Below are 115,343 nucleotides of genomic sequence, written 5' to 3' on the forward strand. Positions count from 1 at the left end.
TATCGTCATCGACGCGACAGGGCAGCTTTTTGGGCAGTTCAAACTTGCCAGAATCAACCAGTACGTCTTCTACTTTACGAATAATGCGGCTGGCAGAAGACTCATGAATACCAAAGTCCATACTGATGTGGTATAGCGTTTAAAACCAGCGTCACTTTGTTTGAGTAGCTTATCTATGTTTGGCATGATTCCTAGCCAGTTGTGAGTGTATTAGTTATTTTAAAACACTCTGCTACTTTTGCAAGAGGTCTAATAGACTACATAGCGACATTATCTATAAAAGTGCCTCATTTATAAACCACTTTCGCCTAATGTTTATTCATCATAAGATGAATATTATTCACTATTAGCATCTTTGATTGTTTAAAGTGATGGACATGCTATTTATCATTTTTTTGTTCGCTATAGTCGATTCAATTCAAAAAGAATACAGTACTGCTGGGATAAATTTTGCGAAGCCTCTGGAGTGCGAAGCGCACAGCAAGCGAGAGAAATTTATACCAGCATAATGCTATTCTGAACGTAACTCTTTTATATTGAACTTACTATAGTGATATTCTTTATCATCATAATTGTTATTATAGGGCGGATTTTCCCCGTTGTTCATTATGCCATTCATAAAACCATGAGGTCTGTTTTGTTTATTAAGCGTCGTCTGAGTACCACTGCCGTGCCATCGATATCGATGTCATTGATGAAATTACCGTTGATTGTGATGACACTACTTGTCGCTATGGCATTCAGTGTCCTCTCACAGTCTAGTGCGCTGGCCGCTGAAGCGAGCATACTGGGTGTGAGTGGTACTAAAGCTGAGAAAGGGGATAGCACATCAATACCTGACTCATTTGGTCGTGATACGCCTCGGGATACAGTGCAAGGGTTTATTGCGGCATTGGGTGAAAATGATTATTTGCTGGCGAGTAATTATTTAAATCTATCCAAAGCTGATAATCCCACAACCATTGTACGACAGTTCAAGCAAGCACTCGATGCAGGTGGTCGTTTTCAGACAGATTTGCAGATTGATAATACCCCTGAAGGCAATTTAACCGATCAGCTACCGCCAAGCCAAGAAAATGTCGGTGTCATCAAAGTCAGTGATACAAGTATTCCTTTACTACTTGAAAGAGTAGTGACGAAGGAAGGCGAGCAATACTGGCAGTTTTCTACCGAGACACTCAGCTCAATACCAGAGGCGATAGAGAACTATGAGCCGACTTTAGTTTCTCGTTATACTATTGCTTCGTTAGAGGGCAAAAAGCTTTTTGATTATCAGTTGGCTGATTTGGTTGCAGCTTTGATGATAACGATCAGTAGTTTTTTGTTCACCTACATCGCAGTATGGCTACTGTATCATTTATTGGCAATCACTTACCCTCGTCTCCGCGATGTGCCGCTACCATTGCCAGATAAAGTTATATTGCCATTAGCGGTAGTGATTATGGCGCTGATTTTATCTGAGGTGATGGTTTATGCGGGGGTGTCAGTGACCCTGCGCGAGCCGGTCAACCGTTTTGCTGAGATTGCTTCGTGGGTCGCGATAACGTGGTTATTGTTACGTATTATCGATGCATTATTTACCCGTGCAGTCAACTTAAGTTATAAGAAAAACCATACTGAACGGGTCTCGATTTTGGGGCTACTACGTAAAGTCGTCAAAGCGCTGTTATTGATATTTGCAGTCATCGTCACTTTCGGTAACTTGGGTTTTGACTTAACGACGGGTATTGCGGCATTAGGGGTTGGTGGTTTAGCCTTAGCATTAGGTGCGCAAAAGACCATTGAAAACTTAGTCGGCAGTGTGGTGGTAGTGGCAGATTCCCCCGTACGTATCGGTGACTATTGTAAATTTGGTACTTATGAGGGCACCGTCATCGATATTGGTATTCGCTCATCGCGCGTGCGTACCTTGACTCGTACTATCGTCACGGTACCTAACGGTGATTTTTCATCAATGCAAATTGAAAACTTTACCTCACGTGACATGTTCCGCTTTTTACATCAGCTATATATCAAGCGTACCGCTGATATTAATGTTGTGTTTAAAATGGTAAATCACTTAGATAAGTTTTTGGATGAGCATGAATTGACCAATCAAGAATGGAATCAAGTCAATATCTTAGAGTTGCGTCAAGATTGTTATATTATTCAGCTACAAGCCTATATCAATGCCACTGGTATTATTGAGTTCTATGAAAAGCAAGACGTGTTATTCGTTGATCTGTTAATGCAAGTTAGGCAATATGATGTAGAGCATGCCTTGCCAACACAGCAGCTGATTGTCAAGCAACCAGAGCTTCAGGCTCAATTAGAAAATGAAAATGAAGGTGAAAGTGAGACGGTTGACAAGAAAGCTGACAAGAAAATTGCTACTGATAATAAGCCAGAAGTTGTTCATTTAAACAAAGATAGCGATGTTTTTGATACGGAAAATGATAACAAGCAACCAGAGCCTGAACCAAAACAGAAGCCAAAAGAGCATTTATTAGACAATAGATATAAAGCTATCCATAAAAGTAGCGGTCATGCGTTGGCCAGATTAAAGTTTAAACAGGTGAAAAATAGCTTTAGATTTCCAAGAGCGAAAAAGTAAGGCGGTAAATTGCCACCAAAGCATTTAGGTGTTGTATGAAAATTTAAAAAGATATTCATGGTCACGGTACTCATAATGACGCCATTGTTGACTATCAGAGAATACTTTAATGACAATAAACCAACTAGATGCCTGAAAGTATAGTTGATCCACTTTTAAAAGAGTACAGCACTACTGAGGTTAATTATTCGCAGCCTCTGTCTGCGTAGGCACAGCAAGCAAGAAAAATTAACCCCAGTAGTGATTGATAATATTTATATTCTTTTATTTAGGACTGACTATAGTTATGGAGTACACAGGTGATTTTTTAATCTAAAAAAAGGACTGCGTCAATGCAGTCCTTTTTTGATTTAGAAAAAAACCTATTCGCCATCCGTCTTGGATTTTTTGAGCAGTACCAATACAGCACCATTGCCGCCATCTTTTGGCGGGGCTGAGCAAAACGCCAACACTTCTGGCAATTGACGTAACCAACCGTTGACGCAGGTTTTTAGTATCGCTTCACTGCCTTTACCGTGGATAATTTTTACTGATGTTTCATTGTTTTGCTTTGCTTGGCTGAGTAGTTGGGTCATTGCCACGCGGGCTTCTTCGATAGTGCAGCCATGAATATCTACGGCGTCATACCAACGCAATTTACCTTGTTTTAGCTGGGCAAAAATTTTGTTTTGTAGGGTAGGGTTCTTATAAGATAAATAGGCTTCGCCTGCAACAGGGTTCAATAAAGCCTGCATATCTGATAAGCCTGCGCCCAAGCCACTTGCTTCACCACCTTGCGCCGCTGCCCGTTTAGACAGTGTCGCTGCATCAGGCTTTTTGGCTTTTGCTGCATTGGCAGGTGAGCGAAGGTTTTTATCGTCGAGCTGATTGACGCCATGCATCGCTTGCATAAACAATACTTTATCATCATCGATATGTTCACTGTCCATCTGCTTGACCGTTTTTTTGACTTGCTTTTGGGTCAATAGAGAAACAGGCTCAGTCGGTTTACTATTGTCGCCATCAGGTGATGTGGTATCACGACCTTTACTCAATTGACCTTTGAGCTCTTTGAGTTGGTCTTGCATTTCTTTTGAAAATAGAGAGTTTGACATAATAATTAATGTATCGTTGGTTAGTGAATAGATGATTAATTGAATGAGTACTAAAGACAATCAAGGCGGTGATTACTGTCATGCTGGCTTTGTCTAAACCGTCTCACTTACTTTACGCCTGTGCTGCGACGCTCGCAAGTAAGGATTGTAATGCTTGTCCGGGATGTTCGGTCTTCATAAATTGCTCACCGATCAAAAAGTGCCGAATATTATGGTTTAGCATCATTCGGATATCATCACTGCTATGGATGCCACTTTCGGTTACGATAAGCGGTCGAGGCAAGCTGTCATTAAGATTGGCAGAAAATGCATCATCGATGGCAAGTTCGCGTAATAGGGCGTTCTTTAAATCAAGTGTCGTCTGCAAATCCACATCAAAGGTATTTAAATCGCGATTATTGATACCGTAGATATTATGTTCTGACTGTGGCAATTGTAGTGCTCGCTCAAGCTCTTCTGCCGTATGCACTTCTATCAAGACATCCATACCAAGCTCGATGCTTAGTGCGTGCAGCTCTTGTACCTGTGTATCATCTAGGCATGCCATAATTAGCAATATACAATCGGCGCCCATTAAATAAGATTGATAAATCTGATAGACATCAATCATAAAATCTTTACGTAATATCGGTAAGCTGCAAGCGTCGCGTGCTTGGATTAAATAACGGTCATCACCTTGAAAATAATCACGATCAGTCAATACAGACAAACAGTTGGCGCCGGCTTGCTCATATTGCGTAGCAAATAAGGCCGGCGCAAAGTTGTGATTGATAATACCTTTAGAAGGGGAGGCTTTTTTTATCTCAGCAATGATGCCAATATCAGCGGCGCGCAGGGCACTAGCAAAACCGCGCCGAGGTTGCTTATCCGCTGCGACTTTCGCTCGTAAGTCTTCAAGGGATAACAGCTTACGAGCAGCAGTAACTTCTTCATGTTTGGTGGCAACGATACGCTGTAATACTGAAGGAATATCTGAGCGGACTGTCGTGTTAATAGTCATAGCGGTATCCGGATATGGTTAAATATAAATAAACAATGATAGCGTAAACTGCGTACGAGTAAACTTAATCTGTCATCGTAAAACAACAATTTAGCCATTAAGGCTAACTCTGGGCTGCTAGCTGCTGCGTATAGTGCGCCAAAGACTCAAGTTTTACCAAAGCATCCCCATTTTGGATGATTTTTTGTGCTCGGCTTACGCCATTTGGGTAGTTGCTGGCAAGTCCTGCAGTATATATCGCAGCACCTGCGTTCAATGCAATCATATCACGCGCTTTGAGCACTGCGCGGTCATGTGTCTCTACGCCTGACAAAGCAGCACGTATTAGCTCAAGGCTTTGTGCTGGTGAGTCAACATCAAGCCCAATAAGAGTTTGTGATTCAATACCCGCATCTTCTGGCATCATGTCGTAGACGGAGATTTCACCATCTTTTAATTCAGCCACCGTTGTCGAGGTTGCAAGGCTGATTTCATCCAAACCATCTTTTGCACCGACGACCATCACATGTCGCGCACCAAGATTTTTCATTACTTTGGCGATCGGCTCACATAACTGCGCGGTAAAGACACCAATCACCAAATTGGGCGTACCAGCAGGGTTGGTGAGTGGACCCAAAATATTAAAAATCGTTCTAGATTTTAGCTCACGTCGTACCGGATTGGCATAACGCATGGCACTATGGTGGTTTGGCGCAAATAAGAAACCAATGCCTTGCTCTTCGATACAGGCTTGTGCTTGCTCAGGTGTCAGCGATAGACTGATACCGGCTTGCTCAAGTAAATCTGAGCTACCAGACTTGCTTGAAACACCACGGTTACCATGTTTGGCAACTTGCGCACCGGCTGCTGCTGCTACTAACGCTGCTGCTGTAGAGACATTAAATAAGTTGGCACCATCGCCTCCTGTACCAACGATATCGACCATATAGCGACAGTTTTTTGGGGTGATATTGGACGCCAATGCACGCATGGCACTTGCTGAAGCGGTAATTTCATCGATTGATTCACCTTTCATCCGCAGACCGGTCAAGATAGCGCCCATCATGGCATCGCTACATCTGCCTTGCATGATGATTAGCATCACTTGATACATCTCATCAAAGGTCAGATCAATATGCTGAAAAATCCTACCTAATGCGGTGGTCAGTAGCTCATGGATACTGTCATCTGATAGCTGATGAATGTCTTCTGGCGTACGTGTCATATCTGAAAGTACAGTCTGCAAAGGAGCAGTGGTCATCATATTCTCACTTATTATTGTTTTAAATTTTTGTATGATTTTGGCAGTTAGCCTAACTGTGGCAAATCATTGATGTCTATCACCGCCAAATGATGCGCTTGCAAAAAATTATTAAGCAGCTGATAGCCGGCCTCACTTAAAATAGATTCAGGATGAAACTGCACCCCTTCAATAGCAAAGTCGCGGTGACGAATACCCATGATTTCCTCCATACTACCATCGCTATGTTGTGTCCAAGCAGTGACCTCAAAGCCATCCGGCAAGCTTGATTTGTCAATGACCAGTGAATGATAGCGGGTAAACTGTGCAGGATTGGGTAAATTTACAAACACGCCTTGTCCATTATGGTAAATGGCGGATAAGCGTCCGTGCATCACTTCACATGCTTTAACTATGTTACCGCCAAACGCCTGCCCAATAGCTTGATGACCCAAGCAGATACCCAATATCGGTATCATACCTTTAAAAGTATCAATCAATTCAAGTGAGATGCCAGCGCTGTCAGGGGTGCAAGGACCAGGACCGATAACGATGGCGTCAGGCGCAAGCGCTTCTATTTGCTCGATGGTAATTTCATCATTACGACAGACGGTGATGTGCTGCTGCAATTCACCGAAGTACTGTACAATATTGTACGTAAAGCTGTCGTAATTATCGATCATCAGAATCATTAGGGCGTCAACTTGTTGAGATGCTTGCTTGTCATGTTTATTCGTATGTTTTTAAAAGGGTGTGTTGCTGTTAAAATTGACAGTTTTTATGACATCGTTATCTTAACACTATTTTGCAGTCTATCAAATGCGGCGCATCTATACGCTAAGTTGTAATACATGAAGCATTTTAGTCATCGATAAAAGATGACAGCATATAGTCAATCTTAAATAAAATGAGATATAATTAAAATATCTCAAAAACGCTACAGTACTGCTGGTATAAATTTTTTGCAGCCTCTGTCTGCGTAGGCACAGCAAGCAAGAAAAATGAATATCAGCAGTACTTGATGTATCGATATTACTTTTCTCTGACTATATATTTTAAACGGCCTGTCCCATAAGCTACATTTTGCGCTATTAAAGTGCATCTGCACACAATAATACCCTATATATCGCACTGATATGGTGCTGTAACTGTCGTATTAAGTGTGTGTATTTTGCAATCAAGGACGGCATTCAAAGTTTTCTGACTTTAAAAGTATGAAATTTATCACATTAAGTAATTGTAATTATTATTGATAATTTAAATATTTCACTGTTGGCGGTGCTGATATTGGGATAAATTGGCATAGTATTTGCTGCCATATAGTGTCTTATACTATATGAGTGTCTTGCGCTGTCCAGTGGTATAATATATTTATGAATAAGCGTCTGAAGAGTGCAACATTGTTAGCGAGATATTGCTAAAATAGCAATTGCATTTGTCTGATTGATAAAAATGTGTCATTAATAATAAAGATGGATACTGACTGTTAGTATGAATAACGAGTAAACATCGTCATCTTTAACCTCAGTATGGTTCAGCATTATAAAGCCACTACCATAATTTCAGTACCATGATAATCACAAGGGAAACTATTTATGTCGAATAAACTACTTGATCTGATCAAATCATCCAATGCCAAATGGGTCGATTTCCGCTTTACTGATACCCGTGGTAAAGAGCAACATATGAGCTTTCCAGCTCATAGTGTCGATGAAGAATCGATGGAAGATGGCAAAATGTTTGATGGCTCATCGATTGCTGGTTGGAAAGGGATTGAAGCATCAGACATGATTTTGCGTCCTGATCCTGATACGGCGTTTATCGACCCGTTCTTTGATGCGGTTACGGTTGTCGTAACTTGTGACATCATTGAGCCATCAACCCTACAAGGTTATGACCGTGACCCGCGCTCTATCGCCCGCCGCGCTGAAGAGTATTTAAAGTCTACTGGTATTGGTGACACGGCCTATTTTGGTCCTGAGCCTGAATTCTTTGTATTTGATGAAGTAAAATGGTCTGTGGGCATGTCTGGTGTCAGTCATGAAATCGTCGCTGAAGAAGCCGCTTGGTCAAGCGGCAAAGACTATGAATGGGGCAATATGGGTCATCGCCCACGTGTCAAAGGCGGTTATGTACCAGTACCACCTGTTGATAGCTCACAAGATATGCGTACCGTCATGTGCGATCGCATCGAAGATATGATTGGTGAAGGCTGTATCGAAGTCCATCATCATGAAGTTGCGCCTTGTCAGTTAGAGATTGGTGTTGCCTTCAATACACTCGTACGCAAAGCAGATGAAGTACAAAAACTAAAATATGCCGTACATAACGTGGCACATCAGTTCGGCAAAACCGCAACCTTTATGCCAAAGCCTATCGTTGGTGATAATGGTTCTGGTATGCACGTGCATATTTCAATCTCAAAAGATGGCGTCAATACTTTCTCTGGCGATGAATATGCAGGCTTGTCTGAAACGGCATTGTATTTTGTTGGTGGTATCATTAAACACGCTCGTGCGCTTAATGCGATTACCAATCCATCGACCAACAGCTACAAGCGCCTTGTGCCTCATTATGAAGCGCCTATCAAGCTTGCATACTCAGCATCTAACCGCTCAGCATCTATCCGTGTTCCACACGTCAGTAGCCCAAAAGCGGTACGTATTGAAGCGAGATTCCCTGATCCAGCAGCCAACCCATACCTAGCGTTTGCAGCACTGTTGATGGCGGGTCTTGACGGTATTCAGAACAAAATGCATCCAGGTGAAGCTGCTGACAAAAACTTGTATGACTTGCCGCCAGAAGAAGAGGCATTGATTCCAACAGTTGCTGAAAACTTAGAAGTGGCACTACAAGCCTTAAAAGATGATCATGAATTCTTATTGAAAGGCGATGTATTTACCAAAGATATGTTAGAGGCTTATATTGCTCTAAAACAAGAAGAAGTACAGCGCGTTAATATCACGGTACATCCAGTTGAGTTTGACTTGTATTACAGCTGCTAATTTATTGTTAAACATTTAAAAGTTCAATAAAAAACCAGTTAAGTGAACCTTAGCTGGTTTTTTTGCACTTGAATGATTGTATTGACTTAACTGACAAAATTTCTGTGCAGACGATACTGCTTTAATATGAAAAGTACCGCATAATATAGTCAGGGAAAAGCAATATCGATACATCAAGTACTGCTGATATTAATTTTTCTTGCTTGCTGTGCCTACGCAGACAGAGGCTGCAAAAAATTTATACCAGCAGCACTGTAGCGTTTTTGAGATATTTTAACTATAGTTTCATCTGTGTATCAATAAAAATACTTATTAGGCTGACTGACTATGACTTCATTATTAAAAAATAACCTTTTGAATAAAAGTATGAATATAAGCCTGCTAACAGGACTTGTAATGATTATAACCAGTCTCTACGCGCCGATAACGAATGCTGCACCTATTTATAAAGTCATTGATGAAAAAACGGGTCAAGTCACCTTTACTGATCGTCCGCAGAACTATGAGCATAAAGCGGGCACGCAAATTAGTGAAACGTCTGTTATGACGAATACTCACTCTACGTCCAATAGTGCTAATAATAGCACCGCAGTAAATAGCAATCCTGCGCCTCCTCAGCAAATGCTCACCAGTAATGCCACACCACCAGCGCTAGAAAATGCATCGAGCACTATCCAATCATCACGCGTCAGTTATCAATTAACGATGATTGAGCCAAGTGAAGAACGTGCTTATCGTCGTCCGGCGCAAAGTATCGTTATTACTCTGCAAATCAAACCTGCATTACAAGCAGGCGATAGCGTGAGTATTACGCTTGATGGTAATGAGGTAGCTCAGGGATTGAATGCTTCGATTTCTACCGTTGATATTTTGCCAGGTTCTCATGTTATCAATGCGGTGGTCAAAAACGCGAAAGGGCAGGCATTAAAGCAAATCTCACGAACTGTTTATGTGATTCAAAATACGCAGACGCTACAAAATAATAAGAAAATCGCTCAGCAGCTTTTGGCTTATCAGCGCTTGCCTTGGCATCAAAAGGTGTTATTGAAATTGCGCCAAGATGGTAAACAACCCAACATGCAAACCTTTAATAAACCACAAGCTGATAAACCAATGACCCTTGAGCAACCAGCTATTAAGTAGTCTATGATACATAATGTTGAAAAAATAAAGGCAATCACTGACATCAGCGATTGCCTTTATTTATAACGATATTTTTCTATAGGATTGACTGAAGCTTATTTGGTTAACTCAATCGTACCATTGGCAGTGACTGAGATGGTGCTGTTACCAGATTCAAAATTTTGGCTAGGTACCGACGCATCAGCCGCTTCAGATTTCATACTCATCGCATTGTACATCGGGCGCGGATAGTTGCTGCCTATATTTAGATTGACATTGACGACACGATAGCTGCGCGCATCCCACGCACGAGTCATATTTTTAGCTTGCTGCTGAAAGGCGCGTGAAGCATCGGTCATCAGTTTTTGCTCTAGCGCATTCTTTTTGATATCTGAGACACCAAAGCTGAGATTTTCCATGACCAAGTTTTCTTGCAAATCGGCAATCAGTTGACTGGTTGCGGTAAAATCGGTACTTTTTAGGTCTATATTTGCCTGTCCTGTCCAGCCGATAATTTTATTGTTTTTATCATAACGTGGATAAGTACGTTGTTGACCCGTGCTTACCGTGACAGTCGGATAGCGTTTAGCGATTTTCAATGCATTATTAATCGAAGTGTTTAGGGTGATTGCCAAAGCTTTTGCATCGGTTGCCTGCGCTTTTTTGTATAAGCTGGCAGTGACCTCATCGTTTTGAACCTCTTCTTTTACTTCTGCCTGAAAAGTAAGCTGATCATAGCCGGTTGGCGCTGCATGGGCACTCCCCATCATCGCCGTCAATAAAAACGCCGTACCAGTGGTGATAGCGACCTTGCTAGTTAGGATGTTGTCCATCATATTCTCCTGAATAATATAAATAGAGTTGAAGCCGTTAATTGAAAAACCATAAAGACGCATTTTATTTATTTGGCACTACTTATGGCACTATTTATGGCACTTAACTGTCTTATCTAAAATAACAAAATTTGAATGTGTTGATGTGATAATTTTGTCATTTAAGTTACGGGCGGGATCAAAAGGTTTTTATCTTATAAAGCAATCTGTTTGACGATTGGGGTTGTAATAAGCAGAAATTCTTGTATAATCTGCAACTGGTGGCTCCGTTGGTAGCCTCGCAACATTGTTCTATGAATCCCGCCAGGACCGGAAGGTAGCAACGGTAATAGTTATGATGTGTGCCGAGGATGTGCTGATGGAGTCGCTTTTTTTTGCCTAAAATTTGATAGCGGTTTTTGTAAATCGCTGAAAATGCTCGTTTGAGATATTAAGTCCTTCATTGTAAAGGGCTTTTTTTTACCTAGCTTTTGTCTTATTCTAAAGTTTAAGTAAGCGATATAAGTTAAAATATAATGCAGTAATTTTTATGAATAATAAGATTAAGACTAAATATTTATTCAGCTGATACTGGTTTTGCACTCTTTGAGACCAGCATTTAGCACGAGTATAATTATTTATCGAGACAGCAAGGTAGTCGTCAAATAGATTATAATGGTTACTGGCAAGGACTGAGCACATTGCATACGGTGATGTTACACGATACGATAGTCAGTCAAGATGAAAATGATGGCTTAATGCTATTTCCATTATTATTTTTAGCACTGTTGCGGGTATCACAAAACAGTAAACCCATTTAAGATAAGTAGGATAGTAGAGTCGCATGAGTGATATTCAAGACCCGCTGGTTCTATTGCAGCAGCGTATGCAGCAGCGTCAGATTTTAGCGATGATGGGTATCAAGCAATGGGTGCAGCCAAGTTCTGAGACCATTAACATCACAGATATTGCGGCGCCTACTACAAATCCTCACGGCATCACTCAGTCTATTTCTTCTGCGGCTAGCCCTAAACAACCAAACACTGAGCAGCCAAACACTGAGCAGGCAAGCATTAACGTTGCGAGCATTGAGTCTCCAGAGTCTATAGCAAGCTTGCATAACGGTAGCTATGATTATCATGATGCTGCCATGCATGTTAATGACGTCCAAGATGCGAGCTCAAATGCATTCAATGAACAAAGTCCAGTTACTTATAGTTTTGATAGCAACACTCCTGATGCCGCTATCAGCTTGCTCGTCGATACAGTGGTACAGCAAACGGTTGCACCAATTGAGCAGATGTATTCTAGCGACAGCTATCATGGGAATCCGCTTCATGACAGTACCCTTAAAGTAGCGCCGTTCGACTTGCAAGGTGGTCGCTACGGTAACTGGGTAATATTGGTTGATATCCAATCCCTCAATAATGACAGCCAAAAGCTATGGCAAAATATCACGCAGGCGCTTTCAATCTCTTGTGAGACGACCTCATTCCCTATCTGTGAGGGTATGGATATTGCTGAGCTTGCCAATGCCAGCTTTGCTGGATACATCTTTAAAATTGGTCGAAGTGAAGAGATACGAGTTGCGTCATTAACACCATTGCCTGAAGGCCTTGAGCATCCTACTCTGACTACTGTGCCCACGCTAGATGAGATGCTTGCTGATAGCAGCTTAAAGCGCAGGCTTTGGGAGATGCTCTCTAGCTCGGCTGATTAACAACAAAGGTTTTGATCGTTTTTTATAAGTAATACAGTCGTTAGCAACTCAAATAAAAAATGTCAGAAATATTTTAATGATTAAGTTTTCAATCCCAACTAACAACTAACAACTAACAACTAACAACTAACAACTAACAACGATGATTTCATCATATTTAGGATAATGATTATGACGACTACAGCTGCTCCTAACCGTACCCCTAACTTTTCAGCGGGTCCTGCTACGATACCGACCGCTGTATTATCACGTGCTCAAGAAGAGCTGCTCGACTGGCAAGGACGCGGCGTATCGGTGATGGAAATCAGCCATCGTAGTAAAGAGTACATCGCGATTACTGATAAAGCTGAAGCCAAACTGCGCTCGTTGATGGATATTCCAGACAATTATAAAGTGTTGTTTTTGCAAGGCGGCGCCAGCTTACAGTTTTCAGCCATTCCATTAAATCTGTTAAATGGTGGACGCGGTGACTATCTCACTACTGGCGCTTGGTCAGGTAAAGCGATCAAAGAGGCAGAGCGTTATGCCAAGCTTGGTCTTGGTGAAGTTAATCTGGTTGCCACAGGCAAAGACAGTAATTTCACTGACGTGCCAGCCCAAAGTGACTGGAATGTGAGCGAAGATGCGGCGTATTTTCACTACTGCGCCAATGAGACCATTCATGGTTTGCAAGTATTTGAGCCACCAAAAGTAGATGCACCTATTATTGTCGATATGTCTTCTTGCATCTTGTCGCAGCCGATTGATGTGTCTAAGTTTGGGATGATTTACGCCGGTGCGCAAAAAAACATCGGTCCAGCAGGTTTAGTGATTGTCATTATTCGTGAAGACTTGTTAGGGCAGGCAAGTGAGTGGTGCCCGCTACTCATGAACTATGAGCACCAAGCCGAAAAAGAGTCTATGTCAAACACGCCAGCGACATATTCTTGGTACTTGGCAGGGCTGGTCTTTGATTGGTTAGAAGAGCAGGGCGGCGTTGCTGCGATTGGTAAAATCAATCAACAAAAAGCGGATTTGCTCTATAAAACGATTGATGACAGCAGTTTTTATAATAATCCAGTTGCCCTTAAATATCGCTCTATCATGAATGTGCCGTTTACTTTGGCTGATAGTAGCCTTGATAAGGTGTTTTTAGAAGAGTCAGAAGCAGCAGGCTTACTGCATTTAAAAGGTCACCGTGATGTGGGCGGTATGCGTGCCAGTATTTACAATGCGGTGTCGTTAGAATGGGTGCAGCTGTTGGTCGACTTTATGATAGCGTTTGAAAAAAAGTACGCTTAAGTCAGTACCGTTTTTGGAAAAAAGACGCAACTTTTATAAGCTGCGTCTTTTTTTTATGAACATTAATACTCGTTTTGGGTGAATAATGCGTCATGTAGCATTCTTAACGCTGCAAATCATTAGGTTAAAAAATCTAAGTTTGTTATGATAAAATTTTGCGGTACTGACGGTTATCAATTATATTGCAGCACTTAAGTAAATTCTCATCATATCCATTGGGCTAACACAGGGGTTTGTTATAACTTTATTATGATAAACAATACCATGCTAAAAACCGTCCTATTAGTGGCACTGGTGAGCTGGATACCAGTCAGTATCGCGGTGCCGATTACCACGACAGCACTTGGTCATAATAGTCCTACTGAGTATATTGACGCGCCCTTTATGCCCTACGCCAATCCAAAGGCGCCGACAGGTGGCACGTTATCGCTTGATGCGCGAGGCACCTTTAATGCGGCCAATAAATGGATGACCACTGGTGTGGCAATGGCCGGCACCGACTATCTATATGATACCTTGATGACTGGCTCATTAAATGAAGCCTTTACCATGTATCCGCAGCTGGCAAGTAAAGTCACTTATGACCCTGATGACACCCGTTGGATTATTTATCATATCAATCCTGCCGCGCGCTTTTGGGATGGCACGCCGGTGACCAGTAGTGACGTCAAAGCCACTTATGAGGCAATATTAAATAAAGGACCGATGTATATTCGCAGCTATTTGGGTGACATCAAAGACATTCAAATTATTGATAAGCAACGCGTGAAGTTTGTCTTTGCCTCTGATGACAATAAAGAGATTTTATTGACAGTCGGGCAGTTTCCTATCTTCGCTAAGTCTTCTATCGATGCTGATTTTGAAAAAATTAGCTTAACGCCATTGATGGGTAGTGGTCCTTATAAGCTTGGACGCGTTGATGCCGGTCGTTCAGTCAGCTACGTGCGTGACCCCAATTATTGGGGTCGTGATTTGATGGTGAATCGCGGTCGTTATAATTTTGATATGATCAAATTCGTCTATTATCAAAGTGATGAAATTGCCTTTGAAGGGTTTAAATCTGGTCAATATCGCTTTCGCCCTGAAAATAAAGCCTCTAATTGGGCAACGGGTTATAATTTCCCTGCTGTCAAAGCCGGTCTTATTAATAAAGAAACCATAAGTAGTGAAAATCCAGTGCCGATGCAAGCGTTGGTCATGAATATGCGCCGGCCGATCTTTCAAGATATTCGCGTTCGTCAAGCACTCAGTAAGGCTTACGACTTTGAATGGATGAATAAAACCTTATTTCATGGGCAGTATGAGCGCTTGCAAAGTTTTTTTCATGGCTCAGAGCTTGCTGCGACTGACAAACCATCTACTGAAGAGATGAAAGTGCTGACACCTTTATTATCTAAGCTTGAGCCAATTCAACGTCAAGCCGTATTAATGGAGTGGCAATTGCCAACCAGCGACGGTAGTGGTTTTAACCGTGAAGGCTTGTTAGAGGCGCGGCAGCTGTTGTTAGATGCTGGGTTCTATTATAACGATATGAAATTATACCAGCCTGATGGCAAGCTTGCTCGGATTGAGATGTTAATGACAGGCGAAACCATGGGTCGAGTGCTACTGCCTTATATTCGTAATTTAAAGCGGCTAGGGTTTGATGTGACCTTGCGTCAAGTCGATGGACCACAATATTATGAGCGTGTGCGTCGTTTTGACTATGATATGGTTGTCGATGTATTCGCTCAAAGTTTATCACCAGGTGCTGAACAAGCGGCATTTTGGGGCAGTGCAGCTGCTGATGAGCCAGGCAATAATAATACGATTGGTATTAAAAACCCCGTGATAGACAGGGTCATAGAGCAGCTAGGTAATGCGAAAAATCGCGACGAGATTGTTTTATATACTCAGGTATTAGATCGTTTATTACGTGCCGGTCATTATGTCGTACCGCTATATGGCAAGTCTGCTACCAATGTCGCCTACTGGAATCAATACCGGCATACTGAAAAACTGCCGGCTAATGCCATTGGTATTGATTATTGGTGGACAGATAAAGCCGCAGAAGTACGCGTTAACCAGTATTTAAAACAATAAGTGATAGTAATGTTCGATCTAATAAATTTAGCAATAAAAACAACGACTGGTAAGGATTTAATATGAGTATTCATATTCACCCGATTAAAGCATTTAATGACAATTATATTTGGACATTAATTAATGACAGTAACAAACAGGCGATCGTCATTGACCCAGGTCAAGCGGCACCAGTCGTTGCTTATTTAGAAGAAAATGGCTTAGAGCTGACGTCTATCTGGACGACTCATCATCATCATGACCATATCGGCGGCGTCGCAGAGTTACAAGAGTCTTATCCGATGACGCATTTGGTCGCGCATACTGAACATAACGTCGATGAAGATCAAGCAATTAAAGATGGCAGTACAGTAAGCGCGTGGGGCTGCTCGGCACAAGTATGGGATGTGTCTGGTCATACTGCCAGTCACATGGCTTATATATTAGATATCGATGGGCGTAAGCATTGCTTCTGTGGCGATACCTTATTTAGTGCCGGTTGCGGACGGGTGTTTACTGGGACGATTGAGCAGTTGCATGACAGCTTTAAGCGTCTGAATGGACTGCCAGCTGACACGCTGCTATATCCTGCACACGAATACACTGCCAGTAATCTGCGCTTTGGTCTGTCCATCGAACCTGCCAATGAAGCGATGCAGCAAGCATTGGCGCAAGCAGAAGACAAAACCGCACAAGGTATTCCGACGTTACCCGTCACCTTAGAGCATGAGCGCGCGATAAATGTATTTTTACGGACGCAAGAGCCGAGCGTGATTGCAGGCGTGAAGTCTAACGTGACTATCGATGATGATAAGTCGTTGACCGTATTTGCGGCGCTACGTGAGCTTAAAAATAACTTTTAAATGCTATAGTTAATCCACTTTTAAAAGGGTACAGAACTACTGTGGTTGATTATTCACAGCCTCTGTCTGCATTGGCACAGCAAGCAAGAAAAATTAACCACAGTAGTGATTGATAACATTTGTATCTCTTTTATTTAGGACCGACTATAACGTATGTGCTGGTAAATAGTAGCTGATCATTTTCTCTGTTGTTATGTTCTTTATCTTAGGAAGCCGCCATTATGGGTCGTTATATCTTAAAAAGGTTGTTATTGATATTACCGACGCTATTTTTGATATTGCTGGCGAATTTTGTCATTGTACAAGCAGCGCCCGGTGGTCCTGTTGAGCAGCAACTCGCCATGATTGAGCAAGGTGCAAAAGACAATGCCTTGGGCGGTAATATTGGCGCGGGTAGTGCCGGTAATAATAGTACCTATCAAGGCACGCGTGGCCTATCAGAAGAGATGGTGGCGGCGATTAATGCGCAATACGGCTTTGATAAATCGGCACCTGAGCGCTTTTGGCTGATGCTCAAGAACTATGCACAGTTAGACTTTGGTGAATCGTTTTTTAAAGGTCAGTCGGTCACTGATTTGATTATAGAAAAGCTTCCAGTGTCCATCTCGCTTGGGCTATGGAGTACGCTGCTGATTTATATGATAGCGATTCCACTTGGGGTCTATAAAGCCATGCATCACGGCTCGGGGATTGATAAAGTCACAGCCATGCTGCTTGCTATCGGCCATGCAATCCCTGTATTCGTGTTTGCTGTCATATTATTGGTGTTTTTTGCAGGTGGCAGCTACTGGAATATTTTTCCACTGCAAGGGTTGACCTCAGAGAACTTCGATCAATTAAGCGCACTGGGTAAAGTTAAAGATTATTTTTGGCATCTGGCACTGCCACTATTGGCAAGCACCGTTGGTGGTTTTGCTGGGTTGACGTATCTGACCAAGTTCAGCTTTTTAGAAGAGCTCGGTAAGCAATACGTGCTTACCGCTCGCGCCAAAGGATTGGGTGAGCGTCAAGTGCTATACGGACACGTGTTTCGTAATGCGATGCTGATTATCATCGCCGGTATTCCAGCGGCAATCGTTGGGATTTTCTTTGCTGGAAACTTTCTTATTGAGATTATCTTTAAGCTTGATGGTTTGGGATTATTAGGTTTCGAAGCCATTCAGCAGCGTGATTATCCCGTGATATTTGGCACGCTGTTTATTTTTACCTTGGTGGGACTGTTATTACAATTAATCAGTGATTTAAGTTATCACTTAATTGATCCGCGTATTGATTTTGAGGGGCGCTAATGTCAAGTCATTCATTACCTTCAACGCCCTTAAACACATCTGCTATTTCGATAGAAAAAAAACGTCGCCTAAATCCTATCTGGCAGGCGCGGCTTAATCGCTTTCGTCAAAATCGTCTTGGCGTCATATCGCTGTTTGTTTTTGCGCTGATATTTGTTATTTGTATGGCAGCCAATGTGATTGCCAATGACAAGCCGCTGCTGGTGCAGTATCAAGGGGATTATTACTTTCCAGTATTAAAGGCTTATCCCGAAACGACTTTTGGCGGTGTGTTCGAGACTGAAACCAATTACAAAGACCCTGCGGTACAAACGCTGATTAATGATCAGGGCTATTATGTGATGCCGCCCATTCCGTTCGCTGACCAAACGCCAAACGTTGAGCTGGGCATTCCCTATCCGGCGGCACCCAACAGTCAAAACTGGCTTGGCACCGATGATATGGGCCGTGATGTATTGGCGCGCATACTTTACGGCATGCGAGTGTCATTATTATTTGGTCTGGCATTGACACTAGCGGGTGCATTGATTGGTGTTATCGTTGGTGCGATACAAGGCTATTACGGTGGTTGGGTCGATCTGACAGGGCAGCGCTTTATGGAAGTGTGGGGCGGTATGCCGCAGCTGTTTATGATTATTATTTTGGTCAGCTTATTTAGTCCTAGTATCACCATGTTATTTGCCATGATGCTGTTATTCGGCTGGATGGGTTTGGTCGGTTTGGTACGTGCAGAGTTTTTGCGTGCGCGTAACTTTGATTATGTCCGTGCGGCGCGTAATCTGGGTGTTTCGGACAGTCAAATTATGCTTAGGCATATCTTGCCCAATGCGTTAGCCTCAAGCTTATCGCAGTTGCCATTTATTTTAACGGCCAATATTATTGCGTTAACAGCGCTAGACTTTCTGGGTTATGGCTTACCACCTGGGTCGCCGTCACTTGGTGAGCTGATGGTACAAGGGAAAAATAATCTCGATGCGCCTTGGTTGGCATTATCTGGATTCTTTAGCTTAACCTTTATTTTATCATTACTCATCTTCGTTGGCGAAGCACTACGTGATGCCTTTGATCCGAGGCGCTCTTAATATGACAACTGATAGTATGATAACAACTAATACGACAACTGCTACTGAGAAAAATAACTTTTCAGGCGAAAACTATAGTAATGAACAAAATAAGCTCATGCTAGTAGTAGATAAACTTAGCATCGTCACTGATGCAAGTGTTGTTCTAGTCGATAAACTATCTTATGAGCTGCGGCAAGGACAAACTTTGGCCATCGTTGGTGAGTCAGGCTCTGGTAAATCAATTGCAAGTCTTGCGCTATTAGGCTTGCTCCCAGATAGCTTGATCGTTACTGGTAAAGTGCAGTTAGCAGATACATCACGAATGACTACATTACCGATAGCCAATGATAGAACACGTAATGCAGCTCTACGCGCGGTGCGTGGGCAGCGTATCGGCATGGTGTTCCAAGAGCCGATGACGGCGCTCAATCCATTGCATACCGTTGCCAAACAAATCGCAGAATCTCTTCGTCTAAGCGGTGTACCCAAAAAACAATGGCAAAGTCAAACAATTGACTTACTAAATGATGTCAATATCACTGATCCTGCTGATAAGTTGAATCGCTATCCACATGAGCTATCGGGTGGTCAGCGTCAGCGGGTGATGATTGCCATGGCATTAGCGCAGCAGCCTGATATTTTAATCGCTGATGAGCCGACCACTGCGCTTGATGTGACTTTGCAACATGAGATTCTCGCTCTATTAGATGATCTTAAACGTCAGCATAATATGGCGATGATATTGATTAGCCATGACCTCAATCTGGTCAGGCGCTACAGTGATGAAGTCATCGTTATGTACCAAGGACGGACGATTGAGCAAGGGCAAACTGCAGCGGTATTTGGTCAGCCTAAAGCCGAATATACGCGCTCGCTTATCAAACAAGACTTTGGGCAAGCGCTCAACTTCTCTGATGACAAGCAAAGTCAGCAATCAACTGTATTGCAAGTAAATAACCTACAAGTACAGTTCCCGATTGAAAAAAGTCTGTTTGGCGGTACCAAACGTTGGTTCGAGGCGGTAAAAGATGTCGATATGAGCTTACAGAAAGGGCAAGCATTAGGCATCATTGGTGAGTCAGGCTCTGGCAAAACGACGATTGCGCTTGCGTTAAGTCAATTACTCAGCAATCAGGCGCGTGTCAGTGGTCAGATAAGGGTGAATGATCAAGATATTGCCGCGTTATCAAAACGTGATTTGCGCACCTTCCGCTCGCAGATTCAGCTGGTGTTTCAAGACCCTTTTGCCAGTATTAACCCTCGTATGACCGTATTACAGATAGTCGAAGAAGGGCTATTAGTGCAGGGCGTTGATAAGGCCGCACGTCAGCAGGCGGTAATGGAGAGTCTCGCTACTGTGCATTTACCGTTAGAGTTTGCGCAGCGTTATCCGCATGAGCTATCGGGCGGTCAGCGTCAGCGGGTGGCTCTGGCTCGCGCCCTTATCATGCGGCCAAGTCTCTTGATATTGGATGAGCCGACGTCTGCGCTCGATAGCACCACACAGGTAACTGTGATTAATTTACTACGGGAGATTCAGGAAAAATTGCAAATCAGCTACGTGTGTATCAGCCATGACTTAAAAGTAGTCCGTGCTTTGTGTCAGCATCTCATCGTGCTCAAAGATGGTGTGTGTGTGGAATCTGGACGTACCGAAGATGTTTTCAATAACCCACAGCATCCGTATGCGAAGCAGCTATTGCAGATGAGTATGATATAGCCTAAGTAAATGATGTTAAATACTCAGAACATAGCAGTTCATAATAATCGCGACAACCTAAAAATGGCGGTGGTACAATAAGTTTCGACAGTAGTTTACTTTATATAGAAGTTGATACTTTATATTATTCAAATAGTATGTTAGTCGGTGAGTTACAACGGTCATTATTGCCATTAAAAGTATCATTAAAAAAGGATTTTTGTGCCCATGAAAAAACAAAACAGTATTGCCAAATTGGTAAGTAGCAAATTAGTTAGCACCGATGGATTACAGCATGCAGGCTATGTAGCTGTTGCCAAGACTCGTGCTAAAGTACTAAAAGCTGTTGCTTATGTTATTCCAATTAGAAGACCGATGTTATTTGTCGGCGAGAGCTCTTGTGATGAGCTATGCGACATGCTCATTAATGAAGGTAGCACCAATGTCTTTATCGTGACTGATGCAGTACTAAATAAGCTCGGCATACCAGCCAAAGTCACTGATTATCTAGATAGTAAAAATATCAGCTATAAAGTCTATGACGGTATTACGCCAGACCCTACTTTTAAAGTAGTTGAAGAAGGACTACGTATATCCGTTGATGCTAAATGCGACTCGATTATTGCCATCGGTGGTGGTTCGGTCATTGATGCCGCTAAAATGATTGCCATGTCACAGGGCAATCATTGTAAGCCGCAGCAGCTTATAGGCATTCTTAAAGCACGAAAGCCTTCTGTGCCGTTGTACTGTGTCCCTACCACTGCTGGCACTGGCTCAGAGGCGACACTTGGTGCGGTTGTATCAGACGATAAAACCCATCAAAAAGCGCTGTCTATCGACCCAAGAATGGTGCCATTAGCCGCCGCTATAGACCCTGTTATCATGAAAGGGATGCCGGCTCATATCACAGCGGATACGGGTATCGATGTGTTGACCCATGCGTTAGAAGCTTGGATGAGTGCCAACGCTAGCGTAGAGACCGATTATTATGCTGCCTCTGCGGTGAAATCAGTTATGCAGAATCTGCCAATAGTATATAAAGACGGTGGCAATCTAAAAGCCAGAGAAGCAATGGGTATTGCGGCTCACTACGGCGGTATCGCCTTTAACAAAGCGGGTCTTGGTTATGTCCATGCTATCGCTCATCAGCTCGGCGCGTATTATAGTATTCCTCATGGTCGCGCCAATGCCATCGTGTTACCTTATGTACTTGATGTCAATCGTCAAGCGAGCAGAAAGAGACTGGCGGAGCTGGCTAGAAAAACGGGTATGGTTAAGGATGGTCAAGCGGGCAAGAGTAATGCTGTGATTGCAGATCATCTTATCGCTCAAGTTCGTGAATTGATCGCCACTTTAAATATCGATCCAACGGTGAAAGATATGAAAACCACCGACTTTGATAGCATTGCTAAAGCCGCAGCAAAAGAAGTCAGTGATACCTATGCAGTGCCAACATATTTGTCTGCGTCTGAGATAAAAGACATCTTGATGAAAATTAAGCAGGCAAGTGAAGATGCTGCCGGCACTGATGCTAAGAGCGATAAAGTTGCGTAGATGATTTGCTAAATGAATATAGTCCGTTCAAAATAAAAGCGATACGATGATAATAACGTGCTATTGACTATGATTTTTCTTGCTTGCTGTTCGCAGGCGTGACAGAGGCTGCCAAAAATTTATAGCCAACAGCACTGTATCGTTTTTAGAATGAATCGACTATAACCTAGTGATGATTGAATAAAAAGCTTATTGCCGAAAGGTAATAAGCCTTTTTTATGACCGTTAATTCAATATGGTGTATATAAACAACACTTTAGGAATATTTCTGTGACACCTAAGGGTTACGATTATTACATGATATTACCCTTAGGAGCCTTTCATGACACACCGATTATTAGTGAATTATAAATTACCAGCTAAAGTCGTGGGCATGGCGATAGTAGCGAGCAGTGCCTTTTATGTTGGTTGTGCCTCTACTGAAAATACGCCTACTGTCAAAGACATTTCCGTTAGCAATCCTTATGCGCCTACTGATCCCAACCTAGCAGTAGCGACTATCGCTGGTGGTTGCTTTTGGTGTGTCGAGGCAGGTTATGAAAAGATTCCTGGCGTGGTAGAGGTGGTATCAGGTTATACAGGTGGCGAATCTAAAAACCCAACTTATAAACAAGTATCAGCAGGTGGTACGGGTCATACGGAAGCGGCTCAAGTGTATTATGATCCGACCAAGATTACCTACAATGGTATCGTTCAAGCGCTATGGCGGATTGCTGATCCTACCGATGATAAAGGTCAGTTTGTAGATAGAGGCACTCAGTATCGTCCGGCTATTTTTTACAACAACGAGCAAGAAAAGCAGATCGCTGAAGCTGCTAAGCAATCGCTACAAGATTCTGGTGTCTATAAAAAACCAGTAGTGATTGAGATTGTGCCCGTCAGCAAATTTTATCCAGCAGAAGAGTATCATCAGGACTATTACAAGAAGAATCCACTACGTTATAAGGCTTACACGTTTAACTCTGGTCGCTACCAGTTCATTGAAAGTGTCTATGGTAAAAAATATGAGTTGGATTTCGACCAATTCAAACCGACTGTAACCAGTGCAAAGTCAGGAATGACAAGTAAGGCTGTAAACGGCAAAACAGGCGCTGGTTTTAATCCAGAGACATTTGTAAAGCCGACACAAGCTGAGCTGAAAAAATCACTAACTGACATTCAATATAAAGTCTCTCAGAAAGATGATACTGAGCGCGCTTTTGATAACGAATACTGGGATAATAAAGAACCTGGACTGTATGTCGATGTGGTATCAGGTGAACCATTATATTCGTCTCGTGATCAATACAAGTCTGGTACAGGTTGGCCGAGCTTTACCCGTCCACTGGATGCTAGCTTGGTCGTAGAAAAGCCAGATCGAGGGATATTTGGCACCCGTACTGAAATTCGCAGTCGTTATGCAGACTCACACGTCGGTCATGTGTTTGACGATGGTCCGGCACCGACGGGCAAACGCTATTGTATGAACTCAGCGGCAATGCGCTTTATTCCACTTGCACAGATGGAATCAGCAGGCTATGGCAATTGGATCAATGACGTAAAATCAGCTGGCTAGGCGTGATTTTTCGTCACTGTTTGACGATCTTCAATTGCTTTTCAGCGCAGTTCAATTATTGAAAAACTTGCATAATTGCCATTAAAAAAGGATACCTAATTAGGTATCCTTTTTTTAAATTTAACGTTTTTAGTCTATTAAAAAGCAGGTTTACGCTTCGGTACAGCATCTAAGAACTCATTGCGCGCTTGATTATCATGTACATACTCACCCAGCATAGCTGTACTACGCGTCGTCGAGTGCTGTTTATTCACACCGCGCATCATCATACACATATGGGCCGCATCCATGACCACAGCCACACCGCGGCAACCCGTCACATCCATAATCGTTTGTGCCACTTGCTCACTCAAATTCTCTTGAATTTGCAAGCGACGAGCGAACATGTCAACGATACGAGCAAATTTAGACAGTCCTAACACTTGACCGTTTGGTAAGTAACCAATGTGTGCAACACCATGAAACGGCAACATATGGTGCTCACATAATGAATAAAATTCAATGTTTTGTACTAACACCAACTCGCGATTGGTCGATGGAAATACCGCGCCATTGACCACCTCATCTAAGCTTTGATGATAGCCTTTGGTCAAATGCGCAAACGCTTTGGCGGCACGTATTGGAGTGTCTTCAAGTCCTGGACGATGCAAGTCCTCACCCGTTGAAGCGATGAGCTGACGATAGGATTCGATGCTTTGTTGGTAATCTGATGTTATTGTTGCGGTATTGCTCATAAGTTTGGCAGCCATCCAAAATGTGGGTGTAGCTTAACGCTAAATCCTCGGTTACAAACAACGGTTGTAAAGGATTTTTATAAAAATTGTGCAAGCTGGGAGGGCTGTGATTATACTTGAAATCTCCTTAACTTCATACTGCTGTGGCTAGTAGTTAACTGTTTTATCTATATTAGATGGTATCATTAAGCGCGATCAGGCATGAATACAGTGTAAGCAAATACAGTTTACGACTGTTTACTTAAATCAATTCGTGTATAATAATTCATCTTTCAATTTGTATGTTCACTCGCTATTTATTAGCCAACTATTAAAAATAATTGATCATTTAAATCACCTAAATTGACTTAAAAGGAAATATTATGCTACTACAAGGACAGCGTTTTGTCGTCACCGGCATCGCCAGCAAACTATCTATCGCCTGGGCAATTGCTGAAGCACTACATCGCGAAGGTGCCTCGTTAATTTTGACTTATCCCAATGACAAAATAAAAAAACGGGTAGATATGGCGGCTGAAGCGTTTGAGGCGGACTTAGTTCTTGAGTGTGACGTGGCATCAGATGAGTCTATTGCTGCTTGTTTTGAGCAAGTCACTGCACATTGGGGCGATGGTATTAATGGTGTGGTACACGCGATTGGATTTGCGCCGATGGATCAGCTTGATGGTGATTTTGTCAATGCGACAACCCGTGAAGGCAGTCATATTGCGCATGATATCTCAAGCTATAGCTTCGTCGCGTTGGCAAAAGCCTCGCGTGAGCTGCTTGCTATGCGCCACGGCTCGATGCTGACGTTGACTTATGAGGGTAGTATTTCAGTATTGCCAAACTATAATGTCATGGGTATGGCAAAGGCGAGTCTTGAAGCCAGTGTTCGCTATCTTGCAACTTCGATGGGTGGTGAGGGTATTCGGGTCAATGCGATTTCTGCCGGTCCTATTCGTACACTTGCGGCAAGTGGCATCAAGTCATTCCGTAAAATGCTCGATATCAGTGAAAAGATTGCACCTCTTCAGCGTAATATCACTCAAGCTGAAGTTGGTAATGCCGCGCTATTTTTATTATCGCCGTGGGCATCAGGCATCACCGGCGAGATTATGTTTGTTGATGCAGGATTTAATACGGTTGCCATTAGTGAGCAGCTCATGATGCTTGATGAGCAAAAATAATTAAAGGGCAATGCTTGGCGATATATAGTGAGTGATAAGGAAGGCAGCCAATCGGCTGTCTTTTTTGGTTATACTATGGGCTTTAGGATTTCAGGCGATTATTTGGTACTGCTTTTGCGCTGGGAGTGCCGTAGGTGCCTTTTTATATGCCAGAGTGGGCTATGGCGCGTTGTTTTTACCCATTACTATTGTTTTGAGTGCAGCATTCGTTTACAACTATGTATCAGACAACCTACCAGAAAAAAGACAACCAAAACAAAAAAAGCACCCATCTGTTTGATGAGCGCTTTTTTATTTTTAAACTTTATTTCAATGAAATCTATGTAGATTATTTGTCGTCGTCTTTATGATCTTCGTGTTCGTGCATGCCCTGCATCATATCGAGAGCTGAGTCATCGGTACGCTGCTGATCTTCTTTGGCCAATCCATCTTGATTGATGTCTTGTCTTGCCATTTTCGTCGTTGAGTCAGTCTTATTGTCGTCTGCCATGAGAGGCTCCTATTTGTTTTTATTAACGTTCTTCACTGGCTAAGTATGTGATACAGCTTATGAGTTGTACAGGGAAGATATGAGCATATTTAGTGACAGTATGTAACTTTGTATCAATCTGACTCATGGTTCTTTAAAATATATTTAAAAGCGCATTATCATTGCTACGTTCGTGGTGGGTTTGTGGGCGTATTTTTTCTTACTATTGCTTAATAATTAAGAAGGTTATAAGCAAAAAATCCAATGTTTAAGTGACTCTTGAACATTGGGTTTTTCATTTACTCGTAGCAATAATGTCTGTATAAAATACTTATCGTTTGCTCTCTTGTAGGCATAAGCAAAAGCATTCGAATCGTTTTTATAAATAGTAAATAATGTCATCTCATTAAATGGAATTGATAACATGGCACAACGGTTAGTAAAAACTATTATTTATCTGCTCCTTGCTGTTATTGCACTACTAGCTGCGCTCATAGCCTTTTACTGGGCACCTGATCGTAGCGTGGCTGAGCTTAAGCAATGGCAACTGCCTAACAGCGAGTTTATCGCTATTCAAGGTATGCAGGCTCATGTAGTGCAATCAGATAAGTGTGATGTTTATCGTAGCAAAGCGTCAATGGATCAAGCGATTAATGCTGGGAAATCACTGCCCGAAGCTGTCGTTTTATTACATGGAACATCCGCAAGTTTGCACACTTGGGAAGGGTGGACGAAAGCGCTAAGTGATGAATATTGTGTCGTCAGTATGGATTTACCGGGTTTTGGTTTGACGGGTCCCTATATAGATGAGACCACAAAGTATAGTAGCGCCAATTACGCTAAATTCGTCGTTCAAGTGCTTGATCGCTTGAATCTAGACCAAGTGACAAAAGCGACAAAAGTGACATTAGCAGGCAACTCTTTAGGTGGCAAAATCGCGTGGCGTACAGCCGCTCTTTATCCTGACCGTGTTGATAAGCTTATCTTAGTTGATGCCGTTGGCTATCCCGCGACGCCCAAACATGTGCCAATTGGTTTTAAGCTGGCAAAGTATCCTGCATTGACGCCTATATTAAGTCATATATTACCTCGAGAGGTGGTTAAAAAAAGCGTGCTTAGTGTTTATGCCGATGATACCAAGGTCGATGAAGCATTGGTTGATCGATATTATGATTTGGCGCTGCGCCAAGGCAATCGCCAAGCATTAAATCGGCGTTTGCAAGAGACTGATAATAACAGTGACCAAGCACAAATTAAGCAACTGGATTTGCCGACCTTAATTATTTGGGGCGCACAAGATGACCTTATTCCCGTTGAGAATGCGACGTTATTTCATCGCGATATTGCCAATAGTCAGCTCAAAATATTTGATGATTTAGGGCATGTGCCGCACGAAGAAGATCCGCTGGCAACGGTTAACGTAGTCAGAGATTTTTTGAAGTAGCCACTCAAGCTTATCGAGCTGACCAGTAACTATAGTCAAAATACTCTAAAAACGCTACGGTGCTGCGGGTATAAATTTTTTGCAGCCTCTGTCTGCATAGGCACAGCAAGCAAGAAAAATTGATACCCGCAGTACATAATGTATCGATATTACTTTTTACTAACTATAACTACTAACTGACTAGGTTTGTCTAATAAGGAACGTATAAGATGCCAACCCTATATATGGTTCAGCTAGGTGGTCGTCCTAAAGGGCGATTGATTGAGCAACATGAGATATTTTTCGGTGTAGCCAATCAGGTTAATGAGTTGATAGTAGATATCAATAACCATTGGCCTGAGGTCAAAAACAAATGGCATATTGATTCGTATCGAGCGATTACGCGAGTTGATAATTATACTATTAGATTGGTGGAATCAAGCCAGCAAGTAGAGAATACCAATGATTTAAAACTATTTTTTATTAATCTCGGCGGCTATCAGCAGGGCAGTTTTGAAGAATTTCATTACAAGCTCCTCATTGTTGCTACCAATCAAGCGGAGGCGATTAGACAAGCAAAGCAGAGTGAATTTTATAAACGGTTTACTTTTAAAGATAAATCATCAGCTTTTAACGCCGCCTCACATATTGATGACAAGTTTGAGGTAGATATAGATGACATTTATAACGTCAACGATCTTATCTCAAATATTAAAATTATTATTGAACCTCTTGCTAGAGCACTTGATGAAGCGATAGATGAGGTAGAAGATAAAGAATACGTAGGGTATTTAAGTATTAAGAATCTTAAAAAATTAGCACTGTGATAATATTGATGGTCGCTTATATATTTGTGCTTTTTCAGATATACAGTCTAATCACTTTATATATAGTTAAAATATCTCAAAAACGCTACAGTGCTGTTGGTATAAATTTTTTGCAGCCTCTGTCTGCATAGGCACAGCAAGCAAGAAAAATTGATACCAGCAGTACTTGATGTATCGATATTACTTTTCTCTGACTATAGCTGATTCATTTTAAAAACGATACAGTGCTACTGGCTATACTTTTTTGTAGCCTCTGTCACGCCTGCGAACAGCAAGCAAGAAAAAAGTATAGCCAATAGCACGTTATTACAATCGTGTCGCTTTTATTTTGAACGGACTATATTTGAGAGATTTCTGGTTATATTATGGATTTGAGAGGGTCTCTAAGCATTAGCGATAGTATAGACCATAGACGAGTAACTTGAATCATAGCCCAATTATCCCCATAATCTAACCACTTCCAAATAATAAATAGCCTAAGTAAATATGCCTGATACTTCAAAAGAAAATCAAGAACACAGCCAGTCTGTACCAGCGAAAAATCTGAACGCCGATACAAAAAACACGCAGAAAGAGAGTGTAGATACTCAACGGGCTATTTCTGTGTCCAATTTACCTGTGCTCGCAAAAGATGAGTATTATCTCAGTCGCTTGGAGCGTGAGCTGGCACGTGCATCATTATCTAAAAAACCGACATTTAAAAATCCTGCTGCTAATAAAAATACCAATACAGATAGCAAACACCATGCTAAAGACAGCAATGATTTGGATAAAAAACGCGCCCAATATGAACAGTTAAAAACGCGCTCACAACAAGCGGTGCAAGCGCGTATAGATAGCATTCCAGATAGGCTGGCAGAGAAGCTGAATCAGGATTTGCCTGTTAGCCAACGTGGTGATGATTTGATTCAGGCCATCATCGATAACCAAGTGATTATCGTCGCTGGTGAGACCGGCTCTGGTAAAACGACTCAATTGCCAAAATTGGCAATGTTAGCAGGGCGTGGTATACGTGGGCAGATAGGGCATACACAGCCGCGAAGATTGGCAGCTCGCAGTGTTGCTAACCGAATTGCGGAAGAGTTAGGTGAGCAACTGGGAAACACTGTCAGCTTTAAAATTCGCTTTAATGAGCAGGGCACGGTACAATCAGTCGTTAAGCTGATGACTGATGGTATTTTGCTGGCTGAATTGGGTCATGATCGCTTTTTGAGTAAATACGATACCATTATTATTGACGAAGCCCATGAGCGTAGCTTAAATATTGACTTCATTATGGGTTATCTTAAAAAACTGCTACCCAAGCGCCCAGATCTAAAAGTTATTATCACCTCTGCAACCCTCGATACCAAACGCTTCAGTGAATATTTCAGCCGCTATGACAATAAGCTAAAACGGCAAGTACCTGCGCCGATTTTCAACGTTGAAGGACGGAGCTTCCCTGTCGAAGTACGTTATCGTCCGTTGACGGATGAGCCAGTAACCAGCTCGGATGATGACAGCTATGACGATTTTGAAGAAAATCTGCCGCGTGCGGTCGTTGCTGCAGTTGAAGAATGTTTTAGCGATGCACAAAATAAAGGTCATGCCGACCAAGCAGATATATTGATATTTGCAGCGACTGAAGCTGAGATACGTGAGCTACAAGAAGTGCTTGAGCGTCATGGACCTAAGCACACCGAAGTATTGCCGTTATTTGCACGGCAGACCTACGAAGAGCAGCAGCGTATCTTTCAGCCTTCAGGTCGTGGTCGACGCATTGTCATCGCCACCAACGTCGCTGAGACGGCATTGACCGTACCCGGTATTCGCTATGTGATTGATTTGGGCTTTGCTCGTATTTCACGCTATTCGTATCGCTCACGTGTACAGCGTCTGCCGATTGAGGCCATCTCGCAAGCGGCAGCCAATCAGCGTAAAGGTCGCTGTGGTCGTGTTGCGCCAGGTGTTTGTATTCGTCTTTATAGCGAAGAGGATTTTACTGGTCGCCCTGAATTTACAGAACCTGAGATTTTACGCACCAATCTGGCTTCAGTTATTTTGCAGATGGCAAATCTGCGCCTAGGAAGCGTCGATGACTTTGAATTTATTGAGCCGCCTGACAGCCGTTTGGTGACTGATGGGCATAAGCTGCTCAATGAGCTTGGTGCGATTGTCGAAAAAGATGAGCAAGCAGTTAGCCATGTAAGTAATAAGTCAAAACGGCAAGGTCTTGATCATTTAAAATTGACTCGTATCGGACAGCAGATGGCACGTATGCCAATCGATCCAAGGCTGGCGCGTATGCTAGTCGCTGGCTCCGACTTTGACTGTATCCGTGAAATGCTGATTGTGGTTGCCGCGCTTGCGGTTCAAGACCCACGCGAGCGTCCCGCAAACAAGCGCACTCAAGCCGATCAAAAGCATGCAGAATTCCGCCAAGATGATTCCGACTTCTTATTTTATCTAAGTTTATGGAAAGCATTGTTTGAAAAAGACGAAGACGGTAATAAGCTGTCTGGCAATCAGCGCAAACAGTTTACTAAGAAAAACTACCTTAGCTTTCCGCGGGTACGTGAGTGGCACCAGACCCATCGCCAGCTGGTGCAAATGGCAACCGAGCTGAAACTGATGGATGACGTTAGTAATACCAAATCTAATACTGCAAATAGTGAATTGGCCAATAGTGATCCAACGGGCGTTGATGATGAAGCGCTAAAAGCGGTGAAGTATGCCAACTTGCATCGAGCTTTATTAACAGGCTTATTGTCCATCATTGCCCATAAGACCGAAAATCGCGGCGAATATTTAGCAGCACGCCAGCAAAAAGCCAAAATATTCCCGGCAAGTACGGTATTTAAGCAAATACCGCCGTGGGTCATGGCGTTTGAGATGGTCGAAACCTCACAAGTTTTTATGCGCACCGTTGCCAAGATTGAACCCGAATGGATTATCTCTGCGGCAGGTAGCCTATTAAAATATCATTACTTTGAGCCACATTGGTCGAAAAAAACTGGTCGCGTCAAAGCTTATGCTCAGATTAGTCTGTTCGGTCTTATTATTATCAGTAAGCAGCTGACCAACTATGAGCAAGTCAATTTAAGCGAGTCGCGTGAGATATTTATCCGTGATGGTCTGGTTACTGGAAATTTAGGTAGACAAGCACCGTTCTTACAGCATAATATGGATAAAATTGCTGACATTGAACGCATTGAGGATAAATTACGCCGCCGTGATTTATTGGTCGATGAAGAATCCTTGTATCAGTTTTATGACAACAAAATCCCTGAGCATATTGCGAGCCGTAAAACGTTTGAAGACTGGCGTGCTGAGGTTGAAAAATCCGACACTCAGTATCTGTTCTTCACCGATGAGGACGTACTTAATAGCCAAGCACCGACTACTGGCGACTTCCCAGAAGTGTGGAAACTTGGCGATTTAAAGCTGCCACTACGCTATATCTTTGATCCCGCAAGCGATGATGATGGGGTAACCATCCGTGTGCCACTTGTCGCGCTACCGCAGCTTGATGCGATTGAGCTATTATGGGGCGTACCCGGTTGGCGTTTTGAGCTGGTATTGCAATTATTAAAATCATTACCAAAAGATATTCGTCGTCAGATTGTACCTATTCCTGATACTGCCGACAGCTTGTTTGATGAGTTGCAGCCTGCGGGTGGACAGGGGTTACTAAAACAGCTTTGCCAAGCACTCCATCGCCGTGGCATTATGTCAGTCACTACAGAGCAGTTTAACCCGTCTAGTATTGATCGTTATTTGCAGCCGCAAATCTGCGTAGTCGATGATAAGAACCGTATCATCGAAAAGGGTCGTGATCTACAAACATTGCAGATTCGCCATGCCTCTCAGACGCGCCAAGCGGTAAATGAGCAGCAAGGGGCGCACACAGAATTTCCTGAACATTTTGCCTTTAGTAAAAACCATCATAGCGCAGGCGTGGTCATGAAACAGTTTGCCGCTTTGGTGGCTGACGAGGCAGGTGAAGCGGTATCTATCCATCAATATACCGATGTCAACGCCGCATTGCAGGCGCACCGTATTGGGGTCTTAACCTTAATCAAAAGCAAACTTGGCTCAAAGAAAAAACAGCTCACCAGTCAAGTTGATAATATATTTAAGCTGGCATTTGCCCCGCTTGGTGATATGGAAAAGCTGAAAACTATTATCATAGATGCAACTTTAGATGCAGCGCTTGAAGAGCACTATGTATTGTTTGATCATACGCTAGAGCTACCTGAGAGTGCAGATGATATGGCAGTTGGGCTTAGCGAAGAGTTGCCATTTACTCCTGAAGAATACAGCCAAACGCTCGATGTAGTGCTAAGTAACTTTTTGCTGATCGGTCAAACCATTATAAAAACGCTCAAAAATGTCTATACGCGCTGGCAACGTATCCGCCAAAGCTTGCTAATGCTTGATCGCGAGATATTTGGCGAGTCTATCGAAGATATTGAAGATCAGCTAGCCGATTTGCATTTGGCAGATTTTGTTTACCGTATGGATTATAGTCACTGGCAGCAGTATCCACGCTATCTGGAGGCGTTAGAGATTCGTATCGACCGCCTTGAGCACAATATCGAAGCCGACCTCGATGGTGTCTATGCACTCGACTTGCATATGGAGCGACTGGCAGGACGCGCTAATGATAAAGCCATTAGCGATTACCGCTGGATGGTTGAGGAGTTCCGCATTCAACTGTTTGCTCAGCCGATGAAAACCCGTATGGCCGTATCGCCTAAGCGTCTTGGTAAGATATGGGATAAAATGAGTTAGGACAAAATTAAGTACTTTAATAACTGTTTGCAAGTTTTTACGGTCATGCGTTTAGTTGCTATCTCCTAAAAGCATGACACTATTGCCTCTATTATCAAAAAGATTATTCAACCGCTTATATAAATATCTTAGACATTATCATGACACTGGCTGCTAAGCTCATACCTTACAAGCCTTTCCAGAAGTAATACATATCGAAGAGGTCGCCGTGACGCATTGGCTTTTTGTCGATGCTTTTATCAATAATGGACTTCTCTGTATTTATGAGTACTGATCATATCTCCACGACTACTCGTCAGTCGTTACTGACGCTGTATTGGCCTATGGCCGTGATTGCTGCACTGGCAATGACACTACGCCCATTATTAACCTCCACAGGTCCTCTGCTAGAAGAGATTCGCCTGACTACCGGTATCAGTCTGCAAGCGGCGTCATTGCTTGTGGTATTGCCTATGCTATGTATGGGTATTTTTCCTCTTTTGCTGCCTTGGATTGGGCGGCGTCTGAGCGAAAACGCTTGGATAACAAGTGGATTATTTGCCATTGCTTCAGCCAGTCTATGGCGTTTATGGTTGGGCAGCAGTGCGGCATTGATTGCCAGTGCGCTAGTAGGCGGTACGGGTATTGCTATCGTACAGTCGATGGCACCAAGTATAGTCAAACGCTGGTATACCCAGCGTGTGCCACTGGCTATGGGTATTTATTCGGCGGCACTCATGGCGGGCGGCGGTATCGCAGCCACATTAAGCCCAGTGGTCGCGCAGCATTATGACAGTTGGCAATCGGGACTGAGTATATGGTTATTGCTGCCCGTCATTGCTTTATTGTTGTGGTGGCTAAGACCTAAAGAGATATTAGAGAGCAAAACCAGTAAGCAATCAGTCAATTTTTTTAGCAATCGCCGTGCGTGGTTGCTTGCCAGTTATTTTGGACTGGCCAATGCAGGCTACGCTTGTATGATTGCTTTTTTACCCACTTATGCACGTGGCTTGGGCTTTAGTGCAGAGAATAGTGGTGAGCTTATCGGCATTATGACGGTCTTTCAGGTGATCGGTGCGCTTGGCGCGCCTGTATTCTCATCGAATCGGCTAGATCGCCGCCCGTGGTTATTTTTTGCAGTGGGTATTCAAGTGGCCGGTTTTGTAGGGTTAATGCTGCTACCAGCCTCGCTGCTGATTCTTTGGGTCGCTATGATTGGCTGTGGTCTTGGGGCCTGTTTTTCTTTGACGTTGACAGTCGCGCTTGATCATCTGTCATCCCCTAAATTGGCTGGTACCTTGACCGCATTTGTACAAGGTATTGGCTTTATTATTACCGCAATTATTCCGTACTTTGCCGGATTTTTGCGTGAGTGGTCAGGTAGCTTTCAAGCCGTTTGGCTGATGCTGCTTATCACGTTGGTGATCATGCTGATTGTTACTATGAAGTTTGCACCTGAGAGTTATGCAAAGACAATGAATTATTCATAAAATCAAATCAAGGATTGAAGATGGGAATTACAGCTATGGATAGCGTCTCTTGTACTGAGACACAAGAGACAAAAATCTCGTTACTCACAGGCGAGATGGCACAAGATATGGTGAATGCTGCATTTATAGAGTCCAAAAAACACGGTCTGATGGTATCGGTGACGGTGGTCGATCGTTCTGGACAAATACTGGCTTTTTTGAAGGATCACCGAGCGGGCGTGCACACTATTCGCTCAAGTTATAAAAAAGCCTACACAGCCAATTCGCAAAAAAGAGAAACAGCGGTTATCGCTAGAGGCGTTGCGGACGGTAGTATTGCTGCCGACATCAGATACCTTGATGAAAATATACTGATAATGCCGGGCGGTATTCCGGTTTATATTGATGGTATTGTAGCTGGTGGTATCGGTGTGGGCGGTGCACATGGTAATGAAGACGTGAGTATTGCTCGCGCAGGCTTAAGTGTTTTAGAGTAAATACATAGGGCAAGTACTATGCACTAATTTTTAATTATTCATAATATTGAAACAGTGCGCAGGTGTACCCTATAAAATTTTTACCAAACAATACACGTATAAATAAAATAAAAAAAGGCTGGATTAGCGATTGCTAATCCAGCCTTTTTACGTTAAAAAACTAGGACGTAATTTTTAACTTTGGCTAGACCGTAGTGGTCATCATACTCATACCGGTAAATAGATTGAAAGCAATGACGGGCTCAAATACAGTCAGTGAAAAGTAATATCGATATCATATGTACTGCTGGTATTAATTTTTCTTGTTTGCTGTGCTTAGGTAGACAGACGCGTGCAATAGTTATCTAAGGCGGCATTTATCACTATGGCGATGTCGCATCAAATGAGCATTATAGGCAACATTTCAGCATAAGCGCCTTATATTGTGATTAATATCGCTGTTTATTTAAAATAAAGACCAATACTGCGCTCAAGATAACCGTACTTGCTATTATAAAAGTTAAAGTGATCGGCTCGGACAAAATCACTACGCCCAGTAACGCTGCAAGCACCGGCACACAAAGCTGTATAACGGCCGCCTGCGTATTTTTTAATAAAGGCATTGCCATATACCAGATGCTATAGCCGATGCCAGAGGCAATGGCCCCTGATGTACACGCCAACCATATCCCCTCCATGGTGATACTGTTTAAATGAATGAGTTGCACATCCATAATGTTTTGATATATAAAACCCGCGACTAATAATATCGGTATCGCTAGCAGACTTCTGATGAAATTAAAACCTGTGGCTCGCAGCGGTGAGAGACAGGTCTTACCGCGTATGCTATAGATACCCCACGCTACACCACTGATGGTCATCAAAATGGCAGCGAGTAATGACGGCATCGCCGCCGACGGTAGCATCAAATAGACAAACCCTGCGATAGCTACAACAAAGGCAATCCACTGCAAATGACTCAATGTCTCCTTTTTATAAATACCCCAACCAATCATGGTGAGCTGAACCGCTGAAAATAAAATCAGTGCTCCCGTACCAGTCTCAAGCTCGACATAAGCAACTGAGAAGCACAGCGCATAAATCCCTAAGCTTATGCTGCTCAGCCAACTGCCTTTTTCGCTTAATAGTCTGTTATCAAAGGGTTGACCAATCTTTGATGCTCGATATCGTAAGTAGTAGATCTGAGATGCCATGATAATCCCCAAGCAGACCGCCGCGCTTGATAGGCGGATGATAGTGAAGCTCCAAGCATCTATGTCACCCTCTGCTAACGCCATCCTACAAAACAAAGAATTTGCTGCAAAGGCTATTAACGCCATCAGGGTATAAAGCGTGACTTTCAAAAATAATTCCTACAATCAGTCAGTGAGATTTTGCATAAAATAGAATAGCTTTAAATATAGTCAGTCCTAAATAAAAGACATACAGATGTTATCAAGCACTGCTGAAGTTAATTTTTCTTGCTTGCTGTAGCTAGCCGACAGAGGCTGCGAAAAATTAACCCCAGCAGTACTGTACTCTTTTAAAAGTGGATCGACTATAGCGTGGTTTTGATGCCATCATTAAAAATAATAATAAGGGAAAAAAATATGGATTGGTCAAGTATCTTTATTCATGACACAACATGGGCATTTGCTGCTGAAATATTAATACGCGTCATTATCATGTTTGTGCTGATCATTTCATTTTTGCGCTTTACCGGCAAGCGCGGCGTTCGACAGTTATCTATCTTTGAGCTGACCATCATATTGTCACTGGGCTCTATCGCAGGTGACCCGATGTTTACCGAGGATTTACCGATTATCCAAGCGGTACTCATTATGAGTACGGTGATACTGCTTTACCGACTCTGTACATGGGGCATGATGAAGTATCAGCCTTTTGAATATCTTTTGGAAGGGAAGTCCTTATATATCGTCGAAGATGGCATGCTTGTACACGACAAAATAGCAGAGGGGAAAATGTCACATGATGAGTTTTTTGCAGAAATGCGCCAACAGGGGGTCGAGCACCTAGGTCAGGTTCGTACCGGTTTACTTGAAACGGATGGCGAATTCAGTCTGTTATTATATCCACCTGATGACACCGGCTATGGCTTGCCGCTTTTTCCTAAGCAGTATCAGGCAGTCGATAAGATAGAGCCTGGGATTTATTATGCTTGTATGTATTGTGGTTATGTCAGCTATCTCTCAAATCCCAATCAAGTATGCCAGCGCTGTGAAAATGACTGCCGGAATTGGGCAAGAGCTTTAAACACTAAGCTCGTTAGATAGTCATTAGCGCACTATCTGACAATGCTTACTAAATAGCCTAAGCATTGTTATTTTATTCGGCTGACTCAAGCAACTTTACTATCTGTTGAACACGCGCTTCTCGATTACCACCAATTACTCGAAAGGATTTGTTGTGAGTCGTTAGCTGATCAGAAAAATAAGCGCTTATCTCATCTCGCTGATGCGGGCTATCGCGCAAGTCATCAGCGACCCAAGGCGTATCGACATCGGTTAATAGTATCATGTCATAATGATGCGCCAATGCTGCTTGGGTAAGCGCTTCAGGGCAATCGCTATAGTACCAGTTGGCATAGACCATGAGCTCAAACAAGCTGGTATCGCAAAATAAATAATGGCTGTTATCGGATGTTTGCGCGGCTTGTTCGGCGAGTTTATTTTCTAACTCAATCTGACCTTGTGCAATAGGTAGCAAATCCTCCCACGTACAGGTCAGTTGCTCGTCGTCCCATTTAGCTTGCAAGTAAGTGCGCATATATTCTGGTACCCAAGGACAACCAAAATGGGCGGCTAGGTCACGGCACAGTGTGGTTTTGCCCGTACTTTCTGCGCCTAAAACGGCAACCTTGATGACGGATTTAGGCGTATGCTGTGTGAGGTTGTGTGCGGTAGCGTCGTTGCCATTCATAATAAGCCCAAATTGCGATAAGAGTAAATACGACGTATTGCAGTGCGGTAAAGGTCAAACCTTTATAGAAATAGAGCGGTACTGAGATAGCATCAGCGACGATCCATAGCAGCCAATGCTCAATCTTGCGCCGTGCCATCAGCCACATCGCCATCAAAAACAGTGCCGTAGTCAAGATATCAGTATAGTCAACCCACGTAAATAAATGCACACCGAGCTCAGCACCATCGAAGCTAAATTGATTGTTAATAACGGGTCTAAAATAATAAACCAGACCAACAAAAGCCATGGTCGCCGTGGCCAATAATGCCAATATGGGTACGTCATTTTTATTTAAACGTTCTACTTGGATAAGATTTGGGGCATTAGTGTTTTTAAGCTCAGGGCTTTGTTTACGCTGCTGAGCGGTCGGATTTATAGGGTCTCGATGCTGGGTAAGTTGTTTATTTTTTGACCAGTTTATCCAGCCATAAATACTCATAACGCTATAATAAGCATTGATAAACATATCACCAAACAATTGCCATTTCCATAACAGATAGACAAATATAGCGGTGCTGACCAAACCAATAGGGAAGACCAAAATATTGGTTTTGCTGGCGAGTAGTACGCTGGCTACCCCAAAGATAACCGCAATCAATTCCAACCCGATAAACAAGGTCGGATAGTCGGCATACTGACCAAACAACCCATTCAAAAGTTCCACCATTGTCATTCCAAAATAGATAATAAGTTTGATATCTCTTAATAGAGAGGTAGACAATCAAAATGCAGACCAATTATTGATGCAAATAATACAAGTAAGCAAGGCTGATTATAGCGCAGCTGCCGCAAGATGAAGCCAATCTTTACTTATTCTTGGCAAGAAGCTAATTATTTGTAACAAACTATTAGAAAAATAATAATATTCAGGCATAATAAAGGCACTTATTTTAAGTTTACAGTCATTCACCGAAAATTAGACGACTGTTGTTTTCCTTCACCTTATGCTTATATCAAGCCCATAGTAGTAGACAAGGAAGCGTATCATGACGACTTGTATCACAGGAACCGGCCTGTATATCCCGCCTTTTAACATCAGTAATGAAGAACTGGTAGAGTCCTTTAATCAGTATGTTGAAAATTATAATACAAAGCACGCGGCTGACATTGAAGCAGGTACAGTCACAGCAATTCAGCCTTCATCAGCAGCTTTTATCGAAAAAGTATCTGGCATCAAATCACGCTATGTGATGGAAAAAGACGGTATCTTAAACCCTGACATCATGGCGCCTGTTATCGCTTATCGTAACTTGGGCGAAGAGCTGTCTATCATGGCAGAAATGGGTGTGGCCGCGTTAAATGACGCCTTGGCTGATGCAGGACTTGAGGCCAATGACTTAGATGGTATCATCCTTGCTTGCTCAAACTTTCAGCGTACGTATCCAGCCGTCTCTATCGAGATTCAAAACGCGATCGGTATGATTGGTGGTTTTGCTTATGATATGAATGTGGCTTGTAGTGCCGCGACTTTTGGTCTATCACAAGCACATGGTTCTATCGTCTCAGGTCTTGCCAAACGCGTCGCTGTGGTCAACGTTGAGATTACATCCGCTCATCTGAACTGGCGTAACCGTGACAGCCACTTTATTTTTGGTGATGTTGCAACTGCTTGTATCGTAGAAGATCTCGATACACCAAAAGGCTATGAGATTCTAAACTCTAAGTTATTTACGCAGTTTTCGACCAATATCAAAAACGAATACGGATTTATGGATCGCTCAGAGTTTTTGGCCGCGCAAACAGAGATGTATCCGGATCTTAAAGAACCTGTGACTGATAAGTTATTCTTACAAAATGGTCGTAAAGTCTTCCGTGAGGTCTGTCCAAAGGTTTCAGAAATCATCACTGAGCATTTGCAAGAAAATAATATACCAACCTCTGACGTAAAAATGATGTGGCTACATCAAGCCAATGCCAATATGCTGGACTTGATTTTGCGTACGGTCATCGGTAAAGAAGCAGACAAAGCCATTGTGCCAAGTGTCATTGCAGAATTTGCCAATACCAGCTCAGCCAGCCCGATGATTGTATTCCATCGTTATAAAGACGAGCTAGCATCTGGTGATTTGGGTGTCATTTGCTCGTTTGGTGCCGGTTATTCTATTGGGTCGGTAATCGTTCGTAAGGTGTAGTTTTTAACTTTGAACCTCATTAAATCTCAATTAGCATCAAAATAGCCAAGAATATTCTTGGCTATTTTTTTATCCAAAATTTAAGCAAAGTTTGTTTTGTAGCCAAATTATCTGGGAAAAGTAATATCGATACATCAAGTACTGCTGATATTAATTTTTCTTGCTTGCTGTGCCTATGCAGACAGAGGCTGCAAAAAATTTATACCAGCAGCACTGTAGCGTTTTTGAGATATTTTAACTATAGCCAAATTATCTGGGAAAAGTATTGATATTGTGGTAGCGGTAGAAAAGTTTGTCCATATATTGACAAGATTGCTGAGAGGTTTTAATTTAAGCGCAAAAATTTGCTATAATCACGGTCTTATTTCAATTATTCAATTAAAAGTCCTTTTATGAAAGAATCCTTACGCCTGCGTTTAGACCAGATGGTAGACCGTTATGAAGAGGTCACTGCCTTATTATCAGACCCGAGTGTCATCAGTGATAACAATAAATTCCGTGAATTGTCCGTTGAGCATAGTGACTTGATGGATATCACCACTTTATGGCAGAACTATGTGGGTGCAGAAACGGATCAGGCTGAGGCAGAAGCGATGCTAAAAGAAGCGTCAGATTCTGACATGAAAGAGATGATGCAAGAAGAGATTGACAGTGCTCGCGATACTATCGTAGAGATGGACGAAGCACTTAATGTCATGATGCTGCCAAAAGACCCTAATGATAAAGTGCCTGCATTTTTGGAGATTCGTGCAGGAACGGGCGGTGATGAAGCGGCAATTTTCTCTGGTGATTTGTTCCGCATGTACCAAAAGTATGCGCAAGCTCAAGGTTGGACTTTAGAGATTTTGTCAGCTAATGAGGGTGAGCATGGTGGTTATAAAGAAATCATTACCCGTGTGTCTGGCAATAGTGTTTATGGTCGCCTAAAGTTTGAGTCAGGCGTGCATCGTGTTCAGCGTGTGCCTGATACTGAAAGCCAAGGTCGCGTGCATACGTCAGCCTGTACCGTCGCTGTCATGCCTGAAGTTGAGATTGATGATACCGTCGATTTGAATCCGGCTGACATTCGTTTTGATACCTTCCGCTCAAGCGGTGCCGGTGGTCAGCACGTGAATACCACCGACTCAGCCGTACGTTTGACACATATACCAACGGGTACCGTGGTAGAGTGTCAACAAGAACGCAGTCAGCATAAAAACCGTGCGCAAGCCATGAAAATGCTGATATCCAAAATTCAGCGAGTCAAAGTACAGGCTCAAGTGGATGCAGCAGATACGATACGTCGGGATTTGGTCGGTAGCGGTGATCGCTCAGAGCGTATCCGTACTTATAATTTCCCACAAGGTCGTATGACCGACCACCGTATTAACCTGACTTTATATAAGCTTGATTCGATTATGGAAGGTGACTTGGATGAAATCCTTGATGCACTGTTACGTGAGCATCAAGCGGACTTGATGGCAAGTATTGGTGGTGCTTAATAAGAGCTTCATTAGCTCATAAAATAAGAGGCGTACGCCATGCATATGATAACCAACTCATCGCTACTATTACCGTTTAACAAAATCGTATTTATTATTGGCACGATGTTGATGGCGTTTTGGTTATCTGCTTGTAGTGTCACGCCTTTATCAACACCAGTCGTACAGCCAGAGCAGAGCGATAGTAGTGTAACGACTAATACCGCAACGACTAATAAAAATGACCCGTTTTCTTATCAAGCCTGTGTTTATCCGCCTAATGAGGTGGTACAAGCGTGCACGGCAAAGGGTGGCGCGTTTTTACAGCAAGGTCGGCTTGCTTGTTATCAATGTGTGGTGAGTTATAGCGATGCAGGAAAAACCTGCCAAGACAGTACAGACTGCCAAGGCAAGTGCAAAAATACCGGTGAGTTCATTAAGAATGGTGCTAAAAACCAGTCTGGGCAATGCGCTAGTGACAGCAGTGGTTTTGGCTGTTATCAAACCATAGAAAAAGGTGTGGCACAGCCCGCTATCTGTGTCGACTGATCGTGTTGTTTATGTTGAATACTAACCATAAATAAAGTATTTAGCCACCTGAGTGTAAATATTTTATTTTACCTTTATAGTTTTCGTTTATTCCTTTAATTATCTAATAATTTTGAGAGTGTTATGTCAAAGCCCAACAATCAAAGTCAGCAAAATAATCAAGAGCAAATCCCAGAAGACGCCAACGAGCTGATTGCTCAGCTTCAAGCTAAGCTGGATGATATCGTCGCTTCGGGTAAACAGCCTTATCCAAATACTTTTAAGCGCACGGATTATGCTCAAGACTTGCAGACGGCTTTTGAGGGTATCTCAAAACAAGAAATTGCTGATAATGATGCTAAAGGCGAAAAAACACAGGTCAATGTCGCCGGTCGCGTCATGCTCAACCGTGGGGCGTTTATTGTTATTCAAGATATGACTGGTCGTATCCAATTATACGTAGCACGCAAAGAGTTAAATGAAGAGACACTAGCCGATATCAAATCGCTAGATTTGGGTGATATTGTTGGCGTATCAGGTTATATCGGTCGCTCAGGTAAGGGCGATTTGTATGTACATATCGAAGAGATACAGTTATTGACCAAAGCATTACGTCCAATGCCAAATAAGTTTCATGGTTTAGCTGATGTGGAAGCCCGTTATCGCAATCGCCATCTGGATTTGATGACCAATGAGACGACCCGTGATACTTTTATGGTACGCAGTCAAGTTATTAGCGGTATTCGCAAATTTATGTTAAATGAGCGTTTTATGGAAGTTGAAACGCCTATGATGCATCCTATCCCAGGTGGTGCGGTTGCGCGTCCATTTGTGACCCATCATAATGCGCTTGATATGCCTTTATATCTGCGTATCGCGCCTGAGCTTTATCTAAAACGCTTAGTCGTTGGTGGCTTTGAGAAGGTATTTGAGATTAACCGCAGCTTCCGTAATGAAGGGGTTTCAACCCGACATAATCCTGAATTTACCATGATTGAGTTTTATCAAGCTTATGCCGATTATCATGATTTGATGGATTTGACTGAGCGCTTATTTAACGAATTGGCGACAGATATCTTGGGAACGACTGAGATTACCTACCAAGAAGAAGCGATCAGTCTAAAAGCGCCTTTTGAACGTCTATCTATGTCTGACGCGATTGCTAAATATGCAGAAAATTTCGATATGGCACGTATCAATGATCGTGAGTATCTCGCAGAGTACGCATCGACGACGCTAAAGCAGCAAGTAAAAGATGTCTTTGGCATAGGTAAATTGCAGACGATTATTTTTGAAGAAACCGCTGAGCATCAATTGCGTCAGCCAACCTTTATCACTGAATATCCTGCTGAAACGTCACCGTTAGCACGCCGCAGCGATAACAATCCTGAGATTACCGATCGCTTTGAGCTGTTTGTTGGTGGTCGTGAATTGGCCAATGGCTTTAGTGAGCTAAATGATCCGGCGGATCAAGCTGAGCGTTTCCACGGTCAGGTCGCTGAAAAAGACGCTGGCGATGATGAAGCGATGCACTTTGATGCAGAATATATCGAAGCCTTGTCTTATGGCTTGCCACCGACCGCAGGTGAAGGTATCGGTATTGATCGCTTAGTGATGCTATTGACAGACTCTGCCAGTATTCGTGATGTGATTTTATTCCCACATATGCGCCGTAAGCTTGAGGGTTAGAGATAGTTTGCTTGCCATAAGTCCACACTGGTACTAAACTGAACATAAGAAGGCTATTTCTGCTTTTAATAGCTATGAGATAGCCTTATATGGTTTTTTTAGTACTTAATTGATAGAGACATGCAGCAGCCCGTTATGCAAGAGCTGTTCTTAATTGGTGTCGACGTTAGACCTTGTGAAGATAGTGTTAATACCGCAGTACATCTTGATGCCTTCTATCAGAGAGGCTCGCTTATCGATGCGAATACGCAGCGTTTATATCAACAACTGGCTCAGCTGAGAGCTCAATCATAGCCCAGTTTTGATAACTAGTTTTGAAACTTAATTTTGATGGCTAGTTTCGATGCTTAATTTTGAGACATTGTTTTAAGATAAATCGCTGATTTGATGCTTTATTTATATTTTTACGACCCACCTTGGCATTCATTATGACGCAGCAATATCAAGTTTTAGCTCGCAAATACCGACCCAAAAACTTTCACGAGTTGATTGGGCAAACGCATGTCTCACAGGCACTGATTAATGCGATTGATTATAATCGTCTGCATCATGCCTATCTGTTTACAGGTACGCGCGGCGTCGGTAAGACGACCATCGCTCGTATCCTGTCTAAGTGTTTGAACTGTGATACGGGTATTACCAGTACCCCATGCGGCGTGTGTGATAATTGCGTGGCGATTGATCAAGGGCGTTTTATTGATCTGATTGAGATTGATGCCGCTTCTCGCACCAAAGTTGAAGACACGCGCGAGTTACTTGATAATGTGCCTTATGCGCCAAGCCAAGGTCGCTATAAAGTGTACCTCATTGATGAGGTGCATATGCTGTCAACACACAGTTTTAATGCGCTCCTTAAAACCTTGGAAGAGCCGCCTGAGCATGTCAAGTTCCTACTAGCAACGACGGATCCTCAAAAGCTGCCCATTACTATTATCTCGCGCTGCTTACAGTTTGTGCTACGTCCTTTATCGCAGAGCTTGCTCAGTGAGCATCTAGCCAATGTCTTAACCCAAGAACAAGTAGACTATACGCAGCCTGCACTTTGGCAATTGGCCAGTGCGGCAAAAGGTTCAGTACGTGACGCCTTATCGTTGACCGATCAAGCCATTGCTTTTGGTCAAGGCGCGCTTGATGATGCGACCGTCAATGCGATGCTCGGCTTGATTGATGCAGCTGATTTAGTAAGTTTAATCACAGATATCTATAATCATGATAAGCCTGCCGTCGCTGCCCATATTGAACAGATGCGCGCGCAAATGGTCGATGCCAGCAGTATGTTTGATGGACTCGCTGAGCTATTACACCAGTTGGCATTGTGCCAGCTATTACCCGAAGTGGCTCTCAATGTAAATGAAGCGCAAGCACAGCATATTAATCAGCTTGCCCAGCATATGAGCCCTGACGTATTACAGCTTTATTATGAAATCGTGGTACAAGCACGTGAAGGCGTTAAGCTTGCCAGTACGCCAATGCAAGCGCTTGAGATGTGTATTTTACGTCTCTTAGCTTTTCGTCCCTTACCAGTTGATGAGATATTAGCCAACGTACCTGATAGCGCTATACAGACTATAGAGGCAGCATCTACTACGACTGAATCTAATACAGGGTCAACAAATGCGGTTGAGCATCCAATGTTAACGCCCTCATTAGGATCAGCGCTGGCCTCAGAATTAATATCAGAATCAGAACCATCGCCACAATATGATGTTGCTGACTATCAAGCTCAAAGTGAGGTCGAGTCATACAGTTCAAACTACGATAATACTGAATTAAATCAATACGATAGTTATGTTAATGAAGAAGAGTTATTAGCTAATAAAGTTAGCTCTGAACCTGTTATTGAACCTGAACCCGTTATTGAACCTGAACCCGTTATTGAACCTGAACCCGTTATTGAACCTGAACCCGTTATTGAACCTGAACCCGTTATTGAACCTGAACCCGTTATTGAACCTGAACCCGTTATTGAACCCGAGGTAAATGATTCTCAATTATTCAGTCAATCTGAAGACCCTCGTGCGCTTCTGCGTTGTCCGCCGCAAGCATTGATAGGTGAGTGGACACCAGAAAAATGGGATTATTGGCTGCAAATTGCTCGTGAAGCCGGTAGTTTGGCTCAAGATGAATTGGCGCTTGCGCGTCAAGGTATGATGACAGGCAGTTGTAATGGCGAAGCCGTCTTTGTCACAGCAGTCGATAGTAAGCATTTGCAGGCAACCTTTGAGCAGCTAGCGACAAAGATGCAGGTACAGTTTCCTGATGCCACCATCAGTTTACGAATTGATAGCAGTATCATGCAAGCCGATGACAAAACGCCAGAGCGTCGTCAACAAAAACGTCTCGTTGAGGCTAAAACAGTAGCAGAGTCAAGATTGTTTAATACGCCAGTGATGCAATATTTAACCGAGCGCGGCGAAGGCAGAATGGGTAAGGTTCAGTTATATTAAACAGTCATAAATTTATTGATTGGTACTTTATAAAAAGTAGTCCTTTATCAACACTATTTTATATATTGAAACATCAAGGCGATATTGCTCTATCACCTTGATGTTTTTGCTTTTATTGACTAAGAAATACTTACATTTCACCCTAAAGTTACTGTTAAAAAACTGTAAGATTTATCATTATCCGCTATAATGGTTAAGTTATATTAACAACTAAAAAGCAGCTTGGATGAGAATATGTTAGATAATTTACGTGGTATGGCTGTGTTTGCCAGTGTGGTCGGGCACGGCTCTTTTAGTGGTTCAGCTCGCGAGCTGGGTATTACCACCAGTGCGGTCAGTCAGCAAATACGCTCTTTAGAGAACGAGCTCGGTGTGGTACTATTGCATCGCTCAACCCGTAAGCTCAGCTTAACAGAAGCGGGTGCCAGTTTTTATGAAGCGGCAAAAGATGTAGTAAGTGCTGCAGAACAAGGTCGAATCAAAGTCAATCAATTACGTGATGAGCTGGCAGGTAGCCTGCGTATTGCAACGACCCCTGAGCTGGGTGTTCATCATATTCTGCCCGCTTTATCCACTTGGATGTCAGCGCATGACGATCTTAGTATCACCTATTTTGCAGATAATAATTATATTGATATGATTGATGAGCGTATCGATATTGCGGTACGTATGAGCCCCAATATCAATGACTCAACTTTGAGCAGTCACCCATTATCTGATGTGCGTCAAATGTTGGTAGCTTCACCACAATATTTACGTCAGCACAAAAAAATTGAAACGCCGAAAGATTTGGCAGATCATCATCTTATCTGTATTGATATCATGAAGGATGCGAATCATGTTGACCTTACTCAGACTGAGACTGGTAAAAAAACACGTATCAAAATGACGTCGCGTATCCATACCAATAATGTCTTTATGGCCATGACCATCGCCAAAGAGGGTCACGGCATCCTTAGAATGATGGAAATGGATGTCAAAAAAGAGCTAGAATCGGGCAATTTGGTTGAAGTTTTGACCGGCTACCAGATGCCAAGTTTTGTATTATATGCTGTGACCTTAAACCGTGAGCAACAGCCTGCAAAAATCACACGCTGCTTAGAGGTATTAAAAAAATACTTTCATGCAAACTAAGGCTTCATTTATTTAAATATCAGTGCAGCTGTCTGATTAGCAACAAAAAAGCCTACAGATAATTTAACTGTAGGCTTTTCTATATGTTTTAGACTTTGGTTACAGAATATAGTGAGTTTACTACAACAGTGTGATAGGGCTATTGGTATGAATTTTACGCAGCCTCTGGGAACGCAGCCCGCCAGTAAAATTTATACAAATAGCGCGTTTAAATTTTCATAACATTTTTATTTTCATCTGGCTATAGTCTAAAACGATGGTTTCAATAAGTTAATAAGGCGCTCGACCACTTGTGAGCTTTCATCACGGCTCATATTGAGCGGTGGCAGCAAACGAATAACATGAGCGCCTGTGACATTGATGATGAGTTTTTGCTCATCACGTGCGCGATCGACCAGCTTGCTACAGTCCATATCTTCAGGTAAGGCAATGCCAATCATCATCCCAGCGCCGCGACTGCTGACGCCATATTGTCCAAACGCATCAACCATGCTATCACGAATAAACTGCCCCTCACTGACGGCATTTTGCATGATATCGCTGTTAGCCAATACATCATATACACTATGTACCACGCGACTGGCTAATGGTGTGCCGCCATAGGTTGAGCCATGACTACCAGCGCCAAACAAGCCATTCGCGCGACCACGTACCATACAGGCACCAACGGGGAAACCATTGCCTAAGCCTTTAGCCGTCGTTAATACATCAGGGCGTGCGCTGCTATGCTGATAAGCAAAATATTTACCCGTACGTCCATTACCGGTTTGCACTTCATCGAGCATAAATAGCCAATTATGGGTATCACATACTGCTTGAATTTGTTCAAGGTAACTGAAGCCGTTAGCCGCTGTATTAAGACCGCCTTCACCTTGAATAGGCTCTACAAATACTGCGCAAATATCTTCATGGTCATGAGCTGCCTGTTCAATGGCGACAATATCGCCAAATCGCACACGGATAAAATCATCATCCAAAGTGTAAAAGCCTTCGCGCGCTTTAGGATTGGCTGTGGCGGATAGGGTCAGTAACGTACGACCATGGAAAGATTGCTCCATCACAATGACTTTGGGACGCTTAAATCCTTGCTGATGTGCGTATAGACGCGCCAATTTTAGTGCCGCCTCGTTTGCTTCAGCGCCACTATTGGCAAAAAATACACTGTCCATCTGTGCCGCATTACATAAGGTTTCACCAGCACGCTCTTGCCAATCGATACCAAATAAATTACTAGTATGAACCAGTGTTGCTGCTTGCTGCTGAATAGCTTCGGTTACTTGTGGGTGGCAATGTCCTAGACCACATACCGCGATACCAGTCAAGGCATCTAGATAAGGCGTCTCATCTTGAGTATACAGCCAGCTTCCTGAGCCGCGGGTAAAGCTAATAGGTTGACGAAGATAGGTGGGCATCAGGTAAGTAGCAGACATGTACAGCATCCTTGGAATAATAAAGTAATAAAAATAAAGCGATGAAAGTAAACAGCTAAAGGGCTTAAGGCTTGCGGTTATAGCTCATCAGAAAACGGCGTTGACTCAGCAGGCAAGGTATAGTCTTCGTTTGCCCATGCGCCAAGATCAATCAGCTTGCAGTGATGACTACAAAACGGCTTATATTTATTATCTTGCCAGGTGGTTTGTTTACCGCATTCTGGACAAGGATACGTTTTAGGTGAAGGGCTGGCGCTAGAAATAGATTCAGTCATAATAAAAGTAAAGAAATCCTTAGTTTTATCAACAAAGTATCATCAAAAAGTAAGCAAAGATTTATTTTTAAATTATTGCTCTATTAATCTGATTGAGAAAGCGATTTGTCGATGAGTAATCGATAGCGTGATATTACTATTGGGCTGCATTGACTATATAATAGCATGCAGTCGAATAATGACAAATACTTTAAGGACAGCAAATGACTGACAACCTTGAGCTTTCACACCAGAAAGAGCGAGCATTTCAACCACAACGACTTTCAGCACCGCGTGATTTTGCGATGCCAGCTGCAGTGCTTAAACCTGAATCATTACTCGTATTGGAGATTGGGGCAGGGAAGGGCAAACATGCCTTAAGCTTTGCGATGCAAAATCCTGATAAGCATCTGATTGCGATTGAGCGCACTCGTAATAAGTTTGATGCATTTGAAAAGATGGCAGCGCAGCAGAATTCTGCCAATTTGACCACTATTCATGCTGATGCTATCGCATGGATCGTACATGCGATAGCGCCAAACAGTATCGATAGTATCTATATCTTATATCCCAATCCTGAGCAGCACAATCTCAATCAACAATGGCTTAATATGCCATTTTTTGAGTTTTTACTGTCGCGTTTGCAGGTAGGCGGGGAGATAATACTGGCGACCAACATCGAAACCTATATGGACAATGCTGAGCAGCAAGCGAATGAAATATGGCGTCTGCCCAATACGCGTAGTCAAGTTGCAAGCAGCAGTCATCGCACACATTTTGAAGTTAAATACCTAGCCCGTCAAGAAACCTGTTGGCAGTTGAGTATGAAAAAACCTGAAGGTTATCAAACCAGATTCGATAAATGAATGATAGATATAGTCAATGAAAAGTAATATCGACATATTATGTACTGCTGGTATCAATTTTTCTTGCTTGCTGTGCCTACGCAGACAGAGGCTGCAAAAAATTTGTACCAGCAGTACCGTAGCGTTTCTAGAGTATTTTGACTATAGCTTAAATATTTAGCATAATAGCCTAAGTAAAAGTTCAAAACAATGATACTTCCTACTAATACTATGGTCAGGTTAATAATATGAAATAGCCTAAGCAATTAAATAAAAAAATTAAGAAAATCGCCTATAAAAAGGCGATCCAAAAATACCTTGATTGCCTACTAAAAAATCAATTTACAAAAACGGTTTTACTAAATTATTAGAGTCAGTACGAGCATCAAGCACGGTCAAAAAAGTATAAGCGCCAATAAATTTCCGACTGATAAACATAAACTCTTTGGGCGGTAAATTAAACTCAAAAGACTGCATGGCTTGTGTTGCACGGTTTGAGAGGCGAGTATGTAGCTTACTATTAGCCCAAATATAGCGCTGTTGCTCATCTAGACAGTTGGCAGGCATATCAATGTTCATCACAGGGTCACTAAAAGGCTCGGTTGCCAATAAAAATAATGAGGCGATATCTGAACGTACCTTATCACTCATGGTATCAAAAAAGTCATAACCAGTCATCGCACTCATCATAGATTGATGATCGTGATAATAACCAGCACGTAATAAATTATGAGCAATCGTCAATAAGTTATTATCGAACTGGCGAATCGCCCCAAAATCTAATAAGACCAGCTTATCAGTCTCAGTTTCATGGCGTGCAACACGGACAAGGTAATTACCAAAGTTTGGATCCGTCTGCATCTCACCCCAAACGAAAATCTCTTGTATCATGATTTCGATAGCCGCCTGACCGATGGCGTTTCGGCGCTCAAGAGGTAATAATTGCAGTGCGTCAGAGACGACACTGATACCTGGCTCATAAGACATACAAAGCAAGCGTTTGGTCGAATAAGTGCGATTGATTTTGGGTACTATATAACGTGCATCGTCAATCAAACGGTCATAGAACCGCTCTGTTGTGGCAGCTTCCGCCTCATAATCAACTTCGTGGTGTAATAAATCCCGTATCTCTTCAAACCATGCATCGAGTGAACGGGTTTGGGGGACGATATTACTAACCTTTAACAGGCTCTTAAATAGAGCCAAATCAGAATTAATCGCATCAGCCACGCCCGGATATTGAATCTTTAATACCACTTGCTCACCCGTGGCTATGACGGTTGCACGGTGAACTTGGGCGAGGGAAGCCGTACCAATAGGGACAGGGTCAACCTGAAGCTCATGCAACTTATTGCCCAATAACTGACGTAAATTCTGCTCGATTTTTGGCCATGCAAGTGTTGCTGTATCATCATTGAGTGTTTGCAGAGCGCGGGTAATCTCAGGTGGCAAGATATGCTCACCATAAATCGCCAGCATTTGACCAATTTTTACCACAGAGCCTTTTAATTTGCCAAGCTCTTCTGCCAAATAATGCGCCTGTTCTTCCATAAAAATCTGGTTGCGTGCTGTACGTGCTTCTTTATTAAGAAACATACCAGACATGCTATTACCTGCCCAACGACGACCGATGTTTAATGAGGTTTTGGCAATCGACAGGCGACGATCAAACCCCGAGGTTTTTAGATTATCGATAGACTGCTTGTTATTAGAAGACCTAGAGGTATTGTTTGCCATAGATATCGTCATTTCATCGAGTTGGTATTGATTTGTGGGTGAGGTGCCTACAATACAAGGGAGATGTGCTATGAATGTATAGAATTGTATCATATAAAGAAGGTAGATTATGCAGCTAAGCCAAGCGGCATTATTTACTTTGTAATTTGGGATAGCACAATAAAATTCGAGAGATTTATTTTGCTTGTTAGTGTTAGCATCCTTTAAAAACAGCAGCTCATTAAAAAAATCGACCTAGCATCACGCGAGGTCGAATTCATCAAAAGTTGTGATTAGTATTGTTTATAGTAAGTTCAAAATAAAATAGGTACAAGTAGCCCTTATTTTTCTAAAGTGAATCGACTATATAGTTAGTCCTAAATAAAAGAAATACAAATATTATCCATTACTACTGGGGTTAATTTTTCTTGCTTGCTGTGCCTACGCAGACAGAGGCTGCGAATAATCAACCCCAGTAGTTCTGTACTCTTTTAAAAGTGAATCGACTATATCCCTACTATTTTTTAAACATTTTCACGGGCAATAGCATGATGACCGATATCACGACGATAATGAGCACCATCAAAACTGATGGCAGCAGTGACTGTCAGTGCTGCTTGCTGCGCGTCTGAGATGCTATCTGCTAATGCGGTCACACATAATACTCGTCCGCCATTGGTCACGACGGCTTTCTCATTGCTAATGCCATATTCATTAGAAAAGGCTGTGCCCGCATGGAACACTTTTACGGCATCTTGGTTGTTAGTATCTAATTCTGGCAAGCCTGCAATCACATCACCTTTCGATGAGGTTTCAGGATAGCCTTTTGAAGCGATGACTATACCAAGCGCAGGGCGTTCATCCCAGTTGGCTTCGGTGGGCAATTTACCTTCGAGTCCTTGTGCAACCAAATCAACCATCGACGATTGCAAGCGCATCAAAATAGGCTGCGTCTCTGGATCGCCAAAACGGCAGTTAAACTCAATCACATACGGGTCGCCTGCATCATCAATCATGAGTCCAGCATATAAAAATCCCGTATAAGGATGACCTGCTGCCTTCATTGCATCGACGACTGGCTGAATGACTTGTGCCATGACTTTATCATGAACCTCTTGAGTGACAACAGGTGCAGGGGAGTATGCACCCATGCCACCTGTGTTTGGACCCGTATCACCTTCAAAAGCACGCTTATGGTCTTGGCTGGTTGCCATTGGCAGGATGTTTTCACCATCTACCATACAGATAAAGCTGGCTTCTTCGCCTTGCAAAAACTGCTCAATAACCACACGGCTACCAGCATCGCCAAATTTATTATCCGCCAGCATATCATCAATGGCTTCATGCGCCTGTTCGATCGTCTCTGCGACGATGACGCCTTTACCAGCAGCCAGACCGTCCGCTTTAATCACAATGGGCGCACCTTGCTCATCGATATAAGCTTTTGCCGCTGCCGCATCGGTAAAGCCTTGATAAGCCGCCGTTGGAATATTGTTTTGCTCCATGAATTCTTTGGCGAAAGTTTTTGAGCCTTCTAACTGCGCACAATACGCCGTTGGACCCCAAGCTTGGATACCAGCAGCACGGCAAGCGTTGACGATACCCGTCACTAATGGTGCTTCTGGACCAACGATGACCATGTCGATGGCATTACTCTGACAAAAATCGATAACGGCGCTGTGCTCGCCTGCATCAGTGGCGTCTTCCAAAATAACGTTTTGGCATTTTGGTTCAAGAGCGGTACCAGCATTACCGGGCGCAACGTAGATATTTTGTACGTTATTGTCTTTTGCACACTGCCATGCTAGCGCGTGTTCACGGCCACCTGAGCCAATCACCAAAATATTCATCATACCTCTTGCCCTTAGCATCAAAATTCATAATAAGTGAGTTAATAGCGAGCCAGCAAAATACTGTCCAATATCCTGCGCTATTCTAACAAAAAACCACCGCCCTTGTCATGACTATGTGTCATAGCTATGCGCCTGTCCGTCTATATTCAGCCGTATCAGATCACAATCGTCTCATTAGTAAATGTTATCGACATCTTGCTGATTCATGAAATGATGTTGTACGCTTTAGCTATGCCAGCAGCTGCGTTACACTTCCCCTTAAGATAGAGCTTTGAGTGAAATGATTGACTCCTTGAGTGAAATGATTGACTCATAGCCCTGTTCAACCTCACAAAATAATTCGTATAGCGGGAGTCAGACAAACCATGATTGCTAATGATCACTAAGGGCAAACTTAATTACTCACTATATAAGACATAACAAGTAACACATAACACCTAAATAAGAAGCTTATAAAAAAGCGCAAGGACAAAGGATATGCCAAACTCTCTAAATATCGCAAAAGAGCGGATCAGCCAGATAAGCGATATTGCCACCAGTTATGTACAAGCGGACAAATCATTATTTGACCACTTTATTCATAGATACTATCAGCCATTACATCCAGAGACTGCAAAGGACATCAGTAATGCTGATTTGGCTGGGATGGCACTGCATCATTTTACGCTATTAAAAGCCTATGATCGTAACCATCCACAGCTTGCCATCTTAAACCCCATTGCAGAAGAGCAGCATTTTCACAGCTCGCATACCGTTATCCAAATCGTTGCCTATGACAGACCATTTTTGGTCGACACGCTATTGATGAGCCTCGAAGAGCAAGGCATCGATGTGCATCGTACTTATCATATCATCGTCAATGTCGAACGCGATGAAAATGGCGCGATTACTAAAGTTGAAAGCGCTCAAGAAAGTGGCACCTCACACATGTCTTTGATTCATTGTGAAATCTCTTATCAAGACAATGATGAATTGGCGGCATTAAAACAGATGCTGCTGGCGAAAGTAGACACACTTGATATTGTCGTTGATGACTGGCAGCAAATACGCGCCAAGCTAACCGATATAAAAGCGGAGCTTGCTACAAAAACATTGCCGGAAGTATTTTATTCTCAGCAAGAGATTCAAGCGTTTTTAGATTGGGTCTTGGACGATCACTTTATCTTTTTGGGATATCGAGAATATCGCTTAGAAGACGGAAACAGTGGCGAGGTTGGCAGTGTTGGCAGTACGGCTAGTCAAATCGACCGCAGTGATTTGGATTTATTTTCTATTGGTAATAGTGGTCTTGGGTTATCACGCGGCAGTAGTGAAGATCAGCTGTCAAAAAGTTTTGATGAGCTGCCAAGCAATCTAAAAAGACTGCTAACAGCACCGCAAGTATTGGTGTTGTCAAAATCAAGCCGAGTATCGCCCGTACACCGCCCAGTCTATATGGATTTTTTGGGCATTCATAAGTTTGACGATAATGGCAAGCTCATCGGTGAGCATCGCTTTATTGGGCTCTTTACGGCGCAAGCATATCAATTTAGTGTGCAACAAATTCCATTATTACGCGAAAAATCCAATAAAATTATGGCGATGGCAAAACTACCACGTGATGGTCATGCCTATCACAAAATGATGCATATCATTAATACCTTGCCGCGCGATGATTTGTTTCAAGCCAGCGTTGAAGATCTTTACCCGACAGTACTAGGGATTAGCCAGCTACAGGACAAAAAAAGCCTGCGCTTATTTTGCCGCATCGATCATTACCAGCGTTTTGTGTCGTGTCTGGTCTATATTCCACGTGATAAATTCAATACAGAACTTCGCATCAAGGTACAAAACGTCCTAAAAGAAGCCTATGGCGGCACATCTTCAGGCTTTACGACTGAGTTTAATGAATCTGAACATGCGCGCGTCCATGTGCATGTTCGTACAGCGCCAGGTCAAGTGCATGAGGTGGATACCGCTGCGCTCCAAGCCAAGCTGTCCTCTTTGATGCAGTCGTGGAGTGATCATTATCAAAAAATGCTGCTGGATAATGTCGGTGAGCAGCATGCCAATGCATTAATGCGCAGATTTTTAAGTTATATACCTGCCGCTTACCAAGAGCGATTCGATGCACGTACCGCCGTTGAAGATACCAAGCGTTTGGCTGTACTTAGCGATGAGCAGCCGATGATCTGGCACTTATATCAATCGACAGGTGATGCAAGCAATCAGTTGCATTTAAAGCTATATGGTCGCCAAAAAGCGGTTATTTTATCCAAAGTCTTACCCGTACTAGAGAATTTTGGGGTATCGGTCATCTCAGCGCAGACCTATGAGTTTGATTTACCTGAGCAACCTATTTGGATGCAGGAGTATGAGCTGGTTTTAGAACACGTTGATACTATTGATATGCAAGTGGTGCGCGCGCAGTTCGAAGACAGCTTAAAGCAAATTTGGGCAGGACAGGTTGAGAGTGATTCACTTAACGAGTTGGTATTGACCACCAAATTAGATACTTATGATGTGGTGGTACTGCGCGCCTTGTCACGTTATATGATGCAAGCGAAAGCCCCGTTCTCAAATGTCTATATCCAACAAACCATGGTAAAAAACAGTGACATCAGTGTCGCGTTAGGTAGTTTGTTTGATGCACGGATGAATCCTAACTATAGTGAAGCGGAACGTGCCAGCAAAACCAGTCAGATCCAAGAACAGATTACCGCCGCGTTAGCAGATGTTAGTAGCTTGGATGAAGACCGTATTTTCCGCTGGTATTTGGATTTAATTAACGCCATGGTACGTACCAACTTTTATCAAAGAGAGGCGGATGGATCGCGTAAAGATCGTTTGTCCTTTAAGTTTTTGGCAGCAGATATTCCAAACCTGCCCAAGCCTAAGCCGATGTTTGAGATATTTGTCTACTCGCCACGTGTCGAAGCCGTGCATTTGCGCGGTGGTAAAGTCGCTCGCGGCGGGCTACGTTGGTCTGATCGTATGGAAGATTTCCGTACCGAAGTACTTGGTCTGGTCAAAGCGCAGATGGTCAAGAACGCCGTGATCGTACCGGTTGGCTCAAAGGGCGGTTTTATCGTTAAAACCAAAACCATGGCAGATGGTCGTGATGTGTTCCAAGCTGAGGGCATTGCCTGCTACCAAACCTTCCTTCGCGGTATGCTTGATGTGACTGACAATATCGTCGATGGGGTGATTGTCCCGCCAGCCAATACGGTCAGACATGATGAAGATGATCCGTATTTGGTGGTCGCTGCCGATAAAGGCACGGCACCTTTCTCTGATATCGCTAATGCTTTGTCTGCTGAATATAACTTTTGGCTAGATGATGCTTTTGCTTCTGGTGGCTCGGTCGGTTATGACCACAAAGCGATGGGCATCACCGCCCGCGGTGGTTGGGAGTCGGTCAAGCGCCACTTCCGTATGCGCGGCATGGATATTCAAAACCGCGATGATTTTACCGTCGTGGCGATTGGTGATATGAGTGGTGACGTCTTTGGTAACGGAATGCTCAGATCAACCCATACCAAACTGGTTGCTGCCTTTAACCATCTGCATATTTTTATTGACCCAAATCCAGATACAGCAGCGTCTTTTGCAGAACGCGAGCGCTTATTTGATCTACCTCGCTCATCATGGGAGGATTACGAAAAGTCTCTTATTAGCCAAGGCGGTGGTATCTTCTCACGTCAAGACAAGACCATTGCTATCAGCCCTGAAATGAAAGCGCTTTTTGATATCTCTGAGGACAGCTTAGCACCCAATGATTTTATCAGCGCATTGCTAAAATCACCGGTTGACCTCATCTGGAACGGTGGCATCGGTACTTATGTGAAAAGTAGTGAGGAGAGTCATGCCGACGTAGGTGATCGTGCCAATGATGCTGTGCGTGTCAACGGTGGCGAATTACGCGCGGCTATCGTCGGTGAAGGGGGTAACTTAGGCTTCACGCAGCGAGGGCGTATCGAGTATGCCCAAACTGGTGGACGCATCTATACCGATGCAATCGATAACTCAGGTGGCGTCAACTGCTCAGATCACGAAGTCAATATCAAAATCTTACTTGGCAAAGTGGTTGAGCAAGGTGATATGACGTTGAAGCAGCGTAATGAGCTTCTTGAAAGCATGACCGACACCATTAGCGAGTTGGTGCTGCGTCAAAACTATCTGCAACCGCAAGCCATTGAGCTGAGTCAAATCCGGGCAGCTGCAAACTTAAGCGATCATCAGCGATTTGTTCAGATGTTAGAAGCAGAAGGGCGTCTGGATCGAGCGATTGAGTATTTGCCATCAGATGAAGAGATTGCTAAACGCCAAAAATCTGGCACAGGTCTGACCAATCCTGAGCTAGCCGTTGTGATGGCTTACGGAAAAATGTGGGTTTATGACAACTTACTGCTCTCAGATTTACCGGATGCGCCGTATTTCGTTAATGAATTACGCAAATATTTCCCCAATGAGCTGGCATCAAAATTCTTTGATGAGATGACTGAGCACCGTTTACACCGTGAAATCATCAGTACGTATATGACCAATAGTGTGGTCAACCGTCTGGGTATCGAAGCATTATTCCGTCTGCATGAAGAAACAGGACAAACGCTTGCCACTATCGTGCGCGGCTATGCTATTGCGCGTGATGTGTTCCATGTCTCAAAAGCATGGGAGCTGCTCGAAGTACTTGATAATCAAGTGGATGCTACCTTGCTGCTCGAGCTTGAGCTACGTCTGCGCGATGCACTCGAAAACGGCGTGGTCTGGTTTATCAATGCCTTTGGACAAGATTTGCAAGTGGCTGATATGATTAGCCGTTTTGAAGACAGTGTCGAAAAGTTAACCAAATCAGGCGGATTTATTGAGCAGCAATTCGCGCATTATTTGCAAGCCGACACCACAAATTTGATGGAAGATGGACTCTCTGTCAATGATGCATCGATGTTTGCGATGTTGCCATACCATGTTGATGCGCTTGATGCGGCACTCTTAGCAGAGCAGTACGAACGTCCGGTTGATGAGATTGCCACTTTATACTTTGAGGCTTATCACGTCTTGCAGCTTGATTGGATGATGGAAAATATTGCTATCTTGCCGCAGCAAGACCACTGGGATCGCCGTGCCCGTCATGCGCTTGCCAATGACGTACCGCGCAGTTTACGCATGCTGATGAATACGTTATTGACTCAACCTGATGCCATTCAAGCCTTCAGTGATTGGAAGTCGCGTCATGCCAGCCAGCTTGCCGGCGTTACTGCTGAGATGGACAAACTTGATAGCAATAATGATAGCCAAATCAGCCTCGAATAAATAAAATGAACTATAGTTAATCCACTTTTAAAAAGGTACAGAACTAATAGGGTTAATTTTCCTTGCTTGCTGTGGCTAGCAGACAGAGGCTGCGAATAATTAACCCCATTAGTACTTTATAACATTTGTACTTCTTTTATTTAGGATCGACTATAAATAAATATCTATTATTTTTAGTATAAAAAACCACCGTTATCAATTAGCGGTGGTTTTTTATTGTCTGAAATTGACCATCAAAGATATAATTGACGTTTAGTCTGATTTTATCAGCGTATTTAAACCGAACATTTTTCCATTCTTCTCTAACCATACCGTATCAGCATCATCTCTATAACCGTCAAACTCTGGCTTCAATATCACATCACCTCTATCATTAACTAGACCAAATTTTCCAGCTTGTTTATAGGTATAGAGCTGATGATATAACAGCTTTCTGATTGGTGCATCTGAAGCAAGAACTGCGTTACCATTGGCATTAATAATTTGGGCGCTTACAATGTTTTCTTGTATGTCCTCGCTCATGACAATTGCGTTGCTACTAGCAAATCCATCAGATAAGCGGCTACGCAAAAACAATAAGGGACTGACGTTATTATTAAAAGACTCTATATGTTGGTTGACTGAAAATGGGATGATAACTTTATTATTTTGGTCAATAAGCGCGGTCTTATTTTGCAAACCTACCTGCAAATATAAAGGCTGACCAGTACAAGGGTTTAGCGGATTGATGATCTCATACTGCGGCATAACGGCCCAATATCCTCTATCGTCTAACAGCCCTGTTAACCCCTTATCATTGGTCGCGAAATTGTTCGTTACTAGGAAATAATCTTGGTCGTAATCTGCATCATAATGTGCATGCTGAATACCCACATCTGCCAATGGATAAACCCAGCCGCCATGACGATTGATAATACCTTGTTTGGTGTTCCCTTCAGATGATCCAACACTAACGATAAAACTGGTGTAAATATCAGGCTCAGTTTGAATGTCGTCATACTTAAAAGGCACAATTATCTTGCCAGCTGCGTTTACGACACCATATTTACCATTTTTCTGAGCCAACACATACTTATCCATCAATATATAAGCATTATGAAGATTGTCTATAACGACGTTACCATTTAAATCTGTAAGCTGCTGCCTACCATTAGCTTGTTCAACGAGCTTGCCCATAAATGGTGGGTTGTTTTTGATACGCTCAAAATAGCTAATGGGTAAGAAGCCCGCACAGTTGATAGTGGCATAGCTTGGGGTAATAACACCGCCAAATAAAAACACTGATAATGCTAATCTGGCAGGATTGAGCGCTTTTTTTAGACTGTTTTGTCCAATACCAAGGCGATTTTTTTGATTGCTCATAGCGATATCCTTATCGTTTATCAATCATACGTCGTCATCAACTACTTTAACCTATTATGCTTTGTCATTCACAACCCGTCGACACCCTTGACCACTTATTTCACTAAAGCCGCCTGAGATTTTCTTTACCTGAATTTGGGTCATGATGCGCTCTTTTAACGCTTGTACGTGCGAGATGATACCTATCAACTTACCTTCTTGCTGCAAACTGGTTAAGGTATCGAGCGCAATATCAAGCGACTCTTCATCAAGCGTGCCAAAACCTTCATCCAAAAATAGCGAATCCACACGGATGTTGTGGCTGGCCATTTGAGATAGTCCAAGAGCGAGCGCGAGACTGATAATGAAGCCTTCACCGCCGGATAAGTTTTTGGTACTGCGAATATCGCCGCCTTGATAGTTATCAATCACATTGAGCTCAAGGGGATTGCTGTCATCATGAATCAGCAAATAGCGGTCACTCATCTTTTGTAATTGGCTATTGGCATGGCTAATCATCACCTCAAAGGTTAAGCCTTGAGCAAAGGTGCGATATTTCTTACCATCGGCTGAACCAATTAAAGTATGCAGCTGCTGCCAAACTTGTAACTTCTCTTTTTGCGCATTAATGGCTATAAGCTGCGTTGCTTGTTGACCTTTTTGGTTCTCATTGTCTTTGAGCTTTTGAACAATAGCACCAATCTGTTGGCTGAGCTGATCAATCTCCATCTGAATGTGCTGATGCTGAGCAGCAATCGTTTCTTGGCTGATATCCGTCATAGCAAGAGATAGGTTCTGCTCTAATGATTGTTGGGTGCTATCTAACTGTGACTGTGCCTGCTGCAAGGCGCTGTCAATCGCAAGCTTACGAGTATGTAAAGCATCACGCTCTTCTTTGGGCAGGCGCGCACGGGTAAAAGCGTCTTCATCCACAAATTGCGCCGCTGCTAGATGCTCCATAAATACCGCTTGTTGCGTATTAAGGGCTGTCGTAGCAGACTGCAATTCTGCCAATAGCTGTCGTTGTCTGCTTTGCAATTGCGCTAATACTTGCTGCGTGCTGTCTAGTTGTCTTTGAGCATTTGCTTGTTTGGCTTTTGCGTCATCCACTGCGCAGCGCAGTAATGTATCTTCTGATTCTGTGTTTTTATCTGCAAAAATCTCTAATCTTTTGCTTTGCAGCTGCTCAAGAGCAATATTTTTATCCGCTATCAAGTGTTCAAGGTTTTTTAAAGCGCTTTCATCCGTGCAAAGCTGAGCTTGTTTGGTATCAATTTGAGCGCTCACTGTACTTAATGTATTGGTTAGTTGTTGCTGGCTATTTTTTTGCTCATTAAAATGCTTTTTTAGCCGACTTAGCATGCTGCGCTGTTGACGTAATCTGTCAATATGATGCTCATAATCCTTGCTATCTAGTACGGTTTGCTCATCAATACTAGCATCCAATTGTTTAATTGCACTTTGAATGTCTATACTTTGAAAATCAATACTTAAATATTCTGTGTAGTGATCTGCCGGATACTTATCTGCCAAAGATAAAATACTGCGAGTAATAGGGGTTAATGCCACAAAGTTGGTGGCTATCTTATCCTGAGTGGTCTCTATTCTCTGCGAGTGTAGTTTGATATCCATCGTCAGGTTATTGATCTTACTCATCAGTACCTGCTGCTGCTTTTCATCGTGCTCTATAGCAATACTGAGCGTTGATATGCTTGCTGTCAAATCATCATGTTGCAATAATAGCTCTTTAAGAGACCGTTTTTGCTCAAGCAGCTTTTGTTTGGCGTTGTCTAGTAAATATAAAGGGTGCTCAATATCATTATCAATCGCATTGATATCCTCACTCAGTTGATAAAGCGGATGGACACTTCCTGCAATCGCTTTGGAATGATTTTGATTGGCGTTAAAAAGTGAGAGTAGGCTATCTTGAATGTCGTTGCTCAATATCTCGCATTGCTGCTGTAACGGAGCTAACTGCTGCTGTTGGTGGTTAATGGTTTCATTTTTAGTAGCATGGTCGATATGATGTTTGGACAACGTTTGCTCTAGACGCTCAATGAGTATCTCAAGCTCAGATAATTGCTGCTGGGTCTGCTGCGTCAGAGATAATGCTTGTTTATTGTCGCTCTGACTGTCTAATAGTGGATGATGCTCAGCATAAGGGTGCTCATGCGCGCCGCAAAGCGGGCAGGGCATACCGTCTTTGAGCTCCACGATGTAATCTTCAAGCCTTGCGACTTTTTGCAGTAGATGAAGGTGAGTCTGCTTGTCTTGTTTTTTAAGTTTAGTGCTCTGAATATCTGCGCGATGAGTGGCAATTAAGTTGTCTAAGACCGTCAGTTCTTGCTTCAATACCGGTAGCGTAAGATTGATTTTATTGATTTGACGGGTCAGATCAGAGTGCTGTGTAACCTTAAATCTCACTTGCTCAATTTGTATGATGGTCTGATCTATTTGTTCTTGCTCAGCGCGCATCATAGCAAGCGGCTGCTTTTGAATGATGACTGCTTGCTGCTGTTGTAGCTTTAGCAGTTGCTCGCGCCGCTGCGCTATCAATGAGATATCAGTATCTTGCTGTTTGGATAGTATCTCAACATCAGCTTGTAGCTGGCGGGCATGACGATGTTGGCCAATTCTAGCTGCTGAAAGCTCAGCGTTATCTTCTAGTAGTGCCCTTAATCTCTGACAGCTACTATCAAAGATAGTCATATCGGTATCAAGGTCGATCAGCTCTGGGTGTTTACCAAAGTACTGGTCGATATTATCTAGCTGAATTTTGGTACTATCGGCGCTTTGCTGATGGTGTTGTATTGCTTGGCGTAATATCTGTATATTGCCTACCAATAAGTCCTTTCGCTGACTGTCTTCCCCTAAGGATTGAGACTGCTGCCTTATATTATGATCTAATTCACGTACCCGTTTGATGATAGGCAAGTTTGTTTGCAGGTTGTCTGAGGCTTGCTTTTCTCGTGTATTGACATCGTCTAAATGGCGCGCAGCTTGCGTCAGCGCTTCTTGCTGGGCAGGGATTTGACTCAGCAACGCCTGTTGTTCAATATCTAGCTTCTGGACCGTCTCACGATTATAGCTAAGCTCACGAAACTGGCTATCAATCTCTAGTGCCTTGTTGGCAATGTCTAAACGCATGGCTTCAGGAATAAAGGCTTGCTGCGCTTGCTGCGCGCTTGCAAACTCGCTCTGATAAATAGACAGGTTATTTTGCAGCTGTTGTACGTTAGTTAGCCATTGCAGCTGCTCACTTAATGTCTTAAAGGTTTGACGCTGTGTGTTTTGCTGCTGGTTAAAGCTCTCTAAATCAGCTGCCAGTAGCTTTTCGTCTTCAACACTTAGCAAAGACAATCCATCAACGCCTGCCTGCAATTTGCTGAGTACCTCTTCTTCAGAGCGTTTTTTCTCATGAACATTGAGTGAAATTTTGGCATAGATGGCTGTGCCGGTTATCTTCTCCAAAATCGCCGCTCTATCACCGATATCAGATTTTAAAAAGGCGGCAAAACTGCCTTGCGCCAGCATGATGGAGCGGGTGAATTGGCTGAAATCCATGCCAATAAGCGCTTGAATATAAGCTGAAGTTTTGGATTTTTTCTCTTCCAAAATCTTGCCAGACTTGACCTCGCTAATCTCGTGCTTAATCGGTAATAAGTTGCCTTTGGCTTTTTTATGCGCACGATGTTGATACCATGAACACTGATATCGCTTGGCGTCAATCTCGATAATCACTTCAGCCGAGCACTCTCCTGTACCTTGGGTCATGATCTCATTGCTAGAGCCAGTAATATCACCAAGTCGTGGCGTTTGGCTGTAGAGCGCCAAACAAATCGCATCCAAAATAGTGGTCTTGCCAGCGCCCGTTTGCCCCGTAATGGCAAAGATACCTTCGTTAAGAAAAGCGGCGTCACTAAAATCAATGTGCCATTCGCCTTTTAAGGAGTTGAGGTTTTTAAGTCTTAGTTCAATTAGGCGCATGGCAGGGTCTTATTTTTATAGATATTAATGATAATTTGCTGTTAGTTGTATCAGGCTTATGAGTGTTAGCTATTATTCAGCTTGAGTATCTGTGTGATGTAGATCATAAACGATTTGACCATAAGCTTCTCGCAAGGTGAGTCTTTGCTCATCAGGGACGTTATGAGCGGCTAGACAACGCTCAAACACTTCTTGTTCATTTAGATCCTGTAGCGTCTCAGAGATTTGCTGTTGATTGAGTACTTTGTTATAAGTGCGCGTATTTTTTATTTTTAACACCTCACAAGGTAAGCCCACTACCATCGCTTCAATACTTTCACGCAATTCGCTAACCACCTCATCACCGGTGTAAACAATCTCTAACCAGACCGATTCTGTATCAGTCAGAGTCTTAATAGTGTTATCAACTGTTTGATTAATAGTCTCCAAATCACCCGATACTTGTGCCAATCTTTGAAATGTTGGAATAGGTAGGGAGGTGACTTGCATCTGACATAAAGTATCATGATGCAGTAGCGTAGCGGTTAAAGTGAAAGGAGTGCTTAGAATAACTTCTGATTCTTCAGAGAATTGTTCACTATGCGTTTCATTATGCAGATCACTTTCTATAGACGCTACATCAGCAAACAGGTCATCTATAAAGCTTGCTGCCTGATTGACGGATTTTTTGGCGGTTTTTTCTATTGTTTTGTCAACATTGACAGTTGTATTGGTCAGCTGCTGAGAGATACTCTTAGACAAATTTTCCACCGTTAAGCTGGTGTTGTTTAACACTGCACCAAACTGTATAAGCAAAACTTGTTTTTGCTGGCGAGCCTCACCAAAACCCATTGCAATGGGCGAGCCTGAATAGCGAATGGTTTCACGGTCACCGACGCGCTGGGGTACGTGCAAATGCCCAAGCGCCACATAATCAAAGCTTTCACTGAACATATCGGCCGACACCTTACCAAGCGAGCCAACATATAGCTCACGTACACCATCATCATCGGTGGTGGTGCCACCTGCCGCAAACAGATGCCCTGTGGCAATGATAGGAATATGGCACTGGTGTGCTTTGGCTAATTCAGCTTGTTTAACTTTGGCAATCTTTGCAACTTCATCATAGTGCGCGCAGATACCTTTGATAACATTGGCGTCTTTGCTTTGAGCTGACTCGCCAGCACTACTACTACGCACATCACGATCACGCAGATAAGGGACAGCCGCGATAATGCAATGCGGTGTACCGGCTGCATCATCCAACACCATCACTTCATCATTTAAGTCATCACAAGCCGTACCAACGACATGGACGTTTAAAAACTTGAGTACATTACTTGGGGCATCCAAAAATGTCGGTGAGTCATGGTTGCCTGCGACGATGACGACATGCTGACAGCATGATTTTGAAACCTTGCCTAAAAACTCATAATACAGCGCTTGGGCTTTATTACTTGGGGTCATGGTATCAAAGATATCACCAGCGACAACAAGTATATCCACTTGCTGCGCACTAATGGTGTCTTGTAGCCAGTTTAAAAAGGCGGCAAATTCATCATAGCGCAGACGTCCATAAAGCCTGCGTCCCAAATGCCAGTCAGAGGTGTGCAGGATAGTCAGAGGCGTAACAGCAGATACAGACATAATGAGGCTTAATGGTCAATAAAAGACAGTCATTATTCTAGCAAGGATTGGAGAAGTTTGCTCTGTTGCAATCACAAAAAAGCCCTAGCACTAAATTGGCAGGGCTTATAATTAAAAAAGCTTTAAATTAAAAAGGCCTTTAAATTAAAAAGGCGTGTTAAGAGGCTTTTAATCAATCACCAACTGCTCAAGATCACCCTCTTTTGTTGCCAAATTAGCAATCATAGATAGCGCATGCGCTTGCTGGTGAGCATTCGATTTCGGTGTTGTAGCCGTACCGCCGCGTAACCAGTTATTGTCAGTTTCTGATAGGTTTTCATTATGCTGCTGATTGTGTAAGTTATACCAAGCCAAATCATGGTGTAAGCTGACGACATCACCCATGATGAGCAGAGCAGGTGTTGGTAGCTGGTTTTTTTCTTGTAATTCAACGATATTGGCAAGCGTACCCGTTAATACTTGTTGATTGGGCATACTGGCGTTTGAGACGATGGCAATCGGGGTCTCCGCACTACGCCCAGCATCAATCAACCCTTCCGTCAAGCGCGGTAGCGAATGCAGACCCATATAAAACACTACGGTTTCATCGGTGTTAAGGAAGCTCTTAAAATTACTATTAGGCGCGCCTGCCTTTAAAAATCCTGTTACAAAACGTACCGATTGTGAATGGTCTCGATGGGTCAGCGGAATACCGGCATAGCTAGCGGCAGCATTGGCAGCGGTAATACCTGGCACCACTTGATAAGGGACATTGTGCGCCTGCAGACTTTCAATCTCTTCACCGCCGCGCCCAAAGATAAAGGGGTCGCCGCCTTTTAGACGCACCACACGTCGACCTTCTTTGGCACTATTGACCAAAAGCTCATTGATGCCCAATTGCGCGACGGCATGATTGCTACGTTTCTTGCCGACGAAAACTTTATCGGCATCGCGGCGGCATAAATCCAATACTTGCGGTGATACCAGCGCATCATAATAGACGATATCCGCTTGCTGCATCAGACGCAGTGCTTTAAAGGTGAGTAGCTCTGGATCACCGGGACCGGCACCAACGATATAGACTTCGCCCATCGTATTTTGGGCTTCTGTTACTGTGTCTGTAGCATCTTTTGCCGTGATATCTGCCGCTGTTTTATCCAAATCCGCTTGCAGCTGAGCGATGGCTTCGTTTTCATTACCGGCAAACATCAATTGACTGACTTGACCTTCAAAGGCGCGCTCCCAAAACTGCCGACGTCCAGTCAATGTCGGTATTTTGGCTTTGACTTCAACGCGAAAGTCGCCAGCAAGCTTGGCTAATTTTCCATAACCTTGTGGGATTAAGGTTTCTAGCCGTGCCCGCAGTAAACGTGCCAGCACCGGCGCTTTACCATTTGATGAGATACCAATGACGATGGGATTGCGATCGACAATGGCAGGGAAAATAAAATCGCATAGATGCGGCGTATCGACGACGTTTACAGGGATGTTAAGTTCAGTCGCATCGGCATGAATTTGATGATTCAGCGTCTCGTCATCAGTGGCAGCGATAACAACGCGCGAGTCTGTCATATAGGTTTTATTATAATTCTCATAAATCAGCGCGTGCTTACTATCACTTAGCAAGGCTTGTATCTCGTGGCTAATGCTTGGCGCTAGGATAGTGATACAGGCGCCAGCTCGGCTGAGCAAATCCGCTTTGCGTAATGCCACATCGCCGCCACCAACGATAAGCACTTTACGATCTTCTAATTTAAAAAATAGGGGAAAGGTATTCATATCTTCACCAGTTATTCAATTTAATAAGGTATGTAACCATTATGAGGTATCAGGCTTTGCGTCTCACCTAGTGTATTGGCATTAGTATATTCGTTTTTGACATGATAACGGTGGTTTTTGCGATGAAAGGGAATAGCACCTATAAACTAAATATATTTGATATTAAGTAACCCTAGGGGTATAATTTACTATCGATATGGGCAAAGGCTGTTATGAAAAGTCGTGAATTGATAAAAGAGATACAAGCCGATGGGTGGTATTTAGCAAGAGTAACAGGCAGTCATCATCATTTCAAACATGATAATAAGCATACCGCATCCAAAAAAGGATCTTCCCAAAGAACGATTAAAAGCATATTAAAACAAGCTGGACTAGTGTAGTCCATTTTGTAAAATCTTAAACAAATAGAAATAACTGTATGATAACAAGAGGTAACCTTATGTTATATCCAATTGCGATCGAGCGCGGCGGCAAAGATACTGCCCACGGTATTATCGTACCTGACATTGCAGGGTGTTTCTCAGCTGCCGATAGTTACAACGATGTCTTTGAAAATGCCATTGAAGCAATTACAGGTCACTTAGAATGCCTTGCAGAAGAAGGGATGGAAATCCCATTACCAAGTGATATCGAACAGTATATCGATGATCCAGATTATGAAGGAATGACATGGGCAGTCGTCGCTGTTGACGTGAATCGTTATCTTGGTAAAACTGAGAAAGTTAACGTAACGTTACCTAGTCGATTGATTCACTTAATTGATGCTAAGGTTGCCAGTAATAAAGAGCGCTATAGAAGTCGTAGTGCCTATCTATCGAACCTAGCAGAAAAAGATTTGATTATGACTGACGCTTAAACGATAAAAAACCGACTCGCTTGAGTCGGTTTTTTATTTCTTTTATTATATCTAGGTTTTTAAGTTACAACTGCGTGTGCAAACCACACTCACGGCTTTCTTCTACTTTAGTCGGATCAAAGTAATCATGTTCATTTGGCAGATTATGCTCATCTAAATATTTATCTAAGTCAGCATCATTCTTTTCAAATAACGGTGCGACTTTTAAGACGCCATCTTTGGATAAGCTCAAGAAATCAAGACCTTGACGAAACTCAGTTTGATCTTTACGAATAGCGTTAAACCAAACGTCTGGCTTCAGCTCATCCAGTGCACGGCGGAACGGCTCAAGTTTAACTTGATCAGTGAACTCATCGTGCTGTGGATTATCGATACCAGGGATGCCATTCATGGTCGCATCACGATACGCTGCCGTTTGCTTAGGGATATAAGTGATAACGTTTAAGTTCAAATCACGAATGACTTTATTAGCAAAACGATACGTTGCATCGGTGTTATAGCCAGAATCTACCCATAATACGGTGATGTCAGGACGCTGCTTGGCAACTAAGTGCAAAATAGCGGACTCATAAGGGCGGAAGTTAGTAGTAATAATAGGATTTTTAGCTTGGGTAAGTGCCCACGCCACGATTTCTTCTGGTGATTTGCCTTGCAGGTCTTGGTTGGCTTGGTCGATATCTAGATTAGGGTGTAATTGACTCATGGTAGTTTCCTTAATGATGGTTAATAATTTAAATAGCTAAATTGATAAGTGGTTGATAGTAGGTTTTATATTTAATGCTAAATTAAGCACCTGCAAACATCGGTAAGTCGGCAGCGTTACGACCGTCGTAGCTGCTAGCAAGCGCGTTAAATGCTTGACTGATATCAGAGATAGATTGCAGATCATGCTCACTAATCACAAAACTGTCTGCGCCAGCGCGCAAAAGGTAGGCAATTTGATCACGGCCAAACTTGCCAGCCATACGAATCTCACCCTCGTAGCCCATTTGACGCAGGGTTTGCGCATAGCTAAAGCCGCGTCCATCGGTGAAGACAGGTACATGAATGACAATCAAGTCTTGCTGTAATAAAAACTCGGGTATACGCGTCAGTACTTCCGTATCGCTGTCCGATGTGACCCAAACCCCAAAACGGCTGGTATGTTCAGATAGCAATTCATATACTTGTTGTAACAACCCGCCCGCGATATTGCCTTTCGCATCTAATAAATCACTAAGTGGCAAGAGCACTTCAAGCTTTTCTTGCTTTTGCAGTAACTCAAGCAATGAGATGTGGGTTAGCGCAATACTGTCAGGCAGCTCATTGGTGCTAAGCGCCAACCACGTATCGTTTTGACTGATATCAATACCTTTGCTATTTAACACATGATGATTACCCATAGACCTTCTCCTTAAAGGGTGCAAGGCCAACACGGTCGACTAAATCACCAAAGCTTTCTACGTCATTCTCATTACTCACACGTTGCTCTAAATAAACGTCTATTATCTTTTGTATCGTCGTCGCCACATCATCAGATGGCACGGCTCTACCTAGTATTTTACCGAGTTTGGCATTATTACTAGAGTTACCGCCAAGGCTGATTTGATACCAGTATTCGCCTTTTTTATCGACACCCAAGATACCGATATCACCGGTATGATGATGGGCACAGGCATTCATGCAGCCTGACATATTGAGGCGAATATCACCTAAGTCATAAAGATAGTCAAGATCATCAAACTGTTTTTCGATTTGCTCAGCGATATTGTGGGTCGTTGCATTGGCAAGCGAGCAAAAGTCCCAACCTGGGCAAACGATCATGTCGGTTAAGGTATTGATATTGGGACGGGCTAAATGTAGCTCCGACAGCTGCTGCCATAGCTCATAGAGCTGGTTGGTTTGTACATCAGCGAAGACTAAATTCTGCTGATAAGTACCACGTAATTCACTAAAGCTATATTTATCCGCAAGGTCGGCGAGGGCGTCCATTTGTGATTCACTGATATCACCTGAGGGTACGTAGGTGCCGTCGACCAAGCCTGCCTTTAAGGAAATCACTACGGCGCGATAACCGGCGACTTTATGGGCAACGGTATTTTGGTTATACCAATCAGCAAAATCTTTATCGCCATCAAGCTTTTGTTGTAACTCTGACTGAACTTGCAGTGCATCAAAGCTAAGGTAGTCAGGCTCGGTGAAAAAACTGCTGGCAGTGGCAAAGTTGGCATCGGTCAACGTCAGTGGCCCGTCTTTGATATTGGCTTCCCATTCAGCATCGACCAATTTAGCGAAAGCAGGGCCGCCCATACTCTCAACCAATATTTTGATACGAGCTTTAAATTTATTGTCACGGCGACCGTGCAGGTTATAAACCCGCAAAATAGCATCCAAATAGCTAAGCAGGTGCTCGCGTGGTAAGAATTTATTAATAGTTTTACCGATAACTGGCGTACGTCCAAGTCCGCCACCAACGATGACTTCAAAACCAAGCTCGCCTGCGTCATTAGCTTTTAAATGCAGTCCTACATCATGCACTTGCGTCGCTGCTCTATCATTTGCCGTGCCGATGACCGCAATCTTAAATTTGCGTGGTAAAAAGGCAAACTCAGGATGAAAGGTTGACCACTGGCGAATGATCTCGCAATAAGGACGCGGATCAGCAATCTCTTCTTTATGAATACCGGCATAAGGGTCGGTTGTGGTGTTACGAATACAGTTGCCAGACGTTTGGATAGAATGCATTTGTACCGATGCCAATTCTGCCAAAATATCAGGCACTTCTTCAAGTTTTGGCCAGTTCAGTTGCATATTGGTACGAGTGGTAAAGTGTCCGTAACCTCTATCATATTTACGGGTAATCTCGGCTAACTTACGTAATTGATAGGTTGCAAGCAGTCCGTATGGAACAGCGATACGCAACATGGGTGCATAACGCTGGATATAAAGACCGTTTTGCAAACGCAGCGGTAAAAATTGCTCTTCTGGCAGCTCGCCTGCCAAAAACCGTTCGGTTTGGTCGCGAAACTGTGCGACTCGTTCTTCTACCAAGGTTTGGTCAGCGTAGTTATATTGATACATGACGTAATCTCAATTTTGTTTTAAACATAAAAGCTGCGACGAAAATGATTTGCGTGTGTACTCGATTTTATTGCCAGTCGCAAGGTAAACCATTCAGATTTACATCATATAAGCTTGCGTCTATAAACATAAATTCCTTTAAGACATATCTATATCCAAACACAGCATAAATTTTCATAACGAAAATTAGGTAGCCTATGCTTATCGAATTCAACGCCTGATTTTAATGGCCAGTTTTTAATGTGCAATTAATGTGCAATTTTAACGTACTTCTAAATTTTAACGTACTGCTATTAGTGCTTTATTCGCCCAATCACTTTTTTACCCCATCTATCTACAGTTACTCATCTTTCTCTCATCTCTTAAGGTTGTAAAATTATTATGACATCTATCACCCATAATCAAAAACCCTCAAAACTTGTTCCTCCGCATGGCAGTGCTGAGCTTAAGCCATTGCTATTAAGTGGCGATGCTCGTAACCAAGCATTGAAACTTGCCAGCACATTACCAACGATTACGCTCAGCTCACGTGAGCGCGGTGATTTGATTATGCTGGGCATTGGTGGTTTTACACCATTGAATGGCTTTATGAATCAAGCAGATTGGCAGGGCGTGGTTGATAATATGCGTCTACAAAGTGGTGATAACGCTGGCCTGTTTTGGCCGATTCCTATTACTTTATCAGCACCGAAAGCGACCGCTGACAGCTTACATGCAGGTGATAAAGTTGCTTTGGTGGCGAAAGATGGCGAGATTATGGGCATCTTGACGGTGGAAGAGACTTATACCATCGATAAAGCGCATGAATGCCAGCAAGTATTTACCACCACAGATCCAGAGCATCCGGGCGTACAGCAAGTCTTGGCGCAAGGCGAAGTGAATATCGCAGGTAGTGTCGAAGTACTGAGTGAAGGCGAGTTCCCAACCGTATATCCAGAGATTTATAAAACCCCTGCTGAAACCCGTGAGATTTTGGACAATAAAGGCTGGCAAACAGTTGCGGCGTTCCAAACCCGTAACCCAATGCATCGCTCACACGAATATCTGGCGAAGATTGCCATCGAGATATGTGATGGGGTATTGATTCATTCATTGCTAGGGGCATTGAAACCAGGCGATATCCCAGCAGATGTGCGCCAAGAAGCCATTAAAACCTTAATTGACAACTACTTTAGAGCTGACACCGTTATTCAAGCCGGTTATCCGCTAGACATGCGTTATGCCGGTCCGCGTGAAGCATTGTTACATGCGGTATTCCGTCAAAACTACGGCTGTAGCCATCTAATCGTTGGTCGTGATCATGCAGGCGTTGGTGATTATTACGGTGCCTTTGATGCGCAAACCATCTTTGATCACGTTGGTAAAGACGATTTGATTACCCAACCGTTAAAAATTGGCTGGACGTTTTGGTGTAATGCTTGTAATGCCATGGCATCAGACAAAACTTGCCCGCATGACGCCTCTGAGCATGTCAAAGTCTCAGGGACAAAATTGCGTAAAGCACTCTCAGAAGACGAAGAGGTGCCAGATAACTTTAGTCGTCCAGAAGTATTGCAGATTTTACGTGATTATTATGCTGGTATCGCTTTTGATGAGCGCGCTGAGGTTAAATTGGTCGGCGCTTCTGCGGTATAGGTCTTAAATATTGAACCATAAAAAAGGGTCAGACGCTAAGTCTGACCCTTTTTTTGTTTTCGTTATCTGAGCCTATCGTGGTTAGCGTAACTCTAAATCACCCGCCAGCTTTTGATAGTCACCGACCAATGTGCCACCGCCCGAGCAAAAATAGTTAAGCGCGTATTTATCTTGGCTATCGATGGTCAATTTATCATCTTTAAATTGAAAGAAAGCCGTACTGTCATTGACCTTACTCTGAAAAATAATGCCGTGTGCATCATCTTGACCCATCAATGTTGCCTTGCCATCAAAATGACAGGTCGGTTTTTTGACATCGCTGCGCGCACGTATCTTAATGTCAATTTGCTTATCGCCGACAGCTTTTACCATCACGCCTACCCAGTCAGAGCCTTGCGCACGCTTAGCATAACCCTCAGAAGCATAATCACCAACGATTACTTTTACGGCAGGCGAGAGCATCGCTGTAGGTTGTGTGACGCTGTGATTATCCATATCGGCTTTTGTGGCGTTGTTACAACCACTTAAGGCAAATAACGTAGAAGCCATCAAAGAGAGGGCAGCAAAAAAACGCAAGTAACAGGAGAAAGAAGTAATCATTAAGACGCCTTGGTTAAGTGAATAAGTCATAAAAATGGCTTTACAAAATCGATGTGGTCGATTGGAATAAACGGTGTGAGGCAGCAGGCGTTTATTTACAGCGATTATAGTTAATCCACTTTTAAAAGAGTACGGAACTACTGGGGTTTATTATTCTCAGCCTCTGTCTGCTAGCTACAGCAAGCAAGCAAAATTAACCGAAGTGGTGATTGATAATATTTGTATTTCTTTTATTAAGGACTGACTATACAGTGCCAGCGCTGATACAGATTACACAAATACTCGTCTACTGGGCAAGCAATACCGTCACTTACTCACAAGTGACGGCTTATCTCTATATCGCAAATAGCTGTTGAACACACCCACTATAGAATAACTAATAATAGCGTTACTAACCATCGTGCTTATGCCAAGTTCACCACTCGATAAGCGTATTCGTCACTAAGCGTTTGTTATCTATGCTGCTAGCATATCTCTCATCAACAAAAAAACCAATATATCTCCCAAAATTCTTACCATCACTGCCTTCGTCATCCTTATTCGTTGAATCTATAACTAATAAGGACGACAAAAGCAGCCTGACATTATAGAGAGCGTCCATGCAAATGAACAATATAACCAAGAGCCAGCCTTTGCGTCATATCTCAATCACTGACAATCAAGTGATTCAAAATAAAGTGCCACGTACCTTAATAATGGGTGGCGCGCTGACGATGGTAATATTTATGACAGGCTGTAATCCTACTGAGGTCACGCAAAGTGAGACACAGACCGACACACAAAAATCAGCAGCGCCGTCGCAAGATATTGATCTGCTGAATGTCTCTTACGATGTGTCACGGGATTTTTATAAAGACTACAATACCTTATTTGCCAAAGGTTACCAAAAAGAGCATCCCAACAGCAAAGTACACGTCAATCAGTCGCATGGTGGCTCAAGCAAACAAGCGCTGTCGGTCGCCAATGGTCTACAAGCCGATGTGGTGACCTTTAACCAAGAAAGCGATATGAATTTGCTGGTCGAAAAAGGCTTGGTTGCTGCTGATTGGCAGAAAGCGCTACCAAACGGCGCTGTCCCTTATACCAGTACCATGGTGCTATTGGTGCGCAGTGGCAATCCAAAAGGTATTAAAGACTGGCAAGATTTGGCACGTAGTGACGTGGCTATAGTGATACCAAATCCAAAAACCAGCGGTACGGCGCGTTATGCCTTTTTGGGTGCCTATGGCTATGGTCTGCATTCTTTTAAAGAAACGGTCGAAAACTCTACCAAAACAGATACCTTTATTAAAAAGCTTTTGGCAAACGTTGTCACTTATGACAATGGCGCGCGTGCAGCAACGACCAGCTTTACTCAGCGCGGTCTAGGCGATGTGCTTATCACGACCGAAAACGAAGCGCATCTAGCTGCCAAGCAATTTGCCAAAGGAAAAGTCGATATCGTCTATCCAAGTTATTCAGTGTTGATTGCCAATCCTGTTGCCGTGGTGAATGCGGTGACTGATAAAGCGGGCAAAACAGAAGCAGCAAACACCTATCTAAAGGGCTTATGGGACACGCCAGCGCAAGAACTGATGGCACAGATGTACATGCGTCCTAGTAATGAGCAAGTGCTTGCCGCCCATACAGATACCTTGCTTGATATTGAGACGTTTGAGCCGGTCAGTGTCTTTGGTCCTTGGACGCAGATTATGGAAACGTTTTTTGTCGATGGTGGGCGTTTTGATAAGCTGGCAAGCGTGCAGTAAAGACCAGATTGGTCAGTGATAAGCCGTTTGATTCAGACATTCATGCTTAGGTAAGCTTAGACAAGAGACTGAGTCAAACGGTTAAATGATTGGCAGGTAGCGCAATGGCTATTAAAAATATTTGGCCTATCCATAACTGATAACGGTAAGTTATTGATAATATTATATTTCTAAATTCTTTATTCCGTTTTGGCAATAACATACACATATTCATCATTAAACATAATAACATGGCGCTGTTAGCATACTTACATTACTTATCAGACATCTTTTTGAGGCCGCCATGACATTACATACCGAAGGTTATAAAAATAAAACGCTTAGCGTCCTAAGTATCGCCGGTGTGGCGCTCACTTTAGGCATAGCAGGCTGTAGCAATAGTGAAAAGACTGAGCCAACTGCCAATGCAGAGGGCACACCCGCCGCTACAGAAGGGCAGGACATCGAGCTATTAAATGTCTCTTACGATGTGGCACGTGATTTTTATAAAGATTACAATCCATTATTTGTTGATCATTACAAAAGTGAGCACCCAAACAGCAATATTCTTATCAAGCAGTCGCATGGTGGTTCGAGTAAACAAGCCCTGTCAATCGCCAGTGGTCTGCAAGCCGATATCGCGACCATGAACCAAGGCTCTGATATTGAGCTGCTTGAGGAGAAAGGTTTGGTCGAGTCAGATTGGGAAAGCAAATTCCCAAACAATGCCGTACCTTTTACCAGTACCATCGTTTTCTTAGTACGTAAGGACAATCCAAAAGGCATCAATGATTGGGCAGATTTGACCAAAGAGGGTGTTGAGATTGTCATGGCAAACCCAAAAGTCACGGGTAACGGTCGCTATGCGTTCTTAGGCGCTTATGGTTATGGTTTACATGCTTTTAATAAAGATGAAGCCAAAGCGGAAAACTACGTAAAAGACATGCTAAAAAACGTCAAAGTCTATGAGAATGGCGGGCGTGCGGCGACGACGACGTTTGTGCAGCGCGGTATCGGTGATGTCTTAGTCACCTTTGAAAACGAGGCCAATCTTGCTGCGACTGATTTTGGTGCGGGTAAAGTTGACATCGTTTATCCAAAATACTCAATCAAGTCTGAAAGCCCAGTGGCTATCGTAAAAGCAGTCACTGATAAAAAAGGCACCACAGAGGCCGCCAAAGCCTATCTTGATTATTTATGGAGCGATGCAGCCCAGCAATTGGCAGCTGATTTATACTTGCGCCCAAGTGTGAAGAGCGTGCTTGATAAAAACAGTGATAAATTGCCCCCTATCGACACTTTCCGCCCGAATGATGCATTTGGCACATGGGATGAGATCATGAGCACGTATTTCAGTGATGGTGGTTTGTTTGATAAATTGGCGGTTAACGCGCCTCAGTAACACCAGTAGTACTATGAGTAACCGACGATAAAAGCCGTTACTTATTCAAGAATTTATTTGAGTACGACGACTGCATTATTTGATTATTAATCAGTAATGCACGGCGTCATAAAATTATGTCAATCTCATAAAGGACATGGCCGACAACGCTATGTCCTTTATACCATGAGCATATTCATCATCTCTTTTTATCATGCTTTTTCTTAATATCGATACGACCGAGTGCTTACGATAAGTACCATCAGCTAGGCAATAGGACACTATTATGAGTGCAACAACACCTTCTACCATCAAACCTGTACCAAAAAAAGGTTGGTTAACACGCTTGCGTCAGCGCAATGTGCTACCAGGGTTTGGACTAAGCATGGGCATCACTGTCTTTAGTTTGTCACTGTTGGTAGTACTGCCGTTTGCCATGATGGCCTATACCACAACCCAAATGGGCTGGGCTGGATTTTGGGAAACCATTACCCAGCCGCAAGTGACCGCTGCTATCAAATTAAGCTTGTGGATGTCATTTTTAGCCATGCTCACCAATATGGTATTTGGTACGCTGGTTGCTTGGGTACTGGTGCGGTATGAGTTTTGGGGCAAATCCTTAATCAATGCGTTGGTTGATTTACCCTTTGCGCTACCAACCGCTGTCACCGGTATCTCTCTTGCGACTTTGTATGCACCCAATGGTTTGATTGGGCAATGGTTTGACAAGTTTGATATTCAAGTAGCCTTCACACCGATTGGTATTTGGCTGGCGCTCGTGGTCGTCAGTTTCCCCTTTATTGTCCGCGCTGTACAGCCCGTACTTGCAGAGTTATCGGTTGAGTTTGAAGAGGCATCTGCGGTATTGGGTGCCAATCGTTTTACAACGTTTCGTAAGGTGATTTTACCAGAGCTATTGCCTGCGTTATTGATGGGTGCTGGCATGATGTTTGCCCGTGCGACGGGCGAGTATGGCTCAGTGATTTTTATCGCAGGTAACATTCCGATGCAGTCTGAGATTTTGCCATTAATCATTATCAGTAAGCTTGAGCAGTTTGATGTTCAAGGCGCTTCAGCCGTTGCATTATTTATGCTGCTTATCTCCTTTGTCATTTTATTGACCATCAATATTGTACAGTGGAAGCTGTCGCGCCGCGTAGGAGCTCGCTAATGCAAATCTCTAATAGCTATGACTACCAGAGCAACCCAGCAACCAAAGATACGCCATGGGTTCGCCGTACCTTTATTATCATTGCGGTTTTATTCATGGTTATCATGTTGGTAGTGCCACTATTGGCGGTATTTTATGAAGCTTTTAAGGGTGGCTGGGAATTATATATTGCCTCATTAGTCGACCCTGAAGCCTTACAAGCCATTAGGCTAACCTTGATTACTGCCGCGATTGTCTTACCGATTAATATGGTGATGGGTATTGCCATTGCTTGGCTAGTGACCCGTTACCAATTTAAAGGCAAGCAGCTGGTGACGACGTTGCTTGATTTACCGTTTTCGGTGTCGCCGGTTGTCGCCGGTTTGATGTTTGTTCTATTATTTGGACTGAACTCTACCATTGGTGGCTGGCTTGAGAGTATGGGCTTTCAGGTCATCTATGCTGTACCGGGGATTATTTTAGCGACTTTATTTGTTACCTTCCCTTTTGTGGCGCGTGAGTTGATACCGCTGATGCAGACGCAGGGTGATAGTGAGGAGCAGGCAGCATTAACCTTGGGTGCGACGGGTTGGCAGACGTTTTGGCATGTCACACTGCCCAATATCAAATGGGCGCTGCTTTATGGTTTGATCTTGACCAATGCCCGCGCGATGGGGGAGTTTGGTGCGGTGAGCGTGGTCTCAGGTCATATCCGCGGAGAAACCAACACCATGCCGCTATTGGTTGAGATTGCTTATAACGACTATAACTTTACTGCAGCGTTTGCCTTATCGAGCTTACTTGCCGCACTTGCTTTGGTCACGTTACTTATTCAGCAAATCATGACCAAACTACAAGATCGCAAATTCGCTAAGTCTGAACGTTTGATAAGTGCGCCTGAACTACCCGTTAGTGCTAATGCTACTGTTGGAGAATCGGTAGGCAAATCCTAGCGGTTCATGTGCATAGACGCCATGTCTGCTATTTGCCATACTATCGAAACCATCTGCCACGCTACGACAAAAGATATAATAAGAGACACCATTATGAGCATCGAGATTCGCAACGTTAATAAAAAATTCGGCAACTTTACTGCCTTAGATGATATCAATATCACAGTACCTACCGGTAAATTGACGACTTTATTGGGTCCTTCAGGCTGCGGCAAAACCACCTTGCTGCGTATCATCGCCGGTCTCGAGTATGCAAACTCTGGGCAGATATTATTTGATGAGCTAGACGTCACCAATACACCCGTACAAAAGCGCCATATCGGTTTTATGTTTCAGCACTATGCGTTGTTTCGCCACAAAAATGTCGCTGATAATGTGGGCTTTGGATTGACGTTGCTACCAAAAAATGAGCGCCCAAGTAAAGCGGAGATCAATAAGCGCGTGGCGGAGTTATTAGATTTGGTACAGTTGCCACAAGTGGCAAACGCTTATCCACATCAGTTATCAGGCGGTCAGCGTCAGCGGATTGCGCTGGCTCGCGCACTGGCGGTTAAGCCAAAACTACTATTGTTAGATGAGCCGTTTGGGGCGCTCGATGCCAAGGTACGTAAAGAGCTGCGAACCTGGCTAAAGGACATTCACCATGAGCTTGGTATTACCAGCATCATGGTTACCCATGACCAAGAAGAGGCAAGGGCGGTATCTGATGAGATTGTGGTGATGAATCATGGTCGGGTTGAACAGGTAGGCACCTCAGAGGAGCTGATTCATCATCCAGCCAATGCCTTTGTCAGTGATTTCTTAGACTTGGTATAGAGATCAATAAAAAGTGCTATAGTTAAAATATCTCAAAAACGCTACGGTGCTGCTGGTATAAATTTTTTGTAGCCTCTGTCTGCATAGGCACAGCAAGCAAGAAAAATTAATATCAGCAGTACTTGATGTATCGGTATTACTTTTCTCTGACTATATCAGTGCAGTATAAAAAAGACCTCATCATGAGGTCTTTTTTATGCGGCTAACATAAGCCAGATTTATTGAAGAAAAAGGTTTTACGGTCTATCACAGCGACTGTTGGTACTGGTTTAGTGCTTTGCTAATGCTAATGCTAATGCTAATGCTAATGCTAATGCTAATGTTAATGTTAATGCTAATGCTAATGCTAATGTTAATGTTAATGCTAATGCTAATGCTAGGCGGATTTTAGCAGGGCTTTTTCTTTGCTTGATATCTGCGTGTAGGTAATGTCCAAAATATCTTGACACCATTCTGGCAAATCATTTGCGACCTCATACCACATCCAGGTTCCATCACGAACACAATTTAGGATGCCCAGTTTTTTTAGGTGATTGAGATGGCGCGATATCGTTGGCTGTGGCTGATCAAGTATTTCTACTAACTCACCAACGCAGCGTGATTCTTTATTGTATAAGATTTGGAAAATCTTCAAGCGGGTAGGGTCAGATAATACTTTAAACAACTCAAGCGGTTGTATCGTAGAGTTATTATTAGACATGGGTGAATTCCAATGGATATTTAGTTAATAGGAGGACAATATAACAGCAGTTATCCTTAAAATCGATTAAAAAATGAGCAGATTTACAGTTCGTCGCCATTTTACTACCTTTGATACCGTCGGTTTACACATATCAGTATATGCAGTTACATGAATTAAGGAAGGTTAACATGACTGAAAAACACACCAAATACTATTGTAAATGCTAATAATTATCGTTATTATAGCGAATAACACGTTAGTCAATCACAGTAGGAACCCGCTTATGTACGTCTGTATTTGTAATGATGTCAAAGAAAAGCAAATAAAAGCCGCCATTGCTTCTGGTATCGATACGTTAGATGGTTTAAAAGACACGTTAGATGTCGCAACTTGCTGCGGCTGCTGTGAGCCTATGGTAAATGACTATCTAGAGGAGCATCATGCCAAGCTCGATGTATTGGCTTATGCTGTTTAAACGCTAAATAAATCCTCACGCTCTAGCCTTTACATGCTAATCGTACATAATCCTTGATACACCAGTATATATTCACTATTCTGCATTTAATTATTGGTATTATACCTAAAGCGTCAGTTGCAAGCGTCCATATAATTGCACTGATACCCCACATCAAACCTGCATCTAGCCATTTCTATGAAGGGTTTGCTATCGCACCTGTTGCTGATACGCTAATACAAATGCTGGTTGGTTATGATTATCAGTTAGCATCTTATTCTTAGTTCATATCGTTACAAGCGTTATTCCCTCTATATGCTACTATATCTTTCTCTATATGTAAGGACTTCGTTGACTTTACTCTTTACTGATTGGTTTACGAATGGCGCTTTATATATATTCAAAATTATGAATGTATATAACAAACAATGATAAATACAGGAGTGTAGGTGATGATTGGCAACCCTAAAGTGATTGATTATTTAAACTTTTTGTTAGGTGGTGAGCTTGCAGCTCGTGATCAGTATTTCATCCACTCTGAGATGTATGCAGAATGGCATTACGGTAAGTTGTACGACCGTATCAGCCATGAGATGGGAGATGAGACCTTACATGCACAGGCGATTATTCGTCGTATCTTGATGTTAGGTGGCACGCCTAAAATGAGCGTTGATACCATTAATATTGGTACTACGGTACCTGAGATGCTGCAGCTTGATTTAAATCTAGAGTATCAGGTACAAAAGCATCTTAAAGACGGCATCGCAATTTGTGAAGAGGTGCATGATTATGTCACACGCGAGATGTTGGTCGTGCAGCTCAAAGATACCGAAGAGGATCATGCCCATTGGCTTGAGCAGCAGCTGCGCCTTATTGATATGATTGGTCTGCCAAATTATTTGCAAAGTCAGATGGCTGAAGTATCTCCCAATCTTGTTTGATAGTAACGGATAACAGTCACCATATAATCAGAGCAAATAACAAATAAATAGGGAGAGAGAAGATGAAAGGGGATAAAGAGATTATCCGCGCACTGAATAAAGTGCTAGGTCAGTCGTTGATAGCCATCAATCAGTATTTTTTGCATGCACGTATTGCTCGTCATTGGGGCTTAGAATCATTAAACGACAGTTTCTATAAACAGTCTATTGCAGAGATGAAATGGTCCGATGATCTGATTGCTCGGATTTTATTGCTAGATGGTTTACCGAATTTGCAAGATTATGGCAAGATGTTCATCGCAGAAGACGTGCCTGAGATGATTGACTGCAATTTGCGCTTAGAGAAGCAAAAATTTGATATCATCACCGATGCGATTACCTTGTGTGAGACGCAGCAGGACTATGTGTCACGTCAGCTATTGGTTACTCTAAAAGACGGTAATGAAGAGTATCAAGATTGGCTTGAGACGCAAGAAGACTTAATGAAAGACGTCGGTATCGAAAACTATATCCAATCGCAAATGGACGAAGACTGACCTTCTTAGTCTTCGTCGTTGTTAGATTGTTTAAATACCATCTAGTGGCAAAAAGCCAGTCTATGTTTTGGTCATGATCCAAGCATAAGCTGGCTTTTTTTGGTCTACTATTTATCGACGCGTTATTATCTATAGTTAAAATATCTCAAAAACGCTACAGTGCTGCTGGTATAAATTTTTTGCAGCCTCTGTCTGCATAGGCACAGCAAGCAAGAAAAATGAATATCAGCAGTACTTGATATATCGATATTACTTTTCTCTGACTATAGATATTCTTGTTTGTATTTTCGATACAAGCTTTCAACATTCATTCTTAATATAAGCCGCGACCATCCTCAGGTTTTAAGCGTAAAAAATGCAATCCTGAGAGAATGGTAAACACCCCCAATATCCAATAGGTGGTTTGGAAGGCGGTCAATGTATCCATCTGTAGGCGCTCGCGTAGTAGCGTGAGCAGTGCCGCCCCAAAAGCAATACCAAAACTGATGGCCAGTTGTTGATTGACGGCCATCAGGCTATTGCCGCTACTGGTTTGAGTGCCATGCAGGTCGCCAATGGTAATGGTGTTCATCGCACTGAACTGCATAGAGTTACACGCGCCCATCACTGTCAAAATAGGTATAAACCACATCCACTGCGCGGCATCGTTAAATTGCGCCAAAATGATAATCAGAATGCCCATAAAAGTCGTGTTGTAGACCAATACCGTACGATAGCTATAACGCTGAATAATCTTACTCACCCAAGGCTTAATACCGATAGCACCCACAGCGATGGGCGCAAGTAGCCAGCCAGCTTGCGAGGGAGAGTACTCGAACACCACCTGCAAAAGCAACGGCAATAAAAACGGCACAGCACTGATACCCAATCGGGTAAATAAATTACCAGTGATACCGATGCGAAAGGTGCGGATATCAAACAAACTCAATGGAAATAGCGGGGCAGCTCGATGTTTGGCGTGCCAAATATAAGCACCAAGTAACAGACTTGCCAGCAGCCCAAGTAGCAGACCATAAAATCCACGCCCGACTTGTGCGCTAAATTCTACCGCCAAAGTAAAACCACAAGCCGCAGCGGCAAATAATAGAAACCCTGTCCAATCTAGACGCTTGGTGTCTTCAAACAATGCCGGTACCAGTTTTTTGCCCATGATAAAACCAAAAATACCCATGGGTATGTTGATTAAAAATATCCAGTGCCAGCTGGTGTACTGTACGATATAGCCACCCAACACTGGTCCGACCAATGGTGCAACCAGAGCGGGGATTACCGCAAAATTCATCACCGTCAACAGCTTATTGCGCGGATAAGACTTGACCAAAATTAAGCGTGCCACCGGTGTCATCATCGCGCCGCCGATAGCTTGTATGATACGAGAGCCAATCAAAAAGTCCAAGGTCTGAGAAGCGGCACATAATATCGAGCCGATACAGAATATAATAATGGCGGACAAGAACACGCGGCGTGTGCCATATTTATCGGCCAAAAATCCGCTGATAGGAATAAAAATCGCTAAAGTAAGCGCGTAGCTGATGACCGCCCACTGCATTTGCAGTGGTGATTCGCCTAATGCTTGCGCCATCTGTGGTAGGGACGTGTTTAGAATAGTAGCGTCTAAAATTTGCATAAATAACGCTACCGCCAGTACATAGGGTAGGTATTTATCTTGCGTTGGAGTCAGGGCTACCATATTGATGTCACCATATCTAGAACAGCAGCTCTTTAAAATTTATCTTAATTGACAGTGATCTGTCTAAAAAGCCATTATATGATGCGTAGTATAAAAATAACTGCCGAGCAGTTAAAGAGCAGCATAGTAACCATTCAAAAGCAACGATTTAGAGGTTTTTAAAACGCCTAGCATTATTATCTGTACTCGATACTGAATACTTAAACATCTCTACCATATAAATTACAAGATGGGACTTTAATAGCAGGATCAGTCCCCGTTATAGTGGGAAGTATATGGTAGAAACCACCATTTCTAAAATATGACAATTCATACAACAAAAATAGGTCACATTATGAGTCAGGATAATAATTCTACGAACAGTCAGATAGAGCGCTATACACCGCCCAAAGTTTGGACACAAGATAAAGAAAACGGCGGCAAATTTGCAAGTATTAACAGCCCAACCGCTGGTGCTCGCCAAGATAAGCCACTGCCAGTAGGCGATGCGCCATTACAGCTGTATTCATTGAATACGCCGAACGGTGTCAAAGTCAATATCTTATTAGAAGAGCTTGCTGAGCTTGGTATCAAGGAAGCTGCATACGATGCTTATCTGATAGACATCTCGAAAGGCGATCAGTTTGGCTCAGGCTTCGTCGCTATTAACCCAAATTCAAAGATACCGGCTTTGGTTGACCATAGTAACGGCGAGGCTGGCGAGTCGATTGCTATCTTTGAGTCTGGCGCTATCTTAGTGCATTTAGCCGAAAAGTTTGGCAAATTTATTCCGATGCAGCAAGGTAAAGCGCGGGTAGAATGCTTGTCTTGGCTGATGTGGCAGATGGGTAGTGCGCCTTTCTTAGGTGGCGGTTTTGGACATTTTTACGCCTATGCTCCTGAGCCGATGGAATATCCTATCAATCGCTATACCATGGAAGTCAAACGTCAACTTGACGTTCTCGATAAACATTTAGAAAGTAGCCAGTATATGTGTGGCAATGACGAAGCAGATTATAATATCGCCGATATGATTATTTGGGCGTGGTATGGTCAATTGGCTCTCGGAAAATTATACGATGCTGCTGAGTTCTTACAGGTTGATGAGTATTTGCATTTACAGCGTTGGGCGAAAAAAATTGCTAAACGTCCAGCTGTTAAACGCGCCGTCGACTTAGTGCTTGAGCCTATTGCTTAATCGGATGGTCGTATAATTCATATAGACAGCTGATTTTTTATTTGTAAGTGTTTGATATTAAATTTAAATAGTTAATGTAGTTTTATGCCTCAATGAACAAAAAGGTTAATAAGCATCTGTCTTATTAACCTTTTTTTTGTTTTAAATATTGATAATTCCAAATACATATAGGAATATAGGCATTCGAGCTATACTTTGCTAATTACATAATGGTACATTAGTACAACAGATAGAAACATGGATACGTTAAGATAACAGCCTCCACCCAGAAAGGGTAGGCGTTTAAACCTCTTCTATTGATGAACGATGATTATGAAGGAGCATGATATGCTTAGGAATAGACCAACCGTATTATCGATTACAAGTGGTCCTAGTAGCCAAAGCGATGTTGTCAAACCTAAATACTCAAACAACTCTCATATCAAAGCGCCGTCTAAAAAAACAAAAAAGATAACAAAAACCATGTCAAAAAGCATTCTATTACCCATACTCACCGCCATCAGTGCAGCGCTATATAGCGCCGCCAGTGGTGCTAGCACGCCTGTAGATTTTACCAGCCAAGATTGGCAAGTGGTCTGTGACAATACCCGTACTTGCCGGCTTGCCGGTTATCAAGCAGACAATGATATCGAGTTGCCAGTGTCTTTATTATTGATACGCCGTGCAGGTGCCAATGCCACGGTTGATGCTCGGGTCAAGCTTGGCGGCGCAAGAGAGAATTCTGCCAAAGCTTTGATGCAGTTGGGTGACCGTCACCGGATATCTTTATTTATCAATGATAAAGATTATGGCGAAGCAAGACCTTTTTCAGGTGCTGCCGGCTATGCAGAGCTCACTTCACCGCAAGTCACAGCGCTACTAGAGGCACTGACCAAATCAAGCAAGATAGAGCTGGTTATCCGCAATACGCGCTGGCGTTTGTCCGATAAAGGGGCGAGTGCAGTCATGCTAAAAGCGGATGAAGCACAAGGTCGAGTGGGCACCGCCAGTGCTTTTATTCGTACAGAGGGCGCAAGCAAATCCAATAGCAGTGTTTTATCGCCTAAGGCAATACCAGCGATACGGATGGTGATACCCAATCCTAAAGCCACGTCTGGCAATAAGAAAAAATTCGTCATGCGCTCATCCCAGTTATCAGAGCTGATGAAAGACACCATAAAAGATGTCAGTAGCGACTGCCCAAGCTTATCTGACAAATCGTCATGGAGCGTCAATCGTCTAAACAGCAAGCAGCTGTTGGTGCAGCATAACTGCTGGACAGGTGCTTATAATTCAGGTAAAGGGGTCTGGGTGATTAATGACACCAGACCATACGAGCCAAAGCTGATCACAACCAATGCTACCGATTATGACAAGGGTCAAATCACTTCTATCCAAAAGGGTCGCGGTCTTGGCGACTGTATGTCCAAAACCGAATGGTTATGGACCGGTAAGGACTTTGAGAAAAGTCATGAGAGCAACACTGGTCTGTGCCGTATGATTGGAGCGGGCGGTGCTTGGCAAATGCCATTGTACGTCACTGACGTGAAGCTATCGCGTTAATATCAATGTCTAAAATGTCTAAAATGCCTCATTTCTGCAGACTTTTCTTTTAAAGCTGCCATGATGGTTTGTTCGATATGCTTTAGCGTAAATGCCTCGCAAGCGATAAAAGTTATTTGGCGTAAAAATGCCTATATTATTAATCATGTATCGCTCACCAACGCTTATTTTATAGCTGTTTTCTACAATAATCGTAAAAACAGCTACTGATTACGATTTTGTTGTGTTATACTGCGTCGCCACGTTAGCATAGTCTAATGTGAATTATGAGATTGATAACATCGCCTGCGATTTTGGGTCTAGGATGACCGAAAGTAATTGTTGCCGATGATTTTGTGTACTTAAATAATCCTATTATTTTTGACTCATATCTTATCTACGGACCCTTGTAGGGGCTAGATTGGTTGTTATCTACCTTTATCTGCTTTGGACAAAGCATTGATATCGAGTTTTTAGCAGACAAAGATGAGACACTCGGCACTACCACCAAAATACGTCAGACAGCACGAACGCCTTTATATAATTTTGACAAGCCTTATGGGTTTGGCATGTAATTATCATTATTTTGATAATCAGATTATATAGGTAGCGTGATGAACGGTTATCAGTGGTATGCATCAAGTTTGCTGAATTTACAGCAACTTATACTTACCAAGGATTCTCATGACTGACATCTTATCTGCAATTGCCGCTGAAAACGGCATCATCGAAAGCACTGACACCCCAAATACTGCTCTTAATAACACCGATACTAATAATGAAGCGGCTAGCACAGACGCTACTGACGAAAATAAAGTTACCTTTACTGAGCTAAACATCGCCAAGCCAATTCTTAGCGCGCTTGAGCGTAGTGGTTATACTCACCCAACACCTATTCAAGCAGAAGCGATTCCTTTTGCTCTAGCAGGTCGTGACCTTTTATTGTCAGCGCAAACGGGTAGTGGTAAAACGGCAGCATTCGTCATCCCTGTACTTGATCGTTTAAGCCGCGCTACTAGCTTTGACAAACTAACCAAAGCACTTATCCTAACGCCAACGCGTGAACTTGCTCAGCAAGTACATGACAGCGTACGCACCTATTCTAAAGATATGCGCGGCCTGTTCTGTGTACCATTAGTTGGCGGCGCACCATACAACGGTCAGATCACTGCTTTGAAAAAAGGCGTTCAAGTTATCGTTGCGACTCCTGGTCGTCTACTTGACCATATCAATGCGGGCCGCGTTGACTTATCAAGCCTAGAAATCTTGGTACTTGATGAAGCTGACCGTATGCTAGACATGGGTTTTGCTGACGATATCAGCGATATCTTACGCGCAGCGCCTACTGATCGTCAGACAATCATGTGTTCTGCAACTTGGGATGGCCCAGTAGGTAAAATTGCTGCCAGCTTCACTAAGAACCCTGAGCGCGTATCAATCAAAGTAGAATCAGCACACATCGAAGAAAAAGTGTACTACTGTGATGATTTTGATCACAAAAACCGTTTGCTTGATAAAATCGTTTGCCAGCAAGATATGGAACAGATCATTATCTTTGCTGCTACCAAACGTAGCACTGAAAAACTAGCAAAACAGCTACAAGAAGCCGGTCATAAAGCCAGCTTCCTACATGGTGACTTGCCACAAAGCAAGCGTAACCGTATCGTTCAAGACTTGCGTAATGGTAAAGTCAAAATCCTAGTAGCGACTGACGTTGCCGCTCGTGGTCTAGACATCCCAGCAATCTCGCACGTAATCAACTATGATTTACCGCGCCAAACTGAAGATTACGTCCATCGTATCGGTCGTTGTGGTCGTGCTGGTCGTACTGGTATCGCTATCAGCTTATGTAGCATGGATGACCGTCCACAGCTAAACGCCATCAACCGTTATTTAGATCGCAAAATGGAAGTATGTATCATCGAAGGTATGGAACCTAAGAAGACTTATGTACCTAGCGAAAATAAAGGTAATGGTCGTGGCCGTGGTCGTGGTCGCTCAAGTGGTGGTGGTAATGGTCAAGGCCGTGGTCGCACGGGTGGTGGCTATCAAGGTAATCCTGCTAATGCTCGTGGTCGCTCAAGCGACAGTGCTGCAACTGGTCAACGCGCAAGCAATGACAGCGGTTATCAAGGTAAGCCACGTGACGCGTCAGGCAAACCAAATGAGCGCTCAGGTGGCAAGCCGTATCAAGGCAAGCGCACTGGTGGTCCAAGCCGTGGTGATAGCACTGGCGTTCCACGCGGTGAGCGTGCAGCAACGGGTCGTGGTCGTCCAAGTGGCAGCCAAGGTCGTCCAGCTGGTCGTGCTGACAGCCGTGGTCAGGGTCGTTCAAGCGGTGGTAACCGTAGTAACAACTCGTAATAACGTCATATTTAATGATTAATAAAGGTTATTGGTTAAATAACCACTTACTTAATCGGATAAAATAGCATCAAAAAGCCAGATACTCGTTATCTGGCTTTTTTTGTGAGTAATCGTTTTATATGTACCCAATTAGCATTAATAAGCCGTTCAAACGAACCAAAACTGCGCCTGTGGTCAATCGTTGCTTGCAGGTCTTTTTTGCCTTGTTTATACTGACAAGCCTTTATTCATCGCGTGCTGCGGAGCCATTTGATGCCTGAAATTTCTTACTTAGCTATTGATAGTTTGCCATTAGCCTTTGGTATCATTATGGCTGTTATCGGATTGGTGTTCTATACTCAAGGATTGCCAAGTAAGTTTTGGCGACGCTTTTATGCCGTATTGCCAGGTATTGTACTGTGCTGTTTTATCCCAGCGACGCTGAATAGCTTAGGTGTCTTTGCTGATGGTATGGGCGCACAGATTTATGGCTTTACCGCCACTTATCTGCTGCCAGCAAGCTTACTGTTGATGACATTGTCAATGGATGTGCCAAAGATATTGGGGCTAGGCTGGAAAGCGATAGCCATGTTTTTTGCCGCCAGTATTGCCATCATTATCAGTGGTCCGATCAGCTTGGGTATCGCTAAGTGGGTGTCACCTGAAATGTTTACCGATGATACATTGTGGCGCGGATTTTCAGCAGTGGCTGGCAGTTGGATAGGCGGCGCGGCAAACCAAGCGGCAATGAAAGAATTGTTTGGCGTTAGTGATGATTTGTTTGGCATGATGATTTTGGTGGACGCCACCAATGCTTCATTGTGGTTACTGGCTATTCTAGTGATGGCAAAACACAGCGCTAAGATCGACAAGTTTTTACGGGCAGATAGCAGTAGTATTGACAATGTCATCGCCGCTGTAGAGAGTTATGAGCGTGATCATGCCCGTCCTGCCACGCTTAATGATTTGATGGTGATGTTTGGTTTGTGCTTTGCAATGGTTGGCGTGGCGCATTTTGTAGGGGCTCAGATTGCAGGGTTCTTTGCCCCTTATAGTTGGGCGGTACAATATAGCTTTGCTAGCTCGTTTTTTTGGATGGTGGTGATAATCACCTTGATAGGGGTAATTTTTTCCTTTACTAAGATACGTCGCCTCGATCATGTTGGTGCTTCCAAAATCGGTACCGTCTTTATCTTTATATTAATTGCCGCTATTGGTATGCAGATTAATCTGGCAGGTATCGTCTCACAGTGGCGACTACTGCTGATTGGTTTACTATGGATGAGCATTCACGTGGCGATTATCTTTATAGTCGCCAGAATCATTCGTGCACCGTTTTTCTTTTTGGCAGTGGGCTCTAATGCCAATACAGGCGGTGCGTCTTCTGCACCGATTGTCGCAACGGCATTTCACCCCTCACTTGCGCCAGTTGGTGTATTTTTGGGTATTTTGGGCTATGCGGTAGGTACTTTCGGTGGTTATATCAGTACACAGATGATGCGCTTGGTGGTAACTTAACCCTAAATATTTTCGAAAAACTTAAAATAATGACGGTGTAAACTGCGCTTAATGTCATGTACTATTTATAAAGTTAAGCAATAGTCGGTCAATAACAAATAGGTATCAGTAGAGGGCAAATAAATGACAGTCGCTGAAAATGATGAAAGTTCTACGGTAGAGATATATCAAAGCGCCGATGGTCAAGCACAGGTAGATGTACGTTTTGGGCAAGAGACAGTTTGGCTGTCTCAAGCACAAATGACTGAACTATTTGGTCGCGACCAATCAGTGATTTCACGTCATATCGCAAATGCTATAAACGATGAAGAGGTGTCTGAAAAAAGCAATATGCAAAAAATGCATATTGCAAATTCTGATCGACCCGTAGTCTTTTATGACTTAGATGTGATCATTTCAGTAGGTTACCGTATCAAGTCAGCTCAAGGTGTGCAGTTTAGACGCTGGGCAACCCAGCGCTTACGTGAATATTTAGTGCAAGGCTATACGCTCAACCAACAACGCTTCGATAAAAACTCAAGCGAGCTACAACAAGCGTTAAACTTGATTAGAAAAACTGCGCAAAGCCCTGAGCTGAATACTGATGAAGGGCGCGGCTTGATTGAGATTATCAGCCGTTATACGCAAACCTTTTTATGGCTACAACGCTATGATGAAGGGCTGTTAGATGATCCAGCCGGGCAGGATGGCGGTGTATTGCCCAGTCCGACGGAGGCGATGGCAGCGCTGACGGATTTAAAAGTGCAGCTGATGTCACGCGGTGAAGCAACTGAGCTATTTGCTAAGCCTCGCGGTGATGGGTTAGACAGTGTGCTTGGTAATTTACACCAAACGGTGTTTGGCGAGCCTGCTTATCCGACTATCGAGAGTAAAGCGGCGCATTTACTGTACTTTATAGTTAAGAATCATCCGTTTACCGATGGCAATAAACGTAGCGGTGCTTTTCTGTTTGTGGATTTTTTACATCGCAATAAGCGACTGCTCAATGACAACGGTGAAATGGTCATCAATAACACGGGACTTGCTGCCTTAACCTTACTGGTCGCTGAATCTGACCCCAACCAAAAAGAAACCTTAATTAAATTAATCATGAATATGCTGTCTTTAGAGGTTTAAGCAAAAACAAAAAATAGTCTCAAATAAGTCTCACGTCCCAATGCCTTAACGCCAATTTAGGTAATTCAACCAAAGTGCGACGTAGCGCCTCTGACCACTGATGACGGATGGTATTAAAGTACTCATCATGCTCATCGACCCGGCGGCCTTTGGGCAAGGTTAGACTGTCATTTTTATAAAGCACAAAATCTATCGGCATACCTACTGAAAGATTTGAGTGAATCGTTGAATCAAATGAAAGCATCAACGCGCGGGCAGCATGCCTGACATCAGTATTATAATTGACAGAACGATCAAGAATGGGCTTGCCATATTTGCTCTCACCCAACTGGAAGAAGGGGGGTATCTTCAGTGGCTCGAATACAGTTGCCCTCAGGATAAATCATATATAGCTCAGGCGGCTGGCCTTTTATTTGGCCACCCAGCATAAAAGAGCTGGTAAACGAGCCGTCGACATCCGCATTAGCGACCGCTTTTGCATGGTTCATCTTCTCACGCATACATTCGCCGACCATTTGCGCGGCGTCAAATAACGTCAACGTGGTATTGAGGTTACTCTCTGTACGCTGGTCAATATCATTTTGCAACTTGGTAAAGACCGCCTGCGAAGTAGCCAAGCTACCGGCGGTTTGTAATACTATGAAGCGCTCACCCTCGATACCATATTGATACAGTTTTCTGAATGTAGAGATATGATCAACACCCGCATTGGTACGAGTATCGCTAGCGAAAACCATACCATCTTTTAAGCGAATGGCAGCACAATAAGTCATAACGTATCCTTAAAGAGGCACAAGGTCAATAAACAAGCATACATCTGATACTCAAGTATCTGACATTAACACATCTGACCCTATGATAGCCGCGTGACCAGCACTTGACTGTATAGGTTCTCATAACCGCCGCCCATTCTGACACCACGTACCGGTGCGGTATCTAAGTAATCGCGTCCGATAGCCACATATACATGCGAGTTTGGTTGAAACGCTTGATTGGAGATATCAAAAGTATACCAGTAACCCTCTAACCAAGCTTCTGCCCAAGCATGACTGGCCATATGGTTTTCGGTATCGTCATACAGATAGCCTGACACATAGCGTGCTGGAATCTGCTGATCTCGTAAGAGGCTTATAAACACATGCGTATGGTCTTGGCACACGCCCGCACCAGTAGCAAAAGCTTCAGAAGCCGTTGTCCCAACATGAGTCATATCTGTTATAAAAGGCATTTTCATGATAAGGGCATTGGCCATCGCTTTCAGGCTGTCATGGGTGGGGTCTTTTAGGTAAGGGGCTGCAAATTCGCGCATCGCCTCTGAGCATTTGGTCAAGGGAGTTTGTACAGTAAATAACAAGTAAGGGACGTTGTCCATATCCTCTAATCGCTCGGTATCGGTATTAATCTCAACGATACCTGACGCCTGCATTTGTAAGTTATTATGCGCCTCGTTGCGGCTGAGGGTTAGCCAATCGTTGCCGAAGCCGTCTTTTTGGTTGGTCGCTACCTTTGGCAGCATAACATCCCACCGATGAATAATTTGGTGTGGTAGTTGCATCGGGGTCATACGAATATACTGTACGCTGCGCTGCGCTAACTCGTCATAATAATAATTGGTTTGGTGGCTGATTTGAAGTTTCATAACATCATCCTTTTGTCGTAGCCATTGTCTGGTCTGCTATCCACTCTATTTCTATTGTCTTGTCAAATATGCTGATGTCTAATGTTCAGGGAATATCTATAATCTGCTGCTATGTTAAACGCCTTGCCGCAATATGCTATTGAACTCTTTGGTTATTAGATTAAAGTCACTAAATTGCTTTGATTTGATCATCTGGTTGGTCAGGCGCGTCAGTTCACGCCAGCGGGTGTTCTCTGGTAGCTCATTGATCCAACACTTAAATTCGAGACTGGCTGCCATTGAGTCCTCATCTAATAAAACAGCACGCTCCAGCTGCTCAAAGTGCCGCCCAAGTTGCCAAAAGCAAGTCACCGTCGGATGCTCTTGTTTCATAGCAGCATTACACGCATGTAGTTGTAAGGTTGCTGCCCGATAAGTGCCCGCGCTTGATAGGCGCTTAATCAAGTTATATAACTCAGCGGTGTCTTTACCGATCACGCCCTTAGCCTCTTGGACATTGGTCTCAATTGATTGCACCACATTTGGTATTATTTTTTGTTCCAAATCAGTCATCATCTGCGCTTTCATTACTTTTAACGACTCATTTGCATCCGCCTCGAAGCCCAAATGACTTATGAGATGCTGTACTTGTGATTTTTTGAGATCGCCTTTGACCAGCTGTTTCATTATGCTGTCGTAATAATAGAGCCGCTCGCTATATCTACCTAGCCAAATCAAATGACTGGCGGTAGACAGTAGCAATATCATCGGGGCATCACCCAGATGTTCATACCCGGCCTCTATAGGCTGTACACGATCATAATAGTTGGCGTGATCAGTAGCACCATGCTCTAGTGATGAATGGCTATATGAAGATGTCTTGGCAGACGCCAGCAAGCTATTATTTGAATAAGCAGTATTTAAATCACTATCATCAATGACCCAAGTGTCTTTGATACCGCCACCTTGAGAGGAGTTGACGACCAAGGAGCCTTCAACCATGGCTACGCGGGTTAAGCCGCCAGGCACAATATCCACCGAGCCATCGCCATGACTGAGTATAAATGGACGCAGGTCGATGTGGCGCGGCGCGATACCATCAGCGACAGCGGTAGGGTTAGTGGAGAGCGAGATGGTTGGCTGAGCAATAAACCCAGCTGGATTTTCCAATAAGCGCTTACGATAGTCGCTGATTTCTTGTTTGGTAGAAGTCGGTCCGATTAGCATCCCGTAGCCGCCTGAGCCTTGAGTTTCTTTGACCACCAGCTTGTCTAAGTTATCGAGCACATAGCTCAGCTCATCAGGCTTACGACATTGATAGGTTTCAATATTAGGCAAGATAGGGTCTTCATCTAAATAGAACTTAATCATATCGGGGACAAAGGGATATAGGCTTTTATCGTCTGCTACGCCAGTTCCGGGAGCATTGACGATAACCACAGTCCCAGCTCGATAAGCACTCATCAACCCTGATACGCCCAATATAGAACTGGATTCGAATGCTAATGGGTCAATATAGGGGTCATCAATACGCCGATAAATAACATCGACCTGAACTTTACCGCGAATACCTTGCATGTAGACTTTGCTGTCTTCAACCACCAAGTCATAACCATGTACCAGCGGTACATTCATCTCGTGCGCTAAAAAAGCATGCTCATAGTAGGCACTGTTAAAACGTCCCGGGGTCAGGATAACAATTTGTGGATCATATTTGCTGGTCGAGCTGGCAAGACATTTTTTGAGGCGCTTTGGGTAATCACTGATGCCCAGAATAGGAGTATTCGCAAACATATCAGACAATAGTGTCTCTGATATGCTGCGACTCTCAAGCATGTAAGAGACGCCAGAAGGGGTACGCAGATTATCCTCTAATACACAGAATCGACCCGTCTCATCGCGAATCAAATCGATACCGCTGATGTGCGAATAGATTGGCTTGTCCAGCTCAATGCCCATCATCCAAGGCTCATAGCAACCGCTGGCATAGACGTAGCTGGCAGGGACGATACCGGCCTTCATAATAGCTTGGTCATGATAGATGTCATGCAAAAATGCGTTAAGCGCCGTTATTCGCTGTTTACAGCCTTTTTCTATCAGCTGCCATTCACTAGCAGCAATGATGCGTGGAATAATATCAAACGGTATCATTCGCTCGATATTTTTAGCATCGCTATAGACGGTAAAGGTGACGCCTTTTCGGTAAAAGATGTTTTCTGCTTGTTCGTTTAGATGGTTGAGAGCATCACTGTTGATATTGTCGAGCCAGTTGCCAACCATTTGAGCCACTGGTCGATATTGACCTTTGGCAATTTGCAACTCATCGAAGCTTTCTCGCTTTTTTTCATCTTTCTGTGGGGCATTTTTTATGGTGGTCTTGGTAGCATCTGTGGTTGCAGACTTGGTTTGTTGTTGAGTCTGATTTTGGCTTTGGCTGCCATTTTCATCTTCATTTTGAGACTGATTCTGGGACTGACTTTGAGATTGGGCTGATTTCTGATTCATAAATACCTCGCTCATCCTTGATACTGTCGTACAGTATGGTTAATAGAACGGGCTACGATAGTCAAACTCACCAGTATAATATTTAATACCTGTCGTACAGTACCTGCCCGATACCTGATGTTTATTATATGTCCTATCTAGACTATACAATGTCTATGGGGTAGTACACAACAAGGGTTTGATGCTTTAAGGTTGCGTAAGCTACGTTAAAATACAAAAATTGAGGCCAATTCTCGTAATTAGATGCAATTGCTATACCATCTATTTTAATAAGCAAAAGTCTGTCACTATAAATGTAATAAAATCGTCTCACGGAGCATAGAAAATTATATCTCTAGGCATATCTTTCGCAAAGAGCTATAAGATATAGTTAAAATATCTCAAAAACGCTACAGTGCTGCGGGTATAAATTTTTTGCAGCCTCTGTCGGCTAGCTACAGCAAGCAAGAAAAATTGATACCAGCAGTACTTGATGTAGCGATATTACTTTTCTCTGACTATAGGATTAATTCTGTCCAAACATTAACATTAGAGGAATAACAGAACATGTTTAGTATATTAAAAGACTGGCATAACCAGCGTGTACTCGATGATAGTGACTTTACCAAAGCAGACTGGATACAGGCTGCTGAGCGTATTGTGATACTTGAGCGGCTAAACGAGGAGGAAATGATTCGTTTATTTGAGCTGGCGACGTTGTTTTTGGACGATAAATCTATTAACGGCGCTCAAGGTTTTGAGATTACAGACACGGTCAGACAGTCTATTGCTTTGCAAGCTTGTCTGCCCATACTGAATCTAGGGCTGAAATGGTACGCTGGCTGGTCATCAGTGATTATTTATCCTGGTTCGTATAAAAGTGACAGCAGCACTGTAGATGAGTTCGGTATCGTCCATGAAGGCACTCAACATCGTAGCGGCGAAGCGTGGCAGCGTGGTCCCGTTATACTGTCATGGAAGGATGCCAAACACTCAGGCGAGCGTGATGGGCATAATGTCGTCATTCATGAGTTTGTACATAAGCTCGATATGCTCAATGGTCGCGCTAATGGCTTTCCGCCATTGCAACCGGATATGGATCCTGCACGTTGGACGGAGATTATGGCGCGGGATTTTGAAGATTTTCAGACCCATCGTAAGTCAGGGCTCGATCGATATGGCACGACCAATCCTGCTGAGTTCTTTGCGGTGCTTAGTGAAGTATTTTTTGAAACGCCTGAAAAGCTGGTAGATGCTTATCCTGAGATCTACGAGCTGATGGTGAAGTTTTTTTTGCAAACGCCACTTGAGCCAAGACTTTAGGATTTATTTATATCAAAAAATAAATATACGCGTTAAAGTAAAAAAAGCGCAGTACATTACAAACAATGCATTGCCCTTATCCTGTAAAATATTTTAATAAATCAAATACTTACTCTATTATTATACTGTCCATCGGTCATTGATAATACCTACCAGATAGCGCTTGCCTTGATATTCATCAAACACTAAGCGCATGCCACGCCAGTCCATACCATCATATTCAGCTGTGCCTTTATAATGAAAATCTACCACATCTGATTTTGGGTAAGCCTCATTGACGTTATTAATCATATTGCCACGAGATTCAAACGCATTAATAGTTATACGCGCATTATTATATTTTTTAGCCTCAATCCAAGTACTTAGATATTCTGGTAGTGGTACCACCAATGCCTCGCCAGTACCGTCTTTTTCACCCCAAGTAAAGCGAATTTTTGATTGTTGTAGATACTGAGCATACTGCTCACGGCTAAAGACTTTATCCGTATCAAGACGCACGTAGGCATACATCGAAAAACGTACGCCGCGAGTTGGATGGATATCGTCTGTGATACGAGCAAAGTCATTATTGGCAAGGGCGCGCTGGATACGCAGTGCTTGCTGTTTGAGCGTTTGCTGGCTCATGTCTGAGACTACAGGCATAGATGGGTTGCCGGTTGATTGATTGGAAGTAGCGCTGGACTCAGCAGAAGATTGGCAACCTGTGATTGACAGTATTGAAGCAAAACCTACAGCGACCGATAGCTTATAAAGATAAGACTGAGAAATATTAAAACGAGTAGACGGCATCATAACAATATCCTTATCGTAGCTTATTTAAGTCAATCCAAAACACACATTACATTATATTCAATTAAATTCATATTGACTCATTAATAGTACTAATAACTCATCAAAGTTTATAATGGTGCTATGTAATATAATAGTGCTATGTAAACAGTATTTTTGTTTCATAAATCTGATAAACACAATTGAGCGGTAACGTAGTAATCTGTATGTGATTTAATGAATATAATACTCAAAACGTCATATTTCATGGAGGCCACCATGCAAAAAATGATATTTTCCATAATCATGCTCACAATAGGGTTTTCTGCTATCACGGCTACTGCCAATCTAACGCAGCCGTTACAGACAGCTTTTGCCATGAAAATTGATACTGTCGCCAACATGTACCAGCAGGATGTGAATAATCAAGGAATGGATAAGCCAGTGGTATTACAACAATATGCCAATCCAGAGCTAAGGGCTGCCATGCAGCGTGAGCAAGATTACTTTGCTAAAGCGAAAACATCCTGTCATGTGGGTTATGATGTATTGTGGAACTCTCAAGATCCTGATTATGCACAAGACAAGCTATTTTCAGTAACGACAACAGGCTTGGTTCAAGTCAGCTTAGCGCATGGTCATAAGGTTTACTATGAATTGTCCTGTGATAATTCTGCGTGCCAAGTGGCGGATGTAATCTTAGATGAGGATGGGGCATCTTTACGAGAACATTTGCAAAAGGCTTGTCGTTAGCTGAAATATTAATTGGGAAGCAATATATATTTTAGTGTTGAATCCAAGATAGAAATGAATGAGCAGATTTACAAATAGCGCTAAATAAAATATTTTGCGCCCAACTTCTAAAACCATTACTTTGTTTTCGCATAATGTATATTATGTTAAACTAGAGCTACCGTATAATAAGTTCATGGGGTTATAATTAAACAGTAAATCGTTAGTCAGTCTGGTTGTTAATTGCTTAACCATAATATGTGTTACCTGTTTAAATAATCATTGTAATCACCGCTAGTATAATTACTATACTGATATATCTTGAGTAATTAATGTGTAGAGTTTTAATTAATCTTAGTGTAATCGTAATCGAGCTTAACGTATTAAACCATGTCGCTAGTTAACCTGTTTGATAAACTTGTTCTACTCATCATTGCTAAGTTTACTACCTTCATACTGCACAATAAGCCCTCTGAATAATCTGTCATTCCTAATCATCACCTAATAAACAAATTACTCATCAACCGATTGTTGGTAGCTTAGCCAACTTCATCATTAAGGCGAACGTGCTTGAAACACGTTAGGTACAGAAGTATTCGCCACCAAGTAACAATCAGCTCAAAGTAAAAGTAATACCTCTTCTGAATGCATAGTACTGTGTATCATTGATAAAAGTGTATACAAGCTCTAACAATGCTCCTACTTGGCATCTCAGTAGGTCCAAGTCTATATGTATGCACCTTATAGCTGCTATTATCATAGCTAACTACGTTGTAATACGTTTTCATTTAGAGCCACCAAAAGAGCCTTCCTGATTAGTGAAACATTCATTGGTATTTTCTAACATCTCTCGTTCTTACTGAGATATCTTAATCTAAAGCATTGAGTTGATACCTTCCAAATTTGCACAGAACAGCACTATCACCCTGATTAAGTTATTCTGTGCGAGTACAGGAGCATGGTTTTTCGTGCAAATATGTCGAAGAACTCTATTGCCAATAGCAAACAGCGCTCTTACTTTTAATCTATCTGAAGTTTATTCCTTCAAACACCATATATATCAACAAAAAAATAGCTTACCCCTTCTTTCTCCACTATACTATAATCATCCCCAACCTTCACTTGGGGATGATTATACTTACAAACCCTATATTAAAAGGTTTTATTAATTAGATAATAAATAATAGTGTCCATGTTAGTGTCCAATATCAACCTATATCTTTCAGAAGACACTTTTTAGGATTTATAAGACATGTGCAAAGATTGCTCTAAATTTAAATCTAAGCACAGAGATAATAAATTAACTCTCACAATTTACCTTACTTATAAAGCTTACGGATGTACCTCATGGCGGTAAACAATTTAAATGATATCAACAAACTTGAATGCCGAGATAAAGATTACTCGGTCAGTGTCTCAGGTGTCGCAGGTCTAAGTATCCGTATTTATCCAAATGGTAAAAAGGAATACTACTTGCGTTACGCTCATCCACATATCGATGGCAAGCGTCCTAGGATGATGCTAGGTAAGATCGATGATATCAGCCTATATGAAGCTAAGTATAGAGCAGAAACTATACTTAGCACGGTCGCACAAGGCTCTGACCCTAAGGTTATTCATAAAAAAGAACAAGTCAATAAGTATGCTCATCTAAAGAACGCTACCTTTGCTGAAATCACACAAGCGTGGCGAGACCACAAAACATCAAGTCGTCACCATAGTAAATCTAATAAGCGCGTATTTAGTGAGTCAACGCTTAAATTTTGGGATTTATGTCTAGGATATATGTGTCGCGAGATTGGCGACTTAAGAATGAACGACATCACAAGCGAGATGATATTAAGTGTATGTGAGGCGATTCAAAATAATGAAAATCAAGCAACCTTCGTTGGTGCCAGCACTCGGCTTTATACTGAAAAGGTATTTTCATTTGCTGTAGCTCGAGGGTTATGCGATAGAAATGTCGCTATTGATACGCGTGGTGAGCTTGCACCTGCTAGCTCAGGCAATCACTTACCAGCAATTACCAAGCCTGATCAGTTTGCGACTCTTCTAAACGATATGTCCAATTTTAAAGGCGCAAGCAAAATAGCACTAGAGGCAATGAATTTACTACCGTATGTTTTTGTGCGTAGTATCGATTTGCGCTCTATGCGCTGGCAAGATATAGATTGGGACAATAAGCTATGGGCGTTTTCTCCCACTAAAGGCGAAGGTCGTGAGGACATGGTATCGCATTTAGTAGTACCGCTAGCAAATCAAGTTATTCAGCGCTTACAAGAAATACAAGCAGTCACAGGTCACAAAGAACATGTGTTTGCATCGATGCGTGCCTCAAGCAATAGCTATATTAGCAAAGCAACGCTAGTACAAATATTTCATAGGCTTGGATACAAAGATATTCAATGCACTCATGGGTTTCGAGCATCAGCTAAGACTCTACTTATGGAACAACCTGAATTGCGATATTCAGATATCGTAACAGAGTTACAGCTAGGTCATAGGATAAAAGATACTCATGGTGGTGCTTATAACAGACTTGATGAAATCGACATTAGGGTGAAAATGATGCAAGACTGGGCTGATTATATAGACACGCTTAGAAGTTCAACATAATAATTATTTTACGTTGATTATATCACTCAACAATAATAGTTTTTTTACTATTATGACTATCGTAGTCTTCATCAAGATGATTAAGAAATAAATGTTTATTATCACCTATAGATTTAAGCGAATATCATTGCTTCGTAGAGAGTATTAATATAATATTAATTTATAAGAGATACCTACATAAAAGTTCATATATTCGCAGGATTAACTTTCAATGCTGAAAATAAAATCTATTACATTAAACAACTCAAATCAGCTCAGCTTGTTGTTTGATAGCACTACTGCACTTCCTTGTCTATATCCTATGTTTTATATTAATAGCTCATTGAAATTTAAAAGTGAATCAACACAACAAGCTTATTTACAAGGCATTAAGCAATGGTATGAATTTTGGCGAGAAAAACATAATCAATCATTCTGCAAGTATTTCCGAGAATATAAATCCAATCCAGAATTGATGATTAAAGAAGTAGATAGCTTTATATTATATTTGGAAAATATGCAAGAGATCGATCAGAAACTTATTAGATTGGGAAGCAATCCTTCAATCAATTACAATACGCTTGCACATCGTTTGCGAGCTATCATTAGCTATTTGAGCTATTTATTAGATACCTTTAGTCAAGTACATGGTAAATCTATAAGCCCTGAAATAGCTAGATATAAGTCTATACTTTCTCAAAAGTCTGATCTTGTCAAAAACCTATCCTCTAATCATCACAAAGCTCATAAAAATGGATCAAACTTCAAGAGCCTTACTGAGGAGATGAAAAAAGCTCTATATTCTATTATTTCACCTAAAGCACCAGAACCTTTATTTAAAGGTAAAAAGGCGCAGTTAAGAAATTTCCTCATTGTACATTTGCTTCTAAACTATGGCTTGAGGACTGGCGAGCTACTACTCTTAACTCTTAACTCAATTAAAGCCGACTCGAAAACACTCAATACCTATCTTCTTATAACTGATACACATGATAAAACAGACGTTCGTACGACAAAACCACAGATAAAGAATATTCAATCTGTTCGAACCATCCTATTAGAGAAGAGTGATGCTCAATTTATTAATATGTATATCAACAACATTAGATCCCAAGACTCTGAAAACCATATGTTATTTCTATCCTTACAAGCACCCTACTCACCTCTTAGTAAATCGGGTTTCAAAAAAGTTATAACTGTAATGAATGAGAAGATGAAAAGTATGTATCCTCAGTATTTTGACACTAATTATATAGATTCTATTGATAAAATTTCAGCTCATACTCTTCGGCATACATGGGCATATATGATGCTTAAACATAGCTACGAATCATATCTAAGCACTCATAACAGGGCGAAGGCAATGGAGAACGCTGTTGAAAGTTTAAGAAAAATGGCAGGCTGGTCTCGTAATAGCACTATGCCATATTTATATGCCAGCCGCTTTATATCAGAAAATGCCAACTTAGCTAATATTCAAAGAATTACAAGAGTGGATACACATTATGAATAATACCAATCTGGTGCCCGAATTTCCTGAGCACTTGAGTCATCGTTTATTTTCTGAGGCTCAGATAGATAGAATTGACAGTCTACATGTTCCTACTGTAATTAGGTTTATGCTTGCTGATAGGTATGATGCTAAGTTTATCAATAGCACATCTGATACTTGGGATTTTACTTACTCTGGACTTAAAAACATAATTAAATTTGACGGCTTAGATTATCACGAAGTTAAACTGTTGAAGTACTTCCTAGCGTACTATATTCAAATTAATAGTCCGTCAAACTTATACTTATCCGCTAATAAAATAAAAAGTTTGTTCAATGAACTTGCAGAAAGAGATATGGAATTTTCTTATAAGTCTTTTGAAACTATTCTTCTAGAGCAAGCGAAAGATATAAAATCTTCTCGTGATTACTATAGAGTCAAATTATTCGTAAAGTTAATGATTGTTGAAGGTTTTGATTTATTTAAAGAATCAGATGAGGACAAATTAGAGATTTTAGAAAGACCATCGAATTTCAACTCGCAGCTTTTTTATCAAGAAGCTGAAGACGCCATCAGTAAGCCTGCCATCACAATGATACAAAATGGCTTTGCGAAACTAAATTTAGAAATTACTAAGAGAAATTTAATAACGGACAATATTATTAAAAATACCTCTATTCTAGGTCTTATCTACGTAACTGGTATGAGACCCGTCCAATTATCTAAGCTTTCTGTTGAAGATATAAAAATAGACACCTATACAGAAGAAGGTGAACATATGCGTTATAGCATACTTGTACCTTATGCCAAACAGGGACGATTCAATCATGCTAAGATTTCGATAAAACTACCTGAAGAAATCGCTAAAGTTATTTTGCAGTATATCAAACAGTTTAAGCTATCCATGAATCATCAGCTTTTTGATCTAGGTGATTATGCAGTAACCTACTGCACTACCGCCATCAATGAGCAGCTCTTTGAATTCTCACCACAGAAATATCGGCAAAAAGTTTTAAATGGTGAATGGATTCAAATTAGATATACAAGCACTCAATTCCGTCATCATGTAGCCTATTCGATGGCATTATCAGGATCAAGTGCTGAAGACATTGCTTATATTTTAGGCCATTCATCCTTAGTCACCGCTAGGCATTACATTTTTTCATCGCCCAATCTTGCTCAAGTTCGAGCAATTGCACTTGGTAGAAACCCTGTTTACCAGCAAATGATAGCTATGCTAATGACTGGCGATATTATTACTCATGAGCATAGCCATGGAGAAAATATAGTAGGATTCGTTAATAATAAGGTTCATAGCAATATAGGCAAATGTAGCTATAAAGCTGACTGTTTTCTTGAACCTGTGCGTAGTTGTTACGGATGTGTCTATTTTCACCCTTATGTAAACGGTAACCATACAGAGGTTTTAGAGTGTGTTCAAAACGAACTAGAATCCATCGTACATATCTCTGATGCTGTTTATAACTCATCAAATCCAATCATTGCTATTCACGAAGCTACTAAATTTGAAATAGAGTCGGTCGTTAGGCGCTGTGAACTAAATGTTGAGGTGAAAAATGCAGATGACTAATTACAATAAGTTCATTAATGAGCAAAAAAATTATTTTGAAAATAACTTACGCAAATCTAATGATGCCTCATGGGAAGATACCTCGTGGCTAAAGAATAATACTGGCTCAAGCTGGTTACTTTCACGAGGTAAATCAAGCATAAGTTTTGGGTTAATAGATAAATTAAAAGGCCTATCTACTACAGAGGTAGCACTAGACTATCAATATTTTTGTAAAGCGATGTTGGTATACAGCTATCGTCAAGCTAATGGTAAGGTTTCACCACAAAAACTCGCAGCTGAACTATTAGTTTTAAAACGTTGGTTCTATTCGCTAAAAGAGCTTACCGAAAACACGCAGCCAATAAATCTGTCAACCGAGATTCTTAATCATGCCTACTTTTTATTAAAGAATAATAGTAGTGCTACAAATATCCCAAATCATGTCGGAACTTTCAAAAGATTGCAGGATATTGTAAATAAACATGGATTTACTTCTAAGAAGTTAGAGTTTGAAGTTGATTTGAAATACGCTAATAAGCAAAATAGAACACAGAAAGCAGGAATGACTAAAGAGCTTCTTGAAGGTCTGAATATTGACGAAAGCCAAATAGATGCAGAAAAGTTAATCTCGATTCAAACCTTTATAAATATTGCTTCTCTTAAAAATCTTTGTCAGAGTGCAGGTGAAAAAATACTTTTAAACTCGCTATTTTTATCTATCGTAACAGGGTTTCGTTCGACTGAAACAATAATGTTGAAGAAAGATTGTCTAATCGAAAGGCCTATGTTAGATCCGCAGACCAATGATCCTATAAGTATTAATGGTAAAATACAGTACATGCTTGGTATACGCTACTATGGCGCAAAAGGGGCTGGCGAGAGAACCCACTGGGTCGAACCGTCTTCTATTACACTTGTTAAAAGTATTATACAAAATACCTTGGAGCTTACTGAAGAGTATCGAGAGCATCTAATTTATTTGAGGCAGAAAAATTTAAAAGACTTTCTTCCTAAAGGTATTGATGAAATGCCTGATGATTTAATCGAGTTAGACGATTTAATCGATCATTTATTTATCTCAAAAAAACGAACAAGAGGACGTGGTGGTCGGAGAGATTCCATACTAAAGACATTTAGAAGCGCTCAAGTAAAATCTGACGGAGAAGGTAAGCTGAGACTCTATAGTAAGAATACCTTAAACGAATTTATTAAATCAACAGCGAATTACGATGCTGAAGAACCTATAAATAAAAAGTTCGCGTTTGAGGGTAAAATAGTCAATATCCCCTATGAGGATATCTTGTTTATTGTACAGAGTGGTAGTACTACTCTATCTCGCAATCTTATAAATAAGACAAATATTACTCCACTGGATATAAATATCATAAATAGTTTCTTAGGTTCAACTAATAACATATCAGTATTTGAAAAATATGGCCTTAAAGATAAGGACAGTCAAGTCTCTAAAATAAGTAGTCACATCCCTCGCCATAATATTAATACGTTCTTAGCTATTGCTGAAATTTCAGACCACTTACAAGCAATGCTAATGGGGCGTGTTGATATTGAGCAAAACAAACACTATCAACATTTGAGTATTAAACAAATCAGCCAAAATGCCAGTTTAACTAGTAACAGTAGTCAGTTTCAGACCTCTAATGAGTTAATGGTAGCTTCACAGCATATGCAGCCTGTAAAGGATCATATAAAAAGCCCAATTGATGATATTTTAGAATATGGTTTGATGCTCTTCAACAAAGATAAAGACCTAGAAACCAATTTGAAAAACAATCTACATACTTTTGATAGTAGTAGTGAAGTATCGAATTTCATCGAACAATCTATGGGAGATTATTACTTTGAAGATATTGCTAAAGCTTTTAATGAATTAGCTCCTACAGAGCCAGACAAAGCAAAAGAACTCATAGATACCCATGCCTACTTACATCCCCTACCCTTTGGCTCATGCATGCGTAATATAGCGGCTCACGGCTGCCCCAAGCGACTTGCCTGCCAATCGGGTGCATCTTGTGTCAACTTTACGGTGACAGGGCGTTTGGGCGAGCTTGAAAATTTAAGGCTTACTAAAGATAGAATGATTGAGCAAACTAAAAGCTTATCTGATAATTCTGAATTTACGCTAAGGGTAAAAGAGCAAATTCAAAACATTGAGCGTTTTGAACAAAAAATCATGGTTGGCTACAGTAATGAAATTCCAGTAAATATATATAACGTAATAGATACTGGAATTTCTCAGCCGAGGACACTTGCTGAACTGTTTTCACTAGAATATGAAAAGATTAAAGCTAATGATGAGGAAGAAGGCAAATGCTAAGAGGCAACGAGCTAAACGAAGCTCTTGAAAACGAGCTTAAAGAAATGGTGCAAGAAGGCATTGGGAAATCACCTATTTCAAATACTGCTTTGCACCAGAGACTTACTGCCAAAGGACATATTAAAGGCGGTCTGAGTACGCTTAGTACGCCACAACGCAAAGCATTAATCCAAAAATATACCACAGAACAGCTTTTACCATTGAACTTGAATGAAAAAGAAGAGCAGCTATACGTCAACAAAAAAACACGTCAGGCTCTTCTTGACACTAATAAAGGATTAAAAGAGAGAATAACTGAACTTGAGGATGAGCTTAATCAGAACACTGTCACTCTTATAGAAATTATTAATCAAGTAAAATTAAAAACTAACCTTGAGCTGGATGATTTACTTGCACCTTATTTAATATCTGAGCTCAAGAATCAGTCTAATTTAAAGAAGATATAGTGAGTTATCACATTCAAACAAAGAGTATAAATGTTTAAAGCATTAATCATATGCCCTCAGAATCTGAACTGAACCGCCGCGACTATATCCCGTAGACATTATAATTCACCACTGCTGAAAATTGTTATTTGTAATAGTAGTTAATGAGATGACTATAGATGAACGCATGCTTGCCTTTGAAAGGCGTATCCGTAAAATTTGCAAAAGCAAAGGAATACCTTAAGAAAGACTTTCAGAGATGGCAAGTATTGATCGAAGCTACATGGGAATATAAAGCGTGGCGAAAAAATATTAAGTTGAAGAATGCGTATGAGACATGTGATGCGCTGGATATTGAGATACAATATTTAGTCCGAGGTTCGAACTAAATATCATGAAATCATATGCTCTCGGAAATAGATTTTCTCGTAGTCTATTAATAGACTAAACCCGTTATGATTGAGAGTGTTACCTATCCTAGCAAGGCATCCACAGTTCGAGAAGAGTCCAATAATATATTACTTATATCTAAAGGGCAGTTACACAGAATTCGGGATGGGCTCGCTAACTTCTCTTCATTTAATTTACTTTTTAAATATATCTACTCTAGTCTCTACACATTTTCGTAATAGTAAATTATTGCTACCGATACCAAATAGGCTGTCAGGTTTTTGATAAAAATCTAACCCTCTATCAATCTTAACAACCCATCCATTATCTATAATAATTTCATTCTCATGTAACATTTTCTCATTGATCTGTAGCTCAAGCTCAATATCCATCTCAATTAAACTCTGCTGAAGCTCATTCAATCTATCTGACATTTCTTTAACATCAGTACTTTCACCATAAGTAGTAATCAATTTTATTTTCTTAATGCTTGGTATGCTGATTACAGCTTCACAGAAACGTACAAAGTTTTGTATTTGATGATTCTCGCGAATATAAGGATCTTTGACTTCAATTGATTTCGCACCTTGTAAATAAGGGCTAAAAATTGTCTCGTAGCTATAACCTATGGCTCCGTAGTGAATTGTAAAATACTGCTCAGTCAATTCTTTGACAAGAGTTTCTCTAATATAAGGTTCATCAGCTAATTCAGAGCTAACGTGCTCAGCTTTATGAGTAGGTAAAGTGGATGAAGAGCTATTAATTTCATTATCTGCATGGATGTTCTTTCGTTGAGGATTCTGAGTAGCATGCGCATCTTTTGATTCAGGACAATAGACTATGACCTCTTTACCCGTCGAATCAAAATAAGATAAATTTATCTTCGCAAACTCATCATCTGATTTCCGCTTATTCATTTGCTCTTTTACGCGACGACGTGCTTCTATAGCATAGCTTACATACTCTTCAAACTCTTCATCGGTTGGCGGAGCACTAGGGTGTAAGATTTTTAGAAACGCAGCAACAGTCTTTTTAATACCTTTCTCATCGCGGCCTTCGACCGCACTACCCAGCTTGATACGTCTACTCACCTCTTCATAGCGGTTGGTTTGCTTCAGCTGATAGTGAAAGGCTTCAGCTAAGTAATCAGTAATAAAACCGTAGCTACTGGTTAAGAACTCACTACTATTCTTAGGCATTTCCCAGCCCGGTAAATAAAATGCAAATCTGTCCATTACCGCTAAATCAAATTCTTTAGGCAAAGGCTGAAATAAGTCATAAACTTCCGAGTTTACAATTTGCTCGATAGACAAATCCAGATTACCAACGAATGCCATAGAGGCATCAGCAATTACTTCAACTCCTCGTGAGAACCTTCCATTCGCCATGAAGTCTTTCATGATCTGAATAGTGTCTTGGTCTTTAACTTTGATACCACCGACTTCATCAAACGCCACCGTATCCCAAAAACCAACCAGACCAATTTTTTTGCGCTGGTTATTGTAAAATAGTGTTGCCTTGGTAGCTTGACCGCCACTAATCAATGTTGAGTAAGGAGAAAACTCACTAAAGAAGTAAGATTTACCAGTGCCACGTGGGCCAAGTTCAATGAAATTAAAGTTAGGTTCAACCAAAGGAAGCAAACGTGCAATGAAATGCATTTTTACGCGCTGGCTCAGCTTATCTGGCTCTAACCCAACAGTTCGTAAAATGAAACTCATCCATTCATCGCGACTACACTCCTGCCGGCCTTCACAGTAATGCTCAAAATTAAACCGACTAAGCTGTATAGGCCGAAGATCCTCAATATAAAAAGTATAATCGTCTTCTTCTATTTCGTTATAGGCAATAGTAACTTCAGCCCATAGCCCACCCTGTAATAATCGATCATGATCACGATAGAACTTATCGCTAATAGCTACTTTCCTGGAATCAAAGTTCTCTAAGGCTGCCCAGTGTCTACGATCTTTTTCACTGTAATTTACATGTACTTTGTCAATAAATCGGTATTTACCTTTGGTCGCTACTTTAGACTGTGCCATATTCGATTCATTAGGACGCACATAGTTATCATTCAGTGTCTCTAAAACCGCTTCCATACCTGCTTGGATTTCAGCTTCATCATCACTAGCACAGTAACGTGCCAGCAAAAACTCAAGAACAAAAGTAGGAACGTTAGTCCCCTTTTTTATTCTATGTACTAAATCTTTTCTGACCACTTTTCCATCAAACAATCTGTTCAACTGTATATCTAAAGCGTCCATACATTACACCGTATAATCTGTTTCTAAATTGATTTGGCAGAAAATTGCCATCGTAGATGGATTCAGTGCTTTCACTGTGAACTTACCTTCAAAATCAAGCTGCATTTTTATTGTAATTTGATTTTTATCGCCAGGTTTTAGGTGAATGGTTCCAGTTGCAGGATTGACCGCACCGCCATGCTTGGCTTCACCTACGACTTCGCCAGCCTTATTGTGAGCTTCTATGAGTATTTCAAAATCGCTATCCATAGAGAACATATCCTGGCTTTCAAGTGATATCTCAATTACAGGCAAGCGTGTAGTAATGCGCTTAGCACCATTTTTGTAGTTCAATACAACACTTGCCTGCGCAACCGGTGTTTGCTCTATAGCTGATAACTGAAGAGTAATCACAGGCACAACACACTCTTGTAGCGATGCTCCTCCATGATAATAGAGCATACCTGACTTATAAGAAGCTAAAGACAATGGACCCGCTACTGTAGAAAAATCACCCTTGATACCTGCTTTTTCACAAGAAAGTTTATAATGATTATTATCAACATCTCCCTCTCCTAATAGGCAGCGCTCATGCACGTTATTCCAATTGCCTTGCAGTTTGCTACAAGTATCTCCCGCTGCCGCATGCGTATTCATAAAGAAACCGTGATCAGTGGCTATCACAACTTCATTAAACCCAGCATCTTTTAGTTTATGAACAGCCACACGAATACGCTTTAATGCGTTAATAATTTCGGTAGGTGCAGTGTCGGGATGGTTTTCAAAATGACTATCTATCTCTACTGAGCGTAATATAAGTAGCTCAATATCATCCTCAATCTCAAAGCGACCACGTACAAACTCTTCAAGCCTTCCCTCTTGGAAGCGATGTCCATAACGCTTCTTAACTAGATTCATACGCTGTACAACTGTTTTAACTTCCTGCTCCTGAATATAGGGTACAAAACCATTCTCAGTTTTAACCAAACGGAAATCAGTACTAGCTCCTGGGAGTAAACTTGCCATACCGACTAAGGTGATACTAGGTAGTTGAGCCAGAGCAGTTATAAGCTCTACCTTCCCATCTTCAGCAAGCTGTTGCGCTAAAGCCACACCTAGCTCATAACGCAAAGCGTCAACCATAAAGTAAGCAACTTTATTGCCGCTTTGCATCAGCTTAGGAGCAACCATCTGATCGAAAACTTCCGTATTAGCACGTTTACTCGCCAGCGGCCACCCGCTCTGCTCCAGATGACTGGTAAATATAATCTGTACTTTTTCCATCAGCCTGCCGTATTGCTTACGGACTTGCTGTTGTAATGGCTTCATTAAGCCTTGAGTATCTTGCCAATCATAATCGCTAACCGCCTGCTCAAACTCACGATGTGAGCGATCTACCTCATGTAGCTGGCTCACATAAAAGTCTATTAGCATTTCCATGCTATTCTTATGTTCAATTATTAGTCGCTCGTTGTCCTGGCAGGCTTCCACTAGAGCTAAAGCGGAACGTAGCAAATCCCACTGTATTTGGCTTTCGCCTTTACCTGTCCATACAGACTGTGCATGACGTGATAAAATCAACCGTACTTTATCAGTGTCATTATGATTTAAAGAATCTATTGCCTGTAATAGAAAAGTCCGCTCTTCGAACGGGAAGGTATCTCTTTCACCTAAGTCAACCATATGGCTACAGCTGTCTTTAAGATTTAAATCATTTTCAATAGCTTCAGCTTGCTCTATATATATATCCTGTGTGCGCCTATCACTACGTAAACGTTCACAAATATCTTCAACTAACGGTTGAGCACTATCGCCTGCTCGCGGCACATCTAGCAAATCCGAAGGTAGCGACTCCGGTAAGTCAAAGGCAAACTCGCTAAACAACATAAATCGCCATAACTCATCAGCGATAGCAGACCAACTCTCAGCCCGACTCTTTAAAGACAGACCGATACTATCCTTAAATAGCTCTTTAGCCTCACCTACCCAAGCATTGGTTTCTTTTAATGCAGCTTGCTGTATGGCACTAGGTGCTAGTAAGGCAAAAATAATGCCTTTGGTAGATTCTACCCCGAGTTGTGCCTGCAAATTAGGCCAGCTCTGCCCATCACCAATGTTATTTATAATGGCAAAGCTTGGATTTGAATCAAGAGCAAAAGCTTTACGTATATCAGTAGTATGGTCAGGCTTAGCTTGCAAGCATAAATCCATATAACTATCACTATCCCCATCGGGAAATACAGCACCGCACTCAGCATAAAGCGAAAAGGGATCTATTTGCTTTTCTTCATCCTCTATCGGTTTTGAAGATGGCACATAGACAAGCAGTTGTTCTATCTCTTTACGACCTAACAGACCTAAAGCCATAATTGCATCTGCACGACTTTTTATACTCGTTTCAGTAGCATCTACAACCACGCGTTTTTCATTAGCCATACTAGAGCAGATATCGCGATAGCGCTGATCTGGATCATATACTACTAACACTTCACTATGGTTCAGGCGTGGTATGAATATTTGTTCTTGTATGAATTGCTGAATAGTCATACGTTGCATTTCTCCATTGTAGTTCACTACTTACTACCTATAACAGTTTGCTTTATCAAAGCTGTTAGTTCAGTATCGGTAAGATTTTTTGGCTGCCATTCAGTCTTTGTATCACCAGTAGGCTTCTTACCACGCATTATAGGTATTTCAACTTCATGCCAAAAGATATCCTCAACGTCATGTGCGATCGCTAGGCTGCGGTCTTGATGACATTTACGCAATACACGTTCGGGCCAAATGCTCCCCGCTAAATGCGCCCAGTCGTATTCACCATCTTCAAGTTTTTCCCAGGTTCCTTTTAACTTTTTCTGCCAAGCTTTATGTTGGAATAACTTCCATAGCGGTGCGGCAGTAATTTGCACACCATCATTTAAGTTTGGCTTCCAGAACTTAGCCAAGCGCAGTAACTCATCACGGAAGTCTTTGAGTTCAGCTTCTAAGTCAGTTAACTGAGCCAGTTCTTTTTCTTCCTCAGTACTACGAGCAGATTTATTTCGCAAGGTATTTAAATCTGCTGTGACGATAGCTAGTTTGGGCTCGACAAAATCGTTGATACAGGTATAAAGAGTTTGCTCATTTAGACGATGGTAATAAATCCAAAGTGTGTAAGAGCCTGATATTGTTTGAAGTGGCCAATAAATAGGCGTATAGCGCCTATTTTGCGAATACTGATCGTAGTGAGTAGAAAAAAACTTTGAAGACTTGCCCAAATAAGCTTTCCAATCCGAAGCACCCAATAAAGCCAAGCATTTCTCCGATAGGTCAGGATTCGCTATTACATCAAGTGCTTGAATTAATGAATCAAGATCAGCAATACCAGTCCGCCCAAGTTTATTCTGCGGGTTTTCAAAATTGAATGCAGGTGGTTGCTTTGGTAGTTCTGCGTAAATATCATTAGTTCTTACTGACTGCACTTGCTCTTGCCAACGACCAAAAGCGCGGCCAACCAACCAGGACAAATGGTTTGTAGCGGCTTGTACCCCAAGCTCAGCTTCTTCTGTTTCCTCATGGACTTTTCTTAAAGAGACTGCTTGCTGAAGATCTAATTGTAGTTCTTCATACTCTTCTGCTGTTAGCCCATAGCAATGCGCTAAAGACAACTCGTTTTCATGACCCAGCAAAGTGCTAAAATTAGTTTTTGGCTGATATTTTATAGTTAAGTCAGGGCTACCAATGAAATCTAATGTTGTTTCATCGGTGGCATAATAGTCTTTCGCTGAATTTATAGCACTAGTAATTGTATTGTTTAAATTATTGTTAAGCTCACTACTGAGTTGTATAAAAGGAAGCTGTTGAATCATACCTACTTGAAATTTAGGCCTTCCAAAATTTTCTCCACGGAAGCGGGCAACTGCACTACCAACATTCGATGCGCAGATTGCAAGTGCATCAATCTCTCTTCCCTCGTATGGAAACGCTTGAGACCTTCCAGCTGAAGGTATACAACCTTTAGGTACTAAATATGGCACAATACGTGAAGACCGGTTCATATAGCTAAACCCAGGTTTAAAATATGCATCGATATTCTGGGGCCTAGATCTTAGCTTGCCTTTGGAATCATAAAAATTCTTAACTTCATAACCTGAACTAGACCAATTTACAATAAGATTAATTGGTGAATGCCATGGTATTGCTTTTTCTGTTTTGGAATAAAAAACCCAAGAATCTGCTACTAACTCAGGACTTACTTCCCAATAATTTCGTAAGAAACGAAAGTCATCACCTGTTTGTAAGCCTACTTTTATTGTGGCACCAGCCTCCTCCAAAGTAGATAGATTGATTTTATCTATTACTTTATGGTCAACCCAGTAACAATATGGAGAATCTGTTAGCTTACGAAAGTTTTGAGCATTACTAATAAAAACCTTTTTATTGCTTTTATTGATATTACAGCACTCTTTTAATAACTCCTGTTTATTCGAATCAGTTACTAAACGATAAAATAATGAAGTGGACTGAGTAGGAGCGATAACATAGGCTGATGTTTCAACCATTGCGTCAAGCACTCCATCCCCCAAGTCTGCACACAGTGCAATTTCATTAGTATGGCCAAGCACTTTTTCTCTTAGCCCACTCATTGTTGGCAAATATAAGCATGTTCGACTAGTAATTGCTCCAACTCGACTTTGTGGGCTTCCAATACAAATCCCACGCTCAACAAAACTAGCTAAAATATTACTTTTAGTATGTGGATAGTTATGTTCAATATACTTCTTAGAGTTTGATGAGGCTTCGCCAAATGGTGGATTCATTAACACCACATCAAACCGCTTACGGCAGAGATCAATGAATGCAAACCCCTTAGCAGCATCTTCAGCAAACAGTCTTTTTTGATCGGTATCAAATTCTGCTCGATCAGCATAATCATTTAATGCCTTTAAGATTAGCTGTTCAGCATCATCCCAAAATGTCTCATTATCTATACCATATAGGTCAAACCCTAACTCTTGCTGCGGTGTAGCAGCCTCTAGCTCATCCTGAAACAAATCACTGATGCTATCACTGCCTTTTTTAGTTTCCCATTGAGCACGTGCATTATCTATAGCAGTTTGAATTTCTTCTTCAATTTTTAATAGCGTACCAGCCTCGCCTGCTAGCTCCATCTTATCGAAGATAACTTCTACCAACTGACCTAATGCAGGCGGATGAAGCTTTCCGGTGAACTCTTTTAATAAGTCTTTATCACCAGGCATCGGTTCAGCACATACGATATTTGACTTCACAATCACTGGGCGCTGCTGCGGCTTCACACCTTGCTGCTGCCAGGCACGCTGAGCACGTTGCCATAGGCTTAGACCTGCTATCTGCACTGCTCGAGGGTCAATATCAACACCATGAATGTTATTTTCAATAATGAGCTTAGGGATTTGCGCTTTAAACTCATCTATATTGGCAAAGCTAGTTTGTAGAGCGTGTTGATTGGCCTCACGCTGAA

82 protein-coding genes, 1 other RNA gene and 2 pseudogenes (1 of these 85 running past the window's edge) are annotated in these 115,343 nt (G+C 42.3%); 53 read left to right on the forward strand and 32 right to left on the reverse strand.

Features of this window, described 5'->3' with window-relative positions; all coding sequences use genetic code 11:
* Positions 1–127 (reverse strand): transposase family protein (locus JMW90_RS14005; RefSeq protein ID WP_420825320.1); only part of this gene is annotated, 127 nt, incomplete at its 3' end.
* A 498-nt stretch (positions 128–625) separates the two neighbouring features.
* Between JMW90_RS14005 and JMW90_RS00005 the strand changes: the two genes are divergently transcribed.
* The gene (locus JMW90_RS00005; protein WP_201561085.1) at positions 626–2,593 is read left to right on the forward strand and encodes a mechanosensitive ion channel family protein; all 1,968 of its coding nucleotides are present in this window, start codon (positions 626–628) and stop codon (positions 2,591–2,593) included.
* A gap of 362 nt (positions 2,594–2,955) precedes the next feature.
* Here the strand turns inward: JMW90_RS00005 and JMW90_RS00010 are convergent, their stop codons facing one another.
* The 4 genes from JMW90_RS00010 to JMW90_RS00025 form a co-directional block, all read right to left on the reverse strand.
* Complete coding sequence (locus tag JMW90_RS00010; protein ID WP_201561086.1) at positions 2,956–3,687, reverse strand: Smr/MutS family protein; 732 nt, start codon at positions 3,685–3,687, stop codon at positions 2,956–2,958.
* A 112-nt stretch (positions 3,688–3,799) separates the two neighbouring features.
* Positions 3,800–4,687 (reverse strand): indole-3-glycerol phosphate synthase TrpC, encoded by an 888-nt coding sequence (gene trpC / locus JMW90_RS00015; protein WP_201561087.1) that lies wholly within the window; start codon positions 4,685–4,687, stop codon positions 3,800–3,802.
* 103 nt (positions 4,688–4,790) lie between these two features.
* Positions 4,791–5,930: an anthranilate phosphoribosyltransferase gene (trpD, locus tag JMW90_RS00020; RefSeq protein WP_201561088.1), complete on the reverse strand. Its 1,140-nt coding sequence runs from the start codon at positions 5,928–5,930 to the stop codon at positions 4,791–4,793.
* Positions 5,931–5,974: 44 nt separating this feature from the next.
* A complete protein-coding gene (locus JMW90_RS00025) occupies positions 5,975–6,598 on the reverse strand; it encodes an anthranilate synthase component II (protein ID WP_201561089.1) in 624 nt (207 codons plus the stop codon).
* A gap of 903 nt (positions 6,599–7,501) precedes the next feature.
* Here JMW90_RS00025 and glnA point away from each other — a divergent pair.
* A complete protein-coding gene (glnA, locus tag JMW90_RS00030; RefSeq protein ID WP_201561090.1) occupies positions 7,502–8,911 on the forward strand; it encodes a type I glutamate--ammonia ligase in 1,410 nt (469 codons plus the stop codon).
* 396 nt (positions 8,912–9,307) lie between these two features.
* Positions 9,308–10,054, forward strand: coding sequence for a DUF4124 domain-containing protein (locus JMW90_RS00035; protein WP_227691800.1), 747 nt, complete (start codon positions 9,308–9,310; stop codon positions 10,052–10,054).
* 95 nt (positions 10,055–10,149) lie between these two features.
* Here the strand turns inward: JMW90_RS00035 and JMW90_RS00040 are convergent, their stop codons facing one another.
* Complete coding sequence (locus JMW90_RS00040) at positions 10,150–10,866, reverse strand: SIMPL domain-containing protein (protein ID WP_201561092.1); 717 nt, start codon at positions 10,864–10,866, stop codon at positions 10,150–10,152.
* A 267-nt stretch (positions 10,867–11,133) separates the two neighbouring features.
* Here JMW90_RS00040 and ffs point away from each other — a divergent pair.
* From ffs to msrA, 10 genes are all read left to right on the forward strand, one after another.
* An RNA gene (ffs, locus tag JMW90_RS00045) (signal recognition particle sRNA small type) lies at positions 11,134–11,230 on the forward strand.
* A 459-nt stretch (positions 11,231–11,689) separates the two neighbouring features.
* Entirely contained in the window at positions 11,690–12,565 is an 876-nt protein-coding gene (locus JMW90_RS00050) for a hypothetical protein (RefSeq protein WP_201561093.1), read from the forward strand.
* A gap of 171 nt (positions 12,566–12,736) precedes the next feature.
* Positions 12,737–13,846, forward strand: coding sequence for a 3-phosphoserine/phosphohydroxythreonine transaminase (serC, locus tag JMW90_RS00055; protein ID WP_201561094.1), 1,110 nt, complete (start codon positions 12,737–12,739; stop codon positions 13,844–13,846).
* 249 nt (positions 13,847–14,095) lie between these two features.
* Positions 14,096–15,928, forward strand: a complete 1,833-nt coding sequence (locus tag JMW90_RS00060) for an extracellular solute-binding protein (protein WP_201561095.1) — start codon at positions 14,096–14,098, stop codon at positions 15,926–15,928.
* Between the two features lie 62 nt (positions 15,929–15,990).
* The gene (gene gloB, locus JMW90_RS00065; RefSeq protein ID WP_201561096.1) at positions 15,991–16,770 is read left to right on the forward strand and encodes a hydroxyacylglutathione hydrolase; all 780 of its coding nucleotides are present in this window, start codon (positions 15,991–15,993) and stop codon (positions 16,768–16,770) included.
* A 221-nt stretch (positions 16,771–16,991) separates the two neighbouring features.
* Positions 16,992–18,059, forward strand: coding sequence for a microcin C ABC transporter permease YejB (locus tag JMW90_RS00070; RefSeq protein WP_201561097.1), 1,068 nt, complete (start codon positions 16,992–16,994; stop codon positions 18,057–18,059).
* Positions 18,059–19,141 carry an ABC transporter permease gene (locus JMW90_RS00075; RefSeq protein WP_201561098.1) on the forward strand — a complete coding sequence of 361 codons (1,083 nt, stop codon included), beginning with the start codon at positions 18,059–18,061 and terminating at the stop codon, positions 19,139–19,141. Before JMW90_RS00070 ends, JMW90_RS00075 begins: the two co-directional genes overlap by 1 nt.
* A gap of 16 nt (positions 19,142–19,157) precedes the next feature.
* The gene (locus JMW90_RS00080) at positions 19,158–20,843 is read left to right on the forward strand and encodes an ABC transporter ATP-binding protein (protein WP_201561283.1); all 1,686 of its coding nucleotides are present in this window, start codon (positions 19,158–19,160) and stop codon (positions 20,841–20,843) included.
* A gap of 207 nt (positions 20,844–21,050) precedes the next feature.
* Positions 21,051–22,376: an iron-containing alcohol dehydrogenase gene (locus tag JMW90_RS00085; RefSeq protein WP_201561099.1), complete on the forward strand. Its 1,326-nt coding sequence runs from the start codon at positions 21,051–21,053 to the stop codon at positions 22,374–22,376.
* A 322-nt stretch (positions 22,377–22,698) separates the two neighbouring features.
* Positions 22,699–23,931 (forward strand): peptide-methionine (S)-S-oxide reductase MsrA, encoded by a 1,233-nt coding sequence (msrA, locus tag JMW90_RS00090; RefSeq protein WP_201561100.1) that lies wholly within the window; start codon positions 22,699–22,701, stop codon positions 23,929–23,931.
* Between the two features lie 137 nt (positions 23,932–24,068).
* Here the strand turns inward: msrA and folE are convergent, their stop codons facing one another.
* Entirely contained in the window at positions 24,069–24,665 is a 597-nt protein-coding gene (folE, locus tag JMW90_RS00095; RefSeq protein WP_201561101.1) for a GTP cyclohydrolase I FolE, read from the reverse strand.
* 362 nt (positions 24,666–25,027) lie between these two features.
* Here folE and JMW90_RS00100 point away from each other — a divergent pair, with 362 nt between their 5' ends.
* The gene (locus JMW90_RS00100; RefSeq protein ID WP_201561102.1) at positions 25,028–25,834 is read left to right on the forward strand and encodes an enoyl-ACP reductase FabI; all 807 of its coding nucleotides are present in this window, start codon (positions 25,028–25,030) and stop codon (positions 25,832–25,834) included.
* A gap of 328 nt (positions 25,835–26,162) precedes the next feature.
* On the opposite strand, the gene JMW90_RS00105 is transcribed toward JMW90_RS00100, so the two are convergent.
* Positions 26,163–26,324 (reverse strand): hypothetical protein, encoded by a 162-nt coding sequence (locus tag JMW90_RS00105; protein WP_201561103.1) that lies wholly within the window; start codon positions 26,322–26,324, stop codon positions 26,163–26,165.
* Between the two features lie 403 nt (positions 26,325–26,727).
* On the opposite strand from JMW90_RS00105, the gene JMW90_RS00110 reads away from it, so the two are divergent.
* The 5 genes from JMW90_RS00110 to JMW90_RS00130 all read left to right on the forward strand — a co-directional run bounded on the left by JMW90_RS00110 (position 26,728) and on the right by JMW90_RS00130 (position 35,271).
* Positions 26,728–27,747, forward strand: a complete 1,020-nt coding sequence (locus JMW90_RS00110; RefSeq protein WP_201561104.1) for an alpha/beta fold hydrolase — start codon at positions 26,728–26,730, stop codon at positions 27,745–27,747.
* A 209-nt stretch (positions 27,748–27,956) separates the two neighbouring features.
* Entirely contained in the window at positions 27,957–28,553 is a 597-nt protein-coding gene (locus tag JMW90_RS00115; RefSeq protein WP_201561105.1) for a DUF1543 domain-containing protein, read from the forward strand.
* A 486-nt stretch (positions 28,554–29,039) separates the two neighbouring features.
* Positions 29,040–33,326: an ATP-dependent RNA helicase HrpA gene (gene hrpA, locus JMW90_RS00120; RefSeq protein ID WP_227691802.1), complete on the forward strand. Its 4,287-nt coding sequence runs from the start codon at positions 29,040–29,042 to the stop codon at positions 33,324–33,326.
* 263 nt (positions 33,327–33,589) lie between these two features.
* Positions 33,590–34,795 carry a CynX/NimT family MFS transporter gene (locus tag JMW90_RS00125; protein WP_201561106.1) on the forward strand — a complete coding sequence of 402 codons (1,206 nt, stop codon included), beginning with the start codon at positions 33,590–33,592 and terminating at the stop codon, positions 34,793–34,795.
* A 20-nt stretch (positions 34,796–34,815) separates the two neighbouring features.
* Positions 34,816–35,271, forward strand: a complete 456-nt coding sequence (locus JMW90_RS00130) for a GlcG/HbpS family heme-binding protein (protein ID WP_201561107.1) — start codon at positions 34,816–34,818, stop codon at positions 35,269–35,271.
* A gap of 428 nt (positions 35,272–35,699) precedes the next feature.
* Here the strand turns inward: JMW90_RS00130 and JMW90_RS00135 are convergent, their stop codons facing one another.
* Complete coding sequence (locus JMW90_RS00135; RefSeq protein WP_201561108.1) at positions 35,700–36,614, reverse strand: DMT family transporter; 915 nt, start codon at positions 36,612–36,614, stop codon at positions 35,700–35,702.
* A 246-nt stretch (positions 36,615–36,860) separates the two neighbouring features.
* On the opposite strand from JMW90_RS00135, the gene JMW90_RS00140 reads away from it, so the two are divergent.
* On the forward strand, positions 36,861–37,544 hold the full coding sequence (locus JMW90_RS00140) for a DUF421 domain-containing protein (RefSeq protein WP_201561109.1): 684 nt from the start codon (positions 36,861–36,863) through the stop codon (positions 37,542–37,544).
* A gap of 52 nt (positions 37,545–37,596) precedes the next feature.
* On the opposite strand, the gene JMW90_RS00145 is transcribed toward JMW90_RS00140, so the two are convergent.
* Together JMW90_RS00145 and pnuC are read right to left on the reverse strand one after the other, a co-directional pair.
* A complete protein-coding gene (locus tag JMW90_RS00145; protein WP_201561110.1) occupies positions 37,597–38,190 on the reverse strand; it encodes an AAA family ATPase in 594 nt (197 codons plus the stop codon).
* Complete coding sequence (gene pnuC / locus JMW90_RS00150) at positions 38,141–38,899, reverse strand: nicotinamide riboside transporter PnuC (protein ID WP_201561111.1); 759 nt, start codon at positions 38,897–38,899, stop codon at positions 38,141–38,143. Before pnuC ends, JMW90_RS00145 begins: the two co-directional genes overlap by 50 nt.
* Positions 38,900–39,218: 319 nt before the next feature.
* Between pnuC and JMW90_RS00155 the strand changes: the two genes are divergently transcribed.
* From JMW90_RS00155 to JMW90_RS00185, 7 genes are all read left to right on the forward strand, one after another.
* Positions 39,219–40,364, forward strand: coding sequence for a beta-ketoacyl-ACP synthase III (locus JMW90_RS00155; protein ID WP_201561112.1), 1,146 nt, complete (start codon positions 39,219–39,221; stop codon positions 40,362–40,364).
* A 392-nt stretch (positions 40,365–40,756) separates the two neighbouring features.
* Positions 40,757–41,845, forward strand: coding sequence for a peptide chain release factor 1 (gene prfA / locus JMW90_RS00160; RefSeq protein ID WP_201561113.1), 1,089 nt, complete (start codon positions 40,757–40,759; stop codon positions 41,843–41,845).
* 39 nt (positions 41,846–41,884) lie between these two features.
* Entirely contained in the window at positions 41,885–42,373 is a 489-nt protein-coding gene (locus JMW90_RS00165; RefSeq protein WP_201561114.1) for a hypothetical protein, read from the forward strand.
* Positions 42,374–42,496: 123 nt separating this feature from the next.
* A complete protein-coding gene (lysS, locus tag JMW90_RS00170) occupies positions 42,497–44,041 on the forward strand; it encodes a lysine--tRNA ligase (protein WP_201561115.1) in 1,545 nt (514 codons plus the stop codon).
* A 120-nt stretch (positions 44,042–44,161) separates the two neighbouring features.
* On the forward strand, positions 44,162–44,335 hold the full coding sequence (locus JMW90_RS00175; RefSeq protein WP_227691803.1) for a hypothetical protein: 174 nt from the start codon (positions 44,162–44,164) through the stop codon (positions 44,333–44,335).
* Positions 44,336–44,469: 134 nt separating this feature from the next.
* Positions 44,470–46,488 (forward strand): DNA polymerase III subunit gamma/tau, encoded by a 2,019-nt coding sequence (gene dnaX / locus JMW90_RS00180; protein WP_201561116.1) that lies wholly within the window; start codon positions 44,470–44,472, stop codon positions 46,486–46,488.
* A 234-nt stretch (positions 46,489–46,722) separates the two neighbouring features.
* Positions 46,723–47,622: a LysR family transcriptional regulator gene (locus JMW90_RS00185; protein WP_201561117.1), complete on the forward strand. Its 900-nt coding sequence runs from the start codon at positions 46,723–46,725 to the stop codon at positions 47,620–47,622.
* 248 nt (positions 47,623–47,870) lie between these two features.
* On the opposite strand, the gene JMW90_RS00190 is transcribed toward JMW90_RS00185, so the two are convergent.
* The gene (locus JMW90_RS00190) at positions 47,871–49,052 is read right to left on the reverse strand and encodes an aspartate aminotransferase family protein (protein ID WP_201561118.1); all 1,182 of its coding nucleotides are present in this window, start codon (positions 49,050–49,052) and stop codon (positions 47,871–47,873) included.
* A 77-nt stretch (positions 49,053–49,129) separates the two neighbouring features.
* On the reverse strand, positions 49,130–49,327 hold the full coding sequence (locus tag JMW90_RS00195; protein WP_201561119.1) for a DNA gyrase inhibitor YacG: 198 nt from the start codon (positions 49,325–49,327) through the stop codon (positions 49,130–49,132).
* 203 nt (positions 49,328–49,530) lie between these two features.
* Here JMW90_RS00195 and JMW90_RS00200 point away from each other — a divergent pair, with 203 nt between their 5' ends.
* On the forward strand, positions 49,531–50,172 hold the full coding sequence (locus JMW90_RS00200; RefSeq protein WP_201561120.1) for a DUF938 domain-containing protein: 642 nt from the start codon (positions 49,531–49,533) through the stop codon (positions 50,170–50,172).
* 321 nt (positions 50,173–50,493) lie between these two features.
* On the opposite strand, the gene JMW90_RS00205 is transcribed toward JMW90_RS00200, so the two are convergent.
* Together JMW90_RS00205 and purD are read right to left on the reverse strand one after the other, a co-directional pair.
* Complete coding sequence (locus JMW90_RS00205; protein ID WP_201561121.1) at positions 50,494–51,888, reverse strand: ABC1 kinase family protein; 1,395 nt, start codon at positions 51,886–51,888, stop codon at positions 50,494–50,496.
* A 503-nt stretch (positions 51,889–52,391) separates the two neighbouring features.
* Positions 52,392–53,717, reverse strand: coding sequence for a phosphoribosylamine--glycine ligase (gene purD / locus JMW90_RS00210; protein ID WP_201561285.1), 1,326 nt, complete (start codon positions 53,715–53,717; stop codon positions 52,392–52,394).
* Between the two features lie 480 nt (positions 53,718–54,197).
* Here purD and JMW90_RS00215 point away from each other — a divergent pair, with 480 nt between their 5' ends.
* Positions 54,198–59,012, forward strand: a complete 4,815-nt coding sequence (locus JMW90_RS00215; RefSeq protein ID WP_201561122.1) for an NAD-glutamate dehydrogenase — start codon at positions 54,198–54,200, stop codon at positions 59,010–59,012.
* A gap of 252 nt (positions 59,013–59,264) precedes the next feature.
* On the opposite strand, the gene JMW90_RS00220 is transcribed toward JMW90_RS00215, so the two are convergent.
* The 4 genes from JMW90_RS00220 to cysG all read right to left on the reverse strand — a co-directional run bounded on the left by JMW90_RS00220 (position 59,265) and on the right by cysG (position 67,724).
* A complete protein-coding gene (locus JMW90_RS00220) occupies positions 59,265–60,374 on the reverse strand; it encodes a WG repeat-containing protein (protein WP_201561123.1) in 1,110 nt (369 codons plus the stop codon).
* Positions 60,375–60,428: 54 nt separating this feature from the next.
* Positions 60,429–64,340, reverse strand: a complete 3,912-nt coding sequence (locus tag JMW90_RS00225) for an AAA family ATPase (RefSeq protein ID WP_201561124.1) — start codon at positions 64,338–64,340, stop codon at positions 60,429–60,431.
* 72 nt (positions 64,341–64,412) lie between these two features.
* The gene (locus JMW90_RS00230; protein ID WP_201561125.1) at positions 64,413–65,966 is read right to left on the reverse strand and encodes an exonuclease SbcCD subunit D C-terminal domain-containing protein; all 1,554 of its coding nucleotides are present in this window, start codon (positions 65,964–65,966) and stop codon (positions 64,413–64,415) included.
* 168 nt (positions 65,967–66,134) lie between these two features.
* On the reverse strand, positions 66,135–67,724 hold the full coding sequence (gene cysG / locus JMW90_RS00235) for a siroheme synthase CysG (protein ID WP_201561126.1): 1,590 nt from the start codon (positions 67,722–67,724) through the stop codon (positions 66,135–66,137).
* A gap of 212 nt (positions 67,725–67,936) precedes the next feature.
* Between cysG and JMW90_RS00240 the strand changes: the two are divergent.
* Both JMW90_RS00240 and JMW90_RS00245 read left to right on the forward strand, forming a co-directional pair.
* Positions 67,937–68,086: pseudogene (locus JMW90_RS00240) on the forward strand (type II toxin-antitoxin system HicA family toxin); the annotation flags it as partial.
* A 77-nt stretch (positions 68,087–68,163) separates the two neighbouring features.
* Positions 68,164–68,580 (forward strand): type II toxin-antitoxin system HicB family antitoxin, encoded by a 417-nt coding sequence (locus JMW90_RS00245; RefSeq protein ID WP_201561128.1) that lies wholly within the window; start codon positions 68,164–68,166, stop codon positions 68,578–68,580.
* Positions 68,581–68,644: 64 nt separating this feature from the next.
* Here the strand turns inward: JMW90_RS00245 and JMW90_RS00250 are convergent, their stop codons facing one another.
* The 3 genes from JMW90_RS00250 to JMW90_RS00260 all read right to left on the reverse strand — a co-directional run bounded on the left by JMW90_RS00250 (position 68,645) and on the right by JMW90_RS00260 (position 71,640).
* A complete protein-coding gene (locus tag JMW90_RS00250; protein ID WP_201561129.1) occupies positions 68,645–69,283 on the reverse strand; it encodes a phosphoadenosine phosphosulfate reductase domain-containing protein in 639 nt (212 codons plus the stop codon).
* 82 nt (positions 69,284–69,365) lie between these two features.
* Positions 69,366–69,962, reverse strand: a complete 597-nt coding sequence (locus JMW90_RS00255; protein ID WP_201561130.1) for a DUF934 domain-containing protein — start codon at positions 69,960–69,962, stop codon at positions 69,366–69,368.
* Positions 69,955–71,640, reverse strand: coding sequence for a nitrite/sulfite reductase (locus JMW90_RS00260; RefSeq protein WP_201561131.1), 1,686 nt, complete (start codon positions 71,638–71,640; stop codon positions 69,955–69,957). Before JMW90_RS00260 ends, JMW90_RS00255 begins: the two co-directional genes overlap by 8 nt.
* A 381-nt stretch (positions 71,641–72,021) precedes the next feature.
* Between JMW90_RS00260 and sat the strand changes: the two genes are divergently transcribed.
* Positions 72,022–73,275 (forward strand): sulfate adenylyltransferase, encoded by a 1,254-nt coding sequence (gene sat / locus JMW90_RS00265; RefSeq protein WP_201561132.1) that lies wholly within the window; start codon positions 72,022–72,024, stop codon positions 73,273–73,275.
* A gap of 81 nt (positions 73,276–73,356) precedes the next feature.
* Here sat and JMW90_RS00270 read toward each other — a convergent pair whose 3' ends face one another.
* Entirely contained in the window at positions 73,357–73,905 is a 549-nt protein-coding gene (locus JMW90_RS00270) for a hypothetical protein (RefSeq protein WP_227691804.1), read from the reverse strand.
* Positions 73,906–74,474: 569 nt separating this feature from the next.
* Here JMW90_RS00270 and JMW90_RS00275 point away from each other — a divergent pair.
* The 5 genes from JMW90_RS00275 (at position 74,475) to JMW90_RS00295 (ending at position 79,902) form a co-directional block, all read left to right on the forward strand.
* Complete coding sequence (locus tag JMW90_RS00275) at positions 74,475–75,623, forward strand: sulfate ABC transporter substrate-binding protein (RefSeq protein ID WP_201561133.1); 1,149 nt, start codon at positions 74,475–74,477, stop codon at positions 75,621–75,623.
* A 283-nt stretch (positions 75,624–75,906) separates the two neighbouring features.
* Positions 75,907–77,004: a sulfate ABC transporter substrate-binding protein gene (locus tag JMW90_RS00280; RefSeq protein ID WP_201561134.1), complete on the forward strand. Its 1,098-nt coding sequence runs from the start codon at positions 75,907–75,909 to the stop codon at positions 77,002–77,004.
* Positions 77,005–77,269: 265 nt separating this feature from the next.
* Positions 77,270–78,154: a sulfate ABC transporter permease subunit CysT gene (cysT, locus tag JMW90_RS00285; protein WP_201561135.1), complete on the forward strand. Its 885-nt coding sequence runs from the start codon at positions 77,270–77,272 to the stop codon at positions 78,152–78,154.
* A complete protein-coding gene (gene cysW, locus JMW90_RS00290; protein WP_201561136.1) occupies positions 78,154–79,086 on the forward strand; it encodes a sulfate ABC transporter permease subunit CysW in 933 nt (310 codons plus the stop codon). The genes cysT and cysW overlap by 1 nt, the downstream gene beginning before the upstream one ends.
* Positions 79,087–79,179: 93 nt before the next feature.
* Positions 79,180–79,902 carry a sulfate/molybdate ABC transporter ATP-binding protein gene (locus JMW90_RS00295; RefSeq protein ID WP_133104659.1) on the forward strand — a complete coding sequence of 241 codons (723 nt, stop codon included), beginning with the start codon at positions 79,180–79,182 and terminating at the stop codon, positions 79,900–79,902.
* A 376-nt stretch (positions 79,903–80,278) separates the two neighbouring features.
* Here the strand turns inward: JMW90_RS00295 and JMW90_RS00300 are convergent, their stop codons facing one another.
* Positions 80,279–80,602: an ArsR/SmtB family transcription factor gene (locus JMW90_RS00300; protein ID WP_201561137.1), complete on the reverse strand. Its 324-nt coding sequence runs from the start codon at positions 80,600–80,602 to the stop codon at positions 80,279–80,281.
* A 265-nt stretch (positions 80,603–80,867) separates the two neighbouring features.
* Between JMW90_RS00300 and JMW90_RS00305 the strand changes: the two genes are divergently transcribed.
* The 3 genes from JMW90_RS00305 (at position 80,868) to bfr (JMW90_RS00315) (ending at position 82,515) form a co-directional block, all read left to right on the forward strand.
* Positions 80,868–81,059 (forward strand): (2Fe-2S)-binding protein, encoded by a 192-nt coding sequence (locus JMW90_RS00305; RefSeq protein ID WP_110923492.1) that lies wholly within the window; start codon positions 80,868–80,870, stop codon positions 81,057–81,059.
* Positions 81,060–81,490: 431 nt separating this feature from the next.
* The gene (gene bfr / locus JMW90_RS00310) at positions 81,491–81,979 is read left to right on the forward strand and encodes a bacterioferritin (RefSeq protein WP_201561138.1); all 489 of its coding nucleotides are present in this window, start codon (positions 81,491–81,493) and stop codon (positions 81,977–81,979) included.
* A gap of 62 nt (positions 81,980–82,041) precedes the next feature.
* On the forward strand, positions 82,042–82,515 hold the full coding sequence (bfr, locus tag JMW90_RS00315; protein ID WP_201561139.1) for a bacterioferritin: 474 nt from the start codon (positions 82,042–82,044) through the stop codon (positions 82,513–82,515).
* A 313-nt stretch (positions 82,516–82,828) separates the two neighbouring features.
* Here bfr (JMW90_RS00315) and JMW90_RS00320 read toward each other — a convergent pair whose 3' ends face one another.
* Positions 82,829–84,205, reverse strand: a complete 1,377-nt coding sequence (locus tag JMW90_RS00320; protein ID WP_201561140.1) for a DHA2 family efflux MFS transporter permease subunit — start codon at positions 84,203–84,205, stop codon at positions 82,829–82,831.
* Between the two features lie 334 nt (positions 84,206–84,539).
* Here JMW90_RS00320 and yghU point away from each other — a divergent pair, with 334 nt between their 5' ends.
* The 6 genes from yghU to JMW90_RS00350 all read left to right on the forward strand — a co-directional run bounded on the left by yghU (position 84,540) and on the right by JMW90_RS00350 (position 91,883).
* Positions 84,540–85,382: a glutathione-dependent disulfide-bond oxidoreductase gene (gene yghU / locus JMW90_RS00325; RefSeq protein ID WP_201561141.1), complete on the forward strand. Its 843-nt coding sequence runs from the start codon at positions 84,540–84,542 to the stop codon at positions 85,380–85,382.
* Between the two features lie 327 nt (positions 85,383–85,709).
* Positions 85,710–86,924 (forward strand): DUF1176 domain-containing protein, encoded by a 1,215-nt coding sequence (locus JMW90_RS00330; protein WP_201561142.1) that lies wholly within the window; start codon positions 85,710–85,712, stop codon positions 86,922–86,924.
* A 404-nt stretch (positions 86,925–87,328) separates the two neighbouring features.
* A complete protein-coding gene (locus JMW90_RS00335) occupies positions 87,329–87,478 on the forward strand; it encodes a hypothetical protein (RefSeq protein ID WP_201561143.1) in 150 nt (49 codons plus the stop codon).
* Between the two features lie 109 nt (positions 87,479–87,587).
* Positions 87,588–89,267, forward strand: a complete 1,680-nt coding sequence (csdA, locus tag JMW90_RS00340; protein ID WP_201561144.1) for a DEAD/DEAH box helicase CsdA — start codon at positions 87,588–87,590, stop codon at positions 89,265–89,267.
* A gap of 255 nt (positions 89,268–89,522) precedes the next feature.
* A complete protein-coding gene (locus tag JMW90_RS00345) occupies positions 89,523–90,767 on the forward strand; it encodes a DUF819 family protein (protein ID WP_201561145.1) in 1,245 nt (414 codons plus the stop codon).
* Positions 90,768–90,890: 123 nt separating this feature from the next.
* Positions 90,891–91,883, forward strand: coding sequence for a virulence RhuM family protein/type II toxin-antitoxin system death-on-curing family toxin (locus JMW90_RS00350; protein WP_201561146.1), 993 nt, complete (start codon positions 90,891–90,893; stop codon positions 91,881–91,883).
* Between the two features lie 19 nt (positions 91,884–91,902).
* Here the strand turns inward: JMW90_RS00350 and JMW90_RS00355 are convergent.
* From JMW90_RS00355 to JMW90_RS13975, 3 genes and pseudogenes are all read right to left on the reverse strand, one after another.
* A pseudogene (locus JMW90_RS00355) lies at positions 91,903–92,656 on the reverse strand (proteasome-type protease).
* A gap of 80 nt (positions 92,657–92,736) precedes the next feature.
* On the reverse strand, positions 92,737–93,522 hold the full coding sequence (locus tag JMW90_RS00360; RefSeq protein WP_201561147.1) for a transglutaminase family protein: 786 nt from the start codon (positions 93,520–93,522) through the stop codon (positions 92,737–92,739).
* Positions 93,523–93,636: 114 nt separating this feature from the next.
* Positions 93,637–96,006, reverse strand: a complete 2,370-nt coding sequence (locus JMW90_RS13975; protein ID WP_201561148.1) for a circularly permuted type 2 ATP-grasp protein — start codon at positions 96,004–96,006, stop codon at positions 93,637–93,639.
* A 546-nt stretch (positions 96,007–96,552) separates the two neighbouring features.
* Between JMW90_RS13975 and JMW90_RS00370 the strand changes: the two genes are divergently transcribed.
* On the forward strand, positions 96,553–97,308 hold the full coding sequence (locus tag JMW90_RS00370; protein WP_201561149.1) for a M90 family metallopeptidase: 756 nt from the start codon (positions 96,553–96,555) through the stop codon (positions 97,306–97,308).
* A gap of 120 nt (positions 97,309–97,428) precedes the next feature.
* On the opposite strand, the gene JMW90_RS00375 is transcribed toward JMW90_RS00370, so the two are convergent.
* Positions 97,429–98,100: a hypothetical protein gene (locus JMW90_RS00375; protein ID WP_201561150.1), complete on the reverse strand. Its 672-nt coding sequence runs from the start codon at positions 98,098–98,100 to the stop codon at positions 97,429–97,431.
* A gap of 255 nt (positions 98,101–98,355) precedes the next feature.
* Here JMW90_RS00375 and JMW90_RS00380 point away from each other — a divergent pair, with 255 nt between their 5' ends.
* The 6 genes from JMW90_RS00380 to JMW90_RS00405 all read left to right on the forward strand — a co-directional run bounded on the left by JMW90_RS00380 (position 98,356) and on the right by JMW90_RS00405 (position 107,249).
* A complete protein-coding gene (locus JMW90_RS00380) occupies positions 98,356–98,829 on the forward strand; it encodes a hypothetical protein (protein WP_201561151.1) in 474 nt (157 codons plus the stop codon).
* Between the two features lie 1,326 nt (positions 98,830–100,155).
* Positions 100,156–101,424 (forward strand): tyrosine-type recombinase/integrase, encoded by a 1,269-nt coding sequence (locus JMW90_RS00385; RefSeq protein WP_201561152.1) that lies wholly within the window; start codon positions 100,156–100,158, stop codon positions 101,422–101,424.
* Positions 101,425–101,635: 211 nt separating this feature from the next.
* A complete protein-coding gene (locus tag JMW90_RS00390) occupies positions 101,636–102,916 on the forward strand; it encodes a site-specific integrase (protein WP_201561153.1) in 1,281 nt (426 codons plus the stop codon).
* Complete coding sequence (locus tag JMW90_RS00395) at positions 102,909–104,486, forward strand: site-specific integrase (RefSeq protein ID WP_201561154.1); 1,578 nt, start codon at positions 102,909–102,911, stop codon at positions 104,484–104,486. The genes JMW90_RS00390 and JMW90_RS00395 overlap by 8 nt, the downstream gene beginning before the upstream one ends.
* Positions 104,479–106,803, forward strand: a complete 2,325-nt coding sequence (locus JMW90_RS00400) for a hypothetical protein (protein WP_201561155.1) — start codon at positions 104,479–104,481, stop codon at positions 106,801–106,803. Before JMW90_RS00395 ends, JMW90_RS00400 begins: the two co-directional genes overlap by 8 nt.
* On the forward strand, positions 106,797–107,249 hold the full coding sequence (locus JMW90_RS00405; RefSeq protein ID WP_201561156.1) for a hypothetical protein: 453 nt from the start codon (positions 106,797–106,799) through the stop codon (positions 107,247–107,249). Before JMW90_RS00400 ends, JMW90_RS00405 begins: the two co-directional genes overlap by 7 nt.
* A 563-nt stretch (positions 107,250–107,812) precedes the next feature.
* Here the strand turns inward: JMW90_RS00405 and brxL are convergent.
* The 3 genes in view from brxL to pglX are tightly spaced (at most 26 nt apart) and all read right to left on the reverse strand, a layout consistent with a single transcriptional unit that may run on beyond the window.
* The gene (gene brxL, locus JMW90_RS00410; protein WP_201561157.1) at positions 107,813–109,882 is read right to left on the reverse strand and encodes a BREX system Lon protease-like protein BrxL; all 2,070 of its coding nucleotides are present in this window, start codon (positions 109,880–109,882) and stop codon (positions 107,813–107,815) included.
* A 3-nt stretch (positions 109,883–109,885) separates the two neighbouring features.
* Positions 109,886–112,408 carry a PglZ domain-containing protein gene (locus JMW90_RS00415; protein ID WP_201561158.1) on the reverse strand — a complete coding sequence of 841 codons (2,523 nt, stop codon included), beginning with the start codon at positions 112,406–112,408 and terminating at the stop codon, positions 109,886–109,888.
* A 26-nt stretch (positions 112,409–112,434) separates the two neighbouring features.
* On the reverse strand, positions 112,435–115,343 hold the 3' portion of the coding sequence (gene pglX / locus JMW90_RS00420) for a BREX-1 system adenine-specific DNA-methyltransferase PglX (RefSeq protein WP_201561159.1). It continues 1,081 nt past the right edge of the window; 2,909 of the gene's 3,990 nt are visible here — the last part of the coding sequence; its start codon lies off the right edge, out of view; the stop codon is at positions 112,435–112,437.

The sequence above is a fragment of the Psychrobacter glacincola genome (genome assembly GCF_904846215.1).
Classification (GTDB): Bacteria; Pseudomonadota; Gammaproteobacteria; order Pseudomonadales; family Moraxellaceae; genus Psychrobacter; species Psychrobacter glacincola.

Coding starts and splice junctions, on each gene's coding strand:
- JMW90_RS00005 (WP_201561085.1), top strand. CDS start 626: ATGAGGTCTGTTTTGTTTATTAAGCGTCGTCTGAGTACCACTGCCGTG.
- JMW90_RS00010 (WP_201561086.1), bottom strand. CDS start 3,687: ATGTCAAACTCTCTATTTTCAAAAGAAATGCAAGACCAACTCAAAGAG.
- trpC (WP_201561087.1), bottom strand. CDS start 4,687: ATGACTATTAACACGACAGTCCGCTCAGATATTCCTTCAGTATTACAG.
- trpD (WP_201561088.1), bottom strand. CDS start 5,930: ATGATGACCACTGCTCCTTTGCAGACTGTACTTTCAGATATGACACGT.
- JMW90_RS00025 (WP_201561089.1), bottom strand. CDS start 6,598: ATGATTCTGATGATCGATAATTACGACAGCTTTACGTACAATATTGTA.
- glnA (WP_201561090.1), top strand. CDS start 7,502: ATGTCGAATAAACTACTTGATCTGATCAAATCATCCAATGCCAAATGG.
- JMW90_RS00035 (WP_227691800.1), top strand. CDS start 9,308: ATGATTATAACCAGTCTCTACGCGCCGATAACGAATGCTGCACCTATT.
- JMW90_RS00040 (WP_201561092.1), bottom strand. CDS start 10,866: ATGGACAACATCCTAACTAGCAAGGTCGCTATCACCACTGGTACGGCG.
- JMW90_RS00050 (WP_201561093.1), top strand. CDS start 11,690: ATGAGTGATATTCAAGACCCGCTGGTTCTATTGCAGCAGCGTATGCAG.
- serC (WP_201561094.1), top strand. CDS start 12,737: ATGACGACTACAGCTGCTCCTAACCGTACCCCTAACTTTTCAGCGGGT.
- JMW90_RS00060 (WP_201561095.1), top strand. CDS start 14,096: ATGATAAACAATACCATGCTAAAAACCGTCCTATTAGTGGCACTGGTG.
- gloB (WP_201561096.1), top strand. CDS start 15,991: ATGAGTATTCATATTCACCCGATTAAAGCATTTAATGACAATTATATT.
- JMW90_RS00070 (WP_201561097.1), top strand. CDS start 16,992: ATGGGTCGTTATATCTTAAAAAGGTTGTTATTGATATTACCGACGCTA.
- JMW90_RS00075 (WP_201561098.1), top strand. CDS start 18,059: ATGTCAAGTCATTCATTACCTTCAACGCCCTTAAACACATCTGCTATT.
- JMW90_RS00080 (WP_201561283.1), top strand. CDS start 19,158: ATGATAACAACTAATACGACAACTGCTACTGAGAAAAATAACTTTTCA.
- JMW90_RS00085 (WP_201561099.1), top strand. CDS start 21,051: ATGAAAAAACAAAACAGTATTGCCAAATTGGTAAGTAGCAAATTAGTT.
- msrA (WP_201561100.1), top strand. CDS start 22,699: ATGACACACCGATTATTAGTGAATTATAAATTACCAGCTAAAGTCGTG.
- folE (WP_201561101.1), bottom strand. CDS start 24,665: ATGAGCAATACCGCAACAATAACATCAGATTACCAACAAAGCATCGAA.
- JMW90_RS00100 (WP_201561102.1), top strand. CDS start 25,028: ATGCTACTACAAGGACAGCGTTTTGTCGTCACCGGCATCGCCAGCAAA.
- JMW90_RS00105 (WP_201561103.1), bottom strand. CDS start 26,324: ATGGCAGACGACAATAAGACTGACTCAACGACGAAAATGGCAAGACAA.
- JMW90_RS00110 (WP_201561104.1), top strand. CDS start 26,728: ATGGCACAACGGTTAGTAAAAACTATTATTTATCTGCTCCTTGCTGTT.
- JMW90_RS00115 (WP_201561105.1), top strand. CDS start 27,957: ATGCCAACCCTATATATGGTTCAGCTAGGTGGTCGTCCTAAAGGGCGA.
- hrpA (WP_227691802.1), top strand. CDS start 29,040: ATGCCTGATACTTCAAAAGAAAATCAAGAACACAGCCAGTCTGTACCA.
- JMW90_RS00125 (WP_201561106.1), top strand. CDS start 33,590: ATGAGTACTGATCATATCTCCACGACTACTCGTCAGTCGTTACTGACG.
- JMW90_RS00130 (WP_201561107.1), top strand. CDS start 34,816: ATGGGAATTACAGCTATGGATAGCGTCTCTTGTACTGAGACACAAGAG.
- JMW90_RS00140 (WP_201561109.1), top strand. CDS start 36,861: ATGGATTGGTCAAGTATCTTTATTCATGACACAACATGGGCATTTGCT.
- JMW90_RS00145 (WP_201561110.1), bottom strand. CDS start 38,190: ATGAATGGCAACGACGCTACCGCACACAACCTCACACAGCATACGCCT.
- pnuC (WP_201561111.1), bottom strand. CDS start 38,899: ATGGTGGAACTTTTGAATGGGTTGTTTGGTCAGTATGCCGACTATCCG.
- JMW90_RS00155 (WP_201561112.1), top strand. CDS start 39,219: ATGACGACTTGTATCACAGGAACCGGCCTGTATATCCCGCCTTTTAAC.
- prfA (WP_201561113.1), top strand. CDS start 40,757: ATGAAAGAATCCTTACGCCTGCGTTTAGACCAGATGGTAGACCGTTAT.
- JMW90_RS00165 (WP_201561114.1), top strand. CDS start 41,885: ATGCATATGATAACCAACTCATCGCTACTATTACCGTTTAACAAAATC.
- lysS (WP_201561115.1), top strand. CDS start 42,497: ATGTCAAAGCCCAACAATCAAAGTCAGCAAAATAATCAAGAGCAAATC.
- JMW90_RS00175 (WP_227691803.1), top strand. CDS start 44,162: ATGCAGCAGCCCGTTATGCAAGAGCTGTTCTTAATTGGTGTCGACGTT.
- dnaX (WP_201561116.1), top strand. CDS start 44,470: ATGACGCAGCAATATCAAGTTTTAGCTCGCAAATACCGACCCAAAAAC.
- JMW90_RS00185 (WP_201561117.1), top strand. CDS start 46,723: ATGTTAGATAATTTACGTGGTATGGCTGTGTTTGCCAGTGTGGTCGGG.
- JMW90_RS00190 (WP_201561118.1), bottom strand. CDS start 49,052: ATGTCTGCTACTTACCTGATGCCCACCTATCTTCGTCAACCTATTAGC.
- JMW90_RS00195 (WP_201561119.1), bottom strand. CDS start 49,327: ATGACTGAATCTATTTCTAGCGCCAGCCCTTCACCTAAAACGTATCCT.
- JMW90_RS00200 (WP_201561120.1), top strand. CDS start 49,531: ATGACTGACAACCTTGAGCTTTCACACCAGAAAGAGCGAGCATTTCAA.
- JMW90_RS00205 (WP_201561121.1), bottom strand. CDS start 51,888: ATGGCAAACAATACCTCTAGGTCTTCTAATAACAAGCAGTCTATCGAT.
- purD (WP_201561285.1), bottom strand. CDS start 53,717: ATGAATATTTTGGTGATTGGCTCAGGTGGCCGTGAACACGCGCTAGCA.
- JMW90_RS00215 (WP_201561122.1), top strand. CDS start 54,198: ATGCCAAACTCTCTAAATATCGCAAAAGAGCGGATCAGCCAGATAAGC.
- JMW90_RS00220 (WP_201561123.1), bottom strand. CDS start 60,374: ATGAGCAATCAAAAAAATCGCCTTGGTATTGGACAAAACAGTCTAAAA.
- JMW90_RS00225 (WP_201561124.1), bottom strand. CDS start 64,340: ATGCGCCTAATTGAACTAAGACTTAAAAACCTCAACTCCTTAAAAGGC.
- JMW90_RS00230 (WP_201561125.1), bottom strand. CDS start 65,966: ATGTCTGTATCTGCTGTTACGCCTCTGACTATCCTGCACACCTCTGAC.
- cysG (WP_201561126.1), bottom strand. CDS start 67,724: ATGAATACCTTTCCCCTATTTTTTAAATTAGAAGATCGTAAAGTGCTT.
- JMW90_RS00245 (WP_201561128.1), top strand. CDS start 68,164: ATGTTATATCCAATTGCGATCGAGCGCGGCGGCAAAGATACTGCCCAC.
- JMW90_RS00250 (WP_201561129.1), bottom strand. CDS start 69,283: ATGAGTCAATTACACCCTAATCTAGATATCGACCAAGCCAACCAAGAC.
- JMW90_RS00255 (WP_201561130.1), bottom strand. CDS start 69,962: ATGGGTAATCATCATGTGTTAAATAGCAAAGGTATTGATATCAGTCAA.
- JMW90_RS00260 (WP_201561131.1), bottom strand. CDS start 71,640: ATGTATCAATATAACTACGCTGACCAAACCTTGGTAGAAGAACGAGTC.
- sat (WP_201561132.1), top strand. CDS start 72,022: ATGACATCTATCACCCATAATCAAAAACCCTCAAAACTTGTTCCTCCG.
- JMW90_RS00270 (WP_227691804.1), bottom strand. CDS start 73,905: ATGACTTATTCACTTAACCAAGGCGTCTTAATGATTACTTCTTTCTCC.
- JMW90_RS00275 (WP_201561133.1), top strand. CDS start 74,475: ATGCAAATGAACAATATAACCAAGAGCCAGCCTTTGCGTCATATCTCA.
- JMW90_RS00280 (WP_201561134.1), top strand. CDS start 75,907: ATGACATTACATACCGAAGGTTATAAAAATAAAACGCTTAGCGTCCTA.
- cysT (WP_201561135.1), top strand. CDS start 77,270: ATGAGTGCAACAACACCTTCTACCATCAAACCTGTACCAAAAAAAGGT.
- cysW (WP_201561136.1), top strand. CDS start 78,154: ATGCAAATCTCTAATAGCTATGACTACCAGAGCAACCCAGCAACCAAA.
- JMW90_RS00295 (WP_133104659.1), top strand. CDS start 79,180: ATGAGCATCGAGATTCGCAACGTTAATAAAAAATTCGGCAACTTTACT.
- JMW90_RS00300 (WP_201561137.1), bottom strand. CDS start 80,602: ATGTCTAATAATAACTCTACGATACAACCGCTTGAGTTGTTTAAAGTA.
- JMW90_RS00305 (WP_110923492.1), top strand. CDS start 80,868: ATGTACGTCTGTATTTGTAATGATGTCAAAGAAAAGCAAATAAAAGCC.
- bfr (WP_201561138.1), top strand. CDS start 81,491: ATGATTGGCAACCCTAAAGTGATTGATTATTTAAACTTTTTGTTAGGT.
- bfr (WP_201561139.1), top strand. CDS start 82,042: ATGAAAGGGGATAAAGAGATTATCCGCGCACTGAATAAAGTGCTAGGT.
- JMW90_RS00320 (WP_201561140.1), bottom strand. CDS start 84,205: ATGGTAGCCCTGACTCCAACGCAAGATAAATACCTACCCTATGTACTG.
- yghU (WP_201561141.1), top strand. CDS start 84,540: ATGAGTCAGGATAATAATTCTACGAACAGTCAGATAGAGCGCTATACA.
- JMW90_RS00330 (WP_201561142.1), top strand. CDS start 85,710: ATGCTTAGGAATAGACCAACCGTATTATCGATTACAAGTGGTCCTAGT.
- csdA (WP_201561144.1), top strand. CDS start 87,588: ATGACTGACATCTTATCTGCAATTGCCGCTGAAAACGGCATCATCGAA.
- JMW90_RS00345 (WP_201561145.1), top strand. CDS start 89,523: ATGCCTGAAATTTCTTACTTAGCTATTGATAGTTTGCCATTAGCCTTT.
- JMW90_RS00350 (WP_201561146.1), top strand. CDS start 90,891: ATGACAGTCGCTGAAAATGATGAAAGTTCTACGGTAGAGATATATCAA.
- JMW90_RS00360 (WP_201561147.1), bottom strand. CDS start 93,522: ATGAAACTTCAAATCAGCCACCAAACCAATTATTATTATGACGAGTTA.
- JMW90_RS13975 (WP_201561148.1), bottom strand. CDS start 96,006: ATGAATCAGAAATCAGCCCAATCTCAAAGTCAGTCCCAGAATCAGTCT.
- JMW90_RS00370 (WP_201561149.1), top strand. CDS start 96,553: ATGTTTAGTATATTAAAAGACTGGCATAACCAGCGTGTACTCGATGAT.
- JMW90_RS00375 (WP_201561150.1), bottom strand. CDS start 98,100: ATGATGCCGTCTACTCGTTTTAATATTTCTCAGTCTTATCTTTATAAG.
- JMW90_RS00380 (WP_201561151.1), top strand. CDS start 98,356: ATGCAAAAAATGATATTTTCCATAATCATGCTCACAATAGGGTTTTCT.
- JMW90_RS00385 (WP_201561152.1), top strand. CDS start 100,156: ATGGCGGTAAACAATTTAAATGATATCAACAAACTTGAATGCCGAGAT.
- JMW90_RS00390 (WP_201561153.1), top strand. CDS start 101,636: ATGCTGAAAATAAAATCTATTACATTAAACAACTCAAATCAGCTCAGC.
- JMW90_RS00395 (WP_201561154.1), top strand. CDS start 102,909: ATGAATAATACCAATCTGGTGCCCGAATTTCCTGAGCACTTGAGTCAT.
- JMW90_RS00400 (WP_201561155.1), top strand. CDS start 104,479: ATGACTAATTACAATAAGTTCATTAATGAGCAAAAAAATTATTTTGAA.
- JMW90_RS00405 (WP_201561156.1), top strand. CDS start 106,797: ATGCTAAGAGGCAACGAGCTAAACGAAGCTCTTGAAAACGAGCTTAAA.
- brxL (WP_201561157.1), bottom strand. CDS start 109,882: ATGGACGCTTTAGATATACAGTTGAACAGATTGTTTGATGGAAAAGTG.
- JMW90_RS00415 (WP_201561158.1), bottom strand. CDS start 112,408: ATGACTATTCAGCAATTCATACAAGAACAAATATTCATACCACGCCTG.